Annotated in this window: 86 protein-coding genes, 6 pseudogenes and 1 riboswitch (1 of these 93 running past the window's edge); of the genes and pseudogenes, 42 read left to right on the top strand and 50 right to left on the bottom strand. The window is 72.3% G+C overall.

The features are described from left to right. Both ACH4EB_RS04570 and ACH4EB_RS04565 read left to right on the top strand, forming a co-directional pair. A protein-coding gene (locus tag ACH4EB_RS04570; protein ID WP_398345838.1) for a GH92 family glycosyl hydrolase crosses the window boundary here: on the top strand, window positions 1-940 show its end. The gene continues 2,510 nt to the left of window position 1, outside the view; the window shows 940 of its 3,450 coding nt (coding positions 2,511-3,450); its start codon lies beyond the left edge, outside the window; the stop codon is at window positions 938-940. A gap of 92 nt (window positions 941-1,032) precedes the next feature. Next, window positions 1,033-1,980, top strand: a complete 948-nt coding sequence (locus tag ACH4EB_RS04565; protein ID WP_398345837.1) for an FG-GAP repeat domain-containing protein — start codon at window positions 1,033-1,035, stop codon at window positions 1,978-1,980. Window positions 1,981-2,189: 209 nt separating this feature from the next. Here ACH4EB_RS04565 and acnA read toward each other — a convergent pair whose 3' ends face one another. After that, window positions 2,190-4,931, bottom strand: a complete 2,742-nt coding sequence (acnA, locus tag ACH4EB_RS04560) for an aconitate hydratase AcnA (RefSeq protein ID WP_398346410.1) — start codon at window positions 4,929-4,931, stop codon at window positions 2,190-2,192. 362 nt (window positions 4,932-5,293) lie between these two features. Here acnA and ACH4EB_RS04555 point away from each other — a divergent pair. From ACH4EB_RS04555 to ACH4EB_RS04535, 5 genes and pseudogenes are all read left to right on the top strand, one after another. Then, window positions 5,294-6,127: pseudogene (locus tag ACH4EB_RS04555) on the top strand (ABC transporter ATP-binding protein); the annotation flags it as partial. Window positions 6,128-6,297: 170 nt separating this feature from the next. Continuing rightward, entirely contained in the window at window positions 6,298-7,275 is a 978-nt protein-coding gene (locus ACH4EB_RS04550) for an ABC transporter substrate-binding protein (protein WP_398345836.1), read from the top strand. 22 nt (window positions 7,276-7,297) lie between these two features. Further along, the gene (locus ACH4EB_RS04545) at window positions 7,298-9,376 is read left to right on the top strand and encodes an iron ABC transporter permease (protein ID WP_398345835.1); all 2,079 of its coding nucleotides are present in this window, start codon (window positions 7,298-7,300) and stop codon (window positions 9,374-9,376) included. A gap of 161 nt (window positions 9,377-9,537) precedes the next feature. Next, window positions 9,538-9,969: a helix-turn-helix domain-containing protein gene (locus tag ACH4EB_RS04540; RefSeq protein WP_398345834.1), complete on the top strand. Its 432-nt coding sequence runs from the start codon at window positions 9,538-9,540 to the stop codon at window positions 9,967-9,969. Beyond that, a complete protein-coding gene (locus ACH4EB_RS04535) occupies window positions 9,966-10,805 on the top strand; it encodes an alpha/beta fold hydrolase (RefSeq protein WP_398345833.1) in 840 nt (279 codons plus the stop codon). The genes ACH4EB_RS04540 and ACH4EB_RS04535 overlap by 4 nt, the downstream gene beginning before the upstream one ends. Before the next feature lie 145 nt (window positions 10,806-10,950). On the opposite strand, the gene ACH4EB_RS04530 is transcribed toward ACH4EB_RS04535, so the two are convergent. Continuing rightward, window positions 10,951-11,310: a GntR family transcriptional regulator gene (locus tag ACH4EB_RS04530; RefSeq protein ID WP_398345832.1), complete on the bottom strand. Its 360-nt coding sequence runs from the start codon at window positions 11,308-11,310 to the stop codon at window positions 10,951-10,953. Between the two features lies 1 nt (window position 11,311). Next, window positions 11,312-12,370 (bottom strand): hypothetical protein, encoded by a 1,059-nt coding sequence (locus ACH4EB_RS04525; protein ID WP_398345831.1) that lies wholly within the window; start codon window positions 12,368-12,370, stop codon window positions 11,312-11,314. A gap of 125 nt (window positions 12,371-12,495) precedes the next feature. Here ACH4EB_RS04525 and ACH4EB_RS04520 point away from each other — a divergent pair, with 125 nt between their 5' ends. Continuing rightward, the gene (locus ACH4EB_RS04520) at window positions 12,496-14,025 is read left to right on the top strand and encodes a helix-turn-helix domain-containing protein (RefSeq protein WP_398345830.1); all 1,530 of its coding nucleotides are present in this window, start codon (window positions 12,496-12,498) and stop codon (window positions 14,023-14,025) included. A 254-nt stretch (window positions 14,026-14,279) separates the two neighbouring features. On the opposite strand, the gene ACH4EB_RS04515 is transcribed toward ACH4EB_RS04520, so the two are convergent. Next, the gene (locus ACH4EB_RS04515) at window positions 14,280-14,669 is read right to left on the bottom strand and encodes a hypothetical protein (RefSeq protein WP_398345829.1); all 390 of its coding nucleotides are present in this window, start codon (window positions 14,667-14,669) and stop codon (window positions 14,280-14,282) included. A 439-nt stretch (window positions 14,670-15,108) separates the two neighbouring features. On the opposite strand from ACH4EB_RS04515, the gene ACH4EB_RS04510 reads away from it, so the two are divergent. The 6 genes and pseudogenes from ACH4EB_RS04510 to ACH4EB_RS04485 all read left to right on the top strand — a co-directional run. Further along, window positions 15,109-16,260, top strand: a complete 1,152-nt coding sequence (locus ACH4EB_RS04510; RefSeq protein WP_398345828.1) for a ferredoxin reductase — start codon at window positions 15,109-15,111, stop codon at window positions 16,258-16,260. An 18-nt stretch (window positions 16,261-16,278) separates the two neighbouring features. Beyond that, window positions 16,279-17,358, top strand: coding sequence for a fatty acid desaturase family protein (locus ACH4EB_RS04505; RefSeq protein ID WP_398345827.1), 1,080 nt, complete (start codon window positions 16,279-16,281; stop codon window positions 17,356-17,358). A 302-nt stretch (window positions 17,359-17,660) separates the two neighbouring features. Beyond that, a complete protein-coding gene (locus tag ACH4EB_RS04500; RefSeq protein ID WP_398345826.1) occupies window positions 17,661-18,215 on the top strand; it encodes a DUF5994 family protein in 555 nt (184 codons plus the stop codon). Between the two features lie 126 nt (window positions 18,216-18,341). Beyond that, a complete protein-coding gene (locus ACH4EB_RS04495) occupies window positions 18,342-18,731 on the top strand; it encodes a hypothetical protein (protein WP_398345825.1) in 390 nt (129 codons plus the stop codon). Then, entirely contained in the window at window positions 18,728-19,186 is a 459-nt protein-coding gene (locus tag ACH4EB_RS04490; protein ID WP_398345824.1) for a DUF5994 family protein, read from the top strand. Before ACH4EB_RS04495 ends, ACH4EB_RS04490 begins: the two co-directional genes overlap by 4 nt. Window positions 19,187-19,266: 80 nt before the next feature. Then, a pseudogene (locus ACH4EB_RS04485) lies at window positions 19,267-19,509 on the top strand (acyl-CoA desaturase); the annotation flags it as partial. A gap of 149 nt (window positions 19,510-19,658) precedes the next feature. Here the strand turns inward: ACH4EB_RS04485 and ACH4EB_RS04480 are convergent. After that, window positions 19,659-20,618, bottom strand: a complete 960-nt coding sequence (locus tag ACH4EB_RS04480; RefSeq protein WP_398345822.1) for a helix-turn-helix transcriptional regulator — start codon at window positions 20,616-20,618, stop codon at window positions 19,659-19,661. 63 nt (window positions 20,619-20,681) lie between these two features. Here ACH4EB_RS04480 and ACH4EB_RS04475 point away from each other — a divergent pair. The 4 genes and pseudogenes from ACH4EB_RS04475 (at window position 20,682) to ACH4EB_RS04460 (ending at window position 24,279) form a co-directional block, all read left to right on the top strand. Continuing rightward, window positions 20,682-22,189, top strand: a pseudogene (locus ACH4EB_RS04475) (MFS transporter). A gap of 318 nt (window positions 22,190-22,507) precedes the next feature. Further along, window positions 22,508-22,717, top strand: coding sequence for a hypothetical protein (locus tag ACH4EB_RS04470; protein WP_398345821.1), 210 nt, complete (start codon window positions 22,508-22,510; stop codon window positions 22,715-22,717). A gap of 113 nt (window positions 22,718-22,830) precedes the next feature. Beyond that, entirely contained in the window at window positions 22,831-23,235 is a 405-nt protein-coding gene (locus ACH4EB_RS04465) for a VOC family protein (protein ID WP_398345820.1), read from the top strand. Between the two features lie 99 nt (window positions 23,236-23,334). Then, entirely contained in the window at window positions 23,335-24,279 is a 945-nt protein-coding gene (locus ACH4EB_RS04460; protein WP_398345819.1) for a Gfo/Idh/MocA family protein, read from the top strand. Between the two features lie 46 nt (window positions 24,280-24,325). Here ACH4EB_RS04460 and ACH4EB_RS04455 read toward each other — a convergent pair whose 3' ends face one another. From ACH4EB_RS04455 to ACH4EB_RS04435, 5 genes are all read right to left on the bottom strand, one after another. Beyond that, window positions 24,326-26,500 (bottom strand): hypothetical protein, encoded by a 2,175-nt coding sequence (locus ACH4EB_RS04455; protein ID WP_398345818.1) that lies wholly within the window; start codon window positions 26,498-26,500, stop codon window positions 24,326-24,328. Window positions 26,501-26,502: 2 nt separating this feature from the next. Next, window positions 26,503-27,375, bottom strand: coding sequence for a hypothetical protein (locus tag ACH4EB_RS04450; protein WP_398345817.1), 873 nt, complete (start codon window positions 27,373-27,375; stop codon window positions 26,503-26,505). Then, window positions 27,372-28,277, bottom strand: a complete 906-nt coding sequence (locus tag ACH4EB_RS04445; RefSeq protein ID WP_398345815.1) for a vWA domain-containing protein — start codon at window positions 28,275-28,277, stop codon at window positions 27,372-27,374. The genes ACH4EB_RS04450 and ACH4EB_RS04445 overlap by 4 nt, the downstream gene beginning before the upstream one ends. A gap of 325 nt (window positions 28,278-28,602) precedes the next feature. Next, window positions 28,603-30,744, bottom strand: coding sequence for a glycerophosphodiester phosphodiesterase family protein (locus ACH4EB_RS04440; RefSeq protein ID WP_398345813.1), 2,142 nt, complete (start codon window positions 30,742-30,744; stop codon window positions 28,603-28,605). Between the two features lie 128 nt (window positions 30,745-30,872). Then, window positions 30,873-33,317 (bottom strand): LamG-like jellyroll fold domain-containing protein, encoded by a 2,445-nt coding sequence (locus ACH4EB_RS04435; RefSeq protein ID WP_398345812.1) that lies wholly within the window; start codon window positions 33,315-33,317, stop codon window positions 30,873-30,875. 379 nt (window positions 33,318-33,696) lie between these two features. On the opposite strand from ACH4EB_RS04435, the gene ACH4EB_RS04430 reads away from it, so the two are divergent. After that, window positions 33,697-37,071: a hypothetical protein gene (locus ACH4EB_RS04430; RefSeq protein ID WP_398345811.1), complete on the top strand. Its 3,375-nt coding sequence runs from the start codon at window positions 33,697-33,699 to the stop codon at window positions 37,069-37,071. 88 nt (window positions 37,072-37,159) lie between these two features. Continuing rightward, a complete protein-coding gene (locus ACH4EB_RS04425) occupies window positions 37,160-37,549 on the top strand; it encodes a hypothetical protein (protein WP_398345810.1) in 390 nt (129 codons plus the stop codon). Window positions 37,550-37,659: 110 nt separating this feature from the next. Here the strand turns inward: ACH4EB_RS04425 and ACH4EB_RS04420 are convergent, their stop codons facing one another. From ACH4EB_RS04420 to ACH4EB_RS04410, 3 genes are all read right to left on the bottom strand, one after another. Continuing rightward, window positions 37,660-38,145 (bottom strand): PTS sugar transporter subunit IIA, encoded by a 486-nt coding sequence (locus tag ACH4EB_RS04420; protein WP_398345809.1) that lies wholly within the window; start codon window positions 38,143-38,145, stop codon window positions 37,660-37,662. Continuing rightward, window positions 38,142-39,386 (bottom strand): MFS transporter, encoded by a 1,245-nt coding sequence (locus tag ACH4EB_RS04415; RefSeq protein WP_398345808.1) that lies wholly within the window; start codon window positions 39,384-39,386, stop codon window positions 38,142-38,144. The genes ACH4EB_RS04420 and ACH4EB_RS04415 overlap by 4 nt, the downstream gene beginning before the upstream one ends. A gap of 174 nt (window positions 39,387-39,560) precedes the next feature. Further along, window positions 39,561-40,319 (bottom strand): DeoR/GlpR family DNA-binding transcription regulator, encoded by a 759-nt coding sequence (locus ACH4EB_RS04410; RefSeq protein ID WP_398345807.1) that lies wholly within the window; start codon window positions 40,317-40,319, stop codon window positions 39,561-39,563. 181 nt (window positions 40,320-40,500) lie between these two features. Here ACH4EB_RS04410 and ACH4EB_RS04405 point away from each other — a divergent pair, with 181 nt between their 5' ends. From ACH4EB_RS04405 to ACH4EB_RS04375, 7 genes and pseudogenes are all read left to right on the top strand, one after another. Further along, the gene (locus ACH4EB_RS04405) at window positions 40,501-40,674 is read left to right on the top strand and encodes a hypothetical protein (RefSeq protein WP_398345806.1); all 174 of its coding nucleotides are present in this window, start codon (window positions 40,501-40,503) and stop codon (window positions 40,672-40,674) included. 230 nt (window positions 40,675-40,904) lie between these two features. Next, a riboswitch (cobalamin riboswitch) is annotated at window positions 40,905-41,091 on the top strand. 205 nt (window positions 41,092-41,296) lie between these two features. Then, window positions 41,297-42,796: a CoA-acylating methylmalonate-semialdehyde dehydrogenase gene (locus ACH4EB_RS04400; RefSeq protein WP_398345804.1), complete on the top strand. Its 1,500-nt coding sequence runs from the start codon at window positions 41,297-41,299 to the stop codon at window positions 42,794-42,796. Between the two features lie 5 nt (window positions 42,797-42,801). Then, window positions 42,802-44,019 (top strand): acyl-CoA dehydrogenase family protein, encoded by a 1,218-nt coding sequence (locus ACH4EB_RS04395; RefSeq protein ID WP_398345803.1) that lies wholly within the window; start codon window positions 42,802-42,804, stop codon window positions 44,017-44,019. Further along, entirely contained in the window at window positions 44,016-45,128 is a 1,113-nt protein-coding gene (locus ACH4EB_RS04390) for an enoyl-CoA hydratase/isomerase family protein (RefSeq protein WP_398345802.1), read from the top strand. The genes ACH4EB_RS04395 and ACH4EB_RS04390 overlap by 4 nt, the downstream gene beginning before the upstream one ends. Next, a complete protein-coding gene (mmsB, locus tag ACH4EB_RS04385) occupies window positions 45,125-46,093 on the top strand; it encodes a 3-hydroxyisobutyrate dehydrogenase (RefSeq protein ID WP_398345801.1) in 969 nt (322 codons plus the stop codon). The genes ACH4EB_RS04390 and mmsB overlap by 4 nt, the downstream gene beginning before the upstream one ends. Continuing rightward, window positions 46,090-46,935, top strand: a complete 846-nt coding sequence (locus tag ACH4EB_RS04380; protein WP_398345800.1) for an enoyl-CoA hydratase — start codon at window positions 46,090-46,092, stop codon at window positions 46,933-46,935. The genes mmsB and ACH4EB_RS04380 overlap by 4 nt, the downstream gene beginning before the upstream one ends. 165 nt (window positions 46,936-47,100) lie before the next feature. Beyond that, window positions 47,101-47,319: pseudogene (locus tag ACH4EB_RS04375) on the top strand (MmgE/PrpD family protein); the annotation flags it as partial. A gap of 74 nt (window positions 47,320-47,393) precedes the next feature. Here ACH4EB_RS04375 and ACH4EB_RS04370 read toward each other — a convergent pair. Further along, a complete protein-coding gene (locus tag ACH4EB_RS04370; protein WP_398345799.1) occupies window positions 47,394-48,530 on the bottom strand; it encodes an acyl-CoA dehydrogenase family protein in 1,137 nt (378 codons plus the stop codon). A gap of 285 nt (window positions 48,531-48,815) precedes the next feature. Between ACH4EB_RS04370 and ACH4EB_RS04365 the strand changes: the two genes are divergently transcribed. Next, window positions 48,816-50,495, top strand: a complete 1,680-nt coding sequence (locus ACH4EB_RS04365) for an AMP-binding protein (RefSeq protein ID WP_398345798.1) — start codon at window positions 48,816-48,818, stop codon at window positions 50,493-50,495. Window positions 50,496-50,691: 196 nt separating this feature from the next. Continuing rightward, on the top strand, window positions 50,692-51,564 hold the full coding sequence (locus ACH4EB_RS04360) for a PaaX family transcriptional regulator C-terminal domain-containing protein (protein WP_398345797.1): 873 nt from the start codon (window positions 50,692-50,694) through the stop codon (window positions 51,562-51,564). 13 nt (window positions 51,565-51,577) lie between these two features. On the opposite strand, the gene ACH4EB_RS04355 is transcribed toward ACH4EB_RS04360, so the two are convergent. Next, window positions 51,578-52,342 carry an HAD family hydrolase gene (locus ACH4EB_RS04355; RefSeq protein ID WP_398345796.1) on the bottom strand — a complete coding sequence of 255 codons (765 nt, stop codon included), beginning with the start codon at window positions 52,340-52,342 and terminating at the stop codon, window positions 51,578-51,580. 424 nt (window positions 52,343-52,766) lie between these two features. Between ACH4EB_RS04355 and ACH4EB_RS04350 the strand changes: the two genes are divergently transcribed. After that, entirely contained in the window at window positions 52,767-53,438 is a 672-nt protein-coding gene (locus tag ACH4EB_RS04350; RefSeq protein WP_398345795.1) for a TetR family transcriptional regulator, read from the top strand. A gap of 157 nt (window positions 53,439-53,595) precedes the next feature. Here ACH4EB_RS04350 and ACH4EB_RS04345 read toward each other — a convergent pair whose 3' ends face one another. After that, window positions 53,596-54,651: an MDR family NADP-dependent oxidoreductase gene (locus ACH4EB_RS04345; RefSeq protein ID WP_398345794.1), complete on the bottom strand. Its 1,056-nt coding sequence runs from the start codon at window positions 54,649-54,651 to the stop codon at window positions 53,596-53,598. A 201-nt stretch (window positions 54,652-54,852) separates the two neighbouring features. On the opposite strand from ACH4EB_RS04345, the gene ACH4EB_RS04340 reads away from it, so the two are divergent. Further along, entirely contained in the window at window positions 54,853-55,449 is a 597-nt protein-coding gene (locus ACH4EB_RS04340) for a ScbR family autoregulator-binding transcription factor (protein WP_398345793.1), read from the top strand. Between the two features lie 190 nt (window positions 55,450-55,639). Then, window positions 55,640-56,626 (top strand): ScbA/BarX family gamma-butyrolactone biosynthesis protein, encoded by a 987-nt coding sequence (locus ACH4EB_RS04335; RefSeq protein ID WP_398345792.1) that lies wholly within the window; start codon window positions 55,640-55,642, stop codon window positions 56,624-56,626. Between the two features lie 39 nt (window positions 56,627-56,665). On the opposite strand, the gene ACH4EB_RS04330 is transcribed toward ACH4EB_RS04335, so the two are convergent. Then, window positions 56,666-58,972: a bifunctional salicylyl-CoA 5-hydroxylase/oxidoreductase gene (locus ACH4EB_RS04330; RefSeq protein ID WP_398345791.1), complete on the bottom strand. Its 2,307-nt coding sequence runs from the start codon at window positions 58,970-58,972 to the stop codon at window positions 56,666-56,668. A gap of 2 nt (window positions 58,973-58,974) precedes the next feature. Beyond that, window positions 58,975-59,802, bottom strand: a complete 828-nt coding sequence (locus tag ACH4EB_RS04325) for an enoyl-CoA hydratase family protein (RefSeq protein WP_398345790.1) — start codon at window positions 59,800-59,802, stop codon at window positions 58,975-58,977. Between the two features lie 396 nt (window positions 59,803-60,198). Here ACH4EB_RS04325 and rox point away from each other — a divergent pair, with 396 nt between their 5' ends. Beyond that, on the top strand, window positions 60,199-61,641 hold the full coding sequence (rox, locus tag ACH4EB_RS04320) for a rifampin monooxygenase (protein ID WP_398346409.1): 1,443 nt from the start codon (window positions 60,199-60,201) through the stop codon (window positions 61,639-61,641). Here the strand turns inward: rox and ACH4EB_RS04315 are convergent. The 4 genes from ACH4EB_RS04315 to ACH4EB_RS04300 all read right to left on the bottom strand — a co-directional run bounded on the left by ACH4EB_RS04315 (window position 61,634) and on the right by ACH4EB_RS04300 (window position 66,918). Beyond that, window positions 61,634-63,115 (bottom strand): amino acid permease, encoded by a 1,482-nt coding sequence (locus tag ACH4EB_RS04315; protein WP_398345789.1) that lies wholly within the window; start codon window positions 63,113-63,115, stop codon window positions 61,634-61,636. The two genes, rox and ACH4EB_RS04315, sit on opposite strands and share 8 nt — an antisense overlap. Before the next feature lie 269 nt (window positions 63,116-63,384). Continuing rightward, the gene (gene argF, locus ACH4EB_RS04310; RefSeq protein WP_398345788.1) at window positions 63,385-64,386 is read right to left on the bottom strand and encodes an ornithine carbamoyltransferase; all 1,002 of its coding nucleotides are present in this window, start codon (window positions 64,384-64,386) and stop codon (window positions 63,385-63,387) included. Between the two features lie 132 nt (window positions 64,387-64,518). After that, window positions 64,519-65,742 carry an arginine deiminase gene (locus ACH4EB_RS04305; protein WP_398345787.1) on the bottom strand — a complete coding sequence of 408 codons (1,224 nt, stop codon included), beginning with the start codon at window positions 65,740-65,742 and terminating at the stop codon, window positions 64,519-64,521. Window positions 65,743-65,919: 177 nt separating this feature from the next. After that, complete coding sequence (locus tag ACH4EB_RS04300) at window positions 65,920-66,918, bottom strand: GlxA family transcriptional regulator (RefSeq protein WP_398345786.1); 999 nt, start codon at window positions 66,916-66,918, stop codon at window positions 65,920-65,922. A gap of 109 nt (window positions 66,919-67,027) precedes the next feature. On the opposite strand from ACH4EB_RS04300, the gene ACH4EB_RS04295 reads away from it, so the two are divergent. Beyond that, window positions 67,028-67,975, top strand: coding sequence for an alpha/beta hydrolase (locus ACH4EB_RS04295; protein WP_398345785.1), 948 nt, complete (start codon window positions 67,028-67,030; stop codon window positions 67,973-67,975). A gap of 57 nt (window positions 67,976-68,032) precedes the next feature. On the opposite strand, the gene ACH4EB_RS04290 is transcribed toward ACH4EB_RS04295, so the two are convergent. The 13 genes from ACH4EB_RS04290 to ACH4EB_RS04230 all read right to left on the bottom strand — a co-directional run bounded on the left by ACH4EB_RS04290 (window position 68,033) and on the right by ACH4EB_RS04230 (window position 91,578). Next, window positions 68,033-70,030, bottom strand: coding sequence for a hypothetical protein (locus ACH4EB_RS04290; RefSeq protein WP_398345784.1), 1,998 nt, complete (start codon window positions 70,028-70,030; stop codon window positions 68,033-68,035). Next, a complete protein-coding gene (locus ACH4EB_RS04285; protein ID WP_398345783.1) occupies window positions 70,027-71,112 on the bottom strand; it encodes a hypothetical protein in 1,086 nt (361 codons plus the stop codon). The genes ACH4EB_RS04290 and ACH4EB_RS04285 overlap by 4 nt, the downstream gene beginning before the upstream one ends. Beyond that, complete coding sequence (locus tag ACH4EB_RS04280) at window positions 71,109-72,215, bottom strand: hypothetical protein (RefSeq protein ID WP_398345782.1); 1,107 nt, start codon at window positions 72,213-72,215, stop codon at window positions 71,109-71,111. The genes ACH4EB_RS04285 and ACH4EB_RS04280 overlap by 4 nt, the downstream gene beginning before the upstream one ends. 9 nt (window positions 72,216-72,224) lie before the next feature. Further along, window positions 72,225-74,924, bottom strand: a complete 2,700-nt coding sequence (locus ACH4EB_RS04275; protein ID WP_398345781.1) for a hypothetical protein — start codon at window positions 74,922-74,924, stop codon at window positions 72,225-72,227. Continuing rightward, complete coding sequence (locus ACH4EB_RS04270) at window positions 74,921-78,292, bottom strand: tubulin-like doman-containing protein (protein WP_398345780.1); 3,372 nt, start codon at window positions 78,290-78,292, stop codon at window positions 74,921-74,923. Before ACH4EB_RS04270 ends, ACH4EB_RS04275 begins: the two co-directional genes overlap by 4 nt. A gap of 111 nt (window positions 78,293-78,403) precedes the next feature. Then, window positions 78,404-80,842 carry a VWA domain-containing protein gene (locus ACH4EB_RS04265; protein ID WP_398346408.1) on the bottom strand — a complete coding sequence of 813 codons (2,439 nt, stop codon included), beginning with the start codon at window positions 80,840-80,842 and terminating at the stop codon, window positions 78,404-78,406. A gap of 2 nt (window positions 80,843-80,844) precedes the next feature. After that, window positions 80,845-81,414: a Pycsar system effector family protein gene (locus ACH4EB_RS04260; protein WP_398345779.1), complete on the bottom strand. Its 570-nt coding sequence runs from the start codon at window positions 81,412-81,414 to the stop codon at window positions 80,845-80,847. Next, window positions 81,414-83,006 (bottom strand): hypothetical protein, encoded by a 1,593-nt coding sequence (locus ACH4EB_RS04255; protein ID WP_398345778.1) that lies wholly within the window; start codon window positions 83,004-83,006, stop codon window positions 81,414-81,416. The genes ACH4EB_RS04260 and ACH4EB_RS04255 overlap by 1 nt, the downstream gene beginning before the upstream one ends. Beyond that, window positions 83,003-85,333 carry a hypothetical protein gene (locus ACH4EB_RS04250; RefSeq protein WP_398345777.1) on the bottom strand — a complete coding sequence of 777 codons (2,331 nt, stop codon included), beginning with the start codon at window positions 85,331-85,333 and terminating at the stop codon, window positions 83,003-83,005. The genes ACH4EB_RS04255 and ACH4EB_RS04250 overlap by 4 nt, the downstream gene beginning before the upstream one ends. After that, window positions 85,330-86,292, bottom strand: coding sequence for a hypothetical protein (locus ACH4EB_RS04245; RefSeq protein WP_398345776.1), 963 nt, complete (start codon window positions 86,290-86,292; stop codon window positions 85,330-85,332). Before ACH4EB_RS04245 ends, ACH4EB_RS04250 begins: the two co-directional genes overlap by 4 nt. A 66-nt stretch (window positions 86,293-86,358) precedes the next feature. Beyond that, window positions 86,359-87,111, bottom strand: a complete 753-nt coding sequence (locus ACH4EB_RS04240; protein ID WP_398345775.1) for a Crp/Fnr family transcriptional regulator — start codon at window positions 87,109-87,111, stop codon at window positions 86,359-86,361. A gap of 382 nt (window positions 87,112-87,493) precedes the next feature. Next, entirely contained in the window at window positions 87,494-90,097 is a 2,604-nt protein-coding gene (locus ACH4EB_RS04235) for a polynucleotide kinase-phosphatase (RefSeq protein WP_398345774.1), read from the bottom strand. Beyond that, complete coding sequence (locus ACH4EB_RS04230) at window positions 90,094-91,578, bottom strand: 3' terminal RNA ribose 2'-O-methyltransferase Hen1 (RefSeq protein ID WP_398345772.1); 1,485 nt, start codon at window positions 91,576-91,578, stop codon at window positions 90,094-90,096. Before ACH4EB_RS04230 ends, ACH4EB_RS04235 begins: the two co-directional genes overlap by 4 nt. 158 nt (window positions 91,579-91,736) lie before the next feature. On the opposite strand from ACH4EB_RS04230, the gene ACH4EB_RS04225 reads away from it, so the two are divergent. After that, a complete protein-coding gene (locus ACH4EB_RS04225) occupies window positions 91,737-92,660 on the top strand; it encodes an LLM class F420-dependent oxidoreductase (protein ID WP_398345770.1) in 924 nt (307 codons plus the stop codon). Window positions 92,661-92,862: 202 nt separating this feature from the next. On the opposite strand, the gene ACH4EB_RS04220 is transcribed toward ACH4EB_RS04225, so the two are convergent. Continuing rightward, on the bottom strand, window positions 92,863-94,104 hold the full coding sequence (locus ACH4EB_RS04220; protein WP_398345769.1) for a PP2C family protein-serine/threonine phosphatase: 1,242 nt from the start codon (window positions 94,102-94,104) through the stop codon (window positions 92,863-92,865). Window positions 94,105-94,232: 128 nt separating this feature from the next. Beyond that, a complete protein-coding gene (locus tag ACH4EB_RS04215; RefSeq protein ID WP_398345768.1) occupies window positions 94,233-94,790 on the bottom strand; it encodes a quercetin 2,3-dioxygenase in 558 nt (185 codons plus the stop codon). Between the two features lie 126 nt (window positions 94,791-94,916). On the opposite strand from ACH4EB_RS04215, the gene ACH4EB_RS04210 reads away from it, so the two are divergent. Both ACH4EB_RS04210 and ACH4EB_RS04205 read left to right on the top strand, forming a co-directional pair. Beyond that, the gene (locus ACH4EB_RS04210) at window positions 94,917-95,357 is read left to right on the top strand and encodes a MarR family winged helix-turn-helix transcriptional regulator (protein WP_398345767.1); all 441 of its coding nucleotides are present in this window, start codon (window positions 94,917-94,919) and stop codon (window positions 95,355-95,357) included. 478 nt (window positions 95,358-95,835) lie between these two features. Next, window positions 95,836-96,276, top strand: coding sequence for a hypothetical protein (locus tag ACH4EB_RS04205; RefSeq protein ID WP_398345766.1), 441 nt, complete (start codon window positions 95,836-95,838; stop codon window positions 96,274-96,276). A 906-nt stretch (window positions 96,277-97,182) separates the two neighbouring features. Here ACH4EB_RS04205 and ACH4EB_RS04200 read toward each other — a convergent pair. The 4 genes from ACH4EB_RS04200 to ACH4EB_RS04185 form a co-directional block, all read right to left on the bottom strand. Then, the gene (locus ACH4EB_RS04200; RefSeq protein ID WP_398345765.1) at window positions 97,183-97,638 is read right to left on the bottom strand and encodes a DUF6099 family protein; all 456 of its coding nucleotides are present in this window, start codon (window positions 97,636-97,638) and stop codon (window positions 97,183-97,185) included. A 134-nt stretch (window positions 97,639-97,772) separates the two neighbouring features. After that, complete coding sequence (locus tag ACH4EB_RS04195; protein WP_398345764.1) at window positions 97,773-98,126, bottom strand: nucleotide pyrophosphohydrolase; 354 nt, start codon at window positions 98,124-98,126, stop codon at window positions 97,773-97,775. Continuing rightward, on the bottom strand, window positions 98,123-99,679 hold the full coding sequence (locus ACH4EB_RS04190) for a biotin transporter BioY (protein ID WP_398345763.1): 1,557 nt from the start codon (window positions 99,677-99,679) through the stop codon (window positions 98,123-98,125). Before ACH4EB_RS04190 ends, ACH4EB_RS04195 begins: the two co-directional genes overlap by 4 nt. 54 nt (window positions 99,680-99,733) lie before the next feature. Continuing rightward, a complete protein-coding gene (locus ACH4EB_RS04185; RefSeq protein WP_031004748.1) occupies window positions 99,734-100,123 on the bottom strand; it encodes a cell division protein SepF in 390 nt (129 codons plus the stop codon). A gap of 221 nt (window positions 100,124-100,344) precedes the next feature. Here ACH4EB_RS04185 and ACH4EB_RS04180 point away from each other — a divergent pair, with 221 nt between their 5' ends. Both ACH4EB_RS04180 and ACH4EB_RS04175 read left to right on the top strand, forming a co-directional pair. Further along, the gene (locus tag ACH4EB_RS04180) at window positions 100,345-101,505 is read left to right on the top strand and encodes a magnesium and cobalt transport protein CorA (protein WP_398345762.1); all 1,161 of its coding nucleotides are present in this window, start codon (window positions 100,345-100,347) and stop codon (window positions 101,503-101,505) included. 188 nt (window positions 101,506-101,693) lie between these two features. After that, window positions 101,694-102,339, top strand: a pseudogene (locus tag ACH4EB_RS04175) (transposase). An 88-nt stretch (window positions 102,340-102,427) separates the two neighbouring features. Here the strand turns inward: ACH4EB_RS04175 and folE are convergent. The 8 genes from folE to ACH4EB_RS04135 all read right to left on the bottom strand — a co-directional run bounded on the left by folE (window position 102,428) and on the right by ACH4EB_RS04135 (window position 110,752). Continuing rightward, window positions 102,428-103,018, bottom strand: coding sequence for a GTP cyclohydrolase I (gene folE, locus ACH4EB_RS04170; protein WP_030655088.1), 591 nt, complete (start codon window positions 103,016-103,018; stop codon window positions 102,428-102,430). Further along, on the bottom strand, window positions 103,018-103,752 hold the full coding sequence (locus ACH4EB_RS04165) for a 7-carboxy-7-deazaguanine synthase QueE (protein ID WP_398345760.1): 735 nt from the start codon (window positions 103,750-103,752) through the stop codon (window positions 103,018-103,020). The genes folE and ACH4EB_RS04165 overlap by 1 nt, the downstream gene beginning before the upstream one ends. A gap of 10 nt (window positions 103,753-103,762) precedes the next feature. Then, window positions 103,763-104,128 carry a 6-carboxytetrahydropterin synthase gene (locus tag ACH4EB_RS04160; protein WP_030680614.1) on the bottom strand — a complete coding sequence of 122 codons (366 nt, stop codon included), beginning with the start codon at window positions 104,126-104,128 and terminating at the stop codon, window positions 103,763-103,765. 103 nt (window positions 104,129-104,231) lie between these two features. Next, window positions 104,232-104,906 (bottom strand): 7-cyano-7-deazaguanine synthase, encoded by a 675-nt coding sequence (locus ACH4EB_RS04155; RefSeq protein WP_398345759.1) that lies wholly within the window; start codon window positions 104,904-104,906, stop codon window positions 104,232-104,234. Window positions 104,907-105,062: 156 nt separating this feature from the next. Next, on the bottom strand, window positions 105,063-106,313 hold the full coding sequence (locus ACH4EB_RS04150; protein WP_398345758.1) for an ATP-grasp domain-containing protein: 1,251 nt from the start codon (window positions 106,311-106,313) through the stop codon (window positions 105,063-105,065). A gap of 500 nt (window positions 106,314-106,813) precedes the next feature. Beyond that, window positions 106,814-108,085, bottom strand: coding sequence for an MFS transporter (locus ACH4EB_RS04145; RefSeq protein ID WP_398345757.1), 1,272 nt, complete (start codon window positions 108,083-108,085; stop codon window positions 106,814-106,816). Window positions 108,086-108,156: 71 nt separating this feature from the next. Continuing rightward, a complete protein-coding gene (locus ACH4EB_RS04140) occupies window positions 108,157-109,065 on the bottom strand; it encodes an XRE family transcriptional regulator (RefSeq protein WP_398345756.1) in 909 nt (302 codons plus the stop codon). A gap of 358 nt (window positions 109,066-109,423) precedes the next feature. Next, the gene (locus ACH4EB_RS04135) at window positions 109,424-110,752 is read right to left on the bottom strand and encodes a Rieske 2Fe-2S domain-containing protein (protein WP_398345754.1); all 1,329 of its coding nucleotides are present in this window, start codon (window positions 110,750-110,752) and stop codon (window positions 109,424-109,426) included. 829 nt (window positions 110,753-111,581) lie between these two features. Here ACH4EB_RS04135 and ACH4EB_RS04130 point away from each other — a divergent pair. The 3 genes and pseudogenes from ACH4EB_RS04130 to ACH4EB_RS04120 all read left to right on the top strand — a co-directional run. Beyond that, the gene (locus tag ACH4EB_RS04130) at window positions 111,582-112,862 is read left to right on the top strand and encodes an acetyl-CoA carboxylase biotin carboxylase subunit family protein (RefSeq protein ID WP_398345753.1); all 1,281 of its coding nucleotides are present in this window, start codon (window positions 111,582-111,584) and stop codon (window positions 112,860-112,862) included. A 179-nt stretch (window positions 112,863-113,041) separates the two neighbouring features. After that, a complete protein-coding gene (locus ACH4EB_RS04125) occupies window positions 113,042-114,040 on the top strand; it encodes an isopenicillin N synthase family dioxygenase (protein WP_398345752.1) in 999 nt (332 codons plus the stop codon). Window positions 114,041-114,348: 308 nt separating this feature from the next. Then, a pseudogene (locus ACH4EB_RS04120) lies at window positions 114,349-114,522 on the top strand (CorA family divalent cation transporter); the annotation flags it as partial. Between the two features lie 270 nt (window positions 114,523-114,792). On the opposite strand, the gene ACH4EB_RS04115 reads toward ACH4EB_RS04120, so the two are convergent. Beyond that, the gene (locus ACH4EB_RS04115) at window positions 114,793-115,194 is read right to left on the bottom strand and encodes a hypothetical protein (protein ID WP_398345751.1); all 402 of its coding nucleotides are present in this window, start codon (window positions 115,192-115,194) and stop codon (window positions 114,793-114,795) included. Window positions 115,195-115,343 lie beyond the last annotated feature (149 nt).

Here is a 115,343-nt window from a genome sequence, read left to right as displayed (position 1 = left end):
CGGCAACGTCATCCACGAGATGACCGAGGCCCGGGACACCCGGATGGGCATGTACGGGCACAGCAACCAGCCGTCGCACCACATCGCGTACGCCTACGACGCCGCCGGACAGCCGTGGAAGACCCAGCAAAAGGTCCGCGAGGTCCTCTCCCGCCTCTACCTGGGCAGTGAGATCGGCCAGGGATATCCGGGCGACGAGGACAACGGTGAGATGTCCGCGTGGTACGTCTTCAGCGCGCTCGGTTTCTATCCACTGGTGATGGGGGCGCCCGAATACGCGGTCGGCTCCCCGCTGTTCACCAGGGCCACCCTTCATCTGGAGAACGGCCGCGATCTCGTCGTCGAGGCCCCGCGCAACAGCGACCGCAATGTGTACGTACAGGGCCTGCGGGTCAACGGAAAGCCCTGGCATTCCACCGCGCTGCCGCACTCCCTGCTCGCCCGCGGCGGCACCCTGGAATTCGCGATGGGACCGCGGCCCTCCGCCTGGGGCACGGGCAGGAACGCGGCACCGTCGTCCCTCACGACCGACGACCGGGTGCCCGCACCGGACGGTGACCTGACCGCGCCGGGCAGCAGCCCCCTCCTGGACGACACGTCGGACACCACGGCGTCCTTCACATCCGTCCCCGTGACCTTTAAGTCGGCGGCGCGGGTGACCTCGTACACCCTCACCTCGGCGGCGAAGGGCGACGCTCCCGCCTCCTGGGTGCTGGAGGGCCGGGACCGGCACGGCAAGTGGCGGACGGTCGACCGGCGCCGGGGCGAGTCCTTCACCTGGGACCGGCAAACCCGGGTGTTCACGGTCAAAGCGTCCGGCAGGTACTCCCGTTACCGCCTCATCCCCACAACCCGGGCGACCCTGGCGGAGGTTGAACTGATCGGCCCGTCGCAGCGGACGCCCCGGACCGATGGATCAGATCATCCGCAAACCGGTTGACATGTGAAGGCCTTGTGCAAAGATCCTGAGGATCACGCGACGCACCTCATGTAGGTGCGTCGCGCCTCATCACCTGTCAAATGGAGAATTACGTGGCCAAACTTCTCGGCCGTAAGCACGGGCGCGCCCTGTCGCGTCTGGCTGTCGCGGCGGTAGCCGCCGCCCTGGTCGGCACCAGCGCCTCAGCCGCGGTGGCGGACGCGCCGGCGCCGGTCCCCGCCCCGGTCAAGAAGCTCGACATCGGCGCGGTGACGCAGACCGCGCCGAAGGCCCGTGCCTCGGCCCGCGTGCAGGCCCAGGACGCGCCGGTCTTCGGCCTCTTCGGCGTCGAGCGCTCTTCCGGTTTCCTGTACCACTACGACCCGAACGGCACCGGCGGCCTCGACGAGCGCCTGTTCGCCGGAGCCGACTGGGACCTGCTCAAGGCCGCGGCCCCGGTCGACCACAACGGCGACAGCCGGGGCGACGGCCTCTGGGCCTGGGACTACGCCGGCAACCTGTACTACTCCGACGCCCGGACCGAGGACGAGGCCCGGACGATCGGCAGCGGCTGGAACATCTACGACAAGGTCCTGTCGCCGGGCAACCTGGGCGGCGGCACCGCGTACGACGTCCTGGCACGCGACAACTCGGGCGTGCTGTGGCTCTACCTCGGCTACGACAACGGCAAGGTCGACCCGCGCGTCAAGGTCGGCGCCGGGTGGGGCGGCTACACCCAGATCTCCGGCAAGGGCGACCTGACCGGCGACGGCAGGGCCGACATCGTGGCCCGGGACTCCTCCGGTGTGCTGTGGCTCTACAAGGGCACCGGCAACTACAAGGCGCCCTTCTCGCCTCGCGTCAAGATCGGTGCGGGCTGGAACGCGTACAACACCCTGGTGTCCACCGGCGATGTGGACATCGACGGCCAGGCGGACCTGCTCGCCCGTGGCACCGACGGCAAGCTGTGGCTGTACAAGGGCACCGGCAACGCCTCGGCCCCCTTCGCGCCGCGCAAGCAGCTCGGCTTCGGCTACAACACCTACAGTTGGCTGTTCTAGCCCCCAGGCCACCGGCAGCCGGGAGACTCCGGTCGGCCGCCCGCCGGTGAGGTGATGGTGCGACGCGTCCTCGAAGGGCGCGTCGCACTGCTTTTCCCGGCGCGGCGCGGCGGCCGGGCGGCGCCGTTCCCGTACGGACGAGGGCCGCACCCCGGACGGGGTGCGGCCCTCGTCGTGTCACCCGCTCGCGTACGCGGCGGGTGTGCGGCTTACTTGCGGATCAGCGAGCGCAGCACGTACTGCATGATGCCGCCGTTGCGGTAGTAGTCCGCCTCGCCGGGGGTGTCGATGCGCACCTTGGCGTCGAACTCGACGCTGTCACCGTCAGCGGCTCCGCCGCGGGCTGCCTTGACCTTGACGGTCTCCGGGATGCCGCCGTCGTTCAGGGCGGTGACGCCGGTGATGTCGAAGGTCTCCTCGCCGGTCAGGCCCAGCGACTGCGCCGAGGCGCCCTCCGGGAACTGGAGCGGCAGCACGCCCATGCCGATGAGGTTCGAGCGGTGGATGCGCTCGTAGGACTCGGCGATGACGGCCTTGACGCCGAGCAGCGCGGTGCCCTTGGCGGCCCAGTCGCGGGACGAGCCGGAGCCGTACTCCTTGCCGGCCAGGATGACCAGCGGGATGCCGGCCGCCTGGTAGTTCTGCGACGCGTCGTAGATGAAGGAGACCGGGCCGTCCTCCTGCGTGAAGTCACGCGTGAAGCCGCCCTCGGTGCCCGGCGCGATCTGGTTGCGCAGGCGGATGTTGGCGAACGTGCCGCGGATCATGACCTCGTGGTTACCGCGGCGCGAGCCGTAGGAGTTGAAGTCGCGGCGCTCGACGCCGTGCTCCGTGAGGTACTGGCCCGCGGGGGTGTCGGCCTTGATCGCACCGGCCGGGGAGATGTGGTCGGTGGTGACCGAGTCGCCCAGCTTCGCCAGGACGCGGGCGCCCTGGACGTCGGAGACCGGGCTGGTCTCCATCGTCATGCCCTCGAAGTACGGGGGCTTGCGGACGTAGGTGGACTGCGGGTCCCACTCGAAGGTGTTGCCGGTCGGGATCGGCAGCGCCTGCCACTGGGCATCGCCCGCGAAGACGTCCTCGTACGACTTGGAGAACATGTCCTCGCCGATGGCGTTGGCCACGACGTCGTTGACCTCGGCCTCGGAGGGCCAGATGTCCTTGAGGTAGACCGGGTTGCCGTCCTGGTCGGTGCCGAGCGCCTCGGTGGTGATGTCCACCTTCATGGAGCCGGCGATGGCGTACGCGACGACCAGCGGCGGGGACGCCAGGTAGTTCATCTTGACGTCGGGGTTGATCCGGCCCTCGAAGTTGCGGTTGCCGGAGAGCACCGAGGTGACCGCGAGGTCGGCCTCGTTGACCGCCTTCGAGATCTCCTCGTCCAGCGGACCGGAGTTGCCGATGCAGGTGGTGCAGCCGTAGCCGACCAGGTTGAAGCCCAGCTTGTCCAGGTAGGGCGTCAGGTTCGCCTTGTCGAAGTAGTCGGTGACGACCTTCGAGCCGGGGGCGAGGGTGGTCTTGACCCACGGCTTGCGGGACAGGCCCTTCTCGACCGCCTTCTTGGCCACCAGCGCGGCGGCGACCATGACGTAGGGGTTCGAGGTGTTGGTGCAGGAGGTGATCGCGGCGACGGTGACGGCGCCGTGGTCGATCTCGTACGTCGAACCGTCGGCGGCGGTGACCAGGGTCGGCTTGGTCGGCGTGCCGTTGGAGACCGCGGGGGCGTCGGAGGCCGGGAAGGACTCCTTGCCCGCCTCGTCGAGGTCCGCCTCGCTGACGTAGTTGCGTACGTCGTGGGTGAACTGCCGGGCGGCCTCGGCCAGGACGATGCGGTCCTGCGGGCGCTTCGGGCCGGCGATCGACGGGACGACCGTCGACAGGTCCAGCTCCAGCTTCTCGGAGAAGTCCGGCTCGGCGGCCGGGTCCAGCCACAGGCCCTGCTCCTTGGCGTACGCCTCGACCAGGGCGACCTGCTGCTCGGAGCGGCCGGTCAGCTTCAGGTAGTTCAGCGTCTCGTCGTCGATCGGGAAGATCGCGGCGGTGGAGCCGAACTCCGGCGACATGTTGCCGATGGTGGCGCGGTTGGCCAGGGAGGTCGCGGCGACGCCCTCGCCGTAGAACTCGACGAACTTGCCGACGACACCGTGCTTGCGCAGCATCTCGGTGATGGTCAGCACCAGGTCGGTGGCGGTGGTGCCGGGCTTGAGCTCACCGGTCAGCTTGAAGCCGACGACGCGCGGGATGAGCATGGAGACCGGCTGGCCCAGCATCGCGGCCTCGGCCTCGATGCCGCCGACGCCCCAGCCCAGCACGCCCAGGCCGTTGACCATGGTGGTGTGCGAGTCGGTGCCGACGAGGGTGTCGGGGTACGCCTGACCGTTGCGGATCATGACCGTACGGGCCAGGTGCTCGATGTTGACCTGGTGGACGATGCCGGTGCCGGGCGGGACGACCTTGAACTCGTCGAAGGCGGTCTGACCCCAGCGCAGGAACTGGTAGCGCTCCTTGTTGCGGCCGTACTCCAGCTCCACGTTCTGCTGGAAGGCGTTGGCGGTGCCGAACTTGTCGGCGATGACGGAGTGGTCGATGACCAGCTCGGCCGGGGCCAGCGGGTTGATCTTCGCCGGGTCGCCGCCCAGCTCCTTGACGGCCTCACGCATGGTCGCGAGGTCCACGACGCACGGCACACCGGTGAAGTCCTGCATGATCACGCGGGCCGGCGTGAACTGGATCTCCTGGCTGGGCTGCGCCTGGGAGTCCCAGCCGCCCAGCGCCCGGATGTGGTCGGCGGTGATGTTCGCGCCGTCCTCGGTGCGGAGCAGGTTCTCCAGCAGCACCTTCAGGCTGTAGGGCAGGCGGGCGGAGCCCTCGACCTTGTCCAGCCTGAAGATCTCGTACGACTCGTCGCCCACCTGCAGCGTGCTGCGGGCGTCGAAGCTGTTCGCCGACACGACAGTCTCCATTCCATGCATGATTCGCGCGTACCACCGCAATCCTGCCGTCACAGATCCTTGCCGATCAGCTAAGGTAAGGCTAAGTTAGGCAAGCCTTACTAGCGCGGCAGCGGTACGCCTCCCGGCAGATATCTCGATGTCGAGATAACTCTAGTACATCCCTGCCGTGCGGTCATGCGCACCCGGCCGCCGATCGCACCCCCGAGCACACCCGGCACGAAGAGGCCGCAGTTCGCGACCGGACCCGCGCGGAGCGACCGCGCGACGCGACCGGGCCCGGAAGCGGCCACCGGCACCGGATGCCGGCCGTCGAAGTGCCCGGAATCGAGCAGAAATTAGGTTAGGCTAACCTTTGCCGCGTGAAGGTCGGTGAAGAACTCCCCCAGACCGCGCAGCCCCGCGGCCACACCCTCTCCGCCACGGGTGTCACCGTGGCGTACGACGGTGTCGACGTCGTCCACGAGGCGTCCCTCCAGCTCGCGCCCGGACAGGTGACCGTACTGGTCGGCCCGAACGGCAGCGGCAAGTCGACGCTGCTGCGGACCGTGGCGCGGTTGCAGCGGGCGCGGAACGCGGCGCTGACCCTCGGCGAGGAGACGGACGGTTTCGCGCTGACACCCCGCGAGTTCTCGCGGCGGGTCGCGCTGCTGCCCCAGGGGCGGCCCACGCCCAGCGGACTGACCGTGCGGGACGTCGTGGAGTTCGGGCGGTACCCCTACCGGGGCCGCTGGGGCCGGGCCGACCCGGGCGGGCCCGCGGCGGTGGAGCGGGCACTCCGGATGACCGGGGTCGCCGACCTCGCCGAACGGGGTGCCGAGCACCTCTCCGGCGGCCAGTTGCAACGGGTGTGGCTCGCGGGGTGCCTCGCGCAGGACACCGGCGTCCTGCTCCTGGACGAGCCGACGACCTACCTCGACCTGCGCTACCAGGTGGAACTGCTGGACCTGATACGGGACTTGGCCGACGACCACGGCATCGCCGTCGGCGTGGTGCTGCACGACCTGGACCAGGCGGCGGCCGTCGCCGACCGGATCGTCCTGCTCCGGTCGGGCCGGGTGATCGCCGACGGGGAGCCCGAGGACGTCCTCACCCCGCAGCGGCTGTCGGACACGTACGGCATCCGGATCGAGGTCTCCACCGACCCCTCGACGGGGCGGCCGCGCACCCGCGCGATCGGCCGGCACCACACCCGGCGGACGCCGCACGACCGCACACCGCGGGACCGCACGCGCACGCCGCCCGGCGAGACGCCGCAGGACGGCACGCGGACACCGCACGGCGACACGCCACAGACCGGCGACATGCCGCAGGACAACAAGCAGAACGCGCGCGACGCGCACAGCGAAAGGCTCGGTGCCACCTCATGAGACGACTCCTCCTCACCGTCGCCGCGGCCACCGCCGCCGCGCTCACCCTGGGCGCGTGCGGGACGACCGAGCCCGCCGCCGGCCGGGCGGAGAAGTCCGCCGGGCACCTCACCCTCACCGGTGCGTCCGGTACGAAGGTCGAGCTGGACGGGCCCGCCAAGAAGGTCGTCGGGACCGAGTGGAACGTCGTCGAGCACCTGGTCTCGCTGGGCGTCGATCCGGTCGGTGTCGCCGACGTCAAGGGGTACAAGTCCTGGGACACGGCCGTACCGCTGAAGAACGAGCCGAAGGACATCGGCACCCGCGGCGAGCCGAGCACGGACGCCGTCGCCGCCCTCGCGCCCGACCTCATCGTCGCCACCAGCGACCTGCCCGAGGCCGCCCTCACACAGTTGCGGAAGATCGCCCCGGTGCTGGACCTGAAGGCCGCCGACGCCGCCGACCCGATCGGGCGGATGACCGAGGACCTGGAGCTGATCGCCAAGGCCACGGGCACCACGGAGCGGGCCGACGCCCTCAAGAAGGGGTTCGAGGCGAAGCTCGCGGAGGGCAGGCGGAAGCTGGAGAAGGCCGGGCGCGAGGGCACCGCGTTCGCCTTCGCCGACGGTTATGTGCAGGGCAGTCAGGTGACCATCCGGCCGTACACCACCGGTTCCCTGCTCGGTGCGGTGAACGGGAAGCTCGGTCTGCGCAACCCCTGGACGATGAAGGGCGACCCGGGCTACGGGCTCGCCGGCACCGATGTCGAGGGACTGACCAAGCTCGGTGACGTGGAATTCGCGTACATCGGCAGCGACACCGACAAGGCCAGCAATCCGTTCACCGGGGCCCTCGCCGGCAACGCGGTCTGGACGTCGCTGCCGTTCGTGAAGGCGGGCAAGGTGCACCGGCTGCCCGACGGTGTGTGGATGTTCGGCGGCACCGGGTCGATGGAGTCGTACGTCGACTCCGTCGTCGCCGCGCTGACGAAGTGACGACGGGGCACGCGTAGACATCATGGCCGTCACCACCACCGCTCCCCCGGCCCCCACCGCGACGGCGGCATCCCGGAGAGGCGGCGCGGTCGCGGTGACGGCCGGGCTCGTCCTGCTGATCGCCGTCCTCGCGCTCGTCGACATCGCGCAGGGCACCTCCGGCGTCGGCGCGGCGGAGGTCTGGAAGGCGCTCACCGGGCGGGCCGACGCGGCGGACGCCTCCGTCGTCGTCGCCTCCCGGCTGCCGCGCATGGCCGCCGGGCTGCTGGTCGGCGCGGTCCTCGGCATGGCCGGTGCCGCTCTCCAGGCCGTCAGCCGCAATGTGCTCGCCGCGCCCGACACGCTCGCGGTCAACGCCGGTTCCTATCTCTCGCTCGGCCTGGTGGCCGCGACCGGCGTCTCGCTGCCGCTGCTCGCCTCGTCCGGCGTCGCCTTCGTCGGCGGGCTGGCGACCGCGGCCGTGGTCCTCGGACTGTCCGGCCTGGGCGCCGGGACCGTACGGCTCGTCCTGGCGGGCAGCGCGCTGACGCTCGGCCTCACCTCCGTCACCGAGGGGCTGCTGCTGCTGTTCCCCGAGCGGACGGAGGGACTGTACGCCTGGAATCAGGGCAGCATCGCGCAGAACGGTTTAGGCGGAGTGCTGTGGATGCTGCCGCTCGCCGTCGTCGGACTGGCGGGGCTGCTGCTGGCCGCCCGCCGGGTCGACGCCCTGGCGCTCGGCGACGACGCCGCGCGGGGGCTGGGCGTGCCGGTGCGGGCCACCCGGGTGACCACCGTCGTGCTGGCCGCGCTGCTGTCCGCCACGGCCGTCACCCTCGCCGGGCCGATCGGCTTCGTCGGGCTGAGCGCGCCCGCCGTCGTCCGCCTGCTGGCCCGCCGCTACCGCGACTTCGCCCGGACGCGCGCGAGCTTGACGCGGTCCGCGCTGACCGGCGCGGCACTGGTGCTCGGCTCGGACGTCGCGCTGCGGGCGGTGGTGCCCGCCGACGTGGCGGTGGCCGTGCCGACCGGGGTGGTGACGAGTCTGGTCGGCGCCGTCTTCCTGGTGGTGCTGGCGACCCGGGGCCGGGACAGCGGCGCGGCCGCCCCGCCCGACCGGTTGCGCATCCGCAGCCGGACGGTCTTCCTGACGGTGGCCGGGACGCTGGTGGCGGCGCTGATCGCCGTGACCGTCGCCTCCGTACTCCTCGGCGACGCCAAGCTGCTGCTCGGCGACGTCCTGAACTGGACGCAGGGCAGGGCGGGACAGGCCGTCTCCTTCGTCCTCGACACCCGGGTGCCGCGGGTGCTCGCCGCCCTCCTCGCGGGAGCGGCCCTCGCCCTCGCGGGCACCCTGGTCCAAGCGGTGACCCGCAACCCGCTCGCCGAACCGGGCGTCATGGGCGTCTCCGGCGGCGCGGCGCTGGGTGCGGTGATCCTGGTGACGACCGTGCCCGAGGCCGGGCCGACGGGCCTGGCCGCCGCTGCCTTCGCGGGCGCCGCCCTGGCCTCGGCGCTCGTCTTCGGGCTGGCCGCGCGCGGCGGCTTCCGGCAGAACCGCCTGGTGCTGGTCGGTATGGGGGTCGCCACCGCGAGCGCCGCCCTGATCAGCCTGTTCATCGTCCTGACCGATCCGTTCAACGCCACCAAGGCGCTGACCTGGCTGTCCGGTTCGACGTACGGGCGGACGCTGCCCGACCTGCTGCCGCTGGCCGTCGTCCTCGTGGCGGGCCTCGCCGTGGCGGTCGCGCGGCGCACCGCGCTCGACCTCGTCTCACTCGACGAGGACACCCCGAGGCTCCTGGGGCTCGGGGTGCCCCGATCCCGCCTCGGCTTCCTGGCACTGGGCGTCCTGCTGAGCGCGGCGGCCGTCGCCGCCGCCGGGACCATCGCCTTCGTCGGCCTGGTCGCCCCGCACGCCGCCCGCGCCCTGGTGGGCCGCCGGCACGTACGGGTGGTGCCGGTGGCGGTGCTGCTGGGCGCGGTGCTGGTGGGTACGGCGGACGTGGTGGGCCGCACGGTGATCGCCCCGGCCCAACTGGGTGCGGGGCTGCTCACGGCGGTCATCGGCACGCCGTATTTCCTGTGGCTGCTGGTACGGACCCGCGGGGCGGGGCGGTAGGGGGACGGAGCCGGGGCGGCCCGGGGCGGGCACCGGGCCGCCCCGGCTCCGTACGGAAAAGCACCGACCGCACGATCGAGGCGTGACCGCCGGGCCGCACGGCAGCCGTTTCCGCAAACTTCCCCATTGCACCCCCTCACAGGGAAGTTTAGGGTGCGTTCGTGAACGATCGTCTCTACTCCGTGGAACAAGTCGCCGAGCGTCTGGGCCTGCACGTACGCACCGTCCGCAACTACGTGCGCGACGGCCGGCTCGCCGCTGTCCGCATCGGCAAGCAGTACCGGATCGCCCACGAGGACCTGGAAGCCTTCACCGGCCGCCCGGTCCCCGCCGCCCCGGGGGACCCGGCCGGAGGGCGGCGGCACACCGAGGTGTCGAGCGTCGTCGGGATCGACGCGGTCGACGCCCGGACCGCCGGCCGGCTGGCCACCCTCCTGACCGGCGCGGCCGCCACCCGCGGCCACGGTGACCAGCCCCTGCGGGTCGAGACGGCGTACGACCCGGAGCGGGCCCGGATGAAGGTCATCATCATCGGCGGCCTGGCCGACACGGCCCGGCTGTTCGACTACATGGAAGGGGTGCTCTCCTCGTGAGCACGATCTACCGGTCCGCGGCCGGCGAGCAGGAGCTGCAGCGGCGCTACCAGGAGGCGCTGGACCACTGGCCCGTCCCCGCCGAACATCTCCGGATACCGACCCGCGAAGGCGAGACCTTCGTCCTCGCCTCCGGGCCGCCGGACGCTCCGCCCGTGGTCCTGCTGCACGGCTCGGGCACGAACGCGACCATGTGGCAGGGCGACATCGCCGCCTGGTCGCGGCACTTGCGCACGTACACCGTCGACGTCATCGGCGAACCGGGCCTGAGCGCGCCGTCCCGCCCTCCCCTGGCCTCCGACGCGTACGCACAGTGGCTCGACGACGTACTGGACGGCCTGAAGCTCACGACCACCTCCGTCGTCGCCTCCTCCCTCGGCGGCTGGCTGGCCCTGGACCACGCCACCCGCCGCCCCGGCCGGGTGACCCGCCTGGCCCTGCTGTGCCCCGGCGGCCTGGGGAGACAACGGGTGGGTCTGCTGTTCAAGTCCCTGCTCCTGCGTCCGCTCGGACGCTGGGGCATGCGCCGTTCGGTGCGGAGCGCCACCGGTCTGACGCCGGCGCAGGCGGAGCCCGTCCTGGAGCAGGTGGCGCTGACCTTCCGGCACTTCATACCGCGCACGGAACGGCTGCCGGTCTTCTCGGACGACGCGCTGCGCGGCCTGGACACCCCCCTGCTGGTGATCGCCGGCACCGACGACGCCCTATTCGACTCGTCGGACACCGCCCGGCGGGTACGCAAGCACGTCCCGGACGCTACCGTGCGGCTGCTGCCCGGCGTCGGTCACGCGATCTTCGGTCAGACGGATGAGGTTCTCGGGTTCTTGCGGGGGTGAGCGACGGGGATGGAGGCCGGGCCCCGGCGCCGGGGCGGACGCGGCCCCAGGGGCCGGGACCCGAACTCAGGCCCGGGTTCGCGTCCGCCCCGGGGCCGGGCCCCGCGTCGAAGCCCTCCGAACCGGCGCTTCCCCGGCGCCCCCCTCACCCCGCCGACAAGCCCGCCCACACCAAGGCCACGACCTCGTCGTCCGTGAGGCCTTGGGCGCGGGCCTCGGCCACCAGCCGGCCCACGTGTTCGGTGAGGCGCACGCGGCCCGGGGAGGCGTCGCCGGTCACCACGGCGCCGCGGCCGCGGCGGAGTTCGATCAGGCCCTCGCCCTTCAGGCGCTGGTAACCGCGCAGCACCGTATGGACGTTGACACCCAGGGACTCGGCGAGCGCCCGGGCCGCGGGCAGGCGTTCGCCGGACCGTACGGAACCGTCGGCGAGCGCGCCCCGGACCGCGGCGGCGATCTGGTCGCCGAGCGGGACCGGGGAGGCGTGGTCGATGCGGAAGAGCACGTCAGGCCCCCTGGCCGGAGTCGGAGCCGGCGCCGGAACGGGGGTCGGCCCCAGCGGTGGGAGCGGCCGCGCGCGCCCGCGCGGCGAGTGCGTTCAGGAGTGCGGCGGCGGTGGCCGCGTCGTCGACGGTCACCACGAACACGCGGCCGTTCGTGAGCCGCAGGGCGAGCGCCTCACCGGCGCGCAGCACGATACCGCTGCGTCCGGACCGGATCCGGTAGCCCCAGCCACCGAAGTCGGCCAGCGGGCTGACCTGCTGGACCCCCGCTTCGGCCATCCGGTCGAGCGGGATGCGCAGCCGGGGGCGCGGCACCAGGGGCGAGGCGACGGTCAGGCCGCGGTGGTCGGCGGTGACCCGTACACCCGCGAACGCGAGGCAGGTCAGACACGCGATGGTGAAACCCGCCGCGCCGGCCCAGTTCGACATGAGGCCGAAGAGCACGCCGACGGCCAGGAAGCCGGGGCCGAGGACGACCAGGACGGGCGAGCCGACGGTCCGCGACCAGCCCGCGGTCTCGCCGGCCGCGAGGGCCAGGGGCGGTGTCACCCGTGACGGCCCGGCCACCTGGTCCGCCCGTATTCGGTCGCGTCCGGCGCACAGCCAGCCCACCGCCCCGCTCACCACCGCCACGCCCAGAGCCAGGCCCAGGTGCCCCAGCGGGAGCCGGACCGCCGACGCGTCGCCGGCGTCCGCGTTCACCAGCAGGATCGATACCCCCAGACAGCCGAACAGGCCCGCCATCCCGTAGCCGACGCCGATCGCCCAGCGCAGCACCCCCGCCGCCTCGTTGCGCAGCACCAGTACGCCGATGACGGCACCGAAGACGAGGGGCATGGCCGCCCACAGGACGAGGAAGTCGACGGCGTCGGCGAAGTCGTCGCTGGTGCCGCCGGCGGTGAAGTGCACGGCCAGCGGATCGGGTATGCGGTCGCGCAGCGCCGAGTAGAGGGCGATGACGGTCGCGATGGCGAGGAGGAACGGCAGTACGGCGATCAGCGCCCGCCAGGGGCGACGGGTCGCGGGCGGTCCGAAGGCGGGCTCGACTTGCGCGGTATTCACTGGCAGCTCCCTTTCTTTGTTCGCATTGTAGTAGAACAAGCTCGTCACCCATAGGGCGGCCGAACACCACCCCCACCAGTCGCCCAATTACACGCAGATCTCATATCTGAGATACCGTCTTGCTCATGGCAGACGACTACCTCGTACGCATCGGCAGGCTCATCCGCGACGCGCGGCAGCACCGGGGCTGGACCCAGACGCAGCTCGCGGAGGCGCTCGGTACGAGCCAGAGCGCGGTCAACCGCATCGAACGCGGCAACCAGAACATCAGCCTTGAGATGATCGCGAGGATCGGCGAGGCGCTGGACAGTGAAATCGTCTCACTCGGGTATGCGGGACCCATGCACCTGCGCGTCGTCGGTGGCCGGCGGCTGTCCGGAAGCATCGACGTGAAGACGAGCAAGAACGCGTGCGTGGCGCTGCTGTGCGCCACGCTCCTCAACGCGGGCCGCACCACGCTGCGCCGGGTGGCCCGTATCGAGGAGGTCTACCGGATCCTGGAGGTGCTGGGCAGCGTCGGCGTCCGCACCCGCTGGATCAACGACGGCAACGACCTGGAGATCGTGCCGCCGGCCGAACTCGACCTGGACGCCATGGACACGGAGGCGGCACGCCGCACCCGCAGCGTCATCATGTTCCTCGGTCCGCTGCTGCACCGCATGGACCACTTCAAGATCCCGTACGCGGGCGGCTGCGACCTCGGCACCCGGACGATCACGCCGCACATGACGGCGCTGCGCCACTTCGGCCTGGAGATCACCGCGACGGAGGGCACGTACCACGCCGACGTGGACCGCTCCATCTCCCCCAAGCGCGCGATCGTGCTGACCGAGCGCGGGGACACCGTCACGGAGAACGCCCTGCTCGCCGCCGCGCGGCACGACGGCGTCACGGTCATCCGCAACGCCTCCTCCAACTACATGGTCCAGGACCTCTGCTTCTTCCTGGAGGAGTTGGGCGTACGGGTCGAGGGCGTCGGCACCACCACGCTGACCGTGCACGGCGTCGCGCACATCGACCGCGATGTGGACTACGCGCCCTCCGAGGACCCGGTCGAGGCGATGAGCCTGCTGGCGGCCGCCGTCGTCACCGAGTCCGAACTGACCATCCGCCGCGTCCCGGTCGAGTTCCTGGAGATCGAACTCGCCGTCCTGGAGGAGATGGGCCTCAACCACGAGCGCAGCGCGGAGTACGCCGCCGACAACGGCCGCACCCGCCTCATCGACCTGACGGTCCGCCCCTCCAAGCTCCAGGCCCCCCTGGACAAGATCCACCCCATGCCGTTCCCGGGCCTGAACATCGACAACGTCCCGTTCTTCGCGGCCATCGCGGCCAGCGCCCAGGGCCAGACCCTCATTCACGACTGGGTCTACGACAACCGCGCCATCTACCTCACCGACCTCAACCGCCTCGGCGCCCAGGTCAAACTGCTGGACCCGCACCGCGTACTGATCGACGGCCCGACCCGCTGGCGCGCGGCAGAAATGATGTGCCCACCGGCCCTGCGCCCCGCGGTCGTCATCCTGCTGGCCATGATGGCGGCCGAGGGCACCTCCGTCCTGCGCAACGTCTACGTGATCAACCGCGGGTACGAGGACCTGGCGGAGCGGCTGAATTCCATCGGGGCCCAGATCGAGATTTTCCGGGACATCTGAGAAGCGGATGCCGCTGCGCCCTTCCCGACCTGCCCGAATGTGGGCCTGGAGGGGGCGCGGCGGCACCTCTGAGGCATCGCTGGGGCCTTGGGCCCGGACCGGGCCTGTTCCCGGTCGCGAAGCGCAGCTCCGTTCGCACCGCCGCAGGTGGTGCCGCGCAAAGGGCGGTCGGGCAGGGAGTGGGCGGTGCACCGGTCGCCCAGGGCGGTCGATGCGCGCCGCCCGGCGCCGTGGGCGCTGGGCGGCGGGGGTGGTCAGCAGCCGGTGTTGTGCAGACCCGGCGTCTCGAAGTTGCCCTGGCCCGCGACTGACAGGAGACCGTAGATGGTGCTGCAGCCCAGGTTCTGCTTCTTGAACTTGTACGTCTTCGTGTCGCCCTTCTTGACCGTGTACGCGTTGCTGATGTGCTTCGTGTGGCCCTTGCGGTAACCGAACTTCACGGTCACCGGGGAGCCACCGGTCTTCCCGTACACGAGGTTGACGGTGTGGCCGCCGTCGATGATGCCCACGCAGAGCGTGCCGTTGGAGAGCTGGGTGCAGGAGGGGCCCGCGTTGCGGGGAGCGGCCGACGCCGGAGCCGCCAGGCCCGCGGCAGCGAGGAGGGAGGTGGCGAGTACGACGCCGACCCGAGTGTGGTTGCGCATGGGGAAAGTTCTCTTCCTGCAGGTCACAGTGCTGATCACCGGCCAGGTTACCCAGGCGTCAATGAGGCCGCCAAGGCGGATGGGCCTGGACAATCGCCCTCTCACCTTCCGGATGGTCGTGAGATTCCGATGCGCTCCCCACGAGCATCTCGCCATCTGCGGCGTCAGACACCTGTATTGAACGCGCAGGTCGCGGCAGGCACTCCCTACACAGCGCGCGTTCACCGCGGTCCGAGGCAGGAGGCGGAGGCGGGCCGACTGGCGGGATTGGCCCCTCGCGGCTGCCTCACGGACGGGCGCCTGTGCTTCTCTGGGCGGTGGCCGACCCCGCGGTCGGCCACGCCGAGTGCAGCACGCAGGTGTGCGCGGCGCTCTGACTGCCCGCGCGGCCGCATACGTGACAAGTAGTCGCATACGGGACAAGAGGAGGAACCCGTCGATGCCTCCCTCCACGCCTCCCCCGCTCGCCGGCCGGCTCACCGACTGGTTCCTGTCGACCGCGGCCTGGCTGACCACCCCGCTGGCGCCGGACGACTACCTCGGCCTGATCGATCCCTTGCTGTCGGCGCGCCACCCGGCGGGCCGGATCATCGCCGTGCGGCCGGAAGGCCCCAGCGCCGCCACCCTGGTGATCAGGCCGGGGCGCGGGTGGGCAGGGCACCGGGCCGGGCAGTATCTGCCCGTCGGTGTCGCACTGGACGGCGTGCGGCACTGGCGCACCTACTCGCTGACCTCCCCGCCCGGCGGGCCCGGTGCGGCGCTGACCATCACGGTCAAGGCGGACCGGGAAGGCCGGGTCTCGCCGCGTCTGGTCCACCGCACCCGGCCCGGCACCGTGCTACGGCTCGGCCCTGCCCAGGGTGATTTCGTACTCACCGATCCGCCGCCACGTCGGATGCTGATGGTGTCGGCGGGCAGTGGCATCACGCCGGTGATGGGGATGCTGCGTACGCTGTTGAAGCGCCACCCCCGGCAGTCCGGCCGCCCGGACGTCGTCCTCCTGCACAGCGCTCCCACACCGCAGGAGTTCCTGTTCCGCGCCGAACTGCGGGAGATGGCAGTGCGGTTGCCGTGGTTCCGCCTCCACGAACGGCACACCCGGCCTCGCCCTTGCCCCGCCGGTCCAGCGGAAGAGGCCCCGTCAACACAACGGCTGTCCCCCACCGACATCACCGAGCTCTGCCCGGACTGGCGCGCCCGTGAGACCTGGGCCTGCGGTCCGCCCGGCCTGCTGGCCGCGCTCGAAAAGCACTGGGCGGCAGCCGGCCTCACCGAACGGCTGCACACCGAGCGCTTCCACCTCACCCCGTCCCGCCCGCCGCACCCCGACGCCCCAGGCAGCCGGGTCCGCTTCGCCAGGAGCGGCATCGCGGCGGAGTCCGCGTCGGCCGTCCCGCTGCTGGTGACCGGGGAGCAGGCAGGAGTGCCCATGCCGTACGGCTGCCGCCGCGGCATCTGCTTCGGCTGCCTCGTGCCGCTCCTCGATGGCCGGGTACGCGATCTGCGGACCGGCGAGGTGCACGGCGAGCCGGGGAAGCCGATCCAAAGCTGTGTGAACACCGCGGCAAGCCCACTCACCCTCGACATCTAGGCATGTGAAGGAGCCTCCGTGGCGACCACCGCCCCCCGCCTGACTCCCGAGCGGATCGAGGAATTCGGAGCGGAGCTCGACCGGATCCGCGCCGATGTCGTCGCCGAACGCGGCGCCGCCGACGCCCGCTACGTCCACACCGTCATCGCCGTGCAGCGCGGACTGGAGGCAGGAGGCCGGGTCGCCCTCGCCGTCTCCCTGCTGCCGCCCGCCTGGCTGGCGGGCACCGGGATGCTGACCACCGCCAAGATCCTGGAGAACATGGAGCTGGGTCACAACATCCTGCACGGGCAGTGGGACTGGATGGGCGACCCGGCCGTCCACTCCACGACCTGGGAGTGGGACTTCCCCTCCCCCGCCGATGCCTGGAAGCACACCCACAACCACCTGCACCACACCTACACCAATGTGGCCGGACGCGACCGCGACCTCGGTTACACGATCCTGCGCATGAGCGTCGACCAGCGCTGGCGCCCGGCCCACCTCCTGCAGCCGCTCTACGCCGCTCTCCTCGCGCCCGTCTTCGAGTGGGGCATCGCGCTGTACGACCTGGAGGCGGACGCCGCCCTCGCCGGTCGCAAGAGTTCCCGACGCCTCCTCAGCGACACCGCGGGGCTGGCCCGCAAGGCCCTGCGCCAGTTCGCCAAGGACTACGTGCTGTTCCCCCTGCTCGCGGGCCCGTCCGCGGTGCCCTGCCTGCTCGGCAACCTCACCGCCAACACCCTGCGCAACGTCTGGGCGCACACCGTCATCTTCTGCGGGCACTTCCCTGGCGAGGTGCGGACCTTCACCGAGGAGGAGATCGACGGCGAGAGCCGGGGCGAGTGGTATCTCCGGCAGATCCAGGGCTCGGCGAACCTCCAGGGCAGTTCCCTCTTCCACCTCCTCAGCGGCAACCTCAGCCACCAGATCGAACACCACCTCTTCCCCGATCTGCCCAGCAACCGTTACGCCGGGATCGCCCACCGGGTGCGCGAGACCTGCGAGACCTACGGCATCCCGTACGTCACCGGCCCGCTGCGCCGGCAGTACGCCTCCACCTGGGGCCGTATCCTGCGCCACGCGCTCCCCGGCGCAAGCAAGCGACACGACCCGTAGCCGACGGCTCCGCCGAGCCACCCGCCCGCCTCGGTGGGCGGGTCGACGGCAAGGTCATCCCCTGACCCGGCGGGACATCCGGTCGGCGCGCCGCGCGCTCCGTCCAAGGGCATCGGCCAAGCAGTCCCGATGTGAGCAGGACGGCGCCCTCCGCCCAGACCGATCGCTCGCCGGACGCGGTAGACTTGGTGTCACCGAGAGCATTTCGCACACTGGCTCAGAGCTGGAGTCGTTCTCGGAGAACGACGACCCCCAGGCAGACGACGTCGCCCGTCGTGGTGCCTCTCAGGTGGGACCGAGCCATGACCGTGCTCGACGAACCGACGACCTCCTCCACCAGCCCCCGGACAGCCAGGCTGCGTCTGACACCGACGGATCGCCGTAGTGGCCCGCTGGACGGCGCCTGGTGGCCCTGCTCCCGCGATCTGGCGCGCGAACTGCCTTGCCTCACCGCCGCCTTGGACCACTTGTGGGGACGCATCACCCACGTCACGGTGAACCCGTCCCACTGGCCGGTGATCCCGCGCAAGGTGCCCGTCGACGGCCACGTGGTGCGGGTGGGCGCGTTCGGTGCCGAACAAGACCCGCACGAGCTGTTTCTCGCCTCGTACACCGTGGGGCGCTGGGATCTGCTGATCGTGCCGCCCGAAACCGCCCCGGACCGTGCCGCGGCCCTCATGCGCGCCGCCGCCGATCCGCACAACACCCGTACGGCAAGCGGTCTCTTCGAGACCGTCGGTCCGCTGGCCGTTGCGTGTAACCGACGGACGGCGGGTACCCGGAACGTGCCGCCCGGCGCAGCCGAGTGGGAGAGCGAGGGCGGAGCCGTCCGCACGGCCCCGGCCCCGGCCAGGTAGGCCCGGCCTGCCGCACGTACGGCGGATCACCTTGGTGGCTGCGGCGCCTGAGCAGTCCGCTGCCCGGCACCGGCCAGGACCACCGCGCTCCCGACGCCGCCTCCGTGCGGCCCTGAAGGAGATGGCATGACACACCGCCCGCTGACCGACCTCCCCGAGCGCACCACTCCCCGTCCGCAACCCGCCGAGACCACCGAGGCCCCCCAGGGGCCCCTGGTGGCACCCGGTTACGCCGATGTCCGTATCGAGGCGGCGTCCCCCGAAGCGGCCCGGCTGGTCGCTCAGACGCTGCGCGACCGCTACGCCGGCGCCGAGCAGCGCAGTTACCCCGACGCGCCCGACGGCGGCACCAGGCTCCACCTGACGGTCGACACCACCCGCGCCCCCGACGCCGCGGAAGCCCCCCGGCCGTGGCCGGTCGCCGGCCGGCCCCACCACGACGAATGCGCGGTCACCGTCCCACGGCGGCCCACGCCCACCCCGCACGAACCGTCCGCAGACAGGCTGACGCAATGACCATCACCAGCGCACCCGCGGCCACCGCGCGCCCAGTCCTCCCCACCCGTCTCGCCCTGCTCCCGCAGGGCACCGGCCTGCACCGGATCGACGGAGCATGGTGGCCGCGCACCCGCCATCTCGCCGACGAACTCCCGCCCCTGCTCGACACGCTGGCACCCCGCTGGGGCCGCATCACCCGGGTCACCGTCGACAACGCCATGTGGCACACCGGTCCCAACCGCCTGGTACTCGGCCGTCGAGTCATCCACATCAGCCGGTCCGTCGGGATGGGGCACCACCGGAGCGTGTGTCTGCTCGCCCTGGGCACCGGCCGGTGCGACCTGCGCGTCATAGCGCCCGACACCCCACCGGACCAGGCCGAGCACATCATGTCCGCCGCCTCCCGCGCGGACGGCGGCACCGGAGCACCGGCCGGCCCGGCGGGCTACGGCCCGCACCGTCTCCCCACCTGACGCCCGCCTCGCGGCGGCGCGCGGCGCGCCGCCTCCCGCCGTTCCGGCGCCTTCCCTCCCCGCAGGCCCAGGGCCCCGGCCGCGCCACCAACCTGTGGCCGCCGGCCCTGCTCTCCTTCGGCGAGAGCTGGCACCCCCTCCACCACACCGACCCCACCTGCGCCCGCCACGGCGTCGACCGCGGCCAGCTCGATCCGACCGCCGCCGCCATCCGCCTCTTCGAACGCCTCGGCTGGGCCACCGACGTCCGCCGGCCCGCCCCCGCCCGCCTCGACCACTGCCGCCACCGACCGTCGCTTCCCAGACCGCGGCCGGTCACATGAGACACGGAGTTGCCCCGCACCACGATGCTGCGGAAAAGCACCCATGCCTGGGCAAGTCGACCCGCCTGAAGTATCCCGCCTGCCTGAAGCCCCCCACCCTCCAACCGATTTCGGCTCCTCAAGGTTGGTGAAGGCTGTTGCTTTCGGAGTCAAGTGGTGGCCTGCAGGGCGCGGTGGGCCACGGTGCGCAGGTGGTCGAGGACGTCCGGGTCGGCGTCGAGGGTGTAGTCGGTGTCGAGGGCGGCGAGGGTCTGGGGGATGCCGGTCAGGTGGTTGCTGGAGCAGTCGACGGTGCAGGTGTTCTCGTCGAGGGGCTGGATGCGGTCGGCCAGGGCCCAGGTGCGGCGGCGGAGGGTTTCGGCGGGGGCGTGGACGGTGGCGATGGCGCGGTAGCAGGCGGGGGCGGTGGCGATTTTGCCGGCGACGTAGGCGGCGGGGTCGTCGTCAGGGACGGGGCGGGGGGTGAAGTGGTGGCGGGTGGGGGTCGGGTCGGTGATGCGGTCGAGGCGGTAGATGCGCCAGTCGTTCTTGCCGGTGTCGTGGGCGAGGAGGTACCACAGGCCGCCGGAGGCGACGAGGTGGTGGGGTTCGACGCGACGGGGGGCCTGGGCGCCGCCGCGGGGGGTGTAGTCGAAGGTGACGGTCTCGTGGTCGCGGCAGGCGATGGCCAGCAAGGCCAGGGCCGCGGGGGCGGTGCGCGGGCCGCTCGGTGCCCAGTCGATGGTGGCGGTGGTCTGCTGCAGGGCGGCGACCTGGGCGCGCAGGCGGTGCGGCAGGACCTGTTCGAGTTTGGCCAGGGCCCGCAAGGTGGTTTCCTCCATGCCGGTGAGGTGGCCGGCGGCGGTGCGCAGGGCGACGGCGGTGGCGGTGGCTTCGTCGTCGTCGAGTAGGAGGGGTGGCATGGCGGTGCCGGAGGCCAGGCGGTAGCCGCCGGCGTGGCCGGTGGTGCCTGCTACGGGATAGCCGAGTTCGCGCAGGCGGTCGATGTCGCGGCGGATGGTCCGGCCGGTGACGCCGAGACGTTCGGCGAGTGCGGTGCCGGACCATTCGCGGCGGGTCTGCAGCAAGGACAGCAGGCGGAGCATCCGTGCGGGTAGGTCGCTCGTCATGTTTTCCATAATGGCGCCCTTTACGGACGTGAGGTGTCCTAAAAGCCTCCTAGCGTGAGGGGCATGTCCGAGAACAAACACCTCCGAACTCCCTCGAACGCGGTCGATCCGCGCAGGTGGGCGGCGCTGGTCGTGGTGCTGGTCGCCTCCTTCATGGACGCGGTCGATGTGACCGTGGTCCACATCGCCTTGCCCGGCATCCAGGCCGGGACCGGGGCGTCGACGGCGCAGATGCAGTGGATCACCGGCGGATACGCGCTGGCGTTCGCGCTGGGGCTGATCACCGGTGGCCGGCTGGGTGACCTGTTCGGCCGCAGGAGGATCTTCCTGCTCGGCGTGGTCGGCTTCACGCTCACGTCACTGGTGTGCGGGGTCGCCGGGAGTCCGGAGATCCTGCTGGCCGGACGCATCGCGCAGGGCGCCATGGCGGCGCTGATGGTGCCGCAGGTGCTGTCGATCATCCATGTCACCTTCCCCGAGCGGGAGCGCGGCAAGGTCTTCGGGATCTACGGCTCGGTCATGGCCCTGGGGACCCTCGCCGGGCCCCTGGTCGGCGCTCTGCTGGTCGAGGGGGACCTGTTCGGCCTCGGCTGGCGTCCGATCTTTCTGGTCAACCTGCCGCTGGGCATCGCCGGGCTGGTCGCCGGGGCGCTGCTGATCGGCGAGTCGAAGGCCGAGCGGGCCGCCCGCCTGGACCTGGCGGGTGTGGTGCTGGCCTCGGCGGGCCTGCTGGCGCTGGTTCTGCCGCTGACCCAGGGCCGTGAGCTGGGCTGGCCTGCCTGGACGTACGGGTCGATGGCCGCCTCCGTGCCGGTGCTGGGCGCGTTCGTGGCCTGGGAACGGCGCCTGGCGCGGCGGGGCGGATCACCTCTGGTGGTGCTGTCGCTGTTCTCCCGGCCCAGCTTTGCCGGCGGGCAGGGCGTGCAGTTGCTGTTCGGCCTGGCCTCGGGGGTGTTCTTCCTGGCCTGGACGCTCTACCTGCAACTGGGGCTGGGCTTCTCGCCGCTGAAGGCGGGGCTGTCGGGGATGCCGCTGTCGGCGGCCATGATGGCCGGCGCCGGGCTGTCCATGCAGGTGCTGGTGCCGCGCTTCGGACGGCGGGTGCTACAGGCCGGCGGGCTGCTGGCCGCCGCGGGCATGGTGCTGTTCGTCTGCCTGGCCGGTCACTACGGCACCGGCATCACCGTGTGGCAGACGATGCTGCCGCTGCTCCCGATGGGCCTGGGCATGGGGATGATCATCGCTCCGTTGACCGACGTGATCCTCTCCGAGGTCCCCCAGAGCACGCCGGCTCCGCCTCCGGACTGACCAACACCACCACGCAGCTCGGCCAGGCCATCGGCGTGGCCCTGTCCTCGGTCGTCTTCTTCGACCGGCTCGGCTCCGGCGGCCCCGCCGCCCGGACGCAGCAGATGCCGCACGCCTTCACCGGCTCCCTGTGGTACGTCGCCGCCGCCTTCACCGCCGCGTTCGCCGTCCTGTTCGCCCTGCCCCGCACGGCCGGCACCAGGCAGCCCGAGACCGACGGAACACAACAGGAGCGGGAGGCCGAGCCGGTCCCGGTCGGCTGACACCCCACCCACCGCGGTCTCACTCCAACGGTCCGTACCACGGGCCACCCGCACCGGAGCGGGCCAGGCTCGACACCACAGCCGGCCCCTCCCCGCTCCCGCCCCGTGCCCCCGTACAACACCCACGAAAGGCATGCACATCATGGGTTTCATGTCTCCCGGCCAGGGGGTCTGGTTCGAGATCGGCACCACCGACGCGCAGGCCACGACGGACCTCTACGCCGCGGCGTTCGGCCGGCGGTTCGTGGGGGACGAGACGGCCGGCGACACGCCGTACTTCACCGTCTTCACCGGCGCCCAGTGGCCCTCCGGCGGACTGTGGGAACACGGGGACGCCCGGACGGCGCCGACTACGCCATGCCGTCCTTCATCTCCTCCGACGCCACCGCTGCCGACACCGCCGCACAGGAGGCGGGCGCCCGGGTCGAGTACGGGCCCGAGGCCACCCCCGACGGGCTGGTCCTCTCCCGCCTCCTGGCCCCGCGCGGCAACCGCTTCGGCCTGTTCTCCATGCCCACAGGTTCATGAACCGCGTGGCGGGGCGGCGCTCGGACGCCGCCCCGCCGGGCTCCAGGGCACCGCCCACAGGGCTGCGCCCCGCGCCCGAGCTACCGCACCACCGAGGTAAGGAACCAACCACCATGAGCACCACCCACCCCGCCGACGCCCTCAACGGCTCGGTGACCTCGTACGCGATCTGGGCCGACGACGGGCGCCGGCTCGCCGCGTTCTACGCCGCCGCACTGGGCAGCGAGGTCGGGCAGCCCTACCCCGACGAGCACGGCAACGAGGTCGCCTTCCCCGTCACCGTCGGCAGCACGATGTACGTCTTCTGGACCTCCAGCTCCTTCACCGCACCCGCCTGGCCTCAACAGGACCTGCCCTTCCACATGGACCTGGCGTTCCCCGACGTGGCCGCCGCAGAGAAGCGGCTGCTGGAACTCGGGGCGAGCAAGCCCGGCTTCCAGCCCGGCGGCGACCACTGGACGGTCCTGCTGGACCCCTCCGGCCAGCCCCTGTGCATCAGCCAGGCCCAGCCCTCCTGACCGCACCAGGACACCTTCTCCCAGCCCACGGCCGCGGCACCCGGTCGCGGCCGTGGCCGCACCGCCACACGGCCCTGCTCTCCCTCGGAAGGAATCCCCATGAAGATCGCACTGCTCGGGACCAACTTCGGCCAGGCACACGCCGCGGTCTACGCGGCCCGCGGCGACGTGGACGTGGTGATGTTCGGCCGCGACGCGGCCAAGACCGCCAAGGTGGCCGACCAGTTCGGCTTCGCCGCCTCCACCGACACGGACGCCGCGTTCGAAGACAGCTCGTTCGACCTCGTGGACATCTGCCTGCCCATCGCGCTGCACACCCCGATGGCGCTCCGCGCCCTCAAGGCGGGCAAGCACGTTCTGACCGAACTGCCCATGGCCGCCACTCTGGAGGAGGGCCGCAGGCTCGTGGCCGCCGCCGAGGCGAGCGACCGCCACGTGTTCGTGGACATGTTCGAGCGGTTCATCCCCGCCAACCAGGTCCTGACCGACGCCGTACGCGAAGGCACCTACGGCCGACTGCGGGAACTGACCTGCTGGTCGGCGATGGCGCCGCTGTGGCCCGGCGCCTGCCTGGGAGCGCGGGTTCTGCCGATGGAGGCCATGCACAGCGACCTCGACCTGATCACCCGCACCCTCGGCATACCCCACCAGGTCCACGTCACCGCGGTCGAACGGGACGTGGACGCCGGCGCGGTCGAAGCGATCATGGCCTTCGACGGGGCGATCGCCCGCAGCTCGGTCTCGTCCCTACGGCCGATGCCCTGGGGCGGGCGCGGCGGCTACACCGCCGCCTTCACCGACGGCGTCCTGGAATCGGTCTTCACCATGGGCTACGACGGCAAACCCACCACCACCCTGACCGCCTGCACCAGCGACGGCGCCCATGAGGTGGAACTGCCCCCGGCCGACCAGTACACCGCGATGATCGACCACGTCCTGGCAGTACTGCGCGGCGAGGCGGACAACCGCATCACCCCGGCCGGCGCACTGGACGCGCTGCATCTGACCCTGCGCATCGACCAGCAGGTCGACAAGGACCGCTGACGCACGCGCCGCGTCCACCCCCCATCGGTGGGCGCGCGACACGCCCTCAGCGGCCGGCGTAGAGGAAGCGTAGGTAGCGGGCGTATGACAGCTCGTGGTGCCGGGCCCGGGTGTTCTCTGCCGCAGCGCTCAGCCTGGTGTGAAGGGAGCGATTCTGCTGGAGTTGGACCGTGCGCCGGCTGAATTCCTGGCGTTTTCGGCGGGCCCTGTCCTCGGCGGTGCTGTTTTCGCGGGCGAGTCGTTCCTGTTCCTCCTCCAGTCGCTTCTTCGCCTGCGCGCGGGAGGCATCGGCGTCGGCCTCCACGGCCTTGCGGCGGTTGGTGAGCTGAGTCCGGCGGAGGGCGATTTCCTGCTCGGCCGACTGTCGCTCCAGCCTGCTGAGGGCAGTCGGCCGGCGGGCGGCAGCGGTTGCGGCCGCCTCGTTGCGCCAGGTGACCAGAGCGAGGGCCTTCGCCTCGCCGATGCCATGCACGTTGACGGAATGGCCGTTGGACCGTATGAGCACGGCGCCGGTGCTGTGGTACGCGCTGTTCTGTACGGGGCGGTAGCCCGTGAAGTCGGCAGCCGACCGGATGCCGTGTGCGGCGAGGCGGTCGGCCAGCCGCGGTCCGATGCCGTGCGGGGGCGACTGTGCTATCAGCCGTCGGGCGAGCTGGTCGCGGACGTATGCGGACTGCTTGTCGGCGAGTGCCTTGGCCAAGGTCTTGCGGAGGTCCTCCGCGAGGCCGTCGATCTTCTTGTCGACCTCACGTTGCTCGCGTACCTTGCGCTTCTCGGCCTCTTTGAGCGCGGCGTGGTACCGGGCCGTGAGTTCGCTCCGGGCCCGCGGGTGGGCGGCGTGTCGATCCGCCTCCGCGGCGTCGAACGCCGCTTTTTCCTTGTGGAGCTTCGCGGCCGCTTTCGACGGGTCGCCGAGCTGGTGCAGTTGGTCCGTCAGCGCGGCCAGGTCGGCCCGGGACCGTACCCGCTCGGCACGACGGCGCCAGGTGAAGGCCGTGACCGCGGCGGCGAGAACGAGGGGGGCCGCCGGGCCGGGAAGGGTCGTCGGGACCCCGGCGACGAACATCAGGAGGGCGGCAAGGACGGCGATGGGCCACAGCACGGCCGCGACGACATCGAGCGCCGTCCGGGTGCGGAAGCCGCCCGGCGGCGCCGTCCCGGGTGTGGCCGGGGCGGAGGCCGGCTGTTCCGCGAGGTGTCCGGACATCCAGCCGGGCAGTCCGCCGGTGCCGGAAGCGGCTGCGGGGGCGGCCGACGCCGTGGTGGTCGGGGCGGGGGCCGGCTGTTCCGGTACGGCCCGGGCCAGTGGGGGAAGCAGGTCCAGCGGCTGGAAGGCCAGCGAGCGCACCTGGTCCGCGAGGCCGCTCACCACCCGGTCCGGATGGGCGAGCAGGGTCCGCAGACCGGTGGAGCCGGCCGGGTTCGTGAAGTCTTCCTCGGTGAGGAGCAGGAACTCGCCACTCGGGGTGTGGAGTTGCCCCCAGAGAGCGGGGTCGGCGGCGATCGCCTTGAGCGACATGAAGATGACCCAGGCGGAGAACCGGTCCAGCGCCGTGCCGAAGTCGTCGTTCCCGCGCAGGGGCGACTGGTAGTTGCGGTGGCCCCGTTCGGTACCGCCCAGACCGGCCAGGGCGGGGACGTACATGCCGTCGTAGTCGACGAGGCGGAAGGTGTCGTCGCCGGCGACGAGCAGGTTGCCGTGCTGGAGGTCGCCGTGGGCGATCTCGTGGGCCGACAGGTCTCGGGTCAGCGCCTCGAACCGGTCGGCCAGCCGGCCGACGGCGTGCCGGTCGGTGTGGTGGGCGTCGAGCCAGGAGGACAGCGTCACGGCTTCTGTCCAGTCCATCTTGAGGACCGGATAGAGGTCGTTTCCCACCCGGATGGCGTCGGGAAGGTACTCGAATCCGAGTTTCCACGGCTGGGAGAGCTCGGCCGGGACCAGCCGCGCGAGGCGGGAGCTGATCGCCTCGTAACGACGCTCCTGGTCGGGGACGTGCCGGGTGAAGCACTTGACGGCGTACCGCTGCCCCGTCGTGGCGGAGGTCAGCGAGAAGACGCTCGCGAAGGCGCCGGATATGGCCCGGGGCATGCCGAGCTTGGTCAGTTCCGGCCGTGCGCCCTTGAGTTCGGGGTGCCGGAAGCAGAGCAGGGTGTGCTGCAGTGCCTCCGCGTAGGCCGCGCCGCTGGGAAACTGCCGCTGCGGACCGAGAGGCGGGCCCACGTTCACCGCCCTTCGAAATCGATCCGTACGACTGCCACGTCGTCGTTGCGCAGGTGCCGGCTTTCCCGGAGGCCGTCCAGCCACCTCGTGAACTCGGCCAGGTCGTCGGGCTGTCCGGAGTACTCCAGCAACTGCCGTACGGCGCTGAGCTGGTCGGCAGCCGACAGGAACCACGCGGCCAGGGCGTCGGTCATCAGGAAGAGCCGGTCGCCCGGGCCGCACCGTCCTTCGGCGAACCGGGCGCGGCGGGCCAGCAGCCCGGCATCGTGGTTACGGCTGCCGAACAGGGCGGGCGCCGTACCGAACTCGGCGGCCGCCCCTACGGGGAACGCCTGGACCAGCCGGTCGTCCCGCAACTGGAACAGGCAACTGTCCCCCAGGGCGGCGGCCCGCCACTGCCAGGCCGGCCCGGCCGCCCCGTCGGTCTCACCGGCCGGCCGCGCAGCGGGCCCGGGGTCGGGGTCGACGCGTACCGTGAGCAGGGTCGCGTGAGCGCCGTCGGCGAGCTTGGTGTGCTCGTACCACTTCAGCGGACGCCCTTCGGCGACGCGTGATCGCGTGTACTCGGCGAGCCAGGGGCCCCACTGCGCCACGGCGGACGACGCGAACTTCTCGAACGCGGCGCCGCCCGCGAGCATCTCGGGCCGCTCCATGGCGTGCTCGGCGGCCGTACGGGACAGCAGCCGGGCCCAGTCCTTGGCCAGCGCGCTCTCGGTTGCTCCGTCGCATACGCCCGCGGTGAGCGGCTGCCGCAGCATGTGGTCGTGGGAGCAGTCCGGGAGCACGGTGACGGCGTCCTCGCACTCCGCCGCCGTGCTCCCGTCCTTGGGGGACACGAGGTGCGTGACGTACACGCAGGAGGGGGAACCGGTCACCGCAGCTCGGTGGCGCGGGTGCCGATGTCGAGGAACTGCACGACCGTGGTGATGTCCGCGTTGTAGACGAAGCCGCGGGTGGTCTCGCTGACCCGCTGGCCCTGCGAGGCGGCGTACGAACGCATGTGGCCGGGCAGCGGACTCGACATGGCGAAGAGGGTGCGGGCGTAGTTGTCGGGGAGCCCGTCGGCGGTGTCGGGGAAGGCCGTGGGGGTCCCGCCGGCCGCGGAGACGTGCAGGTTGAAGAGCAGGGCCGCGCCGTCGGCCGTGGCGTGCGCGGTGATGGCCTCGGCGGCCGCGGTGGGGTCCCCGTCGGTCGACTCGCCGTCCGTCAGGTTGATGACGATCGGCGGGAAACCGGCCGGGTAGCGCTCGGTCCAGCTCGCGACGAGGCTCTCGGCGAAGCGGAGGGCTCGGTTCATCGGGGTGCCGCCGTGGGCGACGGGGTCCATCCACAGCGGGAAGTTGACCGTCGTCTCCACCAGGCCGCCTGCCCCGTCCGGCACCCGCTTGGTCCGTTCGTCGATACGGGCCGGGTGGTCCGCCACCTCGCTGAGGGGGACGATGTCCCGCCCCGCGAGCGCCCCGGCGAACGCCGAGCCCACGGTGGCGCCGTAGCCGATGACCGCGACGTGGAAGTAGTCACGTACGCCTTCTTCCTTGGCGCACTTGACCGAGAGTTCGGTGAGGAGCCGGTTGATGGCGTCGGCGACGACATCGGCCTTCTGCTGGGGGACCTCACCACCGATGGGGTCGCTCATCGAGGTCGACTGGTCGACGAGGAAGATGATGCTCGTCGGATTGCTGCGGCTGATCTCGGCCGTGTACGGCACGTTGCGCTCCCGGCGGGTGGCGAAGAAGGTCGGTCGGCGAGGAAGGTCGCCGGGGGAGGTCGGCGACATGCTGACGTTCCGTACCGGAGCGCGCGCCGAGACATCGAGGTCCCCGGTCGTATCTTAGTCCTAGCGCCTTGGCACATGAGCGGGAACGGGCAACGTGGAGCTGGGCGGCAACTGGTGTGCCGTGGCCCTGAAGTGGGGGCGCGCGGAGTCCGCGCGGTCGGTCCGCCGCCTGCGTGCTCTGCCGGGAACCGGCGGCTCGGTTGCCGCCATGGTTCCGCCGCCTTCGGGCAGCTCGGCGACCGACGTCTCCGGGGGCCGGGCAGCGCGGTGCCGCCCGCTGTGCCGCCCCCGGAGGTCAGTCGGTCCCCCTGTGTCGCGCTGTTCCTCAGTGGGCGGGAGCCGGCTCCGCGCAATGGGTCTTGCGCCATTGCAGGAATACGTCCGGGCGGTTGGTGATCACGCCGTCCACCCCCCAGGACGTCGCCGTCCGCCAGTCGGCCTCGCGGTCGACGGTCCACGCGAACACGTCGACGCCGGCGGCCTTGAGCTGGTCGAGTGCGGTGGGGCGGGTGGCCAGGGCCTTGAAGGAGACCGAGTAGGCCGTGAGGGAGAACGCGCGGGCCGTGGCCACGGGGTCCGGGTCGAGGGTGTCGCGGAGCAGGGCGACCTTCATCTTGTAGGGGCCGGCGGCGGCGTCGCGTACCACTGCCTCGTCGAAGGACTGGACCATCGTGCGGTCGGCCATTCCGGCCTCGGAGACGAGTCTCAGGGTGTGTTCGACGTGGGCCGGGGTCTGCGGGCCCTTGATTTCCAGGAGGAGGCGGGCGCGCCTTTCCTTGAGGGAGTCCAGGACCTGTTCCAGGGTGGGGACGCGGCCGCCGCCCTTCACCGTCAGCTTGGCCACCTGTTCAGCGGTGAGCTGGTCGATGCGTCCCGTTCCGTCGGTCATCCGGTCCACGGTCGCGTCGTGCATGATGACCGCCCGGCCGTCCTTGGTGAACTGCACATCGGTCTCGACCCATTCCGCGCCGTGGTCGGCCGCTGCTTCCAGGGCGGCGATCGTGTTCTCCGGGAACAGCTTCGGGGCGCCGCGGTGTCCGACGGTGGAGGTGCGGGCGCAGTCGGCGGTGGAGTTCTGCTCGGAGATACGGATGTCGTCGACGGTCCCGGCGAAATTCTCCTGCCAGGTGCTCCGGTAGAAGAGCCGGCCGAGCTGGAGGGCGCCGGCGGCCCGCCACGGCGTGGTGAATTCGGCCGCCGTCTGCGGCTTTCCGTCGACGAAGAGCTGAATCTTCTTCGCCGCCGCGTCATAGACACCGGTCAACTGGGTCCAGACGCCGGTCTGAGCCGCATCCGTGCTGGTGGAGCGGACGATCTGGGTGTCGTCAGCGTCCTTGGTGTGACGGTTGAAGACCCACTTGTCGTAAGCCTTCGAGTAGTAGAGCTGGAAGCCGCTGGCGTGATTTCCCGCCTGGGAGAGGAGCGTGTAGTTGCGGTCCTTGTCGTCCAGCTTCGCCCAGGCGGAGACGGAGAAGGATTTCGTGGTGTCGAGGAGGGGGGCGGCGGTGGCCGCGTACGCCGTCGTGCCGTTCAGGTGCAGCGCCGTACCGGTCTTGCCCGCGACGCCCAGTTCGGCGCCGCCGCCGGCCAGGGTGGCCACCGGGCCGGCGCCCTTGCCGCCGCTGACGGTCGCACTGCCCGGCTTCTCGTCCAGCGGGAAAGTGGCCAGCTCCTGGAGATGAGGTGGCGTTTCACCGTTGAGGATGGCTGCCGCGTCGGCCGGTGTCACCGCCGACTGCGCCGTGCGGACGTCGTCGATGAGGCCCAGCGCGTTCTCCTGCCACGCGCTCTTGTGCAGCAGCCGGCCCATCTGGAGGCCGCCGGAGGCGCGCCACGGCGTCGTGAAGGCCGTCGACTCCTGCAGCTTGCCGTCCAGGTAGAGGGAGATGGTGTGCTTCGCGGCGTCGTACGAACCGGTCAGGTGGGTCCAGGTGCCGGTCTGGGCGGTGTCCTTGCTCATCGCGCGGACGATGCCGGTGTCGTCGGAGTCCTTCACGTGGCGGTTGAAGACCCACTTGTCGTAAGCCTTCGAGTAGTACAACTGGAATCCGCTGCCGTGCGCTCCCGCCTGGGACAGGAACGTGTGGTTCCTGGTCTTGCCGCCGAGGTTCACCCAGGCCGAGACGGAGAAGGATTTCGTGGTGTCGACGACGGGTGCGGTGGTGGCCGCGTACGCCGACGTGCCGTTCAGGTGCAGCGCCGTACCGGTTTTACCCGCGACGCCCAGTTCGGCGCCGCCGGCCGGGCGCGCGGTGAATTCCTCGGCCGCGCCGCCCAGCACCCGCCGGGAACCGGCGCTTTCGTCCAGGCCGAAGACCGCCTTTTCGGCCAGTACGGCTTTCGCGGCCGTGGCGGCGCGGGCATCGGAGGGCGCGGTGAACAGGCCGCCGGTCGTGGCGGCCCACAGGGAAGCCGGCAGGACGGCTATCAGCAGGAAGGGCAGCGTGAATCTGCCACGCGGTTTCATTTCGAAGCCTCACTCATGGACCGACCGAGCACGCACGGAACGGGTACTCAAATGCCGACGGGGAAAAGGGCCCCGGCCCAGACGCGGACGCCGGGCCGGGCCCCGATGACGAAGAAGTACGGCGACCGCTAGCCGGTCACCCTGATGCCGTCGTTGGCGCTTTCGCCGGCGTCGACGGCCCGGTCCCAGACCCGCAGGTTGTCGACGGTCCCGGCGGTGTACTCCTGCCAGTCGCCCTGGTAGAAGAGCCGGCCGAGCTGGAGGGCGCCGGCGGCCCGCCACGGCGTGGTGAATTCGGCCGCCGTCTGCGGCTTTCCGTCGACGAAGAGCTGAATCTTCTTCGCCGCCGCGTCATAGACACCGGTCAACTGGGTCCAGACGCCGGTCTGGGCCACGTCCGTGCTGGTGGAGCGGACGATCTGGGTGTCATCCGCGTCCTTGGCGTGACGGTTGAAGACCCACTTGTCGTAAGCCTTCGAGTAGTAGAGCTGGAAGCCACTGGCGTGATTCCCGGCCTGCGACAGGAAGGTGTAATTGCGGTCCTTGTTGTCCAGCTTGACCCACGCCGAGACGGAGAAGGACTTCGTGGTGTCGACGACGGGGCCGGCCGTGGCCGCGTACGCCGTCGTGCCGTTCAAGTGGAGTGCGGTGCCCACCTTGCCGCTCACGCCCAGTTCGGCGCCGCCGCCGGCCAGCGTGGCCACCGGGCCGGCGCCCTTGCCGCCGCTGACGGTCGCACTGCCCGACTTCTCGTCCAGCGGGAAGGAGGCCAGCTCCTGTACGTGGGCCGGAAGGTCACCCCCGGAGATCGACGCGGCGTCGGCCGCCGTGATCGCCGACTGCGCCACCCGTACGTCGTCGACGACACCCAGCGTGTTCTCCTGCCACGCGCCCTTGTACAGCAGCCGGCCGATCTGGAGGCCGCCGGAGGCGCGCCACGGCGTCGTGAAGGCCGTCGACTCCTGCAGCTTGCCGTCCACGAACAGCGACACCGTCTTCTTCGCCGCATCGTAGGACCCGGCCAGGTGCGTCCAGGCACCCGACTTCGCGATGTCCTTGCTGGTCGCACGGGCGATGGTGGTGTCGTCGGCATCCTTCACATGCCGGTTGAAGATCCACTTGTCGTAGTGCTTGGAGTAGTAGAGCTGGAACCCGCTGGCACGGTTGCCGGCCTGCGACAACAGCGTGTAGTTGCGGTCCTTGTCGCCGAGCTTGACCCAGGCGGAGACGGAGAAGGACTTCGTGGTGTCGACGACGGGGCCGGACGTGGCCGCGTACGCCGACGTGCCGTTGAGCTGGAGCGCCGTACCGGTCTTGCCCGCGACGCCCAGTTCGGCGCCGCCGGCCGGGCGCGCGGTGAATTCCTCGGCCGTGCCGCCCTGCACGCGCCGCGCACCGGCGCTCTCGTCCAGGCCGAAGCGCGCCTTGCCGCTGAAGGTGCTGCCGTCGAGCCACGGGACGATGTTGTCGGTGCGGGCCGCGATCGCGCTGTCGCCCTGCCCCGTCTGGCCCAGGCAGCCGGCGTGGGCGGCGCGGCTCTGGACACCGGCGATGCGCCCGTTCGCGTCGAGAACCGGTCCGCCGGTGTCGCCCTTGCAGATCCGGCCGCCGGTCAGCCCCAGGGTGGTGGCGGTGGCGGTGGCGCGGGTCACGGAGGTGTGGTGGGGGCTCTGGGGCGTCCACACGGTGTCGGTACGGCCGTACCCCGCGGCGGTCAGCGTGGCGCCGCCGGCGGAGGGGCTTCCGGCGAGCGTGGCGGGGGTGATGTCGGTGACCGGGGTGTCCAGGCGGGCGAGCAGGACGTCCCGGTCGCCGCGGGGTATCAGGTAATTGATCTTCACCGGGGCCCGCCCGGCGAAGGTGGCCGTCGCGTCGAGCGCCGGCGCGGCCTTGGCCCGGAGCGCCTGGGCCGGGCTGTCGGTGAAGCAACTGGCCGCGGTGAGCACCCAGGTCCGGTCGACGAGGGCCCCGCTACAGCTTCGGCCGCCCTCGTGTCCCGGCGTGTTCACGGTGACCCGGGTCAGCCACGGGCGGGCGGCGTCGCCGGTCAGCGCGGCGGGCTTGTACGAGCCGATGCTGATCTCGACCAGCAGGTGCTCGCGGGCCTGCGGGTCGGTGGACTCGCCGACCGGCGTCCACTCGTCCTTGGGGACCTTGACCTCCTGCTTCTTGTTGTCCGGCCCGGTCAGGGTGATGTCGGCCGCTTGGTCGGCGCTGCCCTTGACCGCGAAGACGGCCGGGATCTCCAGCGCGAGGTAGCCGGCGGCGCCGGTGGTCTTGAAGCAGGTCTTGTCGTTCTTGCGGGACCACACCTCCATCAGGCCCGCGGAGCTGCCGCACTCGGCCAGGACGATGTGGCCGTCGCCGCGCTTGAGGGTGATCCCCTTCTCCGCCTTGATCCGGTCCGCGCCCGGGTAGGCGAAGTCCTCGATCGCGTAGTCGGGTTCGCCGTCCGCGACCGTCGCCATGGACGGGGGGAGTAAGGCGGCGGGAGAGGTGGAGGTGGCGTTGACGGCAGCCGCGCAGGCCGCTGCCGCCACACCCGTGGCGATGATCCGCCGTGCGAGCTTCATACGAGGTCCCTTGGTGAAAGGTGAGCTGAGCCGCGCCCGCCCTGTCCGGAACAGGCTGCGTCACGTGCGGTGGTGGTGCGGGCACGGAGACGGCCAGATTCAAGCACGGGGCGGTGTCCCGAACCATGGGAAAGACTCGGACAAATCCAACTAACCCTTTACATAGCGGCTTTGTATTCCTTCTCACGTCTTTACTTCACGCACACAGATAGCCAACACTCCCTTTACATGCTTATGGTCACGGCACATGCGCAGCCCAGGACACCGCCCAACACCTGCGGCCGGGCCGGGACATGCGCGTGCAGACCACAACGTGAGCATGTCTGGCGGCATGCCGCCGTCCGTGTCCCGCCGCCAGGCGCCGTGAGATAGGACCACCTTGGACACCACCTACTGGAGCAGGCGCCGCGTCCTCACCGCTTTAGCGGTCACCGGCGCGGCCGCCGCCACCTCGAGTCTCGTCCTCAGTCCCGTCGCCGCCGCGGCAGCTCCGGCAGCGGCGCCCGCGGACGGCGGCACGCCCGACACCGATCCGTTCGCCCTGCCCGACACCGACCGGGCCAAGGCCGTCAAGGCGTGGATGACGGGCGGCAAGGCCACCCGTGCGGCTGCCGAGCAGGCCCTCGTCGGCTCCGACGCCGACGTACGGGCCTTCCTCGACCAGGAGTTGCCCCGGGTGACGGTGGAGGACAACCGGGTCGCGATCATGACCGCCCTGGCCGGCGCCGGAAAGGGCATCCGCCGCGAAGCCGTCGCGGCGATCGAAGGCGGCGACGCGGCCATCTCGGCCTTCCTCAAGGGCGGCTTCAAGCCCGCCGTCATGGAAGACCTCCGGGTGGTCACCTCGACCGTGCTGGCCACCGGCGACAAGGCCGTACGCCGGGAAGCCGGCGCCGCCCTCGACGCCGACACCCAGCCGTCGCTGGAGGCCTTCCTCACCGCGGGCCAGTACACCGCGCGCCAGGAAGACATGCGGGTGGAGGTCTCCAAGCTGCTCACCGAGGCGGGGCCCGAGGTGAAGAAGTACGCCTCCCGCGCCCTGTCCGGCTCCGCCCAGGACATCGAGTGGTTCCTCGACACCGGCCAGCACATCGCGCGCGCCCGCGACCAGGAGTCGGCGACGATCGAGGAACTCGTCGCGGTCGTCGAACGCGAGGGCAAGCGGGCCGACGCGCAGACCAAGCTCGCCGAGGAAGCCTCCGCCCGCGCCGTGACGGCGGCCGAGAAGGCCAAGGAGGCCGCCCAGAAGGCGGCGGCCGAGGCGGAGGCGGCCAAGGAGGACGTGGTCAAGTCGGGCAAGGCCGCCCGGAAGGCGGCGAGCGCCGCCCGGGGCGCCGCCGACGCCGCGCGTACCGCGATCCGCGCTTCGCACGCCGCCGTCGCCGCGTCCCGCCGGGCCGCCTACGCCGCGACCGCCGCCAGCCACGCGGCCGCCACCGCGGGGAGCGCCGCCGCCCGCGCGTACCACTCCGCCATCGCGGCCTCCAAGAACGCCTCGCAGGCGTCCGCCGCGAAGAACGCGGCGGTCGCCGCGCGCAATGCCGCGGCCAAGGCCCGTACGGCCGCGAAGGCCGCCGACCACGCCGCCTCCGCTTCCGCGCAGGCCGCCTCCGCGGGGAGCGCCGCCGCTTCCGCGGCCCGCAACGCCGCCTCCGCCGCCGGCAGCGCCGCCACGGCCGCCGCCGCGGCGGGCAAGGCGCGGGCCGAGGCCGCCGAGGCCAAGCGCCAGGCGGGCATCGCCAACGCGAACGCCGCCATCGCCACCAACGCGGCCGGCACCGCCCAGGCGCTGGCCAACGCCTCCGCGAAGGCGGCCCGTGCCGCCCGCGACGCCGCGAACTCCGCCGCCGACCACGCGGAGAAGTCGGCCGACGCCGCCGAGTGGGCCGCCAAGTACGCGGGGCAGGCCGTCGAATACGCGAAGAAGTCCCAGGAGTTCGCCAACGAGGCCACCAAGGCCGCCAACAATGCCACCACGGCCGTCACCGAGGCCATCGAGGTGGAGAAGAAGGCGCGCGAGGCCGAGTGGCAGCGCCTGGACGAGGACGCGAAGCAGGCCCGGGAGGAAGCCCGGCTGCTGGCGCAGCTCGAACAGCAGGAATGGGCCGAACTGGCCGAGAAGCGGTCGCAGGCGGAACAGACCGATCAGGCCACGAAGGACCTCGTCGCCCGGGCCGATGCGGCGCTGAAGGCCGGTGACCTCGGCCTGGCCGCGACGGTGGGCCGCCAGGCCGCCATCGCCCTGTGCGACTCGCACGGTACGTGGAGCAGGGAGGCGGCCCGGTTCGCCCTGTCGGGGGCCGACGCCGACGTCCACACCTGGATCGACACCGACCGGGTCATCGCGCAGGGCCAGGACGACCGGGAAACGGTCCTCTACCTGGCCCAGATCTCCAACCCGACCATCGCCGAGGCGGCGCAGAAGGCGTTGGAGAGCGACGCCCCGGAGGCACCCACCGTCTTCCTGGAGGCGGGCGCCGTCGAGGCGGCCGCGATGGACAACCGCGTCCAGCTCACCCGTGTCCTCGCCAACGCCCCCGGCACCGCCGTCAAGCGGGCGGCGAACGCCGCGCTCGACGCCGGCACGGCCAAGGCGCTGCACACGTTCTTCAACTCCGCCTACCAGGAGGCGCTGAAGGAGGACGACGCGGTCGCGACCGCCGCCATCCTGGCCAAGGCGGGCCCGTACACCAAGGCGCACGCGGAGGCCGCGCTGGAGGGACCGGCGTGGATACGCCGCAACTTCGTCGCCTCGGTGCAGTACAAGACCGCCCAGCTCGACCACGACTCCGCGACCCACATCGCCGCCATCCGGGGCGCGATCGCCGCCGCCGCGAAGACCGCTCACAAGGCGCAGGAAGTCGCCGCGCGCGCCCAGGAGGCCGCGGCCAAGGCCCGTGACGCGGCGGACGCCGCGCTGGACTGGGCGGACAAGGCCAAGAAGTCGTCCGACCGGGCGGCGTCGTACGCGAAGGAGGCGAAGGACAACGCGGACGCCGCCGACAAGTCGGCCGCCGCCGCGCAGGCTTCGGCGAACGAGGCGAAGAAGGCGGCCGCCACCGCCCGGTCGGCCGCCCGGTCGGCGAACTTCTCCGCCAACCGCGCGCTCAACGCCGCGCGCCGCGCGACGGCCTCCGCGAACAGCGCGCAGTCCTCCGCCGCCAGCGCCCACGCCTCCGCCGTCCAGGCGGGCAAGGACGCCAGGACGGCGGCGGCGGCCGCGAGCCAGGCCCACCAGATCGCCGCGGCCAAGCGCCGGGCGGAGATCGCGGCGGCGGCCAAGGCGGCGGCCGAGGCGGCGCGGAAGGCCAGGGAGAGCGGCCACAACCCGGTCGACTCGGCCGACAACGACCAGGTCGGGGGCGGTGACACACCGTGGTGGCGGGATGCCGGGTGGTGGGCCAACGCCACCAACTGGGCCAGTATCGGCACCGGGTTCCTGTCGGCCGGTCTCGGCCTGGCCGGTCTGATCTTCCCGCCCGCCGCGCCCATCCTCGAACCCATCGCGTTCGGGCTCGGCGTCACCTCCGTGGCGCTCGGCGGGCTGAGTTCGGTGTTCACGGGGATCGAGCACGGCTTCGGGAGCAATGAATTCATGGCGTCCGCCGGAAGCGCGGCGCTCGGCCTGATCACCTTCGGGCAGTCCAGGTGGATCGGCTCCCTCGGCGGCGGTAGGGTCGTGACGAAGATTACGGAGTTCGGACACGACCTCGTGTCGCCGGTCACCGGCCTCCTGGGGTCGCTGGGGATCTGACCGGGGTTTTCGCACGGCAAGGCGCAAGGGCCGGTGACGCGTGTGTCGCCGGCCCTCACGTCATCCCGCGCGCCGAAAGGACCACTTCATGCTCGTATCGCTCCCGCTCGGTTGGCTGTTACTGATGGCGGCCACGGCGACTTTCGTCTTCTGTTTCGCCATGGCCAAGTGGATTCCCGGGCGCAAGGGGAAAATCGTCTTTCCGGTCATCTCGCTCGCCTGCTGCCTCGGCATGGTCCTGGTCGGGCAGCTCCAGTACCAGCACTGGACCCCGCGGCACATGCTGGTGCTGTACTCCTTCGCATGGTTCGGGATCACGATCGGGCTGTTCCCGTCGCGGAAACTCATGTACCGGTACGCCGAGGAGATCGGCCGGGGCGTGAAGCGGGAGAAGTACGCGTACCCGGCGCGCTACCAGGTGTCCGCCGTCCTGTCCGTCGTCGTCATGTGTTTCCTGGCCTACGCCCTGTCGCAGTAACGGCGCTGCTTCCCTTCTCCACCGCCTCCGGCCGCGGGATTGGCCGGGGAAATCCGCCGTCCGCCTCCCCGCGTTTCCTGACACCGGTCATTCCCGGCCGAAGGACGGTCTCAGCGGATGAGCCGGAAGAGGTCGTACAGGTCGTCGGTGGTGCGGGCCTCCGTCAGCATCCGGCGGAAGCCCGGGTGCGCGGTGTGCCGGGCGAGGACCGAGTACGCGTGTACGCAGCCGGTGTCCCGGAGCTTGTGTGGCGCCGCGAGGAGGAACACGTCGCGGACCGGGCGGCCGTCGGCCCCGCGCCAGTCGAGCTCCGCCGGCACCCGCGCGAAGGCGGCCGCCGGGCCGCTGACCGCCCGGCTGCGGGCGGTCAGCAGGGCGATGCCGTGGAAACCGTTGGTGCCCTGCGTCATGCGCAGGCGTACCGCGCAGACGAAGGCGCGGACGTCCCAGAGGGCACCCGCGGTGTCCAGGCCGCCGGCCAGGTATGCGAGGAGTTCGTCCTTGGTGGCGGCCTGCGCGCGGGGGTGGACGCGTCTCTTGTCCAGGTAGTCGGCGAGGCTGTGGGTGCCGTCGGCCACCGTACGGACGCGGTTCACGCCTCGGCCGACACCGGTTCGGGAGCGCTGGTCACCGTGCGGGCCGGACGCAGCAGTCCGGCGGAACACACCGCGGCCACGCAGAAGGCGACGGGCAGGAAAAAGGCGACGTTCAGGGGTACGAGACGGGTGAGCGGCCCGATGACGGCGGGGCCCGCCAGCATTCCCACATATCCCATGCCCGCCACGCGGGAGACGTTCGCCCCGGACGACGCCGGGTCGACATTGCCCGCCGCGGTGAAGAACTGCGGAATGCACCCGGACAGTCCGATACCGAAAAGGGTCCAGCCGACAAGCGCGAACGGAACCCAGGGAGAGAGGGACGCGAGCGCCAGACCGACGGCCGCGAGGCCGGCTCCGTAGCGCACCACGAAGACCCGGCCGAAGCGGGCCACCACCCGGTCGGTGACGAACCGGCCCACGGTCATGGCGGTGGAGAACCCGCCGTACGCCAGGGCCGCGGTCGCGGCGGGGGCGTCGAGCACGTCCTTGAGATGCAGCACACTCCAGTCGTTCGCGACGCCCTCGCACAGCATGAGCATGAAGGCGAGCACGCCCAGCGCCCAGACCTGCGACGGCGTACGGCGCTCGGGGGCCGGGGCGGCGCGCTCCGCCGCCTCCGGGCCGGCCGGGGCCGGGGCGGAGCGCTCCGGGGGCAGCAGGCCGGGCACCAGCGCGAGGGTGATCAGTACGCCGGCCACCGCCACGGCAGCGAGGGTGAGGGAGGGCCGCCAGCCCCAGCTCAGGGTGCGGGCGCCGATCAGCGCGGCGATGACGCCGCCGACCGAGAACACCGCGTGAAAGGCCGACATCACGGGGCGGCCGTAACCGCGCTCGACCTGAACAGCCTGGGTGTTCATGCTGACGTCCAGGCAGCCGTTGCCGAAGCCGAGGGCCAGGAGGGCCGCCGCCAGGGTCCACGGCGAGTCGGCCACGCCGGGCAGGAAGACCGTGGCACTGCACAGGGCGCCGCCGGCCAGCACGATGGCGCGACTGCCGAACCGGTCGGCCGACGCCCCGCAGAGCTGCATGCCCGCGAAGGCGCCGGCGCCCAGGAAGAGCAGCAGCCAGCCCAGGACGGCATGGCTGATGCCGACCCGGTGCTCGATCGCGGGGATGTGCACGATCCACATCCCCATGACGAAACCGTTGAGCGCGAAAGCCACGAAGGTGCAGGCGCGCGCCGTACGCAAGCGCCGCGACGGCGGCGACCCGGTGATGGAGGCAGTCGATTCACTCATCGCGGCTGACCATAACGCACAAAAGATGTGTGCGTAAGGCTTGGAAGGGCTTCCGGCACCTTCCGGGGCGGGCTGGCGACAGAGGTGTCCGGACGGCAGCCGCGCACCGCGGCCGATACGCAACTGCGCGCCTGTGGAACGTGGTTGGGGAGCGAGCACCCGCGGCCCGCAGGGTCACACGTGCACGATGTTCACGCCCGCCGCGCGCATCTCCTCGACCACCGGCGTGCCCTGCGCCGCGTCGGTCACCACCACGTCGAGCTGTTCGACCGAGCAGATCCGGCCGAGCGCCACCCGTCCCAGCTTCTCCGCGGTGGCCACCAGGATGATGCGCCGCGCCGCCCGCGCGGCGACCCGCTTCACGTGCACGTCGTCCAGGCTGTAGGCGGTGGCCCCACTGGCCGCGTCCACCCCGCAGGAGCCCAGGATGAAGGTGTCGTAGCGCAGGTCCTCGAAGGTGCGCAGCGCCGCCTCCCCGTAGAAGGACAGCTCCCCCGGCCGGACCTGGCCGCCGGGGAGCAGCAGGCGGATGCCCTCGTGTTCGGCGAGCGGCATGGTCGCGTGCAGGGACAGCGGGGTGACGGTCAGCCGGCGGCCCGCCATGGCGTGGGCGACGGCCACCGCCGTGGTGCCGGTGTCCAGCGCGACGGTCTCCCCGTCGTTGAGCATCCGCACGACCACGTCGGCCAGCTTCGCCTTGGTCTCGCCGCCCACCATGGACCGCACCGCGTACGGTGGCTCGACCCCGCTGAGCAGGGCGGTCACCGCGCCGCCGTGCACCCGGCGCAGGGCGCCCCGGGACTCCAGGAGTTCCAGGTCCCGGCGGATGGTCATCTCCGACGTCTCGGTGGAGCGGGCGAGTTCGGCCACGGAGACCCGGTTGCGCTCGGCCAGCAGGGCCAGGATGAACCGGTGGCGTTCGGAGACATTCATGTCGCTGATGTAGCACATCAACACGCCCGCTGCGACTTCCTCCCCGCCCCTCCGTTGGGCTCCGCGCCCTGTCAGGGCGCCGGCGGGTGAGATACACCCATGCCCCATGCCGAGTGTGCACTCAAACGCGCATTTTGTGAGTACGGGCCCGGAACGTAGCGGCTTTCTTCGAGGTGATGTCATGACCGCGGTGCTCTTCGACATGTTCGGCGCGATCGCCCGGCAGCAGTCCCCCGCCGCCTGCGCCCGGCTGGGGGAGACGGCGGGAGTCCTCGGCGACGCCTTCCGGGAAAGCCACTGGGTCCTGCGGCGGCCTGACGACCGGGGTGACCGGAACGGCGCGCAATATGGGTGAGAGACCGCCGAAGCGCTCGGGACGCACAGCAAGGCGCCGGCCACCGTGCGGCCGCTGGAGATCCTCCAGCGCGGTCTGCGGATCATCGGGGCCGGCCGGAAGGGCCGTCGGGGCCTGCCCGCACGAGGCCCGTCCCCGCCGTACGGGTGGCGCCCCTGCCCCCGCCCCGCCCCGCGCCCCGGCAGCCCCGCCACCCGCAAGATCTCCAGCACCCCTGGACTTACTAGGACGTCCAACTATATGTTCGTGGCGAAGGCCCGCGGTGCAGGGAAGCCGGTGTGAGTCCGGCGTGGTCCCGCCACTGTGACCGGGAAGTGCGACGCCGAGCAACACGCCACTGACGCAGGTGAGTCGGGAAGGCGGGCGGCGCGCGATGATCCGGAAGCCAGGATACCGGCCGCGGGTGTTGTTCCGTGTTGTCCACGAGGATGGAGCAGACACGCATGGCACCGGTGCGTACCCACAGCCCAGGTGATCCGGTCCGGCCCGCGGCACCGCCCGCGCGCTGACGGTTTCGCGCCTTTCGCGTCCCACGGCCCCGCCACGGTCCGCGCGTCATCCGCGCCGCCCGTGGGCCCGGCCGTGCCATCCCCGGATCTCACCTGACGAGAGCAGGCCCCCCATGGTCCGAGAACTGACCCATTTCATCGGCGGCAAGCACACACCGGGAACATCGGGTGCGTACGGCGATGTGTACGACCCGAACACCGGCACGGTGCAGGCCCGCGTCCCGCTCGCGGACCGGGCCGAGACGACGGCCGCCGTCGCCGACGCCGAGGCCGCCCAGCCGGAGTGGGGCGAGTGGAATCCGCAGCGGCGCGCGCGGGTGCTGCTCAGGTTCCTGCACCTGGTCGAGGGCGAGCGGGACGCGCTGGCGCGGCTGCTGTCGAGCGAGCACGGCAAGACGGTCGCGGACGCGCACGGCGACCTCCAGCGCGGCCTGGAGGTGGTGGAGTTCGCCGCCGGGATTCCGCACCTGCTCAAGGGCGAGTTCACCGACAACGCCGGGACCGGCATCGATGTGCACTCGCTGCGCCGTCCCATCGGCGTGGTGGCCGGCATCACCCCGTTCAACTTCCCGGCGATGATTCCCCTGTGGAAGCTCGCGCCGGCCATCGCCTGTGGCAACGCGTTCGTGCTGAAGCCGTCCGAGCGGGCGCCGTCCGTGCCGTCGCGGCTCGCCGAGCTGTTCCTGGAGGCGGGGCTGCCGCCGGGCGTCCTCAACGTCGTCCACGGCGGCAAGGAGTCGGTGGACACGCTGCTGGAGGACCCGCGCGTCGAGGCGCTCGGCTTTGTGGGCTCCACGCCCGTCGCGGCACACATCTACGCGACGGCGGCCGCGCACGGCAAGCGCGCCCAGTGCTTCGGCGGGGCCAAGAACCACCTGATCGTGATGCCGGACGCCGACCTCGACCAGGCGGTGGACGCGCTGGTCGGTGCCGGGTACGGATCGGCGGGCGAGCGGTGCATGGCGGTCTCGGTCGCCGTACCGGTGGGCGAGGAGACCGCCGACGCGCTGGTGGCCCGGCTCAAGGAGCGGATCGGCACGCTGCGCATCGGCCGCTCCGACGACCCGCACGCGGACTTCGGACCGCTGGTCAGCCGTGACGCGCTGGACCGGGTCCGGGCCTATGTCGACCTCGGGGTCACGGAGGGCGCGGAACTCGTCGTGGACGGCCGGGGCTTCAGCCTGCCGGGCCACGAGGACGGCTTCTTCGCGGGCGCGTCGCTGTTCGACCGGGTCACCCCGGACATGCGGATCTATCAGGAGGAGATCTTCGGCCCGGTCCTGTCGGTGGTGCGGGCGGCGGACTACGAGGAGGCGCTGCGGCTGCCCACGGAGCACCCGTACGGCAACGGCGTGGCCGTCTTCACCCGCGACGGGGACACCGCGCGGGACTTCAGCCGCCGGGTGAACACCGGCATGGTCGGCGTGAACGTGCCGATCCCGGTACCGGTCGCGTACCACACCTTCGGCGGCTGGAAGCGGTCCGGCTTCGGCGACCTGAACCAGCACGGCCCGGACGCGGTCCGCTTCTACACCCGTACCAAGACCGTCACCTCGCGCTGGCCCTCCGGGGTCAAGGAGGGCGCGAGCTTCACGATCCCGACGATGGGCTGAGGACGATGAGCGTCATGACCACCGCCACCACGGCCGCCTCGCTGACCTCGCTCACCGCGGATCAGCTCGCCATCGCCGAGACGACACTGGATTTCGCACAGGAGCACATCGCGCCGCACGCCGTGGCCTGGGACCAGGACAAGCACTTCCCCGTGGACGTGCTGCGCAAGGCCGCCGGACTCGGGCTCGGCGGGATCTACGTACGGGAGGAGCACGGCGGCTCCGCGCTCGGCCGCGCGGACGGTGTGCTGGTCCTCGAAGTGCTGGCCACCGCCTGCCCGTCCATCGCGGGCTACCTCTCCATCCACAACATGGTCGCCTGGATGATCGACCGGTACGGCGACGACGCCCAGCGCGCCCGCTGGCTTCCCGGCCTGTGCGCGATGGCGGATCTGGGCAGCTACTGCCTGACCGAGCCGGGCGCCGGGTCCGACGCGGCCGCGCTGCGCACGCGGGCGGTGCGGGACGGCGACGCCTATGTGCTCACCGGCGTGAAACAGTTCATCTCCGGTGCGGGGGCCGCGCAGGTGTACGTGGTGATGGCCCGTACCGGCGAGGAAGGGCCGGGCGGCATCTCGGCGTTCGTCGTCGAGCGGGACGACCCGGGCCTGTCGTTCGGCGCCAACGAGAAGAAGATGGGCTGGAACGCGCAGCCCACCCGGCAGGTGATCCTGGACGAGGTCCGCGTCCCCGCGGACCGGCGGCTCGGCGCCGAGGGCGACGGCTTCCGCATCGCGATGAGCGGCCTCAACGGCGGCCGGCTCGGCATCGCCGCCTGCTCCCTCGGCGGCGGGCAGAGCGCCCTGCACGCGGCGCAGGCGTACCTGGCGGACCGGGAGGCGTTCGGGGGGCGGCTGCTGGACGCGCAGGCGCTCCAGTTCCGGCTCGCCGACATGGCGACGGAGCTGGCCGCCGCCCGCGCGCTGGTGCGCCAGGCGGCCGAGGCTCTGGACCGGGCCGATCCGCAGGCGCCGCAGTTGTGCGCGATGGCCAAACGGTTCGCCACCGACACGGGCTACTCCGTGGCCGACCGTGCGCTGCAACTGCACGGCGGCTATGGCTACCTGAGTGAGTACGGCATGGAGAAGATCGTCCGCGATCTTCGGGTGCACCAGATCCTGGAAGGGACGAACGAGATCATGCGTGTGATCGTGGCCCGCGGGCTGACCGGGGCGGCGGCCCGCGGCTCCCGCGCCGGGGCCGGGGCGGGAGCGACCCGATGACCGGCGACCCCGTACGCGACGGCTCGGCACCGGACGCCGCCCGCGACAGCTCCGTACTGCTGCGGACCGAAGGCCGGGCCGCTTACCTGACCCTCAACCGGCCCCAGGCCCTCAACGCCCTCGACCACGGCATGGTGCGCCGGATCGACGCGGCCCTGGCCGCGTGGGCGCACGACCCCGCGGTGGAGACCGTCGTGATCACCGGCGCGGGTGAGCGCGGGCTGTGCGCGGGCGGCGACATCCGCGCCATCCATGAGGACGCGCGGTCCGGCGGCGGCGCCGCGTCCGCCGCGTTCTGGCGCGACGAGTACCGGCTCAACGCCCGTATCGCGCGCTACCCCAAGCCGTACGTGGCCGTCATGGACGGCATCGTGATGGGCGGCGGCGTCGGCGTCTCGGCGCACGGCAGCGTGCGGATCGTCACCGAGCGGTCCAAGGTCGCCATGCCCGAGACCGGCATCGGCTTCGTGCCGGACGTCGGCGGTACGTATCTGCTGGCGCTCGCGCCCGGGGAGGTGGGCACGCACCTGGCGCTGACCGGGGCGCCGGTGCGGGCCGGGGACGCGCTGCTGTGCGGGCTCGCCGACCACTTCGTCCCGTCGGAGCTGGTCGAGCGGCTGGCCGCGGACCTGGCCGCCGGCCCGGCGCCCGAGGTGCTGCCCCGGTACGTGCGGGAAGCGCCCGAGGGCGAACTGGCGGACCGGCGGGAGTGGATCGACCACTGCTACGCCGCCGGCACCGTCGAGGAGATCGTGGACCGGCTGCTCGGCAGCGGCGTCCCGGAGGCCAAGGAGGCCGCCGAGACGATCCTCGCCAAGTCCCCCACCTCGCTGAAGGTCACCCTGGCGGCGCTGCGCCGGGCCCGCGGTCTGGGGCCGCTGGAGCGGGTCCTGGACCAGGAGTACCGCGTCTCGTGCGCGGCGCTGGCCTCGCCGGACCTGGTCGAGGGCATCCGCGCGCAGGTGATCGACAAGGACCGCGCACCGCGCTGGTCCCCCGCCACCCTCGCCGAGGTCACGGACGAGGACGTGGCCCGGTTCTTCGCACCGCTCGGCGACCGGGACCTGGGGCTCGCCGACGGTGCCGGTACGCAGGAGGTGCCCTGGTGAGCGCGGCGACGGGGAACGGGAACGGCGGGGCCGGCCCGGTCGGGTTCGTCGGGCTCGGGAACATGGGCGGGCCGATGGCCGCCAACCTGGTCCGGGCCGGGTACCGGGTGGCCGGCTTCGACCTCGCGCCGAAGGCGCTGGCGGCGGCCGCCGAGGCCGGTGTCGAGCCCGCCGGTTCGGCGACCGAGGTGGTGGCGGACGCGGACGTGGTGATCACCATGTTGCCCGCCGGGCAGCACGTCCTCGCCCTGTACGAGGACGGGGGCCTGCTCGCGGCGGCCCGGCCCGGCACCCTGTTCATCGACTGCTCGACCATCGACGTGGCCGACGCCCGCGCCGCCCACGAGGCCGCCGTACGCGCCGGCCACCAGGCCCTGGACGCCCCGGTCTCGGGCGGCGTGGTCGGGGCCGGGGCGGGCACGCTGACGTTCATGGCGGGCGGCGACGCGACGGAGTTCGCGCGGGCCGAGCCGCTGTTCGCGGTGATGGGCCAGAAGGCGGTGCACTGCGGCGCGGCGGGCGCCGGGCAGGCCGCGAAGATCTGCAACAACATGATCCTGGGCATATCGATGATCGGGGTCAGCGAGGCGTTCGTCCTCGGCGAGCGCCTGGGCCTGTCCCACCAGGCCCTGTACGACGTGGCGTCCACGGCCAGCGGACAGTGCTGGGCGCTGAGCGTCAACTGCCCGGTGCCCGGCCCGGTGCCGGGCAGCCCCGCCGACCACGGCTACCGGCCGGGCTTCGCGGCGCCGCTGATGGCCAAGGACCTGGGCCTGGCCGCCAACGCGGTCCGCTCCGCCGGTGTGGACGCGGAACTCGGCCTGCGCGCGGCCGCGTTGTACGCGGCGTTCGCCGAGGGCGACGGCGCGGCGGAGGACTTCTCCGGGATCATCCGGACGATCAGGCAGCGGTCCGGCGGCACGCCGCAAGCACCGGCCACCGAACAGAACGGGACCCCCGCATGACCGACACCACCCCGCACACCGACACCACCCCGCACCCCGGGACCGCCCCGCGCGCGGACGGCCGTACGCGGCCGTACGAGACGATCCTCGTGGAGCGCACCGGCCGTACCGCCACCCTCACCCTCAACCGCCCCGAGGCGCTCAACGCCCTCAACCTCCGGGTGATGACCGAGGTCGTGACGGCGGCCGAGGAACTGGACCGCGACCCGGGGGTCGGCTGCATCGTCATCACCGGCTCGGCGAGGGCGTTCGCGGCCGGGGCCGACATCAAGGAGATGCGGCCGCAGTCATCCGTGGACATGTACCTCAGCGACTGGTTCACCGCCTGGGACCGGCTGGGCGCACTGCGCACGCCGACGGTCGCGGCGGTGGCCGGGCACGCGCTGGGCGGCGGCTGCGAGCTGGCGATGCTCTGCGACATCCTGCTCGCCGCCGACACCGCCGTCTTCGGCCAGCCGGAGATCAAGCTGGGCGTCATCCCGGGCATCGGCGGCTCCCAGCGGCTGACCCGCGCCGTCGGCAAGGCCAAAGCGATGGAGCTGTGCCTGACCGGCCGCACCATGGACGCGGCGGAGGCCGAGCGGGCCGGGCTGGTCTCGCGGGTGGTGCCGGCGGCCGATCTGCTGACCGAGGCCGCTGCCGTGGCCGGGCAGGTGGCGGCGATGTCCGCGCCGGTCGCGATGATGGCCAAGGAGGCCGTCAACCGGGCCTTCGAGACCACCCTCGCCGAGGGCGTCCGCTTCGAACGCCGCCTGTTCCACGCGGTGTTCGCCACCGCGGACCAGAAGGAGGGCATGACGGCGTTCGTGGAGAAGCGGGCGCCGGAGTTCACCCACCGTTAGCAGGGGGCGGGCCGCACCGGCCGTCGGTCACCGGACACGGCGCAGGCGGGCGCCGGTCCGGGGTGACGGCGGGGCGGCCGTCCCTCTCGCCGGTAGCGGCCGGGCGCCCGGCGGGGCAGGATCGACAGCACAGGACACCGCGCCACGCACCGCCTCCGAGGAGCCCTGATCGGCCATCAGGTACGTGTCCACCCCAGCGCCGCCCGGCTGCCGCGCGAGGAGCAGCTCGCCTGGAAGCCGGCGGCCGTCGCCACCGGCACCCAGGACTCCCCGGACCTCGCCCCGGACGCGGCGGCGACGGCGGCCGACCGGGGCGTCGGCAACACCGCGGTGGCCATGGCCTCGCTGCGCCGCCGCCCGGTCGCCGTCGCCCGCTGCCAGGCCCGGCCACGAGCAGTACACGGCCTTCGACTCGGCCGTCGTCGACTCCCCCCTCCCGCCCGCGGGGCGGTCGCCCGTCACGCCTCCCGGTACAGCTCCTTGGCGATGATCGACCGCTGGACCTCCGTCGCCCCCTCGTAGATGCGCGGCGCGCGGACCTCGCGGTAGAGGTGTTCCAGGAGGTGGCCGCGGCGCAGGGCGCGGGCGCCGTGGAGCTGGACGGCCGTGTCCACGGCGTGCTGGGCGGTCTCGGTGGCCAGGAGTTTGGCCATCGCGGAGCGTTTGGCGATGTCGGGGGCGCCGGTGTCGTACGCGGCCGCGGCGGCGTAGACCAGGAGGCGGGCGGCCTCGATCCGGGTGGCGGTCTCGGCGAGCTGGTGGGAGACGGACTGGAGGTCCTTGAGCGGGCCGCCGAACGCGGTGCGGTCCGCGGTGTGGGCGAGGGCGGCGTCCAGGGCGGCCTGGGCCATGCCCACCGCGAAGGCGCCGACGCTCGGGCGGAAGAGGTTGAGGGTGCGCATCGCGACGCCGAAGCCGCCGTCCACCTCGCCCACCACGTCGTCGCGGGTGACCGGGACGCCGTCGAAGGCCAGGGTGCCGATCGGGTGCGGGCTGAGCATGTCCAGCGGGGTGCCGGACACGCCGGGGCGGTCGGCGGGCACGAGGAAAGCGGTGATGCCGCGGGCGCCCGCCCCGCCGGTGCGGGCGAAGACGGTGGCGAAGTCGGCCTCGGGCGCGTTGGAGATCCAGCACTTCTCGCCGGTGAGCCGCCAGCGGCCGGCGCCCGGCGGGCCGTCCGGTGCGGCGGCGAGGGCGAGCGCGGCGGCGTCGGAGCCCGCGTCCGGCTCGCTGAGCGCGAAGGCGGCCACCGCGCGGCCCGCGACCACCTCCGGCAGCCAGCGGTCCCGCTGGGCGGCCGAACCGGACTGGAGAATCGGGTACGTGCCGAGGCCCTGGAGCGCGAGCGCGGTCTCGGCCCCGGTCGACTCCTGGGCCAGTGACTCCCGCAGCAGGCACAGGTCGAGGGCGCGGACGGGGCCGTCGGCGGGGAACATCCGGCGCAGCAGGCCGAGTTCGCCGAGGGCGGCCACCAGGGGGCGGTTGACGCGGCCGGGTTCGCCGCGTTCCGCCAGCGGGCGCAGGTGTCCGGCGGCCAGGGCGCGCAGTTCGGCGCACCAGTTCCGGTCCTGCGGTCCCAGCGCGAATGCGGTCACGGGCGGCTCCCTCGTCTCGGGCCCGGTCCGGCCGGGCGGTCGCTCGGGGCGGTGCGGTGCGGCGGCGCCGGTGGCTGTTCCGTGCACGGTCCGCGCCGCCGGGCCGTATCGCGCTCTGTTGACCACCGTCACCAACACGTTACGCTGACGGCGGGCCGGCACGGCAGTACCCGGACGGTTTCCCCAGCACGTCACGGTCGCACCCCGGCCGCCTTCGGCCGCTTCCGGCGCAGGTCCAGGTTGTTCCGAGCCGCCCCGCCGTCGTCCGCAAGGGGGCACACCGGCATGGACCTGACGCCTTCGGCACACACCGACACCTTCACCCGCGACCACCTCCCCCCGGCCGGCCAGTGGCCGCGCCTCACGGATCTGGGATACCCGGCCCGGCTGAACTGCGGCGCCGAACTGCTCGACGCCACGATCGAGCGGCTGGGCGCCGCCCGTCCGGCGTTCCGGGACGCGTCCGGCACGGTCTGGACGTACGGGGAACTGCGCGAGCGGGTGGACCGCATCGCGCACGTCCTCACCGGCGACCTCGGTGTCCTGCCCGGCCACCGGGTCCTGCTGCGCGGTCCCACCACTCCCCTGCTGGCCGCCTGCTGGCTGGCGGTGATGAAGGCGGGCGCGGTCGCCGTGACCGTGCTGGCCGCGCAGCGCCCGCACGAGCTGGCGGCGATCTGCGGCCCGGCCCGGGTCACCCACGCGCTGTGCGACGTACGGGTGACCGGGGATCTGGCGGCGGCCGGTGTGCCGGGGCTGCGGATCACCCCGTACGGCGGGGGCGGGCCCGAGGATCTGCTGGGGCTCGCCGGGCGGCGGCCCGGCCGGTACGAGGCGGTGCCGACCGCGGCCGACGACGTCGCGCTGATCGCCTTCACCTCCGGCACCACCGGGCGGCCGAAGGGCTGTCTGCACTTCCACCGCGACGTGCTGGCCATCGCCGACACCTTCTCCGCGCAGGTGCTGCGCCCCACGCCGGACGACGTGTTCGCCGGGAGTCCGCCGCTCGGCTTCACCTTCGGGCTCGGCGGGCTGGTGGTCTTCCCGTTGCGGGCCGGCGCCTCGGCGTACCTGGCCGACTGGGGCGGGCCCGGGCAACTGCTGCGCGATGTGGCGCGGCACCGCGTCTCCGTGCTGTTCACCGCGCCGACCGCCTACCGCGTGATGCTGCCGAAACTGGCGGAGCACGACGTCTCCTCGCTGCGCCGCTGTGTGTCGGCGGGCGAGAACCTGCCCGCCGCGACCTGGCGGGCGTGGGAGCGGGCCACCGGGCTGCGCATCATCAACGGCATCGGCGCGACGGAACTGCTGCACATTTTCATCTCGGCCGCCGACGAGCGGGCCCGGCCGGGGACGACGGGGCTGCCGGTACCGGGGTACGAGGCGCGGGTGGTCGGCCCGGACGGCCGGCCGGTGCCGGACGGGACACCGGGGCTGCTCGCGGTGCGCGGCCCGACGGGCTGCCGCTACCTGGCGGACGAGCGGCAGCGCGAGTACGTACGCGACGGCTGGAACCTCACCGGCGACACCTATGTGCGGGACGCGGACGGCTACTTCAGCTATGTGGCACGGGCCGACGACATGATCATTTCGGCCGGGTACAACATCGCCGGGCCGGAGGTCGAGGACGCGCTGCTGCGCCACCCCGACGTCGCCGAGGCGGCGGTCGTCGGACGGGCCGACGCGGAGCGCGGCCAGGTCGTGGTGGCCCACCTCGTGCTGCGCACGGGGGTGCCGCGCGGGGCGGAAACGGTGGCGGCGCTGCGCGAGTTCACCAAGGCGGCCATAGCGCCGTACAAGTGCCCGCGCGAGATCGTCTTCCACGACGCGCTGCCCCGGACGCCGACGGGCAAACTCCAGCGCTTCCGGCTGCGGGGCGGGGACGGTACGGGGGGCGGCGGTACGGGAGGCGGCGATACGGCGGCCGGTGGTACGGAGGAAGGCCGTGCCGGAGGCCCGGCGTGACCGGTGGCGCCCGCGGCGCCGGGCCGCGGTGCCGTCACACCGTCCGTACCTGCCGCACCTGCCGTACCTGCCGCACCGGGTTCCGACGGCTGCGGCTACGATCGCGCCCTGAGCGGCCACGGCCCGGCTGGCGCCCACCCGGCCCGCCGCGTTCCGGGACCGCGGACCGGAGCACGACAAGGCGGGAAACGACCACGTGAGCGACCAGTACGCGCAGGGCACGCCGCGGTCCCTGATCGTCACCTTCTACGGTGCGTACGGGCGCGGCCGGAAGGGCGACCCGGGCGATCCGCCGGGCCCGGTGCCGGTCGCCGCGCTGATCAGGCTGCTCGGGGAACTGGGCGTCGATCCGCCGTCGGTACGCTCGGCGGTCTCCCGCCTCAAGCGCCGTGGCCTGCTCCTCCCCGCCCGTACGGAGTCGGGGGCCGCCGCGTACGGGCTGTCCGACGCGGCGCACCAGCTCCTGGCCGACGGCGACCGGCGGATCTACGGCCGGCCGTCCCCCGCGCCGTCGGACGGCTGGGTGCTGGCCGTCTTCTCGGTCCCCGAACAGGAGCGGCACAAGCGGCACCTGCTGCGCTCCCGGCTGGCCCGGCTCGGCTTCGGCACGGCCGCGCCCGGTGTGTGGATCGCGCCGTCCCACCTGTACGACGAGACCCGGCACACCCTGGACCGGCTGCACCTCTCCTCGTACGTCGACCTGTTCACGGGCGCGCACGCGGGCTTCGAGCCGACCGCCGACGCGGTGGCGCGCTGGTGGGACCTGGCGTCCCTGGCCGGTCGGCACCGCGCCTTCCTGGACGCCCACGAACCGGTGCTGCACCACTGGTCGGGCCGCCGCCCCGTACCCCCCGAGGCGGCGTACCGCGCCTACCTGCCGGCGCTCGACGCCTGGCGCCGCCTGCCCTACGCGGACCCCGGCCTGCCCGCTCCCCTCCTGCCCGAGGACTGGCCGGGCGGCCACGCGGCGGACGTCTTCGGCCGGCTGCACACGCGGCTGCGGGCGGCGGGCGCGCGCTTCGTACGGACGGTGGTCGACGGGCCGGGCCGGGCGGCGGCCGGCGCCTGACCCCGGCGCGCGGTCAGCGTCTCCTGGGGTGGGAGGCGGTGGCGGCCATCGGCCGCGGCCGGGCGGCGGCGATGGTGGAGACCACGTCCTTGAACGAGCCGCACATGCGGGTGCCGGCCACCGCCGCCAACTCCCCGAAACTGCCCACCCCGTAGGTGACCGCGACCGGCTCCATACGGGCCGTGACCGCCATCCGCATGTCGCTGACCGTGTCACCGACGTAGGCGCTCTCCCAGGGCGCCACCCCCAGGTCGGCGGTGGCCCGCAGCACCATCTCCGGGTGCGGCTTGCCGTGCCGGACCATCTCCTGGCTGATGACGGGACCCAGCAGGTCGCGGATGCCCAGCACGTCCAGCAGGGCCTCGGCGCCGCGCGTCCCCTTCGAGGTCGCCACGGCCAGCTCGATGCCGTGGGCGCGCAGCGCGGACAGCCCGGCGGCCACGCCGGGGAACAGTAACCGCGGCCCTTCGCGCAGCACTTCGTACGCGAACAGCTCGCGGTAGCGGCCGATGGCGGCCACCACCGCGTCGTGGTCCTCCGGCTTTCCGAGCAGCTTGCCGAAGGCCGGCCCCGGCGGCTTGCCGATCGCGGCGGCGGCCTGCCGGGACGTGACCGAACGGCCCTGTTCGGAGGCGACCTTGACCAGCAGCCTGCTGATCGCCGGCAGGGTGTTGGCGAGGGTTCCGTCGAGATCGAAGACGACGGCCCTGATGGTCTCGCCGACCGCGGCCCGCGCGGCGCCCCCGGGACGTGGCACGGCTCCCGCTGAATCACGCATTGCTCGACACCTTCCGATTTCCTGTGGGCCTTGGGCATCTATGGGTCCGGTCGCCGTCCGTGACGGCGGCGCCGGACGCGGGAAGACGTGCCGACGGCGCCCACCCGGGAAGCGGCGGACGCGCCGGTGCGCACCGGTGTCCAGGAGTGGCGTGCTCGCGCCGGAGTGATCTGCTCCGGGAGAGGCCCCTCCCCTGCCTCACCTTCGCCAGATTTAAAAACCGTCTGCGCTGTTTGTCAATGCACCCTGCGGCCCTCCGTACGGACCGGCACAACTCCCCACGTTGCCTCGGTGAAAAGCGAACTGATGGGGCATGGCGCAAACAGCAAACCCATTCACCCCATCCGCATCAGAAAATCACTGGAGTAACAGCAGTAACTGCCCAGTTCAGTTTCCGAACCGCATGGTTGGTTTCGTATGTAGAATGCGATGCCCTCACAGCCGGACCAGAGACAGGACGGACACTGTGCCGACGCAGCATCGAGCGATACAAAGCCGGCAGGCTCTCCTCCGATCGGCCGCCGAGGCCTTCACCGAGAAGGGCGTGCCCGCCTCGGGCATGGTCGACATCAGCCGACGCGCCCGGCTGAGCAAAGGGGCCCTCTACTTCCATTTCGCGTCCAAGGAAGACCTCACCTTCGCGGTACGGAACGAGGCCCTCGGCGCGTTACGGATCCTGGAGGACGAGCTGGCCCGCGCCCCGCACCCGGCGCGCACCGCCGTACGGGACTTCGCGGTCGCCCTGCTCGGCCGGGTGGACACCGACGTCGTCGTACGGGCCGGCCTCCAGTTGCGCCCGGAAACCGCGCCGGGCATCGCCGAACCCCACCTCGAACAGCGGTGGTTCACCCTCTTCCTGGAGAAGACCACGGCCGACCAGACAGCCGGGCAACTGCCGCCCGGTGACGCGCCACAGCGCTCCGCGCGGCTGCTCACCGCGCTCGTCGTCGGCCTGCTGCACCTGGGGCAGGAGGACCGGACGTGGTGGGACAAGGACGTCGTCAGGGACCTCTGGGAGGAGATGCTGCCCAGCGGCACGGGTGCGGCGGGTGCGGCGGGTGCGGGGGCTGAGTCCGTACCGGAACCGGCCCACTGACGCCCCACCCCGGCACGGCGCCGCGTCTTCGGTACGGCCCGGCGGCTCACCACCCGCCCGGCCCCGGCCCGTTCGGACCCGCCCCGTCCGGGCCCGGCCCGCCCGGCTCCGGCCCGGCCCCGCCCGTTCACGCGCCACCCCTCCACGCCCGGCCCGTTCACACCTCGACCAGCACCGCGCCCGTATGGCTCCCCCGCGTCAGTTCGCACAGGGCTCGCGGTGCCCGGTCGAGCCCCTGGACGCGGGTGTGGGCGAAGACCAGGGAGCCGTCCCGCAGGCCGCGCCCGAACTCCCGCGTCCACTCCCGGAGCAGGTCGGGGTGGTCGACCAGCGAGAAGCCCCGCAGCGTGACCCGGCGCGTCACCATGAGCGCGGAGTCCAGCTCGACCGGCGCCGCCACGCCCGGGCCGTCGCCCAACTGCCCGGAGAGCGCGCCCACCAGCGCGAACCGGGCGCCGGTACGGGCCACGGCGAGCGCCGCGCGCAACTGCTCGCCGCCGACGAGGTCCAGCAGGACGTCGATGCCGTCCGGCGCCGCGCGGCGGAGCTGCTCCTCGGCCGACCCGGTGCCACGGAGCACCACGTCGTCGTAGCCGAGCGTCTCCCGGAGACACCGGATCTTGTGCGCGGAGCCCGTGCCGCCGATGACGCGGGCCGCGCCCAGCCGCTTGGCGAGCAGCCCCGCCACGCTGCCGACGCCGCCCGCCGCCCCCGTCACGAACACGGTGTCGCCCGGCCCGACCCGGGCGACCCGGGTCAACGCGCCCCAGGCGACGGCCCCCTGCGACAGATGCGCGGCGGGGTCGGGCAGCTCCCCCGGTGCGACGCGCTGGGCCTGCGCCTCCGCCACGGCCGCGAACTCCCGCCAGCCGTACGGGTGCACCACCAGGTCGCCGGGCGCGAAACCGCCGCCGGAAGCCCGTACGACCTCGCCGACGGCCGGTCCCCACAGCGCCTCGCCCGGCACGAAGGACGGCATCGGCAGGTCGGCGTCGGTCATCATCGAGCACATCGCCGCGGTCACGGTCATGGTCCGGTTGCGTACGAGCAGCCGGCCCGGGCCCGCGGCGGGTAACGGCGCCTCGGCGAGCGTGAAGTGCTCCGGTCCGAGGGCTCCCCGGAGGCGGGCGGCGAGGCGCACCTCCCGGTGGGTGGCGGGGAGGGCCGGGGCGGCAGCGGCGGACGGTTCGGGGACGGCGTGGGGCGTGGTCAAGACGAAGGCTCCTGTGAGGTCGGTGGGGTCCGGCGGAACACACGGCGGAGTACTGCCGCCCAACCCGGTTTCAATACCGCATGGTTGGCTTTTTTAGGGCGCCGAAAATAGACTGACAGACCGGACTCATAAGGTTGCCCCCAGCACGACACCCCCCAGAGAGCATACGGAGGACGATCGGTGGTCAAGCAGGAACGCGCAGTGCGCACGCGGCGTGCCGTCCTCGAAGCGGCGGCCCAGGTCATCGGCACGCGCGGGTACGAAGCGGCCACGATGGCGGAGATCATCCAGCGGGCCGGTGTGACGAAGGGCGCCCTGTACTTCCACTTCGCCTCCAAGGACGCGCTCGCGCGCGCCGTCATCGCGGAACAGACCGACCCCTTCATTCCGCAGGTCACCGACTCCCGGCTACAGGACGCCATCGACTTCACGCACCGGGTGGCGGTGGCGCTGCGGGACGATCCGCTGCTCCAGGCCGGCACCCGGATCGCCGTCGAGACCACGTTCACCGACGACCCACTGGTCCCGTATCAGGCCTGGATCGACATCGTCACGACGATGTTCGCCGACGCCAAGGAGAAGGGCGAACTGCTCCCGGCGATCGTGCCGGAGCGGGCCGCGGAGTTCTTCGTGTCGGCCTACATGGGCGTACAGCTCTTCTCGCACGCCGCCTCCAACCGTCACGACCTGCCCGAACGCGTCACGGCCCTGTGGAAGCACATTCTTCCCGGGCTGGCCTCGCCGGGCGCGCTGAGCCATCTCGACCCGCACGGCCGCTCGGTGCGGACCGCGGCCTGAGGCACCCCCTGCTCAACTCCCCGCAGCGGCAGCCGTTCCAGGCGCCCCGCGCCGTTTCCCCTCTCCCTCAATAAAGCCGGTGGAAGCACTAGAAAACAAACCATCCGGTTTGTATCTTGGGCCGCGTCGGTCCGCCACCGAGGCTCACCCGGTCCGAGCGAGGTGAGCCGCCACCAGGGAGGGAACCCGCATGGCCAGCGCCACGCTCACCGCGCCGTCCACCGCAGCAGACCGCCGTCCGGCCGCCGGGCGGGAGCACCGCAGCCTCTCGGACCTGCCGCCGCTGACGACGACCGTACCGCGGCAGTACGTACACCGGAGCGCCGCGTCCGAGGTGTTCCTGACCGGCTGGCGCCGCGCGGGGGCCGACACCTGGGTGGTGCGCGCCCAATGGCCGCGCGCACACAGCTTCTACCGCCCCGTCGACGGCCTGCACGACCCGATGCTGCTGGTGGAGACGGTGCGGCAGGCGAGCATCCTGCTGAGCCACGTGGCGCACGGCGTGCCGCTCGACCACCCGATCATCTGGCAGGACCTGCGCTACTCCCTGACCCCCGAGGCGCTGCGGGTCACCGGCTCGCCCGCCGAGGTGGAACTGCACATCACCGACCACGGTCCGCTGCACCGCGGCCGGCGGCCGGCCGGCGCGCGGCTGCGGTACCGCGTCCTGCGCGGCGGCACCGACCTGGCCACCGCGGAACTGCACTTCTCCTGCCACACGCCCGCCGTCTACCGACGGTTACGCGGTGAATACGGCGACCTGCAGCGGGCCAACGCCCGCACCCTGGCCCTGGCGGAGCCGGTCGCCCCGCGCCTGGTGGCCCGCGACCGTACCGGCGACGTGGTCCTCTCCCCCACCGGCCGCGCCAACCGCTGGCAGTTGCGGGTGAACACCGCGCACCCGGTGCTCTTCGACCACCCCGTGGACCACGCCCCGGGCATGCTGATGGTGGAGGCCGCCCGCCAGGCGGCGCACGCCGCCGCGGGCCCCGCCTTCGCCCTCCCCGCCGCCATGGAGTGCTCCTTCCACCGCTACGGCGAACTGGACGCCCCGTGCTGGGTCGAGGTGACCCCGGCCGGCCACGACGCCCGGCACCGCCTCCTCCTGGACATCACCGTCCAGCAGCACGGCCGCCCGGTCTTCACGGCGCGCACGGCCGGCCGCCCCGGCCGCTGAACCGGCCACGACCGGGGGCCGGGGACGGGCACCCGCCCCTCACCCCAGCCTCAGCCGCGGCTTGGGCGCGTCCGTGCGGCCGGTGGGCGGGGTGCGGCTGCCCGCGCGGTACGGCAGGGGCCAGGCGGCGCCCGGGCCGGTGTAGTTCTGCTCGGCTGCCGCGTGGAGGGTCCAGTGGGGGTCGTAGAGGTGGGGGCGGGCCAGGGCACAGAGGTCGGTGCGGCCGGCCAGGAGGAGAGAGTTGACGTCGTCCCAGGAGGAGACGGCACCGACCGTGATCACCGGAACGCCCAGCCGGTTGCGGATGCGGTCGGCGAACGGGGCCTGGTAGGAGCGCCCGTAGTCGGGGCGCTCATCGGGGACGACCTGGCCGGTCGAGACGTCGATGGCGGCGGCACCGTGGGCGGCGAAGGCGCGGGCGATCTCCACCGAGTCCTCGGCGGTGGTGCCGCCCTCGGCCCAGTCGGTGGCGGAGATCCGTACCGTCATGGGGCGGCCGGCGGGCCAGACGGCGCGTACCGCGTCGAAGACCTCCAGCGGGAAGCGCAGCCGGGCGGCGAGGTCACCGCCGTACGCGTCGGTGCGCCGGTTGGTGAGCGGGGAGAGGAAGCCGGAGAGCAGGTAGCCGTGGGCGCAGTGCAGTTCGAGGAGGTCGAAGCCGGCGCGCGCCGCCATCCGGGCGGAGTGCGCGAACTGCTCCCGTACGGCGGCCAGTTCCGGCTCCGTCAGGGCGTGCGGGATCTGGTTGACGCCGGGGCGGTACGGGAGGGCGGAGGGCGCCACGACGGGCCAGTTGCCGTGCGGCAGTGGCTGGTCGATGCCCTCCCACATGAGGCGGGTGGAGCCCTTGCGGCCGGAGTGCCCGAGCTGCACGCCGATGGCGGTGCCGGGGGACCGCGCGTGCACGAAGTCGGCGACGCGGCGCCAGGCCGTCTCGTGTTCCGGCGCGTACAGACCTGTACAGCCGGGGGTGATGCGGCCTTCGGGGCTGACACAGACCATCTCGGTCATCACCAGCCCGGCGCCGCCGAGCGCGCGGGCGCCGAGGTGGACGAGGTGGAAGTCGCCCGGCGTGCCGTCGCCGTCGGCGGAATACAGGTCCATCGGGGAGACCACTACGCGGTTGCGCAGGGTCAGGCCGCCGAGCCGGAAGGGCGTGAACATGGGCGGGGTGCCGGCCGGGACGCCGGCTTCCTCCTCGACCGCCGCGACGAAGTCCGGGTCGCGCAGCCGCAGGTTGTCGTGGGTGACCCGGCGGCTGCGGGTGAGCAGGTTGAAGGCGAACCGGCGGGGTGGCTGGCCGACGTACTCCGCCAGTTCCTCGAACCAGGCGAGGCTGGCGCGGGCGGCCCGCTGGGTGGAGGCGACAACGGGCCGCCGCTCGGCCTCGTACGCGGCCAGCGCGTCCGGCAGGGCCGGGTGTTCCTCCAGGCACGCGGCGAGCGCGAGGGCGTCCTCGACGGCCAGCTTGGTGCCGGAGCCGATGGAGAAGTGGGCGGTGTGCGCGGCGTCGCCGAGCAGCACCGTACGGCCGTGGGACCAGCGCTCGTTGACGACGGTGCGAAACACGGTCCAGGCGGAGTTGTTGGAGCGCAGCGGACGGCCGTGCAGCGCGTCGGCGAAGACCTTGGCGCACCACTCGGCGGACTCCCGCTCGTCGCAGCGGTCCAGACCGGCCCGGCGCCAGACCTCCTCGCGCATCTCGACGATGACGGTGCCGGCGCCGTCCGGGTGCTCCGCCCCGGGGTCCGGGCGGGCGTACGGGTAGCCGTGCAGTTGGACGACGCCGTGCTCGGTCTCGGCGATCTCGAAACGGAACGCGTGGAAGGCGAAGTCGGCGGCGAGCCAGATGTAGCGGCAGCGGTGGGGGGTGACGCTCGGCCGGAAGACGTCGGCGTGTGCGGCGCGGGTGAGGCTGTGCACACCGTCGGCGGCGATCACCAGGTCGTGGCCGGCGGCGAGTTCGGCGGCGGGCGGGGCCTGGGTGCGGAAGTGCAGCCGTACGCCGAGGGAGCGGCAGCGCTCGTGGAGGACGCGCAGCAGCGTACGGCGGCCGAGGGCCGCGAAGCCGTGCCCGCCGGAGGTCAGGGTGCGCCCGCGGTGCGTGATGTCGATGTCGTCCCAGCGGACGAACTCCCGCCGGAGCGCGCGGTACACCTGCGGGTCGGCGTGTTCGATGCCGCCGAGGGTCTCGTCGGAGAGGACGACGCCGAAGCCGAAGGTGTCGTCGGGGGCGTTGCGCTCCCAGACGGTGATGTCGCGCTCCGGGTCGAGGCGCTTGAGGAGGACGGCGGCGTACAGGCCGCCCGGGCCGCCCCCGATGACGGCCACCTTCCGGGCGCCCACCCTTACTTCCCCTGCCACTTCGGGGGCCGCTTCTCGGTGAAGGCGGCGTGGAACTCGGCGTAGTCGGCGCTGGTCATCAGCAGGGCCTGGGTCGCGGCGTCCATCTCGACGGCGGCGCCCAGCGGCATGTCCAGTTCGGCGGTGAGCAGCGCCTTGGTCTGGGCGTGGGCGAGCGCGGGTCCTGCGGCGAGCCGCCGGGCGAGGGCGTGGGACGCGGCGTCCGCGCGGCCTTCCTCGGCCAGTTCGCTCAGCAGGCCGATGCGTTCGGCCTCGGGGGCGCGGACCGGTTCGCCGAGCATCAGCAGCCGGGTCGCGCGGCCGAGGCCGACCACGCGCGGCAGCAGGTAGGCGGCGCCCATGTCGCCGCCGGAGAGGCCCACCTTGGTGAAGAGGAAGGCGAAGCGGGCCGAGGGGTCGGCGACGCGGAAGTCGGCGGCCAGGGCGAGTACGGCGCCGGCGCCCGCCGCGACGCCGTGCACCGCGGCGATCACGGGGAACGGGCACTCCCGTACGGCCCGTACGACCTGGCCGGTCATCCGGTTGAAGTCCAGCAGTTGCGCGGTGTCCATGGCGAGCGTGGCGCCGATGATCTCCTCGACGTCGCCGCCGGAGCAGAAACCGCGGCCTTCGCCGCCGAGAACGAGGGCGCGTGCCGACCGTTCCCTGGAGAGCTCGGCGAGCAGGTCCCGCAGGTCGGCGTACGCCTCGAAGGTGAGCGCGTTGAGCTTGTCCGGGCGCGCGAGGGTGACGGTGACGATGCCGTCTCCCCTGGTCACGCGGATGTGCTGCCATGCGTCGGTGGTGCCGGCGGAACCTGTGAACGGGCTCATCGGGCCACTGCCCCCTTCAGCCGGACGGCTGGTGCAGACACGCGATCGAGCTTTGAAGTTATCACCGTCATGTGACTGTCGTCACGAGGGCGCGATAACCGGCCGGTGGCGTCGACAGCCGGTGGCCGCCGACGGGCACGAGGAGAACGAGGAAGCAGAAAGGGGCACGGGGGTACGGAGAAGCTCGGGGCCGAGAAAAGGCGCGGAAAAGGCCGTCTCCGGAAAGGCCGTTCGCGAAGAGGGCGTCCGCCGCTCACGGACAAAAAGAAGAGCAAGGAGGGGAACCCACTCCTTGCCACTCTTAACATATAGCGCACCGGGGGCCTTGCCGCAAGGCCCCCTTCGTGCCGCACAATCACCGGCCGAAGGCGAAATTCCGCGGAAATGGTGGTTGTGTTGATCGATGTGATCATTGCCGGTGGCGGTCCCACCGGGCTGATGCTGGCCGGTGAGCTGCGGCTGGCCGGGGTGCGCGTGGTCGTGCTGGAGCGGGAGCCGGAACCGACCAAGGTGGTCCGCGCGCTCGGCCTGCACGTGCGCAGCATCGAGGTGATGGCCCAGCGCGGCCTGCTGGACCGCTTCCTCGCGCTCGGCACGCGATACGAGACCGGTGGTTTCTTCGCGGGCATCGGCGCGTCGTGGCCCACTCGGATGGACACCGCGCACGGGTACGTCCTCGGCATCCCGCAGACCGTCACCGAGCGCCTGCTGACCGACCGCGCCACCGAGCTGGGCGTCGAGATCCGGCGCGGCCACGAACTGGTCGGGCTGAGCCAGGACGCGGACGGGGTGACCGTCGAGCTGGCCCCCGGCGGCGGGGCCGTGGGCACGCGGCTGCGCTCGCGCTACCTCGTCGGCTGTGACGGCGGCCGCAGCACGGTGCGCAAGCTGCTGGGCGTCGGCTTCCCCGGCGAGCCCGCCAGGGTCGACACGCTGCTGGGCGAGATGCGGCTGACCGCGTCGCCGGAGACGCTGAACGCGGTGATGACCGAAGTCCGCAGGACCCAGCTACGGTTCGGCGCGGGGCATCTCGGGGAGGGGTGGTACCGCGTCGTCGTTCCCGCCGAGGGGGTGGCCGAGGACCGCTCGGTACCGCCGTCGTTCGAGGAGTTCCGGCGGCAGCTCCGGGCCGTCGCGGGCACCGACTTCGGCGTGCACGCGCCGCGCTGGCTGTCCCGGTTCGGCGACGCCACCCGGCAGGCCGAACGCTATCGGGTCGACCGGGTGCTGCTGGCCGGCGACGCGGCGCACATCCACCCGCCGACCGGCGGACAGGGGCTCAACCTCGGCGTGCAGGACGCGTTCAACCTCGGCTGGAAGCTGGCCGCCGCGGTCAACGGCTGGGCACCGGACGGGCTGCTCGACAGCTACCAGGCCGAACGGCACGCGGTGGCCGCCGACGTGCTGGACAACACCCGCGCGCAGATGACGCTGATGTCCACCGAGCCGGGTCCGCGGTCGGTGCGCCGGCTGATGGCGGAACTGATGGACTTCGAGGAGGTGAACCGGTACCTGATCGAGAAGATCACCGCGATCGGGGTCCGGTACGACTTCGGCGAGGGCCACGAACTGCTCGGCCGGCGGATGCGGGACGTGGAGCTGAAGCGGGGCCGGCTCTACGAGCTGACGCACGGCGGCCGCGGGCTGCTGCTGGACCAGACCGGGCGGCTCTCGGTGGCGGGCTGGGAGGACCGGGTCGACCATGTCGTCGACGTCAGCGAGGAACTGGACGTCCCCGCGGTGCTGCTCCGGCCCGACGGCCATGTGGCGTGGGCCGGTGAGGACCAGCGGGAGCTGCTGGAGCGGCTGCCGAAGTGGTTCGGCGCCGCCGTCAGCTAGGAGTGGTGGCGGCCGGAGGGGCCGGCCGGGTATCGCCGTCCCCCTCGTCCGCGGGTCGCGTGCCGCTCCGGCCCAGCCGGGAGTGCCGCCGCCCGTAGAGCGCGTAGACGAGCGCGCCGACCGCCAGGAAACCGGCGAACTGCAGCCAGGTCGCCGGGCCCGTCCCGTAGATCAGGTAGCCGCAGAAGGCGATGCCGAGCACCGGGCTGACCGGGAAGAGCGGCACCCGGAAGCGGCGTTGCAGGTGGGGGCGGGTGCGGCGCAGCACCATGACGCTGACGTTGACCACGGCCATGACGGCCAGCGTGCCGATGGTCGTGAGGTTCATGACGACGTCCAGCGGGACCACCGCGGCCGGGATCGCGAAGAGCACGGCGACGATCCAGGTGCCCGCGGCCGGTGTGGAGGTCTTCGGCGAGATCCGTTCGAAGATCCGCGGGACGAGCCCGTCGCGGGACATCGACATCAGGATGCGGGTCTGCCCGTACATGACGGCCAGGACGACGGAGGCGATGGCGACGACCGCGCCGAAGGCGATGACGCCGCCGCCGACGGCGGAGTGGGTGACCTGGTTGACGACGAGCGACAGCGCCGCGGGCTTGTCGCCGACCTCGTCGGCGGAGAGCGCGCCGATGGCGGAGAGCGCGACCACGCAGTACAGGACGGTGACCAGTCCGATGCAGATCATGATCGCGACGGGGATGTTCCGGCGCGGGTTCTTCACCTCTTCGCCCGCCGTGGTGATCGCGTCGAAGCCGATGTAGGAGAAGAAGGCGACCGAGGCGCCGGAGGTGATGCCGGCGATGCCTTCCGGGGCGAACGGCGTGAGGTTGCCGTCCCGGAAGGCGGTGAAGGCGATGGCGCAGAACAGGATCAGGATCGCCAGCTTCAGCACCGCCATCGCGGCGGTCGCGCGGGCACTCTCGCGGATGCCGCGCACCAGCAGCACCGCGGCCAGCAGCATCACCACGACGGCCGGGACGTTGACGATGCCGCCGTCACCCGGCGGGCTGGACAGGGCGGCGGGCAACTGCCAACCGACGAGGCTGTTCAGCAGCTCGTTCAGATACTGCCCCCAGCCGACCGCGACCGCCGAGACGGAGACGCCGTACTCCAGCAGCAGGCACCAGCCGACGAGGAAGGCGGTGCGCTCGCCGAGCGTGGCGTACGCGTAGGAGTAGGAGCTGCCGGACACCGGGATCGCGCCGCCCAGCTCCGCAAAGGAGAAGGCGGTGAAGACACAGGTGATCGCGGCGAGCACGAAGGAGACGAGGACGGCGGGGCCGGACCGGGCGACGGTGTCGGACAGGCCGACGAAGATGCCGGTGCCGACGATGGCGCCGATGCCGAAGCACACGAGCTGGAAGAGCCCCATGGTGCGCTGGAGGCCGTGGCCTTCGAGATCCGCGCCGGATTCGGCGACGAGGACGTCGGGGGACTTGATGCGCAGTCCGGACGGACCTGACGGAGGCATGGGGGTGGTTCTCATCTCTGGTGGTGCGTGGTGCGTGGTGCGTGGTGCGACGCGCGGCGGGGTGGGCCGCGCGCGGAGCGGGACAGGACCGGTGGGTCCGGACCCGTGAGCCCGTTCGATGGTAGCCCGTAAACGTGCATGATCGCTCATGGGGTCGCATAGCCATGCAATACGGGCGCGCGGGGCCGCCCCGCACAGGGCGGCGCCGGGCCAGGCCGGGCACGAGGGCCGGCTTCCGCCACCGAGGCGGACCTCGGACCCCGGACCGCTCAGGCCAGGGTGGCGACCAGGATCGCCTTGATGGTGTGCAGCCGGTTCTCCGCCTCGTCGAAGACGACGGAGTGCGCGGACTCGAAGACCTCGTCGGTGACCTCCAGCGAGGTCAGGCCGTGCCGCTCGTGGATGTCCTGCCCGACGGCGGTGCCCAGGTCGTGGAAGGCGGGCAGGCAGTGCAGGAACTTCACGTCCGGGTTGCCGGTGGCGCGCAGCACGTCCATGGTGACGGCGTAGCCGCCGAGCAGCGCGATCCGCTCGTCCCAGACCTCCTTGGGCTCGCCCATCGAGACCCACACATCGGTCGCGACGAAGTCCGCGCCGCGCACACCCTCGGCCACGTCCGCGGTGATCGTGACGCGCGCGCCGCTGTGTGCGGCCAGCTCCTTGGCGCGGGTGACGACCTCCTCGTCCGGCCACAGACCCTCGGGCGCGACGATCCGTACGTCCATGCCGAGCAGCGCGCCGGTGATGAGGTAGGAGTTGCCCATGTTGTAGCGGGCGTCGCCCAGGTAGGCGAAGGCGATCTCGGTCAGCGGGCGGCCGGGCGCGTGCTCCGTGACCGTCAGCACGTCGGCGAGCATCTGGGTGGGGTGCCACGCGTCGGTCAGTCCGTTGAAGACCGGGACGCCGGCGTACGCGGCCAGCTCCTCGACGACGGCCTGGGAGCTGCCGCGGTACTGAATGGCGTCGAACATCCGGCCGAGGACCCGCGCGGTGTCCTTCACCGACTCCTTGTGCCCGATCTGCGACCCGGCCGGGTCGAGGTAGGTGGTCGAGGCGCCCTGGTCCGCGGCGGCGACCTCGAAGGCGCAGCGGGTGCGGGTGGAGGTCTTCTCGAAGATCAGGGCGATGTTGCGGCCCCGCAGGCGCGCGACCTCCTCGCCCGCGCGCTTGGCGGCCTTCAGTTCGGCCGCCAGGCCGACGAGGCCGTGGAACTCCTCGGCGCCGAAGTCCAGCTCCTTGAGGAAGTGGCGGCCCTTGAGGTCTGTCGCCATGGATGGGCTCCTAGGTCGCGGCAATCGGAATACTGGAAGTCTATACGACGCCCCGTATCTCTATTCACGGTGTCGCCGGCCACCGCCCGTACGACGCCCCCTCCTACCTTCCCCGCCGCGCGGGCTCCTCCCCTACACCGGGTCGCGTTCCACCGGGCAGCTCATACAGCGCGGGCCGCCCCGGCCGCGCCCCAGCTCACTGCCCGGAATGGTAATGACCTCGATGCCGCGCTTGCGCAGGAAGGTGTTGGTGGTGACGTTGCGCTCGTACGCCACCACCACGCCCGGCTCGACCGCCAGCACGTTGCACCCGTCGTCCCACTGCTCACGCTCCGCCGAGTGCACGTCCTGCGTCGCGGTCAGCACCCGGATGTCGTCCAGGCCCAGCGCCGCCGCCATGGCGCGGTGCATGTGCTCCGGCGGATGGTCGGTGACCTTCAGCTCCTGGTCCCCGGCGCCCGGCTCGATCGTGTACGAGCGGAGCATGCCCAGCGCCTCGTACTGGGTGAAGGTCTCGCCGTCGACCATCGTCATGACCGTGTCCAGGTGCATGAAGGCCCGCCGCTTGGGCATGTCCAGCGCCACGATCGTGCGGGCCGAGCCGGCCGCGAACAGGCCGCGCGCCAGCATCTCCACCGCCTGCGGCGTGGTCCGCTCGCTCATCCCGATCAGTACGGCGCCGTTGCCGATCACCAGCACGTCGCCGCCCTCGATGGTCGACGGGTAGGCCGCCTGCCCCTCCGACCAGACGTTGAAGCCGCCGCCGCGGAACAGCTTGTGGTGCCGGTAGATCGCCTCGTAGTGCACCGTCTCGCGCTGCCGGGCCGGCCAGCGCATGGCGTTGATGGACACCCCGTCGTAGACCCACGCCGAGGTGTCGCGGGTGAACAGGTGGTTGGGCAGCGGGCGCAGCACGAAATCGTCGAGGTCCATCACGTGGAAGCGGACCGAGGTCGGCTCCGGGTGCGCCGCCAGGTACTCCCGCTTGGTCATCCCGCCGACCAGCGCCTCGACCAGCTCGGGGACGGACAGCGAGTCGAAGACGGCCCGCAGGTGGTCGGTGGCCAGCGGCCCGTACTCCTTCTCGTGGAAGACCCGGTCCAGCACCAGCTCGCGCGCCTCGGCGACCTGGAGGGTCTCGGCCAGCAGGTCCCCGAACAGGTGGACCTCGACACCCCGGTCCCGGAGGATGTCCGCGAAGGCGTCGTGCTCGGCGCGTGCCCGGCGCACCCACAGCACGTCGTCGAAGAGCAGGGCGTCCTTGTTGGTCGGGGTGAGTCGCTTCAGCTCCAGATCGGGGCGGTGCAGGATGACGCGGCGCAGCCGCCCGGCCTCGGAGTCGACGTGGAATCCCATGCCCCCATCTTCGCCGCTGGGGGCCCGCGGCGGAGGACCACGGACGGGCCGCGACACGGGGTTCCCGCTGTCGCCGGGGCGGCTTCCGGCGGCGGCCACCGTCAGGGGGGGCCGGTCCCGGCCGCACCTGCCTGGTCCCGGACCCTGCCCGGGTTTCCGCGCCCGCCCGGTCCCGGGTCACGCCCGGGGCTGCGCGCGCGTGGTCGTGGCCGAGCGGAATGCCCGCCGGTAGGCGGAGGGGGTGGTGTCCAGGGCGGTCCGCATGTGCTGCCGCAGGTTCGTGCCGCTGCCCAGGCCGGCCCTGGCGGCGATGTCATCCACCGGCAGGTCGGTCGATTCCAGCAGGTGGCGCACGTGTTGCAAGCGGGCCGAGGCGAGCCATTCGGCCGGGGACAGACCTGCCTCCTGCCGGAACCGCCGGGTGAACGTCCGTACGCTCATGTGACAGTGCGCCGCGAGGTCCTTGAGGGACAACCGTCGGTCCAGGTGCCGCGTCATCAGCGCCCGCGCCCCGGCCGTCGACGTCCCCGCGTCCTCCGGGACCGGGTGGTCGATGTACTGCGCCTGCCCTCCGTCCCGCATCGGCGCGACGACGTTGTACCGGGCCACGCGGTTCGCCACCGAACTGCCGTGGTCCTCCCGGACCAGGTGCAGGCACAGGTCGATGGCCGCCGCGCCGCCGGCCGAGGTCAGGACCCCGCGATCGGCGACGTACAGCGGATCGGTGTCGAGGGCGACCGCCGGGAAGAGCCGCCTGAACTGCTCCGCGTAGCGCCAGTGCGTCGCCGCCCTGCATCCCTCCAGCAGGCCGGCCGCCGCGAGAACGAACGACCCGGTGCACAGGGACACCATCCGGGCCCGCCGCCCGGCCGTGCGCAGCGCCTCCGCGATACGGGCGTCCACCGCGCCGTCGTCGAGCACCTCCGGGCAGCGGGTGCCCGCGACGATCACGGTGTCGGCGTGCTCCAGCAGGGCCAGGTCGCCTTGGGGGGTGACGCCGTACCCGTTCACCGTCGGCACCGTGGAGCCGTCGGGCGTGACGGTGCGCACCTCGTAGGCCGCGCCCCCCGCGCGGGTTTCGACCATGGCCAGCATCTGGGCCGGGATGCTGAGGTCGAATGCGACCACCGGTGCGAGGGCGAGCACCACGACCTGATGGGGAGCGGTAACCGTCATGGCCCGATAGTTGCACATAGTGGCCCCTGGGCCACTTCTGTGGTGCTCGTGGGCGGAAGAGACTGAGGGCAGTTCCGCACTCCACCACACGAAAGGCGCGGTCCTCCTCATGTCCGTCCCCCCGGTCGACTCCGAGATCCAGGCCCTGCTGGAAACCACCGACGCAACCGACGCGGGCGTCTTCCCCTTCTACGGCCTGGCTTCCGTCCTCGCCGAACCCGCGCTGTACGCACGGCTGCGCGAACACCCCGATACGCCCGTCGACGAACGCGCGAAGGTCCACGACCTGTTCATCCCCGGGCCCGGCGGCCAACTGCGCCTGCGCGTCTACCGCCCGGCCACCGGCCACGACCTGCCGGTCATCCTCTACCTGCACAGCGGCGCCTTCACTTACGGCTCCCCCGAGGCCGAGGAGGGCCACGCCCTGCGGTACGCCCTGGACGCCGAAGCCGTCGTCGTCTCCGTCGACTACCGCCTCGCGCCCGAACACCCTTACCCGGCCGCGACCGACGATGCCTACGCGGCCCTGACCTGGCTCGCCGGACACGCGGCGGAGATCGGCGGCGACCCCGGGCGCATCGCCGTCGCGGGAGTGAGCGCCGGCGGGAACCTCGCGGCCTCCACCGTGCTGCGCGCCCGCGATCTGGGCGGCCCGGAGGTGGTCTTCCAGGTGCTGATCTACCCGGCCCTGGACAGCGGCATGACCAGTGCCTCGATGCGGGAGTTCACCGATACACCGGTCCTCGACCGGGACGCGGCCGAGTGGGCCTGGCGCCACTACGCCGGGGGCCGGGACCTTCCCCCCTACGGCTCCCCGGTACAGGCCGCCGACCTCAGCGGGCTGCCTCCCGCCTTCGTCGTCGTGGCGGAGGTCGACCCGCTGCGGGACGAAGGCCGCCGGTACGCCGAGCGTCTGAGCGCCGCCGGCGTCACCACCGAACTCATCCAGGCCCCGGGCGCCGTGCACGGGTTCGACCTGCTGTTCCCGACGGCCCGGGTCAGCGAGCGCAACCTGGCGGACCAGGTGCGGGCCCTGCACGAAGCACTCCATCCGTGACCGTGCCCGGCGCCCGGCTCCGCCTGTGACGGGCGGGGACCGGCTCGACGGCGGAACCTAGGAACCCGCCAGGGCGATGACGGCGATCAGGGTCACCGCGACGGCTATCACCATCAGGAGCGCGCCGACCCAGATCCGGCCGGCCGTGGCCTCGGTACGGTCCGGAGCGTCGTCCGGCGGGCGGCCGGGGCGGGGGCGCCGGGCGGGGAGCCGGAGTCCTCGTCCGACGGCCCGGCCGGCGAACCGGCGGACGCCTCGCGGCTGTTCCTCGTGCCCCGGCGGCGCCGTCATCGTCGCCGACGCCGCCGCCGTCCGTGTCACGGCCTCGAACAGCGCCCGCCAGCCCTGGTCACCGAAGCCGGTGGGCCGGCCGTCGGCGAGCAGGTGACCCAGCACCTCGCGGCCCTGCCCGTGGTGGCCGTGCCACAGGTCCGGCAGAATCTGCCGCAACAGGCCCGGGACGCTGCCCTGTTCGCTGTGCGGCCGCACCAGCCCGTCGTACAGGCGCACGGCGGTGCGGACCCGTTCCCGGCCGTCCGGCCCGGTGACCGGGTCGTCGTCGCGGCGGCCGCCGTACGGGTCGAGGAAGAGCTGGGCCCGCAGGACCCGCCCGCAGACCTCCAGCGCGTCGGCGGCGGTGCGGTGCGGAGCGCGGGCGATCAGCACCCGGGCCACCCGGTCGGCCTGTTCGGCGGGGAGGCCGCTGCCGAGCACCTCCAGGAGCACGCTGTCCGCGCTGTCGGCCAGGTAGTCCTCGGCACCGTTGCCGTGCAGTGCCTGGCGCAGCTCCCCCGCGCTCACGCCACGGACGAGCCCCGTACCGGCCCGGACGGCCCGCGAGACCGGCGGCGCGGAAACGCGGTCGAGGTCGCCGGCGCGCTGCGGGGGCCCGGCCTGCTGCTCCGGTGCCCGGCGGGGCGGCGGCTCCTGGTCGTGCCGCATGTTGTCGAACACCGGGTTGTCGTACGTCCGGCCGTCGTGGCCCGTACTCTCGTACGCCCGGCCGTCGTGGCCCGGATTGTCGTACACCCGGTCATCGCGCCCCGCGCTCTCGTACCGCTCCTCCCGGGCCCGGTCGTACAGCGGCTCGCGGGGCTCGGCCACCCGGTCCGTGCGGGCACGGCGGTGGCCCCCCGCGTGGCTGAGCCACTTCAGGGCCTCGTACACCAGGCGCACCCGTTCGTCGGGGCGTTCCGCCCCGAAGACGTGCTGCTCGGCCAGCGCGCGGCGGGTCTCCTTCAGCGCGCCGGGGTCGTAGCGGATGTCGAGGTAGTGCTCGACCAGCCGAGAGGCGGCCTCCTCGGCCGGGTCGTCGTGGTCCGGACGGGCCGGATCCAGCCGGGTCAACTGCTGGTCCTGCGTCGCCGACACGGGCCAGCGCGGTACGAAGACGTAGCGGAACGGCCCGCCGTCCCGGGTGTCGTGGGTGGCGAAGGACCAGCCGGGCAGGGCCCGGCCGGCCAGGTTCCACACCGCCCACAGGACGGGGACCGGTCCGTCGCCGCCCGTGTGGTCCAGTACGGACAGCCGCTGCCGCGGTTCGCGCAGCCGCCCGGCGAGCACCGCCGTCAGTTCGCCGGCGAACTGCTCGGTCCGGTCGGTGAGGGCCGGCGCCGCGCGCTCGGTGGCCTCCCGCAGCGCCTGGGGCGGTACGCACTCCAGGGAGCGCCCCTCGACCTCCCGCAGGTTGACGCCGCTGCCTTCCCAGCGCCAGGTGTGCAGGCCCAGGCAGCGGGCGGGTGTCAGCACGGACGCGCTGCCCAGCAGCGCGTGGGAGCAGGTGCTGGGGCGGCCGCCGCGGTCCTGGCCGGGAATGCGGCGGATCAGCAGGACCGAACTCTCGTGGCCCGGCTCCCCCCGCAGCTCCACCCGGGCCAGGCTCTCGCGCGCCCCGTCGCCGGGCACGCTCAGCAGCGAGGCGACCTTGCGGTAGATGGGCTGTAGCCCGGTCCGGTTGCCCGACCAGGCGACCGGGCCCACGCCCGCGCCGCCGACGGCGTGGTCCGCGTCCCAGCGGAAGACGATCTGGTGCACCGGCGCGTCGGTCCCGCTCACAGTCCCACCTCCTGGGGATCGGCTCCCGGCAGGAGCCCGCACATCGCGAAGACCGACAGGAGCGGGGAGAGCACCCGCCTCGGCCGTACGCCCTGGGGGAAGCCGCCGGCGTCCTCCTGGCCACCGGTGGCCGACGCGAAGTGCAGGGTGCACCGCGCGCAGTCGCTGAACGGTTTGAGCCAGGCGGGCCCGCCGTGGTGCCGCAGGAAGGCGTACACGTCGCGGCTCTCCTCGCGCAGGGCCCGCGCCGTCGGCCGGGCGCTCTCGGGCGCGGCCAGCCAGCGCGCCACGGCCGGCTCGAACCGGATCAGGTCACTCTTGCCGACGACGACCGCGGCCGCCGCGTCCACGTACGGCCCGTCGCGCGGCACCCGGTCCAGGACGGTGCCGAACGAGCGGTCGCCGAGGTCGTCGGTGCGCTGCTTGGTGCGTTCGCGTACGGCGTCCAGGTACGGCAGCGGCAGCGCGCGCAGCGGGTCGACGACGAAGAGGAACGCGTTGACGGCGGCGAGGAACCGGGTCACCCGGCCGGTGCGTTCCAGGTCCTCGCCCGACAGGTCGAAGAAGACCACGGGCCGGGTCGTGCCGCCCCTGCTGACCAGCAGCCCGTCGGCGAACTCCGCGAAGTCCGTCTGCTCGGTGTGCGCCAGCGTCTCGCCGGCCCGCAGCTTCAGCACCCGGTCGTTGAGGTAGGAGCGGTGCGACTCGGTGTGCAGCGGGGTGGCCTTGAGGCCGTGGGCGTCCAGCGCGCCGCGCTCCACCTCGCCGATCATCGAGGCGAGCAGATGGGTCTTGCCGGCCCGGGAGCTGCCGACCAGGGCCACCGTCAGCGGTTCGCCGTTGGTGAGGTAGGGCGCGGGCAGGTAGTGCTCGGGCATCCCCGCCGTGTTGCCGCACACCTGGAACGCCTCGCGCAGGGCGTCCTGGCGGCGCAGCGGGTTGTGCTCGCCCGAGAGGTCGAGGCGGACGAAGCGGCTGGTCTCGTCGCGTACGTACAGCCGGTCCTCGTCGAAGGTGATCGGGTCGAGGCAGTACGGGCACACCACCGGCCGGGGGCCGGGCGGCATCGGGTACGTGCTCACCGGCGCCCTCCCGTGCCCGTACGGCCGGTGCCGAACAGGGCGCGCAGCCCGCGGCCCGGCGTCCGGCCGGGGCCGGGCTGCGCCGCCGGGTCGTCGTCCAGCCCCAACGCCGTTCTCTTGCGCGCCAGTTCCTCGTCGAAGGCGCGGCGGCCCGGCTCCAGGGGGTCGGCCGGGAGCGGGCGCCCCTGGAGCGGGTCCTGCCGGTTGAGCATCCGCAGCACCTCGACGGGGTGGCCGCGCTCCTGGGCCCTGGGCGCGTAGGCGGTGGACAGCACCCCGAGCGCGGGCAGCCGCGCCAGGTCGCGCGGTGGCCCGTCCGGGTCCCCTTCACGGCCGGTGACCAGGTGGTACATCACCTGGGCCACGCTCCACAGGTCGTCGCGCGCGTCCGCGGTGCCGTGCCCGGCGCGCTGTTCCGGGGAGGCCCAGGGCGCCTCGCCCAGCGCCTCGCGGGGGTGCCCGGCGAAGGTGGCCGAAGCGGGCTCGGGCAGCCGGACGTGCCGGCCGTCCCACCGCACGGAGTACGGCGTCAGCCCGCGGTGCACGACCCCGATGGCCTCCAACAGCCGCACGGCCAGGACCAGTTCGCTGCGGATGCGCTCCTGCTCCTTGACCGTGGCCCGGCCCGCGAGCGCCGCCAGCGGACGGCCGCGCGCGGGTTCGTAGAAGACGAACGGCTCCCGTACGTCGAGGTGGTAGCCGCCGAACCGGGCGAAGAGCTGGTGGTACGGGGCGTCACCGAACGCCCGGCGCACGGCGAGGCCGACGCCCACCTCCGCCTCCAGCCGGTCGCGGGCCCGGTGATCGCCGCGCGCGGTGTGCGCGAGGCGGTACTGCAGCACCCGCCAGTCGTCGCCCAGCGTCATCGGCCTGGCCCGCAGCCCGTGCCGCTGCTGCCCGGGGGGCAGGTCGCCCCAGTAGGCCGCCAGCAGTCGGGCGGGCGAGCCCTCGTCCGTGAAGAAGGCGAGCTCCACACGGTCGCGGGCCGGGCGGCCGCCGTTGCCCGCGGTGCTCCCGGGTGCCTCGTCCTCGGGCGCGGCGCCGTCCTCCGGCGCGCGGTCGGATGTCCGTACCGTGTTCTGCCGGTCCGCCCACTCGTCCATGACGTCCCCTCATTCGCTCGCGTTCGCCGGCAGTTCCGGCCCGGTGGTGTCGCTGCCGCCGCGCTGCCGGACCGTGCGCACCGATCCGGTGCGCAGCGGCAGCAGCCGGAAGACGCCCGCATACCGGCCGGCCGGGGTCCACACCATGTCGTCGGCGCCCGGGCCGGGCCCGTCGGCGGACAGCGGGTCCTCGCCGGGCCGCGCCACGTCGGGGGCGAAGCGCACCCCTCGCGCCGCGTGCCGGTCGCGGGAGAGCAGCCGGCGGTGTTCGGCCGCGCAGAGCGGCACCGTGCCGGTGCCGTCCCCGTGCTCCTGGAGGATCCGGGTGACCCGGTCGGGCGGCAGGCCGAGCAGGACGGCCGGGTCCGGCCGGGAGGCGGGGTCCCGGGCGAACGCCGGGGCGGCGGCGACCCCGTCCCGGGCCAGCCGGGCGGTCTCGTCGTCGATCAGCCGCCGCACCTCCCGGTCGAGGGGCGGCGCGATGGCCGCGCCGGGGTCGCGCTCGATGGTGCCCCAGTACGGGTCGAGGAGTGCGGCGATGCCGTCGGTGAGGTCGCCGGCGAGGGTGGCGACCAGTTCGGGCCCGCCGTCGCCCGCCTCGCGCTCCAGCCAGGGGACGGGAACGTCGTCGGGCGGCGGCGCGACCGGGGCGGGGCCGCCTGCCGCGGCGCTCTCCGGGCACCGGAGCGGCGGCACCATGTCGGCGAGCGGGTCCCGCCAGGGGGTGCCGTGGTCGGTGGCCGGTCCGCCGCCGGGCTCCGGGTCCCCGTCCCAGTCGTCCCAGTCGTCCCAGCCCTGGGCCGTGGCGTCGTCGTACCGGGGGTCGGCGCTCTCGAAGGAGTCGTACGAGGCACTCGGCGCGGAACGCCGGTCGTACGACGGGCCGAACCAGTCGTCGTCCAGCAGGTCGTCCTCCGGCGGACCACCGCCGCGGGCACCGGCCGCGACGTCGCCGTCGCGCCCCGCCGTGGCGGGTACGGGATCGCGGCCCTCCGCCGCGGTGGCCGCGCGGCGGATCATCCCGGCCACCGCCCGCGCGCCGTCCGCGCAGTACAGGCGGGCGTCCGCCAGCAGCCAGTCGTGGATGACGGCGTCCGCCAGCAGCCCGTCGAGGGAGTCCAGCACGTCCCGGCCCTCGGAGCCGCCGCCCGCCGCCCACCAGGTGTCCAGGGCCTCGGTCCAGCGGCGTACCGCCAGCAGGGGCAGCACGATCAGCGCCACCAGCAGGGCGCTCAGCCCGAGCCACGCGGGCACCGCGAGCACCTGGCCCAGGGCGAGGCCGGCGCCCGCGCCGAGCAGCCCGGCGCCCAGATGCGCCAGGGCGCCCGACCGCCCGCCGCCGTCGAGGCGGCCGTCCCCGCCGCGGCCGGGGCGGCGGGCCAGGGCGAGCGCGGTCAGCCCGGCGGCGGCCAGCGCCGTCAGCGGCCCCAGCACCCAGCCCGGGCCCGGCCACAGGCCGGCCGCCGCGGCGACGGCGCAGCCGCCGGCCAGTTCGGTGACGGCCGCCCCGCGCACCTCGAACGGCCGGGGCCCGGCCATCCGCCGCGGCAGGTCGGGCGGGCACAGCTCGTCGAGGCGGCCGAGGCGGGCGGCGCTGCCGGTGGGCGTGGCCAGGTCGGCGACCGCGCCGAGCCGGGCCGCCGCCGAGCGCAGCGGCAGCCGTTGCGACAGCAGGTCCTGGGTGAAGCCGCGCAGGGCGGGGCCGATCCGTTCGCGGTCGGCCTCCGGCACCGGGGGCAGGTCGATGCCCCGCTCGTGGAGCCGTCGGCGCTGTTCCGGGGGCAGGCCGACGCCGTCGCCGTCGCGGAGGGTCTCGGCGACGGTCTCGCGGTACGCGGCCAGTTCCTCGGCGGCCGCGTCCAGGCCCTCGGCGAGGTCCAGGTCCCCGGCCGGGCCGCGCAGCAGTCCGCCCGCGCGGCGCTGCCGCCCGTACGCGTGATCGGCCTCCAGCAGCGCCGTCTCACAGGCCCGGTGGCGCTCGTCGGCCGCGCCGCCCGCCCGGCGCCAGTCCTCGCTGTCCACGGGCCTGGACGTCCCGGCGCCGACCAGCGGCGCCAGTGCGGCGGGTACCCCGCCCGCCTCGGGGCCGGTGACCGGGGCCCGGCCGCCGGGGTCGTCCTGGCCGACGAGGGCGGCGAGTGCCTGCCGCCGGACCCGGTCGCGGGCGGTGTGCGAGAGGTCGTGTTCCAGGACGCGCAGGGCGGGCACGGCCACGCCGTCGGGAAGGCCCGACACCGCGTGCAGGACGGCGTCGAACACCGCGGGGGCGGCGAGGAGTTCGAGGAGCGGGCGGAGCGCGCCCTCGTCCTCGTCCGGGGTGGCTCCGGTCGCGGTGCCGCAGTGCGGGTCGAGGATCCACAGCACGCCGACGGCGGGCGGGCGCAGCGGTGAGGGCCGGTCCAGGGCCCAGGGCGTGGGTGCGGGCGGCACCGCGACGCCGTCGCCCGGTTCCGCGGGCGGGGCGCCGACCGCGACGCACAGCGCGTGGCCGGTGCCGTGGGCGAGGACCTGTTCGTAGACGCGTTGGTTGCGGGCGAGCCCGTGGGCGGTGTCCACGAGCAGGATGCGCTCGGCCTCCTGGACGGGGGCGCCGCCGAGCGCGGTGCGGACGGCGCGGTGCAGCCCGCCCCCGCCGTCCGCACCGTCCGGGCCGGCGTGGCCGCCCCGCAGGTCCAGGGTGACGACCGGTGCGGCGGTACGGGCGTTCACAGCAGGTCCTCCTCCCTCGGCTCCTCGTCCCACGGGTCGGCCCACAGGTCGTGCCGGTCCTCGCCGGCCGCGCGGGCGTCGTCGTGCTGCGCCTGCGGCCCGTACGCGCCCGTGGACCGGCGGGACGGCGGCTCGTGCGGCTCCGGTTCATCCGGCTCGGTGCGCCGGGCACGCGGTTCCGCGGCCGGGCCGTGCCCGTTGGCCCGGTGCAGCCGCGACGGGGCTGCGCCGGTCTCGCGCAGTTGTTCCTGCGCCTGGGCCAGGCCGCGCAGCGAGGGCCGGTTGGCCCGCAGGCTCCTGGGGAAGCGCAGGTCGAGGGCGCCGTCCAGCGTGGTCGTCCAGAAGTGGAGCAGCGGCTCGATCCAGTCCTGCTCGTCCTCGTCCAGGTCGTGGGCGCGCTGCCGCAGCCGGGCGCCCTCCGCCGGGGCCACCCGGCGCAGGAAGGTCCAGAACAGCGGGTCCGGTTCCCTCGGTGTGGTGCTCAGGCCCTCCGGCAGGGCCTCCATCAGCACCGAGCAGAAGTCCTTGACCGCCGAACCGGCGTCCAGCAGCGCCCAGCGCTCGTACGCCCGCAGCAGGTCGGACCAGCTCGACACGTCCCGGTCGTACGGCTGCAGGGCCAGGGTCATGGTGGCCGAGTCGCCGCCGCGCAGCCGGAAGCAGACGCTCTCCGGGGAGAGCGGGTCGCCGGTGACCTCGACGCGCCCGTTCCACATGGCGCTCAGCATGCGTTGCAGCACCCGCTGCCGGTCGCTCTCCGTGCTGGCCAGCCAGGAGTCGCGGTAGCCGGTGCGCTGGCGCCACTGGAGGTGGTCCTCGCGGCCCTCCCGGTCCCTGGCCCGGCCCCACAGGCGCAGGACCTGCCGCACCTCGGAGATGTCGGTCAGACTCATCTCGCTGCGGAACAGCACGACGGTGATCGACTCGGTGAGCACGGCGCGGAATTCCGGTGGCAGCCGGTTCTCGTCGCGCGGCAGCAGCAGCGACTGTTCCAGGAAGCTGTCCACACTGCCCTTGGCCTTGGTCTGCGGGCGGACGATGAGGGTCTTGAGCTTGCCGGTGCCGTCCGGGGTGAAGCCGGCCGGCAGCAGACCCGCGAGCTGGGAGCGGAACTGCTCCAGCCACTTCTCGTCGACCGCCTCGGCGGCCTCCTCGTCCCCGGACGCCGCCGCGAGGAGGTCGCCGAGGGACGGCAGCAGCGGCCGCTCCTGATGGACGCCGGCCTCCCCGAACAGCTTCTTGATCCGGCCCTCCAGGACCTGCTTGACCTCCTTGACGGCGGCGCGCGGTGAGCGCTGGCCGGCCTCCAGGGCGCGTTCCCAGTGCCGCGGTTCGACGATGCGGGCGAGCAGCGCGGCCTCGTCCTGGTTGTCCGGGATGCCCTCGCGCTGGAGGAGGCGGGTCAGCACGTCGTCGTAGAAGGCGTCGAGGGAGTTCTGCGGCGGGAGCAGGTACGACACGCCCGTGCGGTCCTCGCGGTACAGCTCGCGGCGCCGCTCGCGGAACTGGCCGTTCTCGCCCTCCTCGTGGTCGCGGAAGGCCCGTACCAGCGCGGAGAGTTCTTTCATGGTCCGGTCGGCGGTCGGCCGCCAGCGGGCCTCCTGCGCCTTCCACTGCTCGTGCCATGTGCGGTTGGTCGCCCAGCGGTACCAGGCGTCCTGCTCCTGGAGGGCGGCGTCCACCTCGGGGTCGCCCCAGCGCGCGGGCACCACGCCGCCCATCCGGCGGCCGATACGGGGCACCTGCGGCGGGTTGGTGTCCACCCCGTCGGGGATGCGCGGGCGGTTGCGCCGGTTGTCGAGCATGCCGGAGAAACCCTGCTGGGCCACCTGGTCGCTGTCGCCCGGGTTGCCGGTGAACACCCGCTCCAGCCGGAACGGGTCGTGCTCCTTGAGCAGGTGGAGCAGTGCGCGGCGCGGGTTGAAGCGCTCCGCGGCCTCCAGCGTGCGGCGGGCCAGGACGGTGTCGAGCGAGTCGAGTTCGTCCCGCATACGGTCGATCCGGTCGCTCAGCTCCTTGCTGATGGCCCGCGCGCCCTTGGGCACCGGGTTGGGTCCCGGCACCGGCTCCACCTCCCGGACCCAGACCTCCTCGATGTTGGACATCTTGAACGCCTCGGCGACGAGGGCGCGGTGGTCCTCGCCGCCCTGGCGGGCGCGGTCCAGCAGCCCGCGGACGGCGCAGGCCAGCATCCGGGCGGCGACGATCTCGGCGAGTTCGTCGACGGGCACGGTCATGGAGGCCGCCAGGCTGGTGGACATGCCCTGGAGGCCGATGCCGGTGGCGGCGGCCGCCGACCGGCTGGCGCCGCGGTTGACGAAGCTGGCGGCGAAGGACTGGTAGGCGTCGTCGGCCCGGCCGCGGGTGTTCTCCTCGCCCAGGTCCGTGCCGATCAGCGAGGTGACCATGGCGGTGATGGAGCGGCGCAGGTCGTCGGGGCGCATACCGGCGGTACGGCTGAAGAGGAACGCCGTCTGGACGGTGGAGGTGCGCAGGCTGACCGGCACCATGTCGGGGTACTTCACGCTCAGCGAGCCGCGCTGTTCCACGTCGCCGAGGTCGGCGGTGGCGTCCGCCGCGTTCTGGTCGTCGACCAGGTGCGAGAGGTCCACCAGGGCGCGGGCGGCGTTCAGTTCGGCCTCCCGGCCGCCGCCGGCCTCCGGCGGGAACGCCGACGGCATCACGACCAGCGGGTAGATCTTCGCGCCGGGCAGGTTCACCGAGTGGAAGGCGTGCCCGATCAGGTGCAGGAAGTCGTAGAAGATGCCGGCGCCGGTGCCACCCGCGACGGAGAACGCCACGAACACGTCGTAGCCGCGGATCTGCCCGCCGCCCAGCTCCTGGAGGTCGCCCGCCGACTTGCTGAGCGCGTCGATCGCCGCGCGCAGCGGGCCGAGCACCTGGTCGGGTCCGTTGCGCAGGGTGGCGAACAGCGCGGCCCGGCCGACGGTGGGCAGTTGCCCGGCGCCGGTGTGCAGCGGGGAGACCCGCGGCTCGTCGACCCGCGGCGGCAGCCAGTCCGCCGTCTCGTCGTGCTGCGCGATGCGCAGCATCCGGGTCATCTCGGGTGAGTTGTCGTAGGTGGGCAGCAGGTTGTGCACGGCCCGGGAGGTGCGGGCGAACGCCGCCGCCTGCGGGCCGCGGGCGCTCAGGTGCGGCAGCCGGTCCAGTTCGGACTCGCTGAAATCCGCGTACACGAACTGGAGGCAGTCCGGCAGTTGGAAGGGGACCCGTTGCTTGCCGCGGCCGACCAGGTCGGTACCGTCCGGGCCGCACAGTTCGCGGCGCAGGTTCCGCTCCAGTTCGGCGCCGATGCGGGCGCCGGTGCCGCCCAGCCCCACGAACAGCATGGGCTGGTAGATCTTCATGTCGTCGCTCCCCTCGTCCGCCCGTCAGGGGCGGCCTGTGCTGCGAGATGTGGTGCCGCCGGTGGTCCGGGCGGCCGGCCGCCCGGACCACGGCGCCGTGGCGCGGGCGCCTCAGAACGCGGAGTCATATCCGGACGCCCCGCCCGAACCGCCCGAACCGCCGGCGCCGCCCGTCCCGGCCGGCCTGCCGGTGCCGCCGGGCGAAGCGCCGCGCCGACCGCGCCCGTTCGCGCCACCGGGCGCGCCGGTGCCGCTCCGGCCGATGAGCCCGCCGAACCGGCCCGAGGTGTCGCGGGCGCCGCCGGACGGACCCGGCCGGCGCTCCCGGCCGGTACGCTCCCGGCCCGGCCGGTTTCCGCCGCGTACGGACAGTTCCAGGTCGTGCCCGAGCTTGGCGGCCGCGCCGCGCGGCACGGCCTGCTCCTTGCCGTCGGGGCCGCGCAGCCGCAGTCCGTCGCCCTTGCGCCGGAGCCGGTACGCCTGCGCCGTGCGCGCGTTCCCCCGTTGCAAGCCGGGGCGCTCCGAGGACGGGTTGCGCACCGAGAACCACACCGCCTTCGCGCGGGCCTCCCGCACCTCCAGCTTGCCCATGAACCGCCCGTCGCGCCGCAGTTCCAGGACGAGGCCCTGCAACGAGCTGCGGACGCCGCCGTACCAGACGCGGATGGCGATCACGGCCGTGCCGGCGAGCAGCAGCCCGGCGCCCCCGATGACGGCCCACCACCACCGGTCCCACCAGGTGGGCGCGGGGGTGACGGTGACGGTCAGGAAGGCGGAGCCGACCTCGCGGCCGCCGTCGGTACGGTCGGTGACGGTGATCCGGCCGCCGGCGTCCCCCGCAGGCGCGCCGGCGCCGAAGGACACGGTGAAGGACACCGGCTCCTGGGCGCCGGGCGCGACGGTGACGGTGGCCGGGCTGATGCGCAGCGCCGCCTGCGTGGACTGGTCGGCCAGGCCGAGGCGCAGGGTGTGCGGGCGGCTGTCGTTGTTGCGGGCGACGAGCTTGCCGGTGACCGAGCCGCCCGGGTGCACGGCGTGGCTCTCCAGCGTCACACCGGCCGCCACCGGCGCCGCGCCCGAGGACACCCGGGTGTCGTAGGGCCGCCGGTCCCCGGTGACGCCGGGCGCCGCGATCGCGCCGGTCAGCCGCAGGGCGCCGGTGGCCGATTTCGGCACCGTCACCGACGCGCCGTACAGGACGTCGCCCGCCCGTTCGTCGGGGCCCGCGCCGTCGTCGCGGAGCGGGACGTCCACCGGCTCGAAGCCGTCGCCGGACAACTGGGCGGCGGCCCGTACCCCCGCGAGCTGTCCGGGGTCGGTGATCACCACACCGCGCCGGGTCTGCAGGCGCATCCGTACGACGACGTCCTCGCCGGGGCGCGGCGCGGACGGCTCCAGGGTGACCGACGAGCGCAGCACGCCCTGCCAGATGGCCCGTACGGTGGCGGGCTGGTCCCGGTGCCCTTCGGGCGCGGACAGGTGCACCCGCCACCGCCCCGGCAGCGGGTCCTTGACCCGCAGTGCCTCGACCGGCCCGTCCTGGCCGCTGACCTCGAAGCGGGAACCGTCGAAGTCCCCCTGGAGGGGCACCTTGCGGCCCTTGGGGTCGTAGTACGTGGCCGTCACCCTCGGGTCGCGCTTGGTGACGGTGATCGAGCCGTCGGTCGCGATGGGCGGGATGGTCACGGTCAGGTCGCCCGGCGGCTTGCTGCTGGTGCCCTCTTCGACGCGGGCGCAGCGGGCGGCGGCGAACGCGCTCTGGAGCGCCTTGTCCACGTCCGCGGCGCCGTCCACGACCTCCGGCCGGGGGCGCGCGCCGGGCAGGTCGGCGCAGCCGTTGCGGTAGCCGCCGTCGGCCATCTGCTGAAGAGCCTTCTTGTCGATGCCCTTGCCGAAGCCGAGCGGCCAGATCTGCACGTGCTCGCGGCGCGCCCGGTCGAGGACCTCGCGCAGCCGCTTGGCGCCCTCCTGCTGCCGGGCGGCGGCGTCGGCTCCGTAGGCGGGGCTGTCCGCGACGTTCAGTTTGCCGTCGGTGAGCAGGAAGACGACCTTGGGCGTGTCCGGTGTGCCGCTCTCGCGCAGCCGGGTCAGGGCCTGGGTGAGGGCGGCCGGGAAGTCCGTACCTGGGCCGAGGTTGGTGCCTTCGCGGTCGGTGAGCCGGCGGGCGCAGTCGCTGATGCGCTGGCGTCCGGCGGCGTCGACGACGGTGGGCGGGCACACTTCCCGTACGGGCTGCTGCCCCTCCTTCTCGGCGCTGCCGAAGCCGATGACGCTGGCCCGGGACCGTTCGGAGAGTTCGCCCTGGCCGATCAGCGCGGCCGCCTCGGCCTCACGGGCCAGCGCCTCCTCGCCGATGCTGGCCGAGGCGTCCACGACGACGGAGAAGTCGACGGGGGTGGGGCCCGCGGACGGCGCGGTGGGGGTGGGCGCGGCCCACGCGGGCGGCGGGCCGAGCGGCACGGCGGCGCAGAGCGCGGTGAGGGCGGCGACGGTGGCGCGGTGCGCCCCGCGACGGTTCCGTGCGGCGGCCGGTGCGGTGTCGTACGGCATGCTCACCACAGCCCTCCGGTCAGGGCGCAGCCGCCACCGGCCGCCAGGCAGCCGACTCCCCAGCGCAGCCAGCGGTACTTGGCTCCGAGGATGCGGCCGAGTGCGCAGGCCTGCTCGACGGCCCACTGCCCGGTGTCCCGGCCCGCGAGGGCCACCCGGGGCAGCAGCACCTCGGCGGTGGCCCCGCCGGTCAACTGCGGGAGGAAGGTCAGGTGTCCGTCCGCCGAGGTACGGGTGCGGGGCAGCACCGCCGCCACGAACATCGCTATGCCCAGCGTCCACAGCACGGTCCCGGCGAGCAGCAGGGCGGCGCGGGTGGCGGGCATCGCCGGAAGCTGTCCGTCGCGGCCGACGAGCAGCACCAGCGCCGCCGTGGCGCCGGTCATCAGGACGGACGCCTTGGTGTCGGCCCGGCTGATCTCTTCCCGTACGACCTTCAGCAGGCGCTCGGCCACGAAGTCGGGGCCGGAGCCGGAGGCCGGGGCGGATCCGGTGCAGGGGCAGGGCCCGGGGCGGGGGTTGGGCCCGGTGCCCCGGGCAGGGGCGGGTGCGGGTGGGGCGCTGGTGGTCATCACTTCCCCCAGTCCAGGCCCGCGCCACGGCCGCGGCGCGGCGCGGGGCCGTCCCGGTCGTCGTCGCGGTGCTCGTCCCGGCGGCCGTCGCGGTGGTCGGCGTATCGGTCGTCGTGTCCGTCGCCGTACCGGTCGCCGTCGTACCGGTCGCCGTCGTACCGGTCGCCGTGGAAGTCCGCGCGCCGGCCGGTGCGGTGGTCGTCGCGCTCGGCGGCCGACTGGACGCGGTCCGGCTCGTAGACGCGGCCGCGGTCGTCCTTCTCGTACGGGTCGTCGTCGTGGCTGTCGCCGTGACCGTCGTCGGCGTACCCGTCGCCGTCCGGACGGCCGTCCCCGGGCCTCGGCTCGCGGTCGTCGTACCCGCCGCCGTACGCCTCGGCGCCCTGTCGGTCACCGCCGCCGGAACGGCCGCGCGCCCGCTCGGGCTCGTGGCCGTCGTCGTCCGCCGGCTCCCGGCCGGCCCCGGGGCCGCGGTCCCGTCCCGGCGCCGGATCCGGATCGGAGTCCGGATCGGCGTCCGGATCGGGCTCGTGCGCCCAGTCCATCCGCTGCCGCCCGCGGACCCGGTCCTGTTCGCCACGGGGCCCGCCGCCCTCCAGCGCGCGCCGCTGCGGCTGCTCCAGGAAGGTGTCGGCCGCCCGCCCCACCACCCCGCTCGTCGTCGACCGCAGGAAGTCGATGGCGGCCAGTGTCTGGTCGTTGAGGTCGTGGCGCTCGATCAGGCCGCCGTCGACGAACCGGAACACCGTCTCGATCGACAGGGCCCGCTCCTCCCGGCGCTCCCGCAGGAACGCCTGCTGGATGTCCCAGGCGTGGGCGGTGTCGCGCGCCATGAAGTACGCGATCCGCTGGTCGTCGCCGCCACTGAGCATCTCCTGGAGCTCGGTGGCCTTCATCCGGGTCAATTCCTGTTCCTGCCGTTCCCTCTTCATCGCCTCCGCGTGCTGCCGGCGCGCGAGGTCGCCCTCGTGGTCGATCTCGGTGCGCTGCCGCTCCGCGCTGATCCCGCGTTCGCTCAGGTCGATCCGTACGAACACCTCGGTCTCCAGGCCGAAGTCGTCGCCCAGGCGCAGGTCCGCCAGCGCGGTCTCCACCGCCCGGTCCGCCCGTTCCGCCTCGCTGATGCGATAGCGCCGGGTCACCCCGCGCAGCGCGTGCAGCAGGACCGGCGAGAAGTGCCGGGCGAGGTCCCAGACCATGGCGCGGACCGCCGCGTACGCGTCCACGACGCGCCAGCGCACCTGGACCTCCGCGCGGAAGGACTCCGCGTCGCCGGCCGCGGGCAGTTCGGTGCGGAACTCGGTCAGATGCCAGCCGACCCACACCTCCATGACCTTGAACGAGCCCCTGAAGAGCGGTTTGTTGACGTCCTCGCGGCGGTCCGGCCACAGCACGCTGTAGCCACCGTTCTCGTACATGAGCACCGCGGCGACCTGCATGCTGGGCCGCCGGAACCGGCCGGACGACTCGTACTCCCGCACCAGCGGGCCCGCCACCGCCCCTCCGGGCCCCGGGCCGTGTCCCCCTGGTGCGCCCGGCCCCGGGGCCTGCCCGTAGCCGTGCTGCGCGCCGTTCCGGCCGTCTTGCGTCATCGTCGTCCCTCTCCTTCCAGCGCCGCGCGCATCCGCGCGGCCGCCCGGGGGGCGAGCGGTTCGTCACCGTCCCGCTCCAGCCGGTTGACCAGCAGCAGCAACCGGTCGCGGTCCCGCCGCCCCGCCACCAGCCGCGGCAGGAACGCGCACAGCACGTCGAGCTGCCGCGGGTCCTTGGCCGCCCGCCGCATCCAGCCGCCCATCTCCTCCTGCGCCGCGGCGCCCGCCCGCGCCGTGTTCAACGTGCTGTGCACCAGGTCCGCCAGCCAGGGGGCCCGGTCGGGGTGGGCCGCGACCAGGGCCGCCGCCAGCGGCCAGGAGCCGTACGACTCCAGGACGGGGCTGTCGCGCCGGAGCCCCCACAGGTGGGAGGTGCGGGTGGCCAGCGCGCGCATCACGACCAGCAGCGCGAGGTCCTGCCGGATCTGCCGCGGGTCGCCGAGCCAGCGGGCCAGCCGCCTGAGCACCACCTCCGGCTCGGGGCCCGCCAGCAGCCGCACCACGCTGTACGAGGCGGCGTCGGCCGGTTTGCCGCCGTCCTCCCGGCAGCCGATTCGGGCCAGTTCGTCCAGGGAGGCGGCGACCGAGCCCGCCACCATGCCGTAGCCGTGGGCGAACGCCGCGATCTCGCACGCGGACCGGTTGTCGCCGCGTGCCCAGTCGCGCAGCAGACCGCGTACGGCGGGCCGCACCTGCGGGTTGCGGGCCGCCTCGGACAGGGCCGTGGCGGCGGCCATCTGCTGCACCGGCCGGTCGGCGCGGGCGAGCGGCAGCAGCAGTTCGGAGAGTCCGTAGAGGTAGTCGCGGGAGCACAGGGAGCCGGCGACGATCGCGGCGCTCACCCACACCTGGGGGCGTTGGTCGTCGCAGAGGGACCGCAGCCACCGGGTCAGCGGGCCGCGTACGTTGTGGTAGCCGTCCCATGCCTCGTCCAGGACGGCGGAGGCCAGCCTGCGCCCCTGGAAGCGCGTCACCCGTACGGGGATGGCCGCGTCGCCCAGGTCCTCGACGCCCTGGTCCGGTACGGCGCGGGAGGCGGCCAGCCGGGTCTGGGTCTGCGCGGTGAACAGCGGGCGGCCCGGCGCGTACTGGGGGTCGAGGGTGACCGCCAGCTCCCAGGCGAGCAGTTCGCCGGCCTCGGTCACCAGGCTCTCCGCCGATCCGTTGAAGACCGCGAGCGACAGCCGCAGGGCCGCGGCGCGCAGGGCGGGCAGCGCCTCGGGCAGGGTGCCGGGCCGGTCGGCCCCGGCGAACCACTCCCGTGCCTGGCGCGGTGCGAACGCCGCGCACTCGTGGAGGAGCCGGGTGTCGTCGGTCTCGCCCCTGGCGTGCGCCGCGAGGTGGCCGGCGAGCCGGGCCGCCTCGCCCGGCCGCAGGTCACCCAGGCCCAGCGCCTGTTCCACGTCGGGGCGCCGGGCGGTGGTCCGGGCCCGTTGCAGCAGGTCCGCGGGGGCGTCGGCCAGCAGGTCGGCCACATGCCGCTCCAGGACCTCGTCGGCGGTCGGCGGCGCGCACTGCACGCCGTAACGGCCGCGCACCAGCCGGTCGGCGAAGTCGCCGGCGCCCACGACCAGGACGCCGTACGCCCCGCGCCCGGCGAGCAGCGCGCTCAGCCGGTCCAGGTGCAGGTCGGAGGGGCGGGGCCCGGCGCCGTGCCCGTTGCCGGCGTCCTTGTCGGCGCCGGCGGACGCGGCCGGTACGGCACCGGCGTCCTCGGCGGGCAGTTCGAGCAGGTAGCCGCGGCCGGCCTCGAACTTCTCCTGGTCGACGCTGTCGAGCGCGGTGGCCGGGTCCAGGCGGGACACGCCGGTGGCTACGTCCCTGAGGAGGGCGAGGCCCGTGGAGGTTCGGCCGGTGCCGTGCTCGCCGCAGAGCGCCAGCAGGTGCGTACGCCGGAGCCGGGTCTTCATCGCGTCGTATCCGGGGGCCCGGCAGTAGACCCGGCCCAGGCGGTCCAGTTCCTCGGCCGGCACCGGCCCGTCGACGAAGACGTCGTCGGCGCCGATCCGGATGTGCGTCTGGTAGTCGCTGCCGATCCGGACCTGCGTCTGGTGGAAGGTGTTGCCGTCGTAGATCTGGTTGTCGCCCTCGATGTGCAGGTTGGTGCGGGCCTCGCGGGCCGTACGGGCGCCGCCCGCCTCGCCCGCGCCGCCCAGCGGGCTGCTCTTCGGGGCGTCCAGGCGGGGCTTCTCCTCGGGCCGGCCGTCGCCGTCGGCCCTGCCGTCCCGGGCCGCCCTCGCCTCGTCGTCCCGGCCGCCCGGCCTGCCGTCGGGCTGCGGCGGGGGCTGCTCGCCGGCGGGCGGGGCCCCCTCGTCCACGTCGGTCACCTGCCGCCGCCTTCCGGTCCGGATCCGGTCTGCGGGGCGTCGTCGGCGGCCGGTTCCGGGGGGTCGGAGGGCGGTTTCGGTGCGTCGTCCGCCCGGCCGATGCCGGTGAAGTCCCCGTGGAAGGTGTTGCCGTCGTAGACCTGGTTCCCGCCGCCGATGTGGCCGAAGTGGTATTTGCTGGTGTACGCGGCGGGCGCCGGTGCCGTACCGGCCGCTCCTCCCGGGCCGGAAGCGGGCGGCGGGGCCGTACCCCCTTGCCCCGTCCCGCCGCCCTGCTCCGGCGGCGGGTCCTGGACCGCGCGCACCCCCGTCGCGCACGGCCGGTCCCGCGCCGGCACCGCCGGGGACGGCGGTGCCTCGTGCGACGTCCGTGCCGGAAGGGGCGGGAACGGCAGCCGGGGGACGTGGAACCACGCCTCCGTGTCCGTCTCCTTCTCCGACACCCGCGCCCGGCGGTAGTGCTCGGGCTCGATGCAGGCGCCGCCTTCCGCCACGACGTCGTGGTACAGCGCGTCGGACACGACGCACAACAGCGGTGCCCGGCCGGCCAGTTGCATGACGCCGCGGGCGGTGTCGCTGTCGCACAGCCGGCAGGCGAGGTCCACGGCGCGCCCGGCCAGGCCCCTGGTGTCCCGGGCGACCGGGCCGGCGTGCATGGCGACGCGCATCCGCAACGGCTCCGCACGCCCCTCGTTGACCTGGCGCAGCTTCTGGTAGACGCCTTCGAGCCAGGGCCCCACCAACTGCGCGGACGGCACGTCGGGAGCGAGCGCGACCAGCACGCCGTCGCCGCGGTCCTCCATGTGGACGTTCCGCTCGGTGACCCCCGCGGCGGTGAACCCCGCGTCGAAGACGTCGTACATCGCCTCGCGCATCCGCAGCTTGGCACGCAGCCCCAGCCGTCCGGATCCGCAGACGTCTCCGTTGACGACGAGTCGGTGCAAGGCTTCCGTGCTCACTGGACCTCCTGGTTCGTGCCGACATGAAGCAGCATGGCCGGGGCGGGAAGACGGGGCTGTAGCCGTTTACACAGCCGGCGGGGATTCGGATTCCCCGGGACGTACGGGAGCGGGGCCGGACGGTGTGCGGCCGCCGACCGCGCGCCCTTCGGCGAGCAGCCGCAGCAGCGCGAGGTCGAGCACGGCCAGCCGCCGGGGGCCGGTCCGCACGACGCCCTGCTCCCGCAGCAGGCGCAGCGCCTTGGCCACCGCTTCGCGGGTGGAGCCGACGGCCGCCGCCAGGTCGTGCTGCGGCAGCGGCAGGTCCACGTCCACGCCTCCCGACCCGGGGACTCCGGTGCGCTCGGCCAGCTCCACCAGGCGCGCGGCGAGCCGCTGCAACACCTTCTCCGAGGCCAGGGAGCGCCGTTCGCCGTCCGAGCTGCGCAGCCGGGAACTGAACTGCCGCATGATCAGTACGGTCGCCACGGGCCGCGCCGCGAGGTAGCCGCGGAACCGGTCGCCGGGGACGACCACCCCGTCCACCGGGCCGAGGGCGGTGACCGTGGCGCTGCGCGGGCGGTGGTCGACGGCGGCCTGGTCGCCGACGACCTCGCCGCTGCCGCGCAGCGCGAGGATGAGCCGCACTCCGCGCTCCGTCTCCAGGGAGACGCCGGCCCATCCGCTGACGATCGCCACCACGAAGGTGGTGGTGTCGTTCTCCCTGAGGACGACCTCGCCCGGCGCGTAACTGCGGCCACTGCCGAGCGCGAGCAGCGCCCGCCGGTCCTGCGCCGGCAGCGCGTTCAAGAAGGGCCTGCCGTCCTCGAAGAGACTCATCCGCCTCCTCCCCCCGCTGGTTCGCTCACCCCGGCCCGGAACGCCCGTCGGCACGGCGGACGTTCCGCTCTTGTGCATCTGGTCGCCCCAGGGCCCCGGCCCGGTTCCTCAGCCTGACGGAGAAACGGGCTCGCCTCTGATTTCTTTCGTTACAGGCGGGGTTCTTGCGCAAATTGATCGAGCTGCGCTCGGTTGAGTTACAGAAGATTAGGGTCGCGATCAGGCCCCGTCAACGCTTTCCCGCCCTCAACTGCCTTCAGCGGCAAGGCTTTTGACCTCCCCGAACACGCGTACCACCCGCCGCCCGCGCGGGAGCGACACGGAGGGCGGCGGGAACAGCGAAGGCCCGGCCGTGACCGGCCGGGCCCCGCGGGCGAGCAGGCTAGAGCCGTGGATCCACCGGCTCCGACTCCAGGGCCAGGACGGCGAAGACCGCCTCGTGCACCCGCCACAGGGGCTCGCCGTCGGCCAGGCGGTCCAGCGCCTCCAGGCCGAGGGCGTACTCGCGCAGCGCGAGGGAGCGCTTGTGGCCCAGGTGGCGCACGCGCAGCCGGTCCAGGTTCTCCGGGCGGGTGTACTCCGGACCGTAGATGATCCGAAGGTACTCCCGGCCGCGGCACTTGACGCCCGGCTGCACCAGCCGCCCGTCGCCCTTGCGCACCAGCGCGCCCAGCGGTTTGACCACCATGCCCTCGCCGCCGGCGGCGGTCAGGTCGAGCCACCACCGCACGCCCGCCGCGACCGACTCCTCGTCCTCCGTGTCGACGACCAGGCGGCCGGTGCGCCGCAGCAGGCCGGTGCCGTCGTGTGCGACGAGCCGGTCCAGCCAGTCGAGCTGCCGGTCGTGCGGTACGGCGGCCAGGCCACGGCCCGGCGCGGCCAGGATCTGGAACGGTGCCAGCCGTACGCCGTCCAGGCCGTCGACCGGCCAGCAGTACCGCCGGTACGCCTCGGTGAAGGCGGCCGCGTCGGCGGCCCGGTCACGCTGCCCCGCCAGCAGGTCCGGCACGTCCACACCCCGCGCCACGGCCGCCTCCAGCGCGGCCAGCGCCCCGGGGAAGGCCGCGCCGGACGCCGCGCCGACCGCCGCGTACTGGCCGCGCAGCAGACCGGCCGCCTTCAGCGACCAGGGCAGCAACTCCGCGTCCAGCAGCAGCCAGTGCCCGGTTCCGGCAGCGGCGGGATCGGCGAGTTCCTCCCACAGCCCCGCGCCGTCCACGGCTTCCCGTACGGCCTTCAGCACCTGCTCGGTCAGGGCCGGGTCGTCGAAGAACGGCCGCCCGGTCCGCGTGTACACCGCGCCGGTCACACCCTTCGCCGTACCGAACCGTTCCCGCGCCGCCGCCTCGTCGCGGCACACCAGGACCACGGCCCGCGAGCCCATGTGCTTCTCCTCGCACACGACCTCCCGTACACCGTCCGCCCGGTACGACGCGAACGCCTCGGCCGGGTGCTCCAGGTAACCGTCCTCCCTGGACGTCGCGCAGGGCGCCATCGTCGGCGGCAGATACGGCAGCAGGCGCGGGTCGGCCGCGAAGCGGCTCATCACCTCCAGCGCCGCCGCCGCGTTCTCCTCCTTGACGGCGACCCGGCCCATGTGACGGGTCTCCACGACCCGCCGCCCGGCGACGTCACCGAGGTCCAGCGGCCGTCCGTCGGCACCGCCCGGCGCCTCGCCGGCCAGCGGCTTGGCCGGCTCGTACCAGACCCGCTCGGCCGGCACGTCGACCAGTTCCCGCTCCGGCCAGCGCAGCGCCGTCATCCGGCCGCCGAAGACACAGCCGGTGTCCAGGCAGATGGTGTTGTTCAGCCAGCTCGCGCGCGGCGCCGGGGTGTGACCGTAGACCACGGCGGCGCGGCCCCGGTACTCCTCGGCCCACGGGTAGCGCACCGGCAGCCCGAACTCGTCCGTCTCGCCGGTCGTGTCGCCGTACAGCGCGAAGGACCGCACCCGGCCGGACGTACGCCCGTGGTACTTCTCCGGCAGTCCCGCGTGGCAGACCACCAGCGCCCCGCCGTCCAGCACGTAGTGGCTGACCAGACCCTCGATGAACGCGGCGACCTCACCGCGGAACGCCTCGTCCTCCCGCTCCAGTTGGGCGACGGTCTCGGCGAGGCCGTGCCGGTGCTGCACCTTGCGGCCCTTGAGGTAGCGGCCGAGCTTGTTCTCGTGGTTGCCCGGTACGCACAGGGCGTGCCCGGCGGCGGTCATGCCCATCACCAGGCGCAGCACGCCGGGGCTGTCCGGGCCGCGGTCCACGAGGTCGCCGACGAACACCGCGGTACGGCCCTGCGGGTGCCGGGCGTCCACGGGGCGGCCGAGCGCGTCGTGCTCGACCTCGTACCCCAGCCGTCCGAGCAGCGTCTCCAGCTCGGAGCGGCAGCCGTGGATGTCACCGACGATGTCGAACGGGCCGGTCAGGTGCCGCAGGTCGTTGTAGCGCCGCTCGGTGACGATCTCCGCCGCCTCGACCTGCTCCACCCCCTTGAGCACGTGCACCTTGCGAAAGCCCTCGCGCTCCAAGTGCCGCAGGGAGCGGCGCAGTTCGCGCTGGTGCCGCTGGATGACACGGCGGGGCAGCGCCGCCCGCTCGGCACGTGCCGCGTTGCGCTCGGCGCACACCTCCTCGGGCAGGTCCAGGACGATGGCCACGGGCAGCACGTCGTGCTCGCGGGCCAGCTTCACGAGCTGGGCGCGCGCCTCCGTCCGCACGTTCGTGGCGTCGACGACGGTCCGCCGGCCGGCCGCGAGCCGCTTGGCCGCGATGTGGTGCAGGACGTCGAAGGCGTCACCGCTCGCGCTCTGGTCGTTCTCGTCGTCGCTGACCAGCCCGCGGCAGAAGTCCGAGGAAAGGACCTCGGTGGGCTTGAAGTGCCGCGCGGCGAAGGTCGACTTGCCGGAGCCGGTGGCGCCGACGAGCACCACCAGGCACAGGTCGGGGACGCCCAGCGGACGGCGGGCGGGGGCGGAGCCGGTGGCGGTCATGCCTGGGCCTCCTTCGCGGGGGCGGGTGCGGTGGCTGAGGCGGGTTCCGCCAGGCGGAAGTGCGCGAGCTGGGTCGGCGGGCCGACCTCGGGGTCGTCCGGGCCCACGGGCCGGAACTCCACCTCGTACCGGTGCCGCCCGGCCACCTCCCGGGCCCACGCCCGGAACTGCGCACGCGTCCACTCGAAGCGGTGGTCGCCGTGCCGTACGTGCCCGGCGGGCAGCGTCTCCCAGCGCACGTTGTACTCGACATTCGGCGTGGTCACCACGACCGAGCGCGGCCGGGCCGCGCCGAACACCGCGTACTCCAGCGCGGACAGCCGCGGCGGGTCGACGTGCTCGACGACCTCGCTCAGCACCGCGGCGTCGTACCCCTTCAGCCGGGCGTCGGTGTACGCCAGCGACCCCTGCACCAGCCGCAGCCGCTCGGACTGCCGCTCGGGCATCCGGTCCAGCCGCAGCCTGCGCCGCGCCTCCTGGAGCGCGCGCACCGACACGTCCATGCCGACGATGTCGGTGAACTGCCCCTCCTTGAGCAGCTCGCCCAGCAACTGGCCCTGCCCGCAGCCGAGGTCCAGCACCCGTGCCGCCTTCACCTCCCGCAGCACGCCGAGGATCGCGGCCCGCCGCTGTACGGCCAGCGGCACCGGCCGCTCCTCGGTGTCGGCCGACTCCTCCACCGCGTTGTCGATCTCCTCGACGGCGGTGTCGTCCGCCTCGGCGAGCCGGGCCAGCTCCAGCCGCTCCAGCGCGTCATGCGTCAGCGACCGGCGGCGGGCGAGATAGCGGCCCACGATGAGCTTCTGCTCGGGGTGGTCCGCCAGCCAGCCCTCGCCGGTCCGCAGCAGCTTGTCGACCTCGTCGGGCGCGACCCAGTAATGCTTGGCGTCGTCCAGCACCGGCAGCAGCACGTACAGATGCCGCAGCGCGTCCGCGACCGTCCGTTCACCCTCCAGACCGAGGCGTACGTACCGCGAGTCACCCCACTCCGGGAAGCTCTCGTCCAGCGGCACCGGCTCGGCCCGTACCGTCCACCCCAGCGGCTCGAACAGCCGGCGCACCAGGCCGGCGCCGCCGCGCGCGGGCACGGCGGGCAGCTCGACGCGCAGCGGCAGCGGCTGCGCGGGCAGTTCGGGACGCGCCTTGCACTGCCCCTTCATCGCGCTCGCGAAGACCGAGCTCAAGGCCACGGCCAGCAGCGAGGACGCCGCGTACGGACGGTCGTTGACGTACTGGGCGAGCGCCGAATCCGGAGCGCCGCCCCGCCCCTTGCCCCGGGCGCGCCGCACCAGCGCGACCGGGTCCACCTCCAGCAGCAGCGCGGCCGTGCACCGGCTGTCGTCCGCTTCGGGATAGAACACATGGGCCGTGCCGTGCGCCGTCGAGAACGCCTGCGCCTTGCCGGGGTGCTTGTGCAGCAGGAACCCGAGGTCGGTCGCGGGGCGCTCGGCGCTTCCGGTGGTGGACATCGTCAGGAACACGCGTACGAGTATCGCCCGGTACCGTCCTGTTTGACGAACCGGTTTTCGCAGGTGTGAACGGGGCGGACGGCGCCGGGGCAGCGCCGGACCGCGTGCGGCGCCCGGGCCCTGCCGTGCCTGTTCCCGGCTCCCGGCACCCGCAGGGCAAGATGGGCGGCATGGAACTCCGGATCTTCACCGAGCCCCAGCAGGGGGCCACCTACGACACCCTTCTCCGCGTCGCGCGAGCCGCCGAGGACCTGAACTACGGCGCGTTCTTCCGTTCCGACCACTACCTGCACATGGGCAGCACCGACGGCCTGCCCGGCCCGACGGACGCCTGGATCACCCTGGCCGGGCTGGCCCGGGAGACCACGAGCATCCGGCTCGGCACCCTGATGACCGCCGGCACCTTCCGCCTCCCCGGCGTCCTGGCCATCCAGGTCGCCCAGGTCGACCAGATGTCGGGCGGCCGGATCGACTTCGGCCTGGGCTCCGGCTGGTACGCGGACGAGCACACGGCGTACGGCATCCCCTTCCCCAAGGAGAAGTTCGGCCGACTGGAGGAGCAGCTCGCGATCATCACCGGGCTGTGGAAGACGCCCACCGGCGAACGCTTCGATTTCGACGGGAAGTTCTACCAGCTCGCGGACTCGCCCGCGCTGCCCAAGCCGGCCCAGCCGAAGGTACCGGTCCTCATCGGCGGGCACGGCGCCAAGCGCACCCCCGCGCTCGCCGCCGAGTACGCGGACGAATTCAACATCCCCTTCGCCTCGTTGGACGACACCGAGCAGCAGTTCAAGCGGGTACGGTCGGCAGCCGAGCACCGTGGCCGCGACGCCGACGAGCTGGTGTACTCCAACGCCCTGGTCGCCTGTGTCGGCAGGAACGACGCGGAGGTCAAGCGCCGCGCCGACGCCATCGGCCGCCAGGTCGACGAGCTGAAGGCCAACGGCCTGGCCGGCTCCCCCGCCGAGGTCGTCGAGCGCCTCGGCCGCTTCGCGGCCGTCGGCTCCCAGCGCGTCTACCTCCAGATGCTCGACCTGGCCGACCTCGACCAGATGGAACTGATCGCCTCCGAGGTCATGCCGCAGGTGGCCTGAGCGGGGGCGGCGGGGCGGGGGCCTGAGCATGGGGCCCGGGGCGTGGGCGTCCGGGGCTCGGGGCCCGGGCCGGGGCTCGGGGCCCAGGCCGGGGCTCGGGGCCCAGGCCGGGGCTCGGGGCCCAGGCCGGGGCTCGGGCGTGTGGGGCGGCGGCTCGGGACGGGGGCACGGGAGCGGACGAGCGCCCTCGCGCCGGGGGCGCTCACACCACGGGAGCCTCCCCGCCCGGCCCCCACGGACCCGGGCGCCACTCCACGAGCAGCAGCGTGGCATCGTCCCGCAGCTCGTTGTCCTGGTCGTCGACGATGAAGTGGATCAGGCGGCGCAGCGTCTCGAAGGCCAGCTCGCCACCCGCCGTGGCCCGGATGATCGTGTCCGTGAACCGGTCCAGCCCGAACAGCGCGCCGGTGGAGTCCCGCGCCTCGGTCACCCCGTCCGTGTAGAGCAGCACCCGGTCGCCCGGCTCCAGGTCCGCGACGTGGACGGTGCGCGGTTCCGGGCTCAGCGCCGCGGGCAGGCCCAGCGGCAGTTGGCCCGTCTGCTCCAGCGCCTGGTCGAGGACGGCGTGCCGGCGGATCAGGAGCGGCGGCGGGTGGCCGCAGTTGACCCAGCGCAGCCGCCCGTCGGCGAGGTCGAGTTGCAGGAAGACGCCGGTGGCGAACCGGTCGGGCAGCCACTGCGACAGCGCCTGGTCGACGGTGTCCACCGTCTCGCGCAGGTCCGCACCCGCCCGGCGGCCGCTGCGGCAGCCGGCCAGGGCGACGGAGGTGGCCAGACCGGCGGCCAGGTCGTGGCCCATCGAGTCGATGATGGCGGCGTGCAGCGTGTCCTGCGTCATGGAGTGGTCGAACGCGTCGCCGCCCAGCTCGTACGCCGGTTCCAGCACCGCCGTGGACACCGCCTGCTCGTTGCCGATCGTGCGCGGCGGCAGGAAGGCCCGCACCATTTCCGCGGGGAGCTGCATCGGCTGCGTGCGCGCCTGGCGTACGAACGTGTCGCTGTAGGCCCGTTTGGAGGTGATGATCGGGGCCAGCAGGGCCGCCAGCGCACGGCAGCGGCGCAGCCGCTCGCCGTCCAGCAGCTCGGCGCCCACCTCCAGTACGCCCAGCCGCTCCACCCCGTCGACCAGCGGCAGCCAGACCCGGATGCCGCCCTCCGGCTCGTCCGCGTCCTCCACCCGCATGGCCAGCGTGCGGTAAGTCCACCCGGCGAGGGAGGAATCCACGGAGAGCGAACGCTGCCCCACGCCCATCGGGCAGAGCTGCCGCTGCTGGATGTCGACCAGGTAGAGACCGACGTGCCGCAGACCGAGGGCCGCGGCGTGCCGGTTCACCAGGTCGGGCAGGTCCGTGGGGGCCGCGCGCTGGGCGTGCTCCAGCAGCGCTTCGAGCATCCCGTAGCCCTCGGCGCCCGGATAGGCGTCCGCAAAGGCTTCGCCGGCCATCGTGCTCACCTCCTACCGCAGTCTCGCACCGCCCCCGCACCACCGCCGTCCGGGCGACCCGGCGGCGTCCGTTCGTTCCCCCACTCGGGTCGCGGCCGCACCCGACCACTCCGGGCCCCGTACCGCGTTCACCGCGTACGCCACTCATGCCCCGGCAGGAACCGCACGTCGTACCGCTCGGGAACCGTCGCGAACCTGCCCTCCTCCGGAACGACCGGCGCACTCGGCAGCCCGAGCTGTTCCGTGGGGACGCCGAGGTTCTCGAAGAACCGCTCGAACGTGCCGCCGGGGCCCGCCGCGACGCCGACGACCTGGCTGTGGTGGCGCTCCATGCGATAGGCGTGCGGGCAGTTCATGGGAACGAAGCCGAAGTCGCCGGGGGTCAGCAGCTTCTCCTGCTGGTCGCCCTCGGTGTCCTCGACGAACAGCCGGACGGCGCCCTGGGTGACGTAGAAGACCTCGTAGGTGTCGGTGTGCAGGTGGGCCGGGATGAGGTCGCCCTTGGGGCCCTCGACGGTGAAGAAGTTGAAGGCGTTCCCGGTCTGCTCTCCACCCGCGTAGACGGTGATCAGGTCGCCGAACAGGTGCGCCCGGTCCCCCTCGCCCTTCTCGATGAAGTACGGCCGGCCCGGCTCGGCCGGAATACGCGAGGTCCGGCGGTAACGCGTGGCGAACTCGATGGTCATGGAGCCTCCTGGGACGGGCACTGGTGTCAGGCCGCCTGACATGCAACGTGTCAGGTACCCTGACACGCAGCCACCCGAGAAGCAACCCGCTCCCCATACCCCTCCCTCCCGCCCCGAGGCCCGGACATGCCCCTGCCCCCACCCCGCCGCACCCTCCCCCAACTGCTCGGCGACGCCCGGCGCTGGTTCGAGGACGCCCTTCTGACCGCCATGAACGCGGCCGGCGGGCCTCCGGTGACCTCGACCCAGGTCCAGTTGTTCGCCGCCCTGGACACGGAAGGCACCACGGTCGCCACCCTGGCCCGGCGCATGGGCGTGACCCGGCAGACCGCCCACCAGGCCGTACACGGTCTGGTGGCAGCCGGCCTGCTGGAACAGGTCCCCGATCCCGCCTCCGCACGGCAACGGCTGATCCGCCGCACCCCGGCCGGCGAACGCGCCCACCACCAGGCCGAACGCCTCCTGCGGGACCTGGAACACCAACTCGCCGAACGCATCGGCCACGACACGGTCACCGCCCTCCGCGAAGCCCTGGAGGCACCGTGGGGCCCGGCCCCGACCACCTGACGGCCGAGCGCACCGATCGGAAGGCCACGCCCGCGCTCGACAAGGGAACGCACACGTCTGCCGATGCTGCCGGCTCAGCCGACTCAAAGGCGAGTCAGCGCTGTGTGTCAATTCAGCCTTCTCGTGGACCCATCGCCCCGCGGGTTCTGCTCACTTCCAGCCATTTCCGCGCCGGAAAACCCCTTCTCTCGACCTGACGCCACGACCTCCTGCATGACAATCCGATCGTGAGATAACGCGGCCAGCCTTCCCCTCCCGCCCCGTCGGCTCCGCTTCCCGGATCATCGTACGAGAGCGTCTCGGAAGCCATATTCACGGAGACGAAAAGCCGCAAAAAGCGAATCGTCCACCGTCTTCCCCTTCCCGCCCTCCCCATCCCTCACCCTTTCGGCTCAACAACCGCCGTCCCCGCACCCCTCCCATGCTGCGGCACGTTGATCAGTAAGTCGGAGATAAGACTTACTGAAAGAGGTATGACGTGCCCTGTCCCACCTCCCGCGCCACCGCGATCTCCACCACGGCGTTGACCCTGGCCAGCGCCCTCACCGTCACCGCGGCATCCGCACTCGACCACACGGACCGCCCCGCTCCGCCCAAGCGCCTCAACGCGAAGGCCTATTACGGCTCATTCGACGTACTGGCACGCCAGACCAGCGGCCTGAAGGCGAAGATCACCGAAGTCGACGGCACCCCTGTGGCGGACCTGCCGGTCAAGTTCACCGTGACCGGCGAGAAAGCCGTCCTCTGCGAGGCCACCACCAACACCAGCGGCTACGCCGAGTGCAAGAAGTCCCACCTCCCCCCGCTCCCCGCATCCGCCGTCAAACTGCTGACCGGCGGTTACGACGCCACCTTCGGCGGAAATCCCCGGTACGCCCCCGCCTCCACCCACAATTCCGTCGCCGTAGACATGCACTGACCAGCCGCCACCGCCAATCCCCCACACTCGCCACCCACTTCCCCTCCACACCGAACCAGCAGGGGCCGGCCCGGGACCTCACCCAGCAACATCCGACCGCCGGCCCCTGACCTTCCCCCCCCCCCGCCCCGCCCCCACCCCCTCCCCCAATACACCGCCCTGCGCTTTCCAACTGACCAGAGCAACCAGGCCAACCAGGGCGGCCAGTTCCCCAGAGCAACCAGGTCGCCCAGGACAACCAGACCACCCAGGCTGCCCAGGTTGCCCAAGCTGCCCAGGCCACCCAGTCCCCCCCCCGGGCCAGCCAGGCCGCCCAAGTCGCCCAGTCCCCCAGGTCAACCAGGCCGCTCAGACCGACCAGGCCACCCAGATCGCCCCGCTCCCCCAGGCCAGCCGGGCCGCCCGGTTCCCCAGGACGCCCGGACCAGCCGCGTCAGCCAAGCCGACCAGGACGTGCCTCCCGGCGGCCGGCCGCCCCACTCATGCTGCACGCACGGGGGTGCACGCAGCGACCTCACCGGCGCCCATCTGCTCGTCCACCCGGAGACACCGTCACCGAACGCGGCCGACCATGAGGCGTCCAATGCGGCCCTGCTGGGAATCCGGGAACACACTCAGCCCCACATCGACACCTGGCGGGCCGAACCCGAGGCCACGACCACACCTCCCCCGCCGACTCCTGCCGCCTGCCCGGAATGCGAGCGGCTTCAGGACCGGCACGGAACCGGTCATGGGCGGTGGGTGTCCCTCGAACCCGACCGAGAGCCGCCCGCGCCCCCGGCACCCCCTGGCAACGTGACTCTTCGGCCAGGACGGCGCAGCCGCCCGACGCCCCCACACCCACGCCCCGGGGCCCCTACCCCGCTCCCCCGCACTCAAGGGAGCGAGCGCCGGAGCGTGCGCCTGTCAGGCTGTGTCCTGGGGCCGTACGGCGAGGTGTTTCAGTATTCCGGTGACGCGGTCCCGGGACTCGTCGGCTACGTCCATGGCCTCCACGCAGGTCCAGTACATCCCCTCCTCGTCCGCCGCGCAGACCACGCCCACCAAGGCCTCGCACACCTCGCCGAGCAGCCAGGACAGTCCTCGCAAGGCCGCCAGGGTGTCGCGCACCTCGGACAACTGGGCCGCTCGGGGGCCGCCGATCCTCGGCGCGGGGATGAGCAGTACCGCGCTCGTCCTTCCGCCCGCGTCGCCCAACCCCCGGGCCCGGGACCGCACTTCGTGCGGCCCGGATATCGCGAGATGACTGCCCACCGCCTCGGCCAGAGCCTGTGCCTGCCACGCCTCGACGACGATCTCCTGGACCGTCCGCGCCTGCGCCAGACCGCGCCGACTGGCCGCGATGATGCGCACCGCGTCCATCCGCGACCCCCTCCCTCAGACCACTGTCAGCTTCGCCGCACCTACCTGCCACTACCCAGCGTGAACTTGAAAGGCCAAAAAGGCCAGAGGAATTCGCAAATCTGTGGACAACCAAGACGATGTGGGAAGATCCTTCACTCCATAGAGTGACGATTGGCTCGTTCGGCCCCCTTCACGGGGAAGCGTGTCTCGTTGCGTTCGATCTTCGCGGCCAGTGCCCGCAGCACATCGATGCCCAGGGCGTCGCAGAACTGCAGGAGGTACGCCAGCACATCGGCGACCTCGTCCTCGACCCGGCCGGCGGCGGTCGCGTCGCTCATGACCTCCGCCGATTCCTCGGGCGTCAACCACTGGAAGATCTCGACGAGTTCGGAGGCCTCGACGCTGAGCGCCGCCGCCAGGTTCTTGGGGGTGTGGTACTGCTTCCAGTCGCGGGCCGCGGCGAACTCGGCGAGCCGCTTCTGCAGTGCATGGAGATCTTCACTCATACCCCTAGGTGTAGCACCCGCACCTCGGACAGCCCCGCGGCGGCCGACGCGTCCCGTACCGTCCCGAGCAGCCGGATGTGCCCGCGCCCCACCATCCGCACGGCGAGTTCCAGCAGCGCCCGGGCCTGCCGGTCGTCGAGGCTCCGGTCCATCCCGTCCGCCATCAGCCCCAGCACCTGGCGGGCGGAGAGCACTTCGCCCGCCGGGTCCATGGCCAGCACCTCCGGGCCCGTCAGGAGCACCAGCGCGAGCGCGACGTAGCGCAGCTCACCGTCCCCGAGCTGCTCCAGCGGCGTCGCGGGCAGCTCGCCGCGCTCGACCAGCGCCCGCATGCCGACCGTGCCGCCGCGCTGCACCGGCTCGGCCCGCAGTCCGGCGACCGGGCCGACACAGCCGTCCCGTACCGCCTCGACCAGTACCGCGTGCCGCCGCGCGCATTCCCGGCTCGTCCGCCCCAGTACGGCGGGGAGGTTGTCGCAGGCGCTGCGCAGCCGCCCGTCCCCGGCGGACCAGCCCCAGCTCCCGCCGAACGTGCTGCCGTCATCCGCCATCCCGTCGCCGCCGGACGCGACTGCAAAGCCTTCCGGCGTTCCAGCCTCCGTACGCGCAGGGGGGCGGGGAGCACCGGAGGGATCGGAAGCACCGTGGGGCCCGCCGGCCCCGCGGGTCCCGGCAGCGCCGCCTGGATCGGTGGCGGCGCCCTGCCCGCCCGGCCCGCCCTGCGCACCGGATTCGCCCGGACCGTAGGGGTCATGGGCGCCGGCAGCGCCACCGGCAGCTTCTCGTCCGGCGCGGCCGGCGCGGGCACCCGGCACGCGGGCGCCGACCGTGACGCCGGGCCCGCTTCCGGAGCTGCGTCTCGTTGCGCCCCTGGGGCCCGAGCCGCCCGCTTCCCCACCCGCACCGCTGCCGCCCCCGGGCCCCGCGCCGCGCATCACCTCCGGCCGCGGATCGCAGGCGAACACCGACCGGAGCGCGACGACCACCTGCTCCGCCGCCGCGAGTACGAGCCGCTGCCCGGCCGTCTTGCCCGCGACGCGCAGCGGCAGCAGGGCCGTGCCCAGACGGTCGTCGGGCAGTGGCGCGCGCGTCACCGGTGTCGATCCGGCCGTGTACCAGGCCGCCTGTACCGCGCGTCGGGCCGGGTCGGTCAGGGCCGTCGACAGCAGGGTCTCGCCGCCGCCCGTCAGCCGTTCCCCGACGATGCGCAGTTCCGGCTCGGCCTGTACGGCGACGTCGAGCCGGACCGGGCCGACCGGCCCGTCGACCGTGCAGCCGATGCGGAACCCGCGTCTGCCCTGTCCGTCGGGGCGCGCCCAGGCCGGTACGCACCCGGCCGCGCCCCCGGGCGCCGCCGCCACGGCCCGGGCGAGCCGGGCGCCGCTGCCGAGCCGCGCGAGGATCTCGTACGCCTGCAGCACGCTGGACTTGCCGCTGCCGCTCGCGCCGGTCAGGAGCGTCAACGGGCCCAGCGGGAAGGTCGCGCCGCGATGCGACTTGAAGGCGGACAGACGTAATTCGGTGACCGCCGGGCGCACACTTTCTGTGTCCATATGAGGACGCTAGGCAACCGGCGAAAGCAAAACCGTTACGGCTGCAACGCCTTCCTACGATCGGGGTACGAGACCGGCCGGCGGCTCGGCGACCTCGGTGCCGACGGGCGCGAGCAGGAAGACGTTGGTGTCGACCCGGTGCATCCCGCTGGCGAGCCCGAAGACGACGCCGCTGGAGAAGTCCAGGATGCGTTTGGCCACGTCGGCGTCGGCGCTGCTGAGGTCGAGCAGGACGGGGATCTGCGCCATCAGGTACTCGGCGACCTCGCGCGCGTCGGCGAAGGTCTGGACCCGGATGACGACGAACCGCCGCATCTCCTCGCCCGGTTCCTCGTCGGGCAGGGCACGGTGATCGGGCCACGAGGGCCATTCACTGCCGCTGCGAAGGGGAACGACCTCGGCGAGCCCTTCCCACTGTTCGTCGGTGGCGTCGGGCCCGTTCACCGAATCACCTCTCCCGGAGGGGCTGGACAACGTCGGTATCTGCATCACGTAATTGTAGGGATAAATACTTATACGTCTTCGGGTGCGACACACGGATGGCGTGCCCCGGCTCCTCCATCCTGCACCATGCCCACTGATCGCTGCCGACACCCCGGGCATATATCCTGCGACGAGATCCCCTGTTCCTGTTCACTCCCTCTGTTACGTAGGTCGGTTCCGCCATGAGCGTTGATCCTCCCGGCCGTGGGCTGCGCGGCCTGCGCGGGCTCCGCAAGCCGGCGAAGAAGCGGCCGGCGACCGCGGCGACGCCCGCCGGCGCCACGGACGCACCACCGGCGCCGGACGCGGACGCCCGGACCGGCGGCAGTGTCATCAATGCCACTCTTTACCGCGACGGACATCGCCTCAGTACCCACGAAAGCCTCGCCGACACCTTCCGGCACCTGCGCACCACCGCCGGTTCCATGGCCTGGATCGGCCTGCACCGGCCGTCGTCCTCCGAATTGGTCACCCTCGCCTCGGAATTCGACCTTCACCCGCTGGCCGTGGAGGACGCGCTGGAGGCCCATCAACGGCCGAAACTGGAGCGTTACGGCGACACCCTCTTCGTCGTCCTGCGCGCCGCGCGCTACCTCGACGACCCCGAGGAGGTCGACTTCGGGGAACTGCACGTCTTCGTCGGCCCCGATTTCGTCATCACCGTCCGGCACGGCGGCGCCCCCGATCTGCCCGCCGTGCGCCGTCGCATGGAGGCCACGCCGGAACTCCTCGACCGCGGCCCCGAGGCGGTCCTCTACGCGATCCTCGACGCCGTCGTGGACGATTACGCTCCGGTGGTCGCCGGTGTCCAGAACGACATCGACGAGATCGAGACCGAGGTCTTCGGCGGCGACCCGCGCGTTTCCCGCCGTATCTACGAACTGTCCCGGGAAGTCGTGGAATTCCAGCGCGCGACCCGCCCGCTGAACGGCATGCTGGAAAGCCTGACCGCGGGCTTCGAGAAATACGGAATCGACGAGGAACTCCGCCGTTATCTACGCGACGTCGCCGACCACGCCACCCACACCACCGAACGCGTGGACGGCTTCCGCCAGGCCCTCCAGGACATCCTCACCGTCAACGCCACGCTCGTGAACCAGCAACAGAACGCCGAGATGCGCGCCCTCGCGGAGGCCGGCTTCGAGCAGAACGAGGAAATCAAGAAAATCTCCTCCTGGGCAGCCATCCTCTTCGCCCCCACCCTGGTCGGCACCATCTACGGCATGAACTTCGACCACATGCCGGAGTTGCACTGGGTGCTCGGCTACCCCTTCGCTATCGTCCTGATGGCGGTCGTGTGTACTGGTTTGTACGTCGTCTTCAAGCGCCGGGATTGGCTCTGAGTAATCGGCGTCAGCACTGGCGCGCTGCGGCTCGAACGCCGCAGGGTGCGCGCGGCGCGCCCCCTTCAGGCCGCTGGGGAAGAATCCGGGGAGAATGAGCTCGGCCGGTCTCCGGCCGAGACAGCCGTGGATCGCACGTGACAGCGATCTGGGCCGGTATCGACGCCGGGAAGACCCATCACCACTGCATGGTGATCGACGAAACCGGTAAGCGGCTGCTGTCCCGACGCATCGCCAACAACGAGACCGAACTGCTCAAGCTCCTCGGGGACGTTCTCGCTCCGGGCGACGAAGCGGTCTGGGGCATTGACCTGGCGGACGGCGGCGCCGCTCTGATCGTCGCAGTGCTGGTCAATCACGGTCAGCAGCTCCAGTACATCCCCGGTCGGGCGGTCAACAGGGCTTCTGAGGGCTACCGCCCGCCGGGCCGGCCGCCGACGACTGGCCACCTGGCTGCGCACCCGCAAGGCCCGCAGCGCCGACGGACTCGCCGCCAAGGCCGTCCAGGCCGCCGAAGGCCGGCACACCAGCGTCCCCGGCGAGGACTGCGCAGACGTCTCCCCGACGTCCCGCGAATCCGGGAAGGTCAGCGGCAACCTGCACCGCCCCACTCGCTACAGCCGACGCCTCCGGCGCGTTGTCTACACCTCCGCGCTGATCAGCATCCGCTGCTGTGACGAGTCCCGCCGCTTCTACGACCGCAAACGCGCCGAAGGCAAATGACACGGCCAGGCCGTCATGGCCCTCGCACGCCGACGAGTCGACGTCCTGTGGGCTCTGCTGCGTGACGGGCGGCGCTACCAGCCCATACCGCCCGTCACCCTGACCGCTTGACATCCAGATCAGGAACCGGCGGCCACAGGGGGCCGCCCCGTACGCGCGGGGACCGCATCCCCGGCCATCGCCCCGCGGCCGGCTGCGGTCACTTCACCCCGAGCTGGGCGAAGAGTTCCGCCCGGGCACGCTCCGACTGGTCGAACACCCCACGGAAAATGGATGACGACATCGTCGAAGGCGTACGGATACCGCGCATGGTCATGCAGAGATGTTCACCCCGCCCCATCACGGCCAAGTCATTCGTCCCGGTGATGTCGGAGATCTCGTCTGCGATGTCGACCACGAGTCGTTCCTGGACCTGCAATTTGTGTGCGTGCTTGTGCGCGATACGTGCGAACTTCGAGAGTCCGAGCAGAACCCCGCCGGACTTGTAGGCCACAGTCAGGTCACAGCTGAACGGAAGCAAGTGGTGTTCGCACAACGACCAGACGGTCATGCCCGAGACCATGACCGTCTGGCCCAGGGTACTGCTCTCGAACAGGGTATCCACCTTTCCGGCGTCGTACTCCACGAACTCCTTCCACCATTTGGCATAACGTCGCGGAGTCTCGCGGAGTCCTTCGCGGGTAGGGTCCTCCCCGATTTCGATCAGAATCTGCCGGGCCAGTTCTTCGAGCCGGGCGGCGTCGACGGATACGTCGACCGCTTCCTGCCTTTCCCAGGCGGCTTTCACCATCACACACCCCTGCGGTTCCCCCACGCCTGCACATGGATACGGGTCGACATGTTCCACCGCCGGGCGACGACGGCGTCGGCGAGCGACGACATATGGCGGGTCAGCGTCTCCTGGTCCTGCCCCTCCGGCATGATCCAGACGGATTCCAGGCCGTGGCGCGCGACGATGGCGTCGACCTCTTCGAGATCAGATGGGCCACGGCAGACGAACTTGAAAGCCGCGCCACCGGTGGCGTTCAGGGCCCGCAACGCGACCGGTACCACCGTCCGTTCCGGCCCCATGCCGCTGTGCCGCAATTTGGGCGAGACGTTGAAGCGGGCTTGCGTCGCCGTCAATGCGGGCGATGGCGCGATGGTCCCGTTGGTTTCGATCTCGACGGATACCCCACTCTCCTTCAGCAGGTGGCACAGGAGCGTCACGGTCTGCTGCTGCTGGAGTGGTTCACCACCGGAGATGACGACCAGCCGGACATCCATGGCCCTGAGCAGGTCCGCCACGTCGAGGACGTGCATCGCGTGCAATTCGGCCTTCGGATCGTACGCCGTGCCCTCGTTGCTCTGCCCGGTCCAGTCCCAGGTGTACGGCGTATCGCACCAGGTACAGGTCAGATTGCAGCCGCCGAGCCGGACGAAGGAACAGATGCGCCCCATGGAGGGGCCCTCGCCCTGAATCGTCGGGCCGAAGATTTCATTGACGACGATCTTCCGGCCGCGCGTTGTCTCCTGCCGGCTCATCGCACCGCTCCTACTTCCCACGGTAGGTGGCCCAGGTCCGGGGCGTTTCCGATACCCGTACACAGCTCAGTTCCGGCAGCCGTTCGACCCACTGGTGATAGACCCACCAGGCCAAATTTTCCGCGGACGGGTTCATTCCGGGGACGGCGTCGTTGAGGTGCCGATGGTCGAAGGTCGCGTCGAGCCAGTGCTTGAACTCGTCGAGTTCCCCGTAGTCGCGTACGAAACCGGGCTCGGTGAGTTCCGTGTCGTCGCAGCGGAGTTCGAGAACCACCAGGTAGTTGTGGCCGTGCATTCTGGCGCACTGGTGCCCTGCCGGCAGGGCGCCGAGCTGGTGGCTTGCGGAGAAGTGAAATTCCTTGGTGATCGCATACATGGGTGCAGCTCCGTCCGTTCTGGTCTCTCGATACTCATCAGGCCGTTTCGGCCGGCATGGGCTCGGCTTCACCTGGTCCTTCTCGGTTCGCCCGAAGCGGAGTTCACTTCTGATACCGGGTCGGGTCGGTGAGGTCCGCTTCGGCGAACGCGTTGCGGCGGTCGTGGCAGGACGCGCAGCTTCCGCAGTGGAACCGCTCGCCCTTGAAGCACGTCCACGTCTCGCGCCAGTCGACGCCGAGCTCCGTGCCCAGGAGCAGAACGTCGGCCTTGCGCAGGGTGAGCAGCGGGGCGGTCACACGGGGTGGTGGATCAGCGAGCCCTTCCACGGCTCGGGCTTCCATCGCGTTGAACGCCGTCAGAAACGCGGGCGAGGTGTCCGGCGCGGTGGCCGCGTCCTCGGCGAGGAACCCGAGACACATTTCCTGCGCTCCGGTCAGTACGGCATGGGCGTAGGCGACCGTCATGAAGACCGGGTTGCGGTTCGGGACGACATTGACGCTTCCGGTACGGGTGTAGTGCTCGTCGGGAACCGTGACGTCGGCGTCCGTCAGGGAGAAGCCACGCATCAGCCGGGAATAGCCGCCGAGATCGGCGATGGTCAGTTCGATGTTCAGCTTTCCGGCGGCCCGTCCCGCGTACTCCAGTTCCTTGCGGTGGCGCTGGCCGTAGTCGATCGCGATGGCGGATACTTCTCTTCCCTCGGCCTTGCAGGCGTGGGCGAGCACGACGGAGTCGATGCCGCCGGACAGGACGACCAGCGTCTTGGCCGACGTCATCGGCCTTTCCCTTTCCGTTCGTGTCCGTACGTCGCTCTTTCCCGCGGGGGCGTCTTCCGCAGGCCGAGCAGTGTGGGCAGAGCGCACCGCCACGGAGCAACCCGGTTGCTCGCGGTCACCCCGGGGTGGGGCCTGGTGAGGGTGTCGCTGCGGAAGTCAAGCATCAGAAGGCCCGTCCGCTTCCCGGTCGATATCGAGTTGTACGAGATCGCGCAAGCGGTGCATTCGCTCACGGACTTGGGCCACGGTGTCACCGGACACCCACGCGCCCAGCGGGATATTGGTCGTACTGTCCGTGGTGGGGACCCAGTCACCGGGGGCATAGGCGACCAGTACCTTTTCGACACCCGGGCCCGCGGAGAACGCGTCCAGCCCTTTGATCTCCCGCAGGACTCCCGGGGCGCCCTCGTTGCGAACGGCGATCGCGCCGAAGACCGCGTCGAACGTGATGTGCTGCCCCAGCGCTTCCGGGCGCCGGGCGGTACGGCAGTCGATATCGGCGTAGTAGGGGTTGAAGTCGCTGTGCGCCAGCCACATGTCCGTGACGGGACCGCCGGCCAGGCGTGCGGCGACCTCGATCAGGTACACGCCGTCCGCGTTGCACTTCACCTCGGTGTGCCCGGGGCCGATACGTACGCCGAAAACATCCAGGACCTCGTGCACAAAGGCGGCCACCCGGTCCCAGTCCGGGTCCTCGCGGTTGATCTGGACGTTGTTCCAGTAGGGGAAGTCGTAGTCCGAGTCGTCGGGCTGGGAGTAGAACCACATGTCGATGATCTGGTGCTGCCCGTCGTAACTCATGGTGTTCACCGCGATCTCCCGGCCGCGGATGTACTGTTCCACCAGCCACTTCCGGACCGGCTCACGGAAGTGGTCGAACGTCACCAGGCGGCCCAGGCCGGCCAGCGCCGCATCATCGGCAAGCAGCACGGCGCCGTGGGACCCGCCCCCATGGGTGTGTTTCACGATGGCGGGGAAGCCGACCTCGTGCGCGGCGGCGGGGATGTCCGCGATCGATGTGACCAACCGGTACCGGGGGATGCGCAGCCCCGCCTGTCCCGCCACCCGGCGCATCGCGTCCTTGTGGTTCCTGGCATAGGCCAGATCCACGCAGTTGCCGGGGAGGCGAAGCGTGTGGGCCAGACGGTCGGCGAGGTCGACGGACGCATCGCTGCCGGAGAGCACCGCGCGGATGTCGTCCCGGTACGGCTCCAGTTCCTTCAGCATCCCATCGAGGTCCCGGCTGTAGAGGGAGACATCGTCACCATCGGCATGGCTCGGCCAGCGTTCTTCCAGCAACTTCTCGCTGAAGGAGTAGAGTGAAATGAGCCGGTGTCCTCTGGCCTTGACCGCCCGTTTGTAATGGCGGCCGAACTTCACCGGGTTGAGGACGACGATGCTGGACATGGGGAGTCAACCTCCGTCGTTTCGAATTGCGATGACAAGACACCGAAGCTCCGGGCGTGCAAGCTCCGCGGGGCAGTGGGACGCTCGTTACGTCATCCGGCAGTCGCCGCGCCCGGGCGGGCGTGCGCAGCGGGTTGTGAGGCGGCAGGGGCGAGCCGCATCGGGCCGAGGCTCACCGCACCGAACGCGGTTTCTTCCGGGTGGCAAGTGTGGGAGGCGAGGACGGGATACCGCTGATGCCGTCCGACGGTGCGAACGGGTTCGCGCTGTTACCGACGCACCTACCGCGCCCGCGCACAGGTTTCCTGGAAAGCGATAAGACAGAATTTTCTGCGCTTATCATTCCCTGTCTTTCCCGACCTTATTAGTCCCATTTATCGGGGCCAGTGAGGGACGGTTTTTCCTGCAGCCGTTCATGAGATCGGGGAGTTCACGGCGCGCACGCACGAACACACCGCCGGCGCCTCGCGGCCCACCCCGCGGCCACCGGAGCCGCGCCATCAGCCGCGCGTGGCCCCGGAGCCGTTCGCGTCGGCCGTCAGCGGCTCCGCACGCGTCCGCGCGCCCCAGCCGAACACCGCGGCCAGCAGAGCCACCGCGGGCACCACGAGCAGTGCCGTCCCGCTTCCCCGGGCGGCTGCGAACTGCGCGAAGACCGCGGCGCCGACCGCACCCCCGGCCAGATCGAGGCTGCTGAGCCAGGACATCGTCTCGGTCACCCGGCCGGGCGGCGCGAGTTCGCCGCCGATCGTCCGCAGCGTCCCGAACGTGGAACCGATGGCCAGCCCGGCCACCGGGCAGAGCAGCAGCACCATCTCCGGGGACAGCCGCGTGCCCACGCACAGCACTCCCGTACCGAGGACGAAGACGATCAGGAGGACGAATGCCTTCGGTCCACGGGCCAGCAGGTCGGGTACGGCCCCCAGACCGAAGCTCCCTACCACGCTGCCGACGGACAGTGCGCCGAGGTAGAGACCGGTGTACGCGCCGGCGTCGTGCTCCTTGGCGTACAGCGGCAGGAGCACGTCGACGGCGGTCACGGCGGTCACGAACAGTCCGCTCGCGGCCAGCAGCCGCCGCAAGGGGAGTGAGGCCAGCGGCCCCAGCCAGTGCCCCCGGGCGCCGGCGGCGGAGCGCGGCGCGGCCGGGGCGTCCACCAGCAGGAGGAGGACCGAAAGCACCGTCAGCGTCGCGGTGACGAAGAACGGGGCGACGGGCGACACCGACAGGCTCAGCCAGCCGGCCAGCACCGGGCCGGTGATCAGCGCGGCACCCATCATGGACGAATCCAGGGCCATGGCCGTCGTCAGCGTCGCCCCCTCGCCCGCGGAATACCACACCGAGCGCATCATGACCGCGACCGGCGGGGCGGTGGCCCCCAGACCGACCGCGGTGATCAGGAGCAGCGGCGCGGGCCCCCCGTTCCGCACCATGAACAGCAGCAGCGCGGTCACCGTCAGGTAGGCGGTCAGGCAGGCCAGCAGGACCGGACGTGGCGCGTACCGGTCGATCAGCCGTCCGCGCAGCGGCGCCGTCACCCCCTGCCCGATCGCCGAACCGCTCACCATCAGGCCCGCGGTGCCGTACGAGTAGTCCCGGCCGACCAACAGCAGCAGGCTCAACGCGACCATGCTGGGCGGGAGTTTGGAGATCATCCCGACGAGCGCGTTCCTCCAGAAGCCCGGGACCGCCATCAGGTCCCGGTAACTGGAGAGCACACGCCGTGGGGCACGGCCGTCCGGGGCGGCGGACACTTCCGGGGCAGCAGACATCGACTCGATCCCTGGTACGGAGGGGAGACGGACAGCCACCACGTTCGGGAGCGGTGGCCCGCGACGACGGTTCAGCGGGGGGCGGAGAGTATCGCGCGGAGATTCTCCGCGGCTCGGGCCGGCGCGTCACGCTGGGGCCGGCTGTCGCAACACGGCGGCCTGGCTATCCGTCCGGCCACCGTTGTGGCCGAGCCGCAGACGCCGCTCGCCGGACCGGCCGGATCTCCCGCGCAGGGGGTGAAGATCAGGATAATGAGGCGGGTGCCGGGTGAGGTGGTGGGCTGCGCCATGCACATCTTGACCCAGCCCGGACCGCTCCGCGCATGCTGCAGCGGACGCCTGTCCTCGTCCGGGTGGACGGCCGCACCGGCGGTCTCGTAGAGGGGCGCCGCGCAGGGATCCGTCAGTACGGCCGCCTCGAACCGGCGCAGCGTGTTGTCGTCGGGCCGGACGGCCAGATCGGCCCGCAGGAGGGGCAGGAGATGCGGTGCCCAGGTGGTGGCCCAGTCGGTGAGCAGGGGCCGACCGTCGAAGAGCATCCACTGCATCGTATTGGTGGGGCGTTTCCCGTACGGAAAAATATCGGTGAAGGGCTGATTATGGGCAAGAACGTTCCATGACGCGTCAATGACACAGGCGGCGTGGGTCATTCCGGCGACAGCCTCCTGCCACACCTGGGGCACCTCCTGCCCGGACTGCGGCGTGAGGGGCCGGGGCGGGTCGCCGATGCCGGCGTAGCGGCACAGGGCCACCCATTCCACCTCGGAAAGCCGCAGCAGCAGGGCGAGATCCCGCAGAAAGTCCACGGGCGGATTCCGGTACTTGCCGGACTCCAGACGCTGATAGGTCCCCCAGCCCCGGTTGAGCAGGAGATCGACCTGGTGCTGGGCGAGACCGGGGGCACGTCGGCCCTTTCCCCTGGGCCGTGTGAGGCCATGGGATTCCGGCGCTACTGAGGCTCGCCGCTCCGTGAGGAGCAACCGCAGTGCCTCCGCATTCATCTCCGTCCTCTCGTGATGCCGCTCTCCGGAGACACGTGACGCGGAGCGACCTCGAAGCGGCGTCAGTGGTTCCGGACAGCCCGATGAACCCACATCAATCAACTCCCCGACGGGGCGTGTCGTTCGAACCCCCATGAGTCGCGCCGACGGAGAGACCACGGCGATACAACCATGCATCCGCCTGGCGGGATTCTCGCTGTCATCATCTCCTCCGACGGCCGCTTAGCCCGGGTAGTGAGGGTGCCCTTTCGCCGGCCGAGTCACCGTGGTGAATGATCCGGGTGAGTGACTCGGGCAGACTGAACGGTCCGTATGAGTGACGCCTGCGCGAAAGGCGTCACACGCTGCCGGCAGGTGCCTTCCGTACGACGCCCGCGATCTCGTCGTACTCCTTCTGGAGATGGCTCGGCCGCCCGGCCTGCACCGTCCAGAATCCGCCGATCCCGAGGAGCCCGTTCTTCTTGCGCACAGCGAGTTTCTTCTCGAAAACCTCGCGCGGCACCCCTTGTGTGTAGCGGGCCTTGCCGAGGAGGGGCAGTTGAATGCTGACATTGGCCGCGGGGTCGCGCACCGTGCCCGGCGGGTCCTCCCCCTGCGCCACTTTCCGCATCGCTTCGAAGTACCTCCGCCGTAGCAGGGTGATGCCTTTGTCGCCGCGCCCAAGCTGCTCGACGGTCCGGTCCGCGAACGTTCCCTGTCCGATCCACGCGGCGAAATCCTGGTTCCCGGTGTGCGACATGATGATGTCACCGGTCGCCGGGTCGGTGAGCGGGCCGTACCAGTACGGAATCGCGCCGGGATCCTGCCGGCCGGGCGGTACGTCGTCGGGGAGCACGGAGTACTGCCAGGTGAAATTGAGGGTGCGCCGTTCGTCCACCGGCACCCGGAACTCGATGGTGTTCCCGGAAGCGAGGGTGTAGGGCCACAGGCTGAGGATCCCGCCGTCGGTCACGTCGTTCGTGCTCGAGTAGGAACCTGTCGGGCGGACGTCGGGGACCTCCACCACCCGCCCGTTGACGAAACCGTGCTCGAATTCCAGAAAGTCGATCGACAGGTGCCGGGGCACATACGTGGGGGATTCCGGGTCGCTGCGTACGGCGTTCCCGTTCTGGTGCAGCCACTCGAAATGGACGGGGTCCATGCTGTTCTCGTGGCACTGGAACCAGTTGCACGGGAGTTCCGTCATGATGATCTCGACGAAGCCGTGCTCCCAGGTGAACGGCTCGAAGTCGGGCAGCAGCGGCGCGGGGGCGGGGCCGAGATAGGCCCAGATCAGCCCTCCGAGCGTGGTGGTGGGGTACGCGGCGACGCCGACTTTGTCGCGGAATCCGCCGGACGGGCCCGTCTCCTCGAACGGCTGGCTCGTGCAACGGCCTTCGGAGTCGAATCCCCACCCGTGGTATGCGCACCGCATCACGTCACCGTCCACCCAGCCGATACCGAGGTCGGTGCCCCGGTGCGGGCAGCGCCGGGAAATCAGACCGTGGCTGCCGTCCGGCTTACGGAACAGGACGAGGTCCTCACCCAGCAGCCGTACGGGTTTGACGCGACGCTGGGTCAGCTCCAGGACCGGCGCCACCGGATGCCAATATCTGCGCAGCAGTTCACCCATTCGCGTACCGCGTTGAACCTGGGAAAGGATGCGGTTCTTGTCCGCTGAGAGCATGGGTACTCCTTCGCTCACGACGTGCACAGAGTGGGGGCACCAACCGGGCATCCGCCCTGTCAAGGCGACACCGTCGGACCCCGGAAGAGAAGAAGAGCCGACGCGCGAGAGTGGGCACAGCCCCGAAGCGCTGCCGCTCGGCCTCGATATCGGAACACGCGGTACCGGGCTTGGTGGACTTGAGTGAACACCTGTCGACCCGTACGGCGCGGCTTCGGTGGTGCGACGGCTGGAGGCACCGCGGCGTTGATGCGGCGGGTGGGGCGTGACGGTTGCCGGAGGAGGAACAGTTATCGAAGCAGTGGAATGGTGCGCCTGACGGGCATCGAAGTATCGGGCCCTGTCCCTTCGTCATCTTCACCCGGTCCGGGCCACGTTGTCCACGTGCATCTTTTACACCGAAGAAGTTGCGGTCGAATTCGCCTTGCGCGTCCCGTGCGGGGTGTGCTGCTGCCACCTGCCCCCAACGGCGGGCGCAGATGCGTTTCTCCGGCGAAGGGCGGCGCGCTTCCTCGGTTCACCCGTCAACTCCGCCGGGATGAGAACCCGAACCAAAAAGAGTGGATGCCCATTCGGCGTAGAACACAGCGGTGGATAACGGCCGCCGGTCACGTGATGATGGGAGTGTCCTGGGACAAGGGCCCAAGGCGCCCACGATGAGACCGGGCCCGAGGCGCCCACGATGAGACCGGGGCCAAGGCGCCCACGACCGGCCCGTCACCGGCCGATGCGTCCACCACCGACGGGTGGACAGCATCAGGGGCCCCCGCCCCTCACCACTCGCCCCGCCTGCCGCCCCACGCATGACACGACGGAGGAACCGGCCCACATGCCGACAGCGAACACCGACACCACTGATGCGGCTTGCTCTTCAGCCGGTTCCTCGGGGCGGCCGCTCCTGCTGCTGGTGGGCAGCGGCAGCGAGCACTGGCGCGCTTACGTACTGCGGTCCATGGCGTCCGGATACCGGTTGCATTTGCTGTGCCCCACGCCTCCCACCTGGGAAAAGCCGTACATCGATTCGTTCGGTGTGGTGGACACCCTGGACGTCGCGGCGATGACCGCCGCCGTTCGGGCCCACCCCGAGCGATTCGCGGGTGTGCTCACCTACGAGGAGACGCGCGTGGAGGCCGTCGCCGAGCTGGCGACCGCGCTGGGACTGCGTACCAGCCCGCGCGAGGCCGTGAGGGCGTGCCGGGACAAGTACGCCGGCCGGAAGGCGCTCGACCGGGCCGGTGTCCCGCAGGCCCGGTCGGCAGCCGTCGCGAGTCTGGCCGAGGCGAGCGAGGCGGCAGCCCGGATCGGCTATCCGGTGGTGGTCAAACCCCGGGCGCTTTCGGCGAGTTGCGGAGTGACCTATGTCGGCGGCGAGCGGCAGTTGGCACGGGCCTACCAGCAGGCGGGCAGGATCTGGTTCGACGAGGTGCCCCGGTACGCACAGCCCACCCTGGTGGAGGAGTTCCTCGACGGACCCGAGATCAGTGTGGAGGCGGTCTGCCGCGACGGGCAGGTCACGGTGCTGTTCGTGGCGCACAAGCAGCTCGGCTACGCCCCCGGGTTCCAGGAGGTGGGCCACACGGTCCGGGCGGACGACCCGCTGCTGTCCGACGATGTTCTGCTCGAAGTGGTCCAGAAAGCCCACACCGCCGTCGGCCTGACCGACACGGTGACCCACACCGAGCTGCGCCTGACCTCCTCCGGCCCGAAGGTCGTGGAGATCAACGCACGGATCGGCGGCGGCCGTGTCCCGTACCTCGGCGGCCTGGTCACCGGATTGGAGATCGGCCTGATGGCGGCCGATCTGGCGGTCGGCGCCACGCCGGACTTCCGGACGTCCGGGGCCTCCGCAACGGCCGCGGTCCGCTTCCTGTATCCCGAAAGGGAGGTACGGGTCGAGTCCGTCGAGATCGCGAGGGACCGGCTGCCGCCCGAGATCCGGGAAGTACGGGTGCTGACGGCCCCGGGCCGGGAGCTCCGGCTGTACCCGCCGGGCGACTCCCGCTCCCGGTATGCCCTCCTCGTCGCCGTCGCCGAGACGGAGCGGGACTGCACGGCGGCACTGGAGCGGGCGGCCGACGCGGTGACCCTGCACGGTACTCCGCTGTCCTGACAAGGCATCGACAACGGCGTCGGCCGGACACCTGGTCGACGCGGGCCGCGCCCACGCCCCGGTGACTGCCCCGTCTTCTCTCTTCTCCCCGTCCCCGCGTGCCGCCTCCGTGCGGGCCGGTCCGGAACCGTAACGCAGTGGTGAGGTTCACAACCGTATCGAGAAACCAGGAGCACTCCATGCCAGAAGCGATTCCCGTGATCGATCTCCGGGACAGCGAACAAGGTCCGAAAGCGCGCGCCGGGTTCCTGAACCGGCTGCGGGCCGCCGTCCACGACATCGGGTTCTTCCAGCTCACCGGCCACGGCGTCACCGGCGCCGCCGAACTGCTCGACCTGACGCGTCGGCTGTTCTCCCTGCCGGAGTCGGAGCATGCGGCTCTCGACGTCCTCAACTCCCCTCACTTCCGCGGCTACTCCGCGATGGGGCGGGAGCGCACCCGGGGCGTCCCGGACCAGCGCCGGCAGCTGGACATCGGTCCCGAGCGCCCGGCGCGGAGACCCGGCCCGGGAGAGCCCGCGTACCAGTGGCTGGTCGGCCCCAACCAGTGGCCGGCCGCCCTGCCGGAGCTGCGGCCGGCCGTACTGGCATGGATGGACCGGTTGACGAGCCTCTCGCACCGGATGCTCAGGCTCATCCTGGAGTCCCTGGAGACGCCCGAGGGCTTCCTGGATGATGTGGTCACCCCGGAGCCGCAGATCCATTTCAAGCTGCTGCACTACCCGGGGCCGGACGCCACGGCGGGCAGCGTCCCGAAGGGCGACGGCGCGGGCACCCACAAGGACTACGGACTGCTCACCCTGCTGGTGCAGGACGACAAAGGCGGGCTGCAGGTCGCCGTCGAGGACGGTCACTTCGTCGACGTCCCGGTCCTGCCGGACGCGTTCGTGGTCAACCTCGGTGAACTGCTGGAGGTCGCCACGCGCGGATACCTCAAGGCCACCGTTCACCGGGTCGTCCGCCCGGCCCCGGGGGTCGACCGGTACTCCATGCCGTTCTTCTACAGCCCTCGTCTGGAGGCGTCGGTCCGGCCCCTGCCGAGCCGGTACGTCAGCGCCGCGGGCGGCGTGACGGTGGACCCGGACAACCCCCTGTTCGCCTGCTACGGCGATAACGTCATGAAGGGCCTGACCAGAGGGTTCCCCGAACTGATCGCCCGCCACCACCCCACCTGGTGACCGCTGCCGGACGGTGGGCGTCCCGCGGCCGGCCGATGGCTGCGGCATCGGCCCTAGGCGCTCGCGCAATCTGGCGCCTCACCGAGCGAAGGTCACGCCAGTAGTCACCGAGTGCCTCGTCCAGGACGGGCACGACTCCAACCGAGGAGCTCCTCCGGGGAGAAACTGGGGAGAACGGAGTCCGGTGGGGAGCACCTGGGGAGAATCGACTGCGAAAAGCTGAGCCACATGGAAAACCCTGAAAGATCCATTTGCCCTGGTCGGACTGCCACCGCTACACAAAGGCCCAGGTGAGGGCCGGCCCGGAAGAGGACTTCAAGAAAATCTCCTCCTGGGCGGCCATCCTCTTCGCTCCCACCCTCGTCGGCACCATCCACGGCATGAACTTCGACCACATGCCGGAGTTGCACTGGGCGTTCGGCCACCCCTTCGCCATCGTTCTGACGGCGGTCGTCTGTACCGGTCTGTACGTCATCTTCTAGCGGCGGGACTGGCTCTGAGCCATCGGTTCTGAGGCATCGGCTCGTCCCGGAATCCGGCAACCGACTTCCGGCACCCGGTACCCGGTACCCGCATCCCGCCCACCGGCCCGGGCCTCATCCCGAGAAGTCCCGGCCGATCACCCTTGAGGGCTTTCTCACGGGCTTCCTCGAAAGGCTTCCTCAAAAGGCTCCCTCAGAACCCACGGAGGAAGCCCTCGCGAGGGCTTCCTCAAGGAAGTTCGGGTGCACCCGCCGCCGGGGGCGCAACCCTCATCCGGTGACGAACCATCCGTTGACCCACCCGAACAGAACAAGTCCCACAACGGTCGCCGCGAGGAGCTGTGCGGTCAGCTTGAAGGGCGCCGGGGGCTGTTGGCCACCGATGGCCTTCTTCTGCTCTTCGGCTGCCTTCTTGATGTCCTTGCCGCGTCCGACGACGCCGAGCGGCAGCGCGAACATCACCGTGGAATAGATGGCCAGCACCTGGTTGACGTCATGCCCTCGCAAATTGGCGGCCGCCGTCAGGAACCCCACTCCCAGCAGGGGCACGCAGGCAATGTTGATCTTGTGCTTGCGTGTCGGCATCAGAGGGACACAGACGGCGAGGAACATGGCCGTCATGATGACGGCGATGATCCACCAGGTGCCTGTCGATATCTGCGGGGGGTGCACCACGTTCTCCTTGACCGCCGTGGGGGGGGGGGGGGGGGGCCCCCCCCCCCCCCCAAACACCCCCCCCCCCCCAAAAAAAAAAAACACAGCCCCCCCCAAAAAAACAAACAAAAACACACATAGATCAAAAAAAATAATGAAAAACAGAA

The organism is Streptomyces sp. NPDC018045, from assembly GCF_044327445.1.
Classification (GTDB): domain Bacteria; phylum Actinomycetota; class Actinomycetes; order Streptomycetales; family Streptomycetaceae; genus Streptomyces.
Note: the sequence above shows the minus strand (reverse complement) of the source record. Positions and strands in the feature narration are given on the sequence as shown.

What these genes read in the sequence shown, in the direction of transcription:
- ACH4EB_RS04515 (WP_398345829.1), bottom strand. Translation starts at nt 14,669, where the DNA reads ATGCGCAACCACACTCGGGTCGGCGTCGTACTCGCCACCTCCCTCCTC.
- ACH4EB_RS04325 (WP_398345790.1), bottom strand. Translation starts at nt 59,802, where the DNA reads ATGAGCCCGTTCACAGGTTCCGCCGGCACCACCGACGCATGGCAGCAC.
- folE (WP_030655088.1), bottom strand. Translation starts at nt 103,018, where the DNA reads ATGGTGAAAGCCGCCTGGGAAAGGCAGGAAGCGGTCGACGTATCCGTC.
- ACH4EB_RS04405 (WP_398345806.1), top strand. Translation starts at nt 40,501, where the DNA reads ATGACCGCGGTGCTCTTCGACATGTTCGGCGCGATCGCCCGGCAGCAG.
- ACH4EB_RS04125 (WP_398345752.1), top strand. Translation starts at nt 113,042, where the DNA reads ATGCCAGAAGCGATTCCCGTGATCGATCTCCGGGACAGCGAACAAGGT.
- ACH4EB_RS04210 (WP_398345767.1), top strand. Translation starts at nt 94,917, where the DNA reads ATGCCCCTGCCCCCACCCCGCCGCACCCTCCCCCAACTGCTCGGCGAC.
- ACH4EB_RS04225 (WP_398345770.1), top strand. Translation starts at nt 91,737, where the DNA reads ATGGAACTCCGGATCTTCACCGAGCCCCAGCAGGGGGCCACCTACGAC.
- ACH4EB_RS04445 (WP_398345815.1), bottom strand. Translation starts at nt 28,277, where the DNA reads ATGTCGCCGACCTCCCCCGGCGACCTTCCTCGCCGACCGACCTTCTTC.
- ACH4EB_RS04520 (WP_398345830.1), top strand. Translation starts at nt 12,496, where the DNA reads ATGGCAGACGACTACCTCGTACGCATCGGCAGGCTCATCCGCGACGCG.
- ACH4EB_RS04190 (WP_398345763.1), bottom strand. Translation starts at nt 99,679, where the DNA reads ATGGACACAGAAAGTGTGCGCCCGGCGGTCACCGAATTACGTCTGTCC.
- ACH4EB_RS04415 (WP_398345808.1), bottom strand. Translation starts at nt 39,386, where the DNA reads ATGAGTGAATCGACTGCCTCCATCACCGGGTCGCCGCCGTCGCGGCGC.
- ACH4EB_RS04165 (WP_398345760.1), bottom strand. Translation starts at nt 103,752, where the DNA reads ATGAGCCGGCAGGAGACAACGCGCGGCCGGAAGATCGTCGTCAATGAA.
- ACH4EB_RS04550 (WP_398345836.1), top strand. Translation starts at nt 6,298, where the DNA reads ATGAGACGACTCCTCCTCACCGTCGCCGCGGCCACCGCCGCCGCGCTC.
- ACH4EB_RS04295 (WP_398345785.1), top strand. Translation starts at nt 67,028, where the DNA reads ATGTCCGTCCCCCCGGTCGACTCCGAGATCCAGGCCCTGCTGGAAACC.
- ACH4EB_RS04235 (WP_398345774.1), bottom strand. Translation starts at nt 90,097, where the DNA reads ATGACCGCCACCGGCTCCGCCCCCGCCCGCCGTCCGCTGGGCGTCCCC.
- ACH4EB_RS04480 (WP_398345822.1), bottom strand. Translation starts at nt 20,618, where the DNA reads ATGACGAGCGACCTACCCGCACGGATGCTCCGCCTGCTGTCCTTGCTG.
- ACH4EB_RS04135 (WP_398345754.1), bottom strand. Translation starts at nt 110,752, where the DNA reads ATGCTCTCAGCGGACAAGAACCGCATCCTTTCCCAGGTTCAACGCGGT.
- ACH4EB_RS04500 (WP_398345826.1), top strand. Translation starts at nt 17,661, where the DNA reads ATGACCGTGCTCGACGAACCGACGACCTCCTCCACCAGCCCCCGGACA.
- ACH4EB_RS04435 (WP_398345812.1), bottom strand. Translation starts at nt 33,317, where the DNA reads ATGAAGCTCGCACGGCGGATCATCGCCACGGGTGTGGCGGCAGCGGCC.
- ACH4EB_RS04155 (WP_398345759.1), bottom strand. Translation starts at nt 104,906, where the DNA reads ATGACGTCGGCCAAGACGCTGGTCGTCCTGTCCGGCGGCATCGACTCC.
- argF (WP_398345788.1), bottom strand. Translation starts at nt 64,386, where the DNA reads ATGGCGACAGACCTCAAGGGCCGCCACTTCCTCAAGGAGCTGGACTTC.
- ACH4EB_RS04145 (WP_398345757.1), bottom strand. Translation starts at nt 108,085, where the DNA reads ATGTCTGCTGCCCCGGAAGTGTCCGCCGCCCCGGACGGCCGTGCCCCA.
- ACH4EB_RS04400 (WP_398345804.1), top strand. Translation starts at nt 41,297, where the DNA reads ATGGTCCGAGAACTGACCCATTTCATCGGCGGCAAGCACACACCGGGA.
- ACH4EB_RS04200 (WP_398345765.1), bottom strand. Translation starts at nt 97,638, where the DNA reads ATGGACGCGGTGCGCATCATCGCGGCCAGTCGGCGCGGTCTGGCGCAG.
- ACH4EB_RS04215 (WP_398345768.1), bottom strand. Translation starts at nt 94,790, where the DNA reads ATGACCATCGAGTTCGCCACGCGTTACCGCCGGACCTCGCGTATTCCG.
- ACH4EB_RS04265 (WP_398346408.1), bottom strand. Translation starts at nt 80,842, where the DNA reads ATGCCGTACGACACCGCACCGGCCGCCGCACGGAACCGTCGCGGGGCG.
- ACH4EB_RS04440 (WP_398345813.1), bottom strand. Translation starts at nt 30,744, where the DNA reads ATGAAACCGCGTGGCAGATTCACGCTGCCCTTCCTGCTGATAGCCGTC.
- ACH4EB_RS04465 (WP_398345820.1), top strand. Translation starts at nt 22,831, where the DNA reads ATGAGCACCACCCACCCCGCCGACGCCCTCAACGGCTCGGTGACCTCG.
- ACH4EB_RS04300 (WP_398345786.1), bottom strand. Translation starts at nt 66,918, where the DNA reads ATGACGGTTACCGCTCCCCATCAGGTCGTGGTGCTCGCCCTCGCACCG.
- ACH4EB_RS04510 (WP_398345828.1), top strand. Translation starts at nt 15,109, where the DNA reads ATGCCTCCCTCCACGCCTCCCCCGCTCGCCGGCCGGCTCACCGACTGG.
- ACH4EB_RS04160 (WP_030680614.1), bottom strand. Translation starts at nt 104,128, where the DNA reads ATGTATGCGATCACCAAGGAATTTCACTTCTCCGCAAGCCACCAGCTC.
- ACH4EB_RS04350 (WP_398345795.1), top strand. Translation starts at nt 52,767, where the DNA reads ATGCGATGCCCTCACAGCCGGACCAGAGACAGGACGGACACTGTGCCG.
- ACH4EB_RS04495 (WP_398345825.1), top strand. Translation starts at nt 18,342, where the DNA reads ATGACACACCGCCCGCTGACCGACCTCCCCGAGCGCACCACTCCCCGT.
- ACH4EB_RS04255 (WP_398345778.1), bottom strand. Translation starts at nt 83,006, where the DNA reads ATGACGCAAGACGGCCGGAACGGCGCGCAGCACGGCTACGGGCAGGCC.
- ACH4EB_RS04380 (WP_398345800.1), top strand. Translation starts at nt 46,090, where the DNA reads ATGACCGACACCACCCCGCACACCGACACCACCCCGCACCCCGGGACC.
- ACH4EB_RS04280 (WP_398345782.1), bottom strand. Translation starts at nt 72,215, where the DNA reads ATGGACGAGTGGGCGGACCGGCAGAACACGGTACGGACATCCGACCGC.
- ACH4EB_RS04260 (WP_398345779.1), bottom strand. Translation starts at nt 81,414, where the DNA reads ATGACCACCAGCGCCCCACCCGCACCCGCCCCTGCCCGGGGCACCGGG.
- ACH4EB_RS04220 (WP_398345769.1), bottom strand. Translation starts at nt 94,104, where the DNA reads ATGGCCGGCGAAGCCTTTGCGGACGCCTATCCGGGCGCCGAGGGCTAC.
- ACH4EB_RS04490 (WP_398345824.1), top strand. Translation starts at nt 18,728, where the DNA reads ATGACCATCACCAGCGCACCCGCGGCCACCGCGCGCCCAGTCCTCCCC.
- ACH4EB_RS04355 (WP_398345796.1), bottom strand. Translation starts at nt 52,342, where the DNA reads ATGCGTGATTCAGCGGGAGCCGTGCCACGTCCCGGGGGCGCCGCGCGG.
- ACH4EB_RS04180 (WP_398345762.1), top strand. Translation starts at nt 100,345, where the DNA reads ATGAGCGTTGATCCTCCCGGCCGTGGGCTGCGCGGCCTGCGCGGGCTC.
- ACH4EB_RS04270 (WP_398345780.1), bottom strand. Translation starts at nt 78,292, where the DNA reads ATGAAGATCTACCAGCCCATGCTGTTCGTGGGGCTGGGCGGCACCGGC.
- ACH4EB_RS04305 (WP_398345787.1), bottom strand. Translation starts at nt 65,742, where the DNA reads ATGGGATTCCACGTCGACTCCGAGGCCGGGCGGCTGCGCCGCGTCATC.
- ACH4EB_RS04240 (WP_398345775.1), bottom strand. Translation starts at nt 87,111, where the DNA reads ATGAGTCTCTTCGAGGACGGCAGGCCCTTCTTGAACGCGCTGCCGGCG.
- ACH4EB_RS04195 (WP_398345764.1), bottom strand. Translation starts at nt 98,126, where the DNA reads ATGAGTGAAGATCTCCATGCACTGCAGAAGCGGCTCGCCGAGTTCGCC.
- ACH4EB_RS04390 (WP_398345802.1), top strand. Translation starts at nt 44,016, where the DNA reads ATGACCGGCGACCCCGTACGCGACGGCTCGGCACCGGACGCCGCCCGC.
- ACH4EB_RS04545 (WP_398345835.1), top strand. Translation starts at nt 7,298, where the DNA reads ATGGCCGTCACCACCACCGCTCCCCCGGCCCCCACCGCGACGGCGGCA.
- ACH4EB_RS04425 (WP_398345810.1), top strand. Translation starts at nt 37,160, where the DNA reads ATGCTCGTATCGCTCCCGCTCGGTTGGCTGTTACTGATGGCGGCCACG.
- ACH4EB_RS04335 (WP_398345792.1), top strand. Translation starts at nt 55,640, where the DNA reads ATGGCCAGCGCCACGCTCACCGCGCCGTCCACCGCAGCAGACCGCCGT.
- ACH4EB_RS04315 (WP_398345789.1), bottom strand. Translation starts at nt 63,115, where the DNA reads ATGCCTCCGTCAGGTCCGTCCGGACTGCGCATCAAGTCCCCCGACGTC.
- ACH4EB_RS04150 (WP_398345758.1), bottom strand. Translation starts at nt 106,313, where the DNA reads ATGTCCAGCATCGTCGTCCTCAACCCGGTGAAGTTCGGCCGCCATTAC.
- ACH4EB_RS04365 (WP_398345798.1), top strand. Translation starts at nt 48,816, where the DNA reads ATGGACCTGACGCCTTCGGCACACACCGACACCTTCACCCGCGACCAC.
- ACH4EB_RS04130 (WP_398345753.1), top strand. Translation starts at nt 111,582, where the DNA reads ATGCCGACAGCGAACACCGACACCACTGATGCGGCTTGCTCTTCAGCC.
- ACH4EB_RS04410 (WP_398345807.1), bottom strand. Translation starts at nt 40,319, where the DNA reads ATGAATGTCTCCGAACGCCACCGGTTCATCCTGGCCCTGCTGGCCGAG.
- ACH4EB_RS04395 (WP_398345803.1), top strand. Translation starts at nt 42,802, where the DNA reads ATGAGCGTCATGACCACCGCCACCACGGCCGCCTCGCTGACCTCGCTC.
- ACH4EB_RS04460 (WP_398345819.1), top strand. Translation starts at nt 23,335, where the DNA reads ATGAAGATCGCACTGCTCGGGACCAACTTCGGCCAGGCACACGCCGCG.